We start from the raw sequence: 115,343 nt of genomic DNA, 5'->3' as shown, positions 1-115,343 counted from the left end.
TTGGATAAAAAGTGCTTAGTGATGAGCTGCACCACCGACAAGCTGCAAGCCTCCCTGCAAGCCCTTGTCCGTCCGCCTAAGCTGATAATCACAGACTCTCAGGTGTTCCCCATCGTCTATCAACAAAAGCCTGCCGAGAGTAGTCTTACTTCCTTCTCGGTTCTTTTTGCCGGTTACAAAGGAGACATCAATGCCTTTGTAGAGGGAGCTGCCGCTATTCATAGCCTGACACCCCAATCGCGTGTACTGATAGCCGAAGCCTGCACCCACGCCCCGCTGACCGAGGACATCGGCACCGTCAAAATTCCCCGCCTGTTACGAAAGCGCATCGGCGAGGAATTGCAGATAGACTTTGTATCTGGAAATGACTTTCCCAAAGACTTGTCCCGATATGATTTAATTATCCATTGCGGCGCTTGCATGTTCAACCGGAAGTACGTTCTCAATCGTATAGCCCATGCCCGCGCACAGCACATCCCCATAACCAACTACGGAGTAGCAATTGCGAGTCTGACCGGTATATTGGATAAAATTGTTATCCATCGGTAAATATACCTCTTCCTCTCTGTTCACGTTACTGATGTTATAGAGTAGCGTGAACTACTTTTCTTGTTAATAATATTTAATATAAGGTACTTTGTAATGCAAGGTACTGATATAATACATATATTTGTGCCATACAAGGAACAACAATAGAATGAATGAGGACACTCATTACTCTATTGCGCAGCCAAATAGTAAATCGTAAATTGTCAAATAGTAAATACCATTATGGATGTAAACAATGTAAAGTCGCAAATGCGCAAGGGCATGCTTGAATATTGCATCATGCTGCTGCTTCACAAGGAGCCGGCTTACGCTTCGGATATCATTCAGAAGTTGAAAGAAGCCAGACTGATTGTAGTGGAAGGTACACTTTATCCGTTGCTCACCCGTCTGAAGAACGACGACTTGCTGGGTTATGAATGGATTGAGTCTACGCAAGGTCCTCCACGTAAGTATTACCGGTTGACGGAAAAAGGAGAAGTCTTTCTCGGTGAACTGGAAATGTCCTGGAAAGAGTTGAACGAGACGGTGAATCACATCAGCAATTCTTGAAATGACCACAGAGAATATGCTGCATTCGCCGAATGGTAAATAGTAAATCGTAAATAGTCAAATTGTAAATAAATAATGTGTTATGAAAAAGACATTAACTGTAAATTTAGGTGGAACCGTTTTCAATATTGATGATGACGCATACCGTCTTTTGGATAATTATCTGAGTAATCTCAAGATGCACTTCCGCAAGGAGGCCGGTGCCGACGAGATTGTAGATGATATTGAACGCCGTATTTCCGAACTCTTTGCCGAGAAATTGTCGGCCGGTTCACAAGTAATCACGATAGCCGATGTGGAAGAGGTGATTGCCCGCATGGGAAAGCCGGAAGATATGGAGGCGGAAGGAGAGAGTGCTAGTGCCGATTCCGGCAGCACGAGTGCCGGGGGCGGCTATGGTGCCGGTGCTTGGAACAGCAATACCGCTTATGGCACTACACGCCGTCGTCTATACCGCAATCCGGATGACAAAATGCTGGGTGGTGTCATCAGTGGAATGGCTGCCTACCTGGGATGGGATGTAACTTTACTTCGACTGTTACTGCTTGTCATCTTGATTTGTGGGGTAGGGACATTGATACCGGTCTATATCGTGTGTTGGCTGGTTATACCGGAAGCCCGCACAGCAGCCGAGAAGTTGAGTATGCGTGGCGAGGCCGTTACGGTAGAGAATATCGGAAAGACGGTGACGGACGGTTTTGAGAAGGTTGCCAATGGGGTGAATGATTATATGAGGTCGGACAAACCCCGTACTTTCTTGCAGAAGTTGGGAGATGCATTGGTGATGATTGTCGGCTGGTTCTTGAAAATCTGTCTGGTGATATTTGCCATTATCTGCAGTCCGGTACTGTTTGTATTTGGAGTGGTATTTGTGGCGTTGTTGTTTGCTGCGATAGCGGTGGCTGTTGGTGGTGGTGCAGCTCTCATTTCCCTTTTCCCGATGGCTGATGTGGTACTGCCTACTTCTCCGCTGTCTGCCATTGTGATGTACATTGCAGGTATCTTGTTGGTAGGAATTCCTTTGGTCAGCCTTGTGTGGGCCATCTTTAGCCAGATATTCAAGTGGCAGCCGATGAACTCCGGTTTGAAGTGGACGCTGGTTATCCTTTGGATTGTAAGTGCGGCTTGCTTCGGAATCTGTTTTGCAGTGCAAGGGGCTACTTTCCCGGAATTGGGTATATTTAACTTCTGAGAATAGTAATTTCTTTTTTAATTGATATCGTGTTTGTGGAAATCTGATTTCTATAAACACGATATTTTTTATTTGGTTGTAATTGGTTGTTATACAGTGAAATATTGCGTTTGGAAAAGGCGTTTTTTAAACGTTCGTTTTTTGAACGTCAATATTTAAGAAAATTAAAGAGGGAAGATTACTTAAAAATTAGTAAAAGGAAGAAGTTAGAGAAATACAATGCAACAGGCTTACTGACAAAGTATTATACTCACTAAAAAGAAATTTATAGAATATTTTTATTAAACATTTTGCGAGATTCAAAAATACACGTTATCTTTGCGTTCATTAAACGAACGTCTATTGAACGCTTTTTGCTTGCAATAGATTCGTTTACAGCATTTTACCTGTTAGGTAATGAATGACTGCAAAAAATCTGTTGACAAGAAGGGCATAAAGCTTGTCGTATTCTACATAAAGTGTCCGCAAGTGATTGAATTCCAAGTGTATGCAAGGAATTTAAAGCCCCAGGAGAACACCCTTGTCTGAACAAAAGCATAAAAATGGGAATAGAGAAAGAGGTCGAAATCTGGTATGCTATGCGTGCCACCTACCGCAGAGAACCGGATGCCATGCATCTGCTCAAGAAAGAAAATTTGGGCTGTTTCATTCCTATGCAATACAAGATATGTATAAAAAAAGGGAAAAAAGTCCGTGCTCTGGTTCCGGTCGTTCATAATCTGCTTTTTGTCCATGCCCGTCCTTCCGATGTGCAGCGCGTAAAATCTCAAGTCACTTATCTGCAATATATTACCGATACCCGCAGTGGGCAGAAGATTATTGTCCCCGACAGTCAGATGCAGCGTTTCATTGCCGTATCCGGCACTTACGATGACCATCTTCTTTATTTTCAACCGGATGAATTGAACTTGTCCAAAGGTACCAAAGTCCGGATTACCGGCGGTGAATTTGAGGGGCAAGAGGGTATATTTCTGAAGGTGAAAGGCGCACGTGACCGTCGCGTGGTTATCGAAATACAAGGTGTCATAGCTGTTGCCATGGCCACTATCCATCCCGATCTTATAGAAGTAATCGGCTGAACTTTAATTTTTAATTTTTAATTCTATAATTGCTTATGTCTCTTTCCGAAGAAGCAATCACTCTTCAGCGTGCTGCGCACGAACTGATGTATTTGGGTATGGACGGTAGTCCCGTCTATAGCGATGACTTGTCACGGCGGAACGGTGAGGTCTACCGTCTTACCATGGCTTTGTACCGGTCGGGTGTAAAAGGCACTACCATCGACGAGCAGGCAAATGTCTGTCTTGCCCTTCTTATGGGTTACAGCGCCTCTTTTGTCGACCATGGCGAAAAGCAGCGGCATGTCCAGAAAGTGCTGGACTGTTGTTGGGATGTGCTCGATGCCCTTCCCGCTTCCTTACTGAAGCTCCGTCTGCTTACCGCCTGCTACGGTGAAGTGTTCGACGAGTCTTTGGCCGACGAGGGCCGTTCCATCATCGCCTCCTGGGATTCCTTATCACTTACTCCCGAACAGCAGGAAGCGGTTGATGAGTTTCAGAATGTGACAGACAATCCCTATCCGTGGGAATATATCGATGAATAAAACTTTTCATTATAATGCTTAACAATAAATCCGTATTGATTACCGGAGGAACGGGTTCCTTCGGAAAGAAGTTTGTGGAAACCATCCTCCGTGATTATCCGCAAGTAAAGAAAATCATTATTTACTCCCGCGATGAGCTGAAGCAATTTGAGCTGAAACAGAAATATCCCGGTCATAAGTATCCGCAACTGCGTTTCTTTATCGGTGATGTCCGTGACCTCGAACGTCTGACGCGGGCTTGCGAAGGAGTGGACGTGATTATCCATGCAGCCGCCATCAAGCAGGTGGATACCGCTGAATACAATCCCGAAGAGTGCATCAAAACCAATGTACACGGTGCGCAGAATGTGATAAAGGCTGCTCTTGCCACCGGTGTACAGCATGTGGTGGCCCTTTCTACCGACAAGGCTTGTGCCCCCATCAATCTTTATGGCGCCACCAAGCTCACTTCCGACAAGCTGTTTACTGCAGCCAACAATATCAGCGGTTCCAAGAACATCAGGTTCTCCGTAGTCCGTTATGGCAATGTGATGGGTTCCCGCGGTTCCGTAATCCCTTTCTTTATCAACAAGCGTGACAACGGGGCGAAGGAACTTCCCATAACCGATTTGCGCATGACCCGTTTCAACATTTCACTGGAAGCCGGTGTCGCTTTGGTCATGTATGCCATCGGACATCACCTGGGTGGTGAAATCTTTATTCCTAAGATTCCTTCCTATCATATCCAGGACGTGGCTACCGCCATTGCACCCAATCTGCCGCAGGTGGAAGTGGGCATCCGTCCGGGAGAGAAGCTGCACGAGGAGATGATTACTGTAACCGATGCTCTTGATACAATCGATTTGGGCAGATATTATGTCATTCTTCCTTCCGTATCTTTCAAGCACAGTCGCGAAGAGTTCATCAGACATCACAATGCAGTACCCGTTCCCGACGGTTTCCACTACAGCAGTGACAACAATACGGAGTGGGAGACAGTAGAGACTATGCGCGAGAATATAAAGAAATACGTTGACCCTAATTTCGAGGTGAAATGATAAGCAAGCCTATTCCATACGGTCGTCAGCATATCACAGATGAGGATATCCGGGCAGTCATCGATACCCTGAAAAGCGATTACCTGACACAAGGTCCCAAAATCAGGGAATTTGAAACGAAATTTGCCGAATATGTAGGTGCACAATATGCCGTAGCGGTGAACAATGCCACTTCGGGGCTTCATCTTGCAGCTACCGCACTGAATGTAAAGCCGGGCGACAAGGTGATTGTCACTCCCATGACCTTTGCTGCCAGTGCCAACTGCATCCGCTATTGTGGCGGCGAGGTGGTATTCTGTGATATTGACAAGGATACTTACCTCATGGATATCCGTAAACTCGAAGCCATGCTTAAGGCTGCTCCCCGCGGTACTTACAAAGGTATTGTTCCGGTTGATTTTGCAGGCTATCCTTTGGATCTGGAAGAGTTCAGAAAGCTTGCCGACGAGTACGGCTTGTGGATTATAGAGGATGCCTGCCATGCTCCCGGCGGCTATTTCATGGACAGTAAAGGCAAGAAACAACATTGTGGTAACGGTTGTTTTGCCGACTGTGCCGTATTCTCTTTCCATCCCGTGAAACATATCGCTACGGGTGAGGGAGGCATGGTGACCACCAACAGCAAGGAGCTCTATGACAAGCTTTGTCTTTACCGTACGCATGGCATTACGAAAGACCCTGCCTTATTGCACGAGCATCATGGTGGCTGGTATTACGAGATGCAGGAGTTAGGGTATAATTACCGTCTGACTGATTTTCAGGCTGCCTTGGGTATTTCTCAGCTGGAGCGTGCGAAAGCAGGTCTTGAACGTCGTCATGAAATCGTAAGACGCTATAATGAAGCGTTTTCCGGAATAGATGGTATCAAGACTCCGTTCAATACTGCCGATGTCTATCATGCTTATCACCTTTATATCATTCAAGTAGCTGACCGCTTGGGTCTTTATAATTATCTGCACGAGAACAATGTCTATGCGCAGGTTCATTATGCTCCGCTTCATCTGATGCCTTACTATCAGCAGTGGGGCAATAGGAAAGGCGATTTACCTATAGTAGAAGAGTATTACGAACATTGTCTGAGTCTTCCGATGTATCCCACGCTGACGGACGAGGAACAGGAGTATGTGATTGAAAAGGTTATAGAATTTGTAGCGAAATGAAAAATATAGCAATCATTCCTGCACGTGGCGGCAGTAAACGTATTCCGCGTAAGAATATCAAGCCCTTTATGGGTAAACCTATTATTGCATATTCCATAGAGGCAGCTTTACAAAGCGGTCTTTTTGATGAGGTGATGGTTTCTACCGATGATGAAGAGATTGCTGAGATAGCTTGTAAATATGGTGCTCAAGTTCCTTTTATGCGGAGTGCCGAGATGTCAAATGACTATGCCGGTACTGATGATGTAATTCTTGAAGTACTGAGGAAGTATAAAGAGCAAGGCAGGAAGTTTGAAACGGTTTGTTGCATTTATTCAACGGCTCCTTTCGTCACTCCCGAAAGACTCCGGGAAGCATACGGAAAAATGAATTCGGAGATAGATTCCGTCTTCACTTGTGTGGCTTATTCCTATCCCATACAGCGCAGCCTTCACATCGTGGATGGAAAAATTAGTATGGTTTATCCCGAATACAAAAATACACGTTCCCAAGATTTAGAACCGATTTATCACGATGCCGGTCAGTTCTATTTCTCTCGCACTGCTCCCTTTGTGGAGAGCCGGACTTTTTGGGGTGAGAATACAGCCGGGTTGGTACTTTCCGAACTTGAAGTGCAGGACCTTGATACACTGACTGACTGGGCATTGGCAGAGATGAAGTATGAGTTGCTTCATAAATAACTTTCGTGTATGGTTTTAAAGGGAGTGTAGGTAGAAAAAGATTCTGAATGTTTTTAGTTTTGATATTTATCCCTATCTTTGTATGTAGTAAAAACAAAGAAATATGAAGACAACGTCTGAATACATTACTCTTTTGCGTAAATATATGGCTGAAAATGCTTCTAAATACGGCATTATGCGTATGGGAATATTCGGCTCTGTAGCGCGTGGTGAACAAACGGTTGAGAGTGATGTGGATGTTTGTGTAGAATTGCAGACACCCAATATGTTCAGTTTGGTTCACATTAAAGAAGAGCTTCAACACCTGTTTGGCTGTGCAGTGGATATTGTGAGGCTACGTGAAGATATGGATGGAATATTGAAACAGAACATAATAGAGGAAGGCGTTTATGCATAAAAGGGAAATGGTTGAAGCCATGTTGGGTAAGATAGAGCAAGCGATTGAGCGAATCTTGGATAATTCTCGTCCTATAGATTCTTATCATTACTACCTTGTATCTCCCGGAGGGATGGAACGCCTTGAAAGTACCTGCATGCTTCTGATGGCTATAGGTGAAGGACTTAAAGGTATTGATAAACTTACAGAAAAACTGCTATTTGCTAAATATCCGGAAGTTGATTGGAAAGGTGCAATGGGAATGAGAGATATCATAGCACATCATTACTTTGACCTTGATGCAGCAGTTGTTTATGATGTGGTGAAGAATTATCTTCCTTTCATGCTGGCAACTATAAAGAAGATTAGAAAAGAATTGTAATTCTTTAATTCATTTCATTTCTTGAAAAAAATCTATTTCCGTGCCGACGCAAGCGCTACCATCGGCTACGGCCACTTTATCCGTACTCTGGCTTTGGCCGATATGCTGAAGGACGATTTTGATTGTACCTTCTTTACTTGCCATCCCACCTCATATCAGGTAAGTGAGATGGAGAAAGTGTGTCCTTTTGTCACCTTGCAAGAGGAAGCGCATTATGATGAGTTCCTTTCTAGTCTTCAAGGTGATGAAATTGTGGTGCTCGACAATTATTTCTTCACTACCGATTACCAGCGTGCCATCAAGCAAAAAGGGTGCCGCCTGGTGTGTGTGGATGATATGCACGACAAGCACTATGTGGCTGATGTTGTGATTAACCATGGTCAGACCAATCCTGCACTTTTCGACGTGGAATTTTACACCAGGCTCTGTTTGGGATTTGATTGGGCACTGTTGCGCAAGCCGTTCTTAGAGGCGGCAAAAAGGAAAAGTATTTCTTCAGATAGAATAGAGAAAGTGGCTGTATGTTTCGGAGGAAGTGACATTCATGATATAACTGGTTATTTTGTGAATCAGGTACTTCGACTCTGTACTGTGAACAGTATTACGGCAGTAGTAGGAGATGCTTACACTCCTCATTCATCGTGTGTGCAGGACAGTCGCCTTGTTTATCGTTCGCGCCTTACGGCACAAGAAATGGCAGACCTTTTCTGCGACTCCGATTTAGTGATTTGTTCTGCCAGTTCGGTTTGTATAGAAGCATTGGCATGTGGTGCTAAAGTTGCGGCGGGATGGTATGTAGACAATCAAAAGGAGTTTTATGATTTGCTCATTTCAAATGGTTGGATCATAGGGTTAGGGAATGTAAGGCAACCGTCTGTTGATTTGTGTAATGTGAGCTTTTTGCGATTAAGCAATACCAGTGTGAATAATTGTGTTCAGAGGCGTTATATTTCATTTTTCCGAAACTTAGCGGATAACTGCTATTTACGTGAAGTTCGTTCTATGGATAGGGATTTGCTTTATAAGTGGGTAAATGACCCCATAGTCAGGCAGAGCGCATTTAATACAGATGAGATTAATTATGAGGAGCATTGTAATTGGTTTACCAGATGTTTGCAAAAGGAAGATGTGAAGATTTATATTTTAATAGAGAACGGTATGCCAGTGGGACAAGTGAGGCTGAATATTGAAAAGGGTGAAGCTCTGATTGATTATTCCATTGCATCGGAATATCGGGGTAGAGGTTTAGGCTATGTCATTATAGAATTAATAAGTGAGAAAGTTAAATGCATGAAGAATGTTAATTCTTTGGTTGCTCATGTAAAGGCGGCAAATGTATCCTCCCAAAAGGTTTTTCTCAAAAACGGTTTTCTTGAGTGTAGAGACAGTTTGATTTCTGACGATATTTTGATATATAAGTTATTGATTAATGAGGATATTAATAACTAAACATTATTTTAGAGAGTAGAACTAGATGGAAAATATTTTAATCGTTTCTGAAAAGAGTTGGAATAAAGAGTTGGTTAGTTATCTCCAGTCAACAATGCCTCAATATGCTTTTTACTTAATATCTCAAAAAGAGGATTTCACAGTTGAACGGATTGGTTCAATATCACCGGTTAAAATATTTATTCCGCATTGGTCTTATATAATTCCTTCTGCTATTTTTGAACGATATGAATGTATCGTATTCCACATGACTGATTTACCCTATGGACGTGGGGGAAGCCCATTGCAAAATCTTATTGTTCGGGGACTGACGGCGACAAAACTTTCAGCTCTCCGTGTAGAAGTGGGATTAGATACCGGACCGGTCTATTTAAAAATGGATTTGTCTTTATCGGGAACTGCCGAAGAAATTTTTGTCAGGGTCAATAAGCTTGTTGGAAAGATGATAGTTGAAATTATTCAAAATAATCTGCAGCCGGTGCCACAAGAGGGAGACCCCGTTGTCTTTAAAAGACGAAAGCCTGAACAGAGCGATATGAGTGGACTGGAAAAATTGGAGGAGATTTTCGATTATATTCGTATGCTGGATGCTGATGGCTATCCTCATGCCTATATTGAAAAAGGAGAGTTCAGATATGAGTTTACACGTGCGTCCATCAAAGCGGATGGTAGTATTGTGGCTGACGTAAAAATAACAAAGAAGTAATCATGAATAAGACATTTATTATAGCCGAACTATCGGCAAATCATAATCATGATAAGCAGGTGGCTCTTGACACTATTCGTGCGGCAAAGCGGTGCGGTGCGGATGCCGTGAAGATACAGACCTATACGGCAGATACCATGACTATTGACAGTAACCAAGAATGGTTCAAAATTCATGGTACTATTTGGAATGGAGAAAATTTGTATCATTTGTATCAAAAGGCATATACTCCATGGGAATGGCATGAAGAAATTTTTCATGTGGCAAAAGAAGAGGGGTTAGTTTGTTTTTCTACCCCTTTTGACAAAAGTGCTGTTGACTTTCTGGAAACCTTGGATAATCCGATATATAAAATTGCCTCTTTCGAGATTACCGATATAGAATTGATAAAATATGCTGCATCTAAAGGTAAGCCTATGATTATTTCTACCGGTATTGCTACGGTGAATGATGTAGAGCTTGCCTTGCAGACATGTAGAAGTGTAGGAAATGAGCAGGTGACTTTATTGAAATGTACGTCTGCTTATCCGGCCCAGATTTCAGATGCCAATCTGTCTGTAATTGCAGATATGAGGAAACGTTTCCAAGTTCCGGTGGGATTATCTGACCATACGATGGGAACAACCGTTTCTGTGGCTTCCGTTGCTGTGGGGGCCACCGTGATAGAAAAGCATTTTATCATGGATCGTAAAATTGGAGGACCTGATGCCTCATTTTCGATGGAACCCGATGAGTTTGCTTTAATGGTGAAGCAGGTCAGGGAGGTTGAAGATGCTATAGGGCATGTGATTTATCCTACAGATACAACAATGATAAAAGGACGTGAGTTTTGTCGTTCTTTATTTGTTGTGAACAGTATGAAAGCCGGTGATGTTTTCACGGAAAATAATGTTCGTTCGATACGTCCGGGGAATGGGCTGGAGCCTAAATATTTAGACGAAGTATTAGGTAAAAAGGCTGCTCATGACATTGAAAGAGGTACTCCCTTGAGCTTTAATGATATATTAGAATAATTTTTTATGGCTATGTTTACCAATAAACGTATCATGGTTGTTGCCGCCCATCCCGATGATGAACTGCTGGGCCTAGGCGCTACCATGCACAAACTAGTCAAGACACAAGGAGTACAGACCCGGGTCATCATTATGGGAGAGGGGATTACTTCACGCTCAGATACCCGTGACACGGAACAGTGGAAGGAAGTCCTGGAAAGGCATCATCAGAATGTGGAGACGGCGCGGCAGTTGATAGGCTATCACAGCGTGCAGGCATATAATTTTTCCGACAACCGTTTTGACAGCCATGCACTGCTTGATATCGTAAAGGTAGTGGAGCATGAGAAGGAACAGTTTCGTCCGGACTTTATCTTTACTCACCATGGTGGCGACCTTAATATTGACCATCAGATGACTTTTCAAGCAGTGATGACTGCCACACGCCCTATGGAGGACGAACCGGTGAAGGCTATTTTTACATTCGAGACCCCATCAGCCAGTGAGTGGCAGGCTACTTGCGACCCACGCCATTTCACGGCCAATTTCTATATGGAGATTTCGGAGGATGATTTGAAAGCAAAATGTGCTGCGATGGCAGCCTATGAGTTTGAGAGCCGTGCTTTTCCGCATCCGCGCTCTTCGGAGGCATTGAAAGCCCTTGCCCGGTTTCGCGGCTATACCGTAGGCAAACACTTGGCCGAAGCATTTCAGATAGTGCGGATGATAGAATGAAGAAGGGAGCCTTTTACAGCCCCCTATACTCCCTTTCCGCATCGAAACACGGACAAGCTTTCGCTGGATTCAAATCATGGTGCCCCACAATCAGCGCCCATGGAAAGATACGCTTCAACTCACGTAGCAGTGCCAGTAACGAAGCCTTCTGTTCCAGTGTGCGGGTATCGGAAGGACAACTTGCGGCGTCCAATCCTCCTTCATAACAGATGCCGATAGAATGACGGTTGTGATTGAGGCAATGCGCACCTGTTTTTTCCAACGGGCGGCCGCGGTGTATTTCGCCGTCGCGGGTCAGATAGAAATGATAGCCGATGTCGCGGAAGCCACGGTGACGGATGTGGTCGCGGCGGCAATCCTCAAAGCTCAGGGCCACGCCCTGAGGCGTGGCTGAGCAATGAACAATGAGCAGGGTAATCGTGCGCATGGCTATTTGCAAGCGCCCAGACCTAAAGCGCCCGCTATGGCGGTAGCTACGGTGATGATTACTTTGAGGACAATGCCCCACACGGATTTTGACTTTTTGTCTTCACTCATGATGATTGGTAATTGATAATTAGTAATTTGTAATTATTCTCATCCTAACGGATTCTCGCCTTGATTGCCGTCACTTCCTCCGGAACCGCCGTCGGAACCACTGCCATCGGGAGCTTTTCCGCCTACGGTGTACAGGGAAGATTCCTTCAGCTGTCCATCCAGGTTGATTTGGGCATTACTCAGTTCGCCGGTGGCACGGGCGCGGAGCTTCAGCCCCTTCACGTTGTTGGCCAGCGAGAAGTCGGCAGCGGATTGCGCCCCTTTCTTGCTGACGATTCCTACGGAGAAGATGGCAAGGTCATCCAGTTTCACGTTCTTGCCGTCCAGAATCAATTCTTTGGTGCAGGAAACCATGTCTGCCAGTACCCCCTTGATGACACCACTCGAATAGGGGGTGTTGTGATTGGACATGTGCTTGGCCAATTTTTCGATGTCGAAGGTTTCTTCGATTACGGGGCGTGCATACCAGAGGCCTTTCAGTGGGCTGTCTTCGCCCGTCACTTGATACTTTTTGTAACGAATCATACAATTAAAATTTAGAAGTTAAAGGATAAAAACATTTGCTGTGTTGAACTCAACGATGCAAAGATAAGGCTGTGGATATGGGCGTTTGCCGGTTTTTGCAGGTTCTCGTCTGTTTGGGTCTGTTTTAGTCGGTTATTTACGCTTGTAAGTTTGATAATGTCATGATTTATAGTTACTTTTGATGAAATATAAATCGTAACTGTCAACTATGGATTCTTTTGTCATACGTACATACGGGCGTACTGAATTGGCCCAAATCTATTGTCCCAATCTTTGTCCGGAGGCTGCCTTCCGCAAACTGAAACACTGGATAGACCTTTGTCCCGATTTGCGTGACGGACTTTCCGCCTTGGGTGGTTCTTCCCGTTCCCGCTCTTATACGCCTGCCCAGGTGCGGCTGATAGTGGCTGCACTGGGAGAGCCTTAAACCTGAGGTTGGATGGCGTAAAGGTCAGGCCGGGAATCGTAAAGGTGAGGTTGGTACACTTGGTACAGAGGTTCATCCATCCTTTCGCCTCACACACATACGCGTGCGTGAAGCGAAGTGAATGTCAGACTTTTGGTTTCCGGTAGTTTCCCTTGCCATCTACATTTTCCACCAGCCCGTGTTTCTGCATACGTTTGAGCCAGGTGGAGGCGGTTTCCGATTTGATGCCCATCTCTCTGGCTTTCTGCAGGAAAGAGGCTCGTGTGAATTCTTCTTCCATGCTGTCTACCAGCGCATCCCGGTCGGCATTGCCGCGGCTTGTCACTTCGGTGTTGGGCAGGAAGGAGAGGATATGGGTGGTATGCCGGTAAAGGCTTTCGGCCAGTGAGAGTACGGCATGAAAGTCATCGGAAGCAATGAGGAGATCCCATCGGCTGACAATGTGGTCTTTCAGATTGTCTGTGGCTGTGTGAGGGTCGGGTGACACGTAAGGCGAGGCGGTGATTTCCCCTTGTTCCATTGCGCGGAGCATGGCCACCACTTCCATGATGCGGCAGATGTTGATGGCCAGACGTGCCACGCTGCTTGACATCTCGTTTCCGTTGGCCAGTCCGGAGCGTACGAAAAGCCGGGAGAAGAGCCGGTTGAATTCATCTTTCTGTCCGTCCGTAAGGTGAAGGGTGAATATTCCGTTCATGACAATGGTTTTCAGTTTGTCCTTCCATTCCATGCCCAGAGCCTTGAAGGTATCTTCAAGATCGCTGTCATTGCGGTCGAACTGGTTTTGCCAATGATGTATGGTAGGCATGTAGTAGAATACTTGGCGGGAAAAGAGCCCGTTCTCGGCAGTGGGAATCAGTGGTTTCACTTGTGAGGGGGTGCCTGACAGAAGTACGGAAAGATAAGTTTTCTTTACCTCTCGGTATTCGTGGTCGGTGCGGCGGTTGTAGGACAGTCGGTCGTGGTCGAAGGCTTTGCGCATGGTGTCGCTCCAGTGTCCGTATTCCGAACCGATGGCGGTGGAGATGGTGTCAGCTTCGCTTTCGCATATCAGTCCGGTGCCGTCGGAGTCCATCAGGTTTTGCAGGATGCCGGTTCCGGTGTTGTTGCCCGAGATGAGGAACATCTTGTTGAGAGGCATTACGGGAGTCTCCGTTTTTCCACGTTCCTTGCCCAGTGTGTCGTATTTTGCTTTTTCGCGGCGGTAACATGCCATGCTTTCGTCTACCTGCCCACGTATTTCATCGTGAATGGGCTCGGCAAGCAGGCGTACCAAGGAGAGCACTCCTTTGCCGGATGCAGGTAGGGCTACTACAAAGGTTTGCAGGCAGGGGGACATCATTTTTCCTCCGTAGGAACATCGGACGTGTTTTCCCATACTGGCACCCAATACGGTGATGGCACCCAGTAGCAGTACATCGTATTGGGCGAGGGAGGTTCCGCAGCTCATGATGCGATTCAGGGGATAAGGCCAGTGGAGGTGTTCGTCGAAAGTGGGTAATGGAGACAGTGGTTCAATGCCCGATGCGGACTCTTCCTCGCGTGCGCGTGTGTGTGAGGTAGAAGAGAGGGGTGAACTTTGTGTACCAAGTGTACCAATGGCGGGTGCGGCTTCATGCTGAATCTTCACGCCGCAAAGCTCGGCCAGATGAAAGGCGGTTCCCAGATGCACGTCCTTACGGCCGGTCTTCAAGGCATTGCTGAAGAGCTTGTCGGCTGCCCGTCGGTCGTACTTGGACGACAGGCTGCACAGACTTAAAAAATCATGCCGTCCTGCTTCTCCGCAGTCGGTGGCAATGGCAAATGCCAGTTGTATATATTCTTGATAGGTTGGAGCAATGTCTGCTCCTGCATTTCTGACTGCTTCGGCCAGAAGGTGCAATGAAGATAGTGGTTCCATCGGATTTGGTAATTTATAATTAGTAATTTGTAGTCGGTGATTTGCAATGACTCATCATTCGAAGTTCACAACTTTTCTGAGCAGTGCTTTCGGGTCATGGCAGAGGAAACAGGCGCGTACGAGGTCTTTCCCCGAAGTGTCCACTCCTTTTCCGGGTTGTGTGTTTTCGGCGTCATACATGCAGTGGACGTAGTTCATGGCCCATTGTATTCCTTCTGCAGGATTCTGTCCGTGAAGACAGGGAACAAACGCTTTTACGCCCCGTCCGGTGGGGCTGATGAACACCAGCGCAGGGCATAGATAGGGGTCATCGAATAGTTGTTGTCGTAAGTTTTCCGTTTCTTCTGCGGATTCAAGGTGGTCGATATCGACTACAACCAGGCCGGAGGATTCCGTGAGGCAGTCGCTTCGTCGTCGGGTGAATACGCCGCAGGGAGTGACGTAGGGTAGTGTCTGTTGTTTGAGGAATCGTGCGGTAGTTTCGTCTCCTTGTGCTGCGGCATTTCTTATGGCGAGTGTCAGTTCGGCAAGTCTCTGGTCGGAGGTGATAAGACGGTGTACTTCGTCAATGCTCATTGTCCTGAATGGGGTGAGTGTGGCACTTTTTACGGTTTTTCCGGTGTTTTCGTCTTTTATCGGTGATATGGGCGGCATGAAAAGTGACATTTTGAATAGATTTTCCATTTTGTTGTTTTAAAGATTTTGTGCGAAGTTAGGGCTCTTTTCTCATTAAATATTTTCTGTATATGGAAAATATTTTAAATGTGAGAAACCTAAAATAACGTTTAATAACATGTACTTTTTTAATTCTGATAACATAATACAAGACGACGATGAATGTAAACAGTGACCACCCTATATTGGGTGCTTTATTTGAGAAATGGCGTAAAGAGAAAGACTTGAATATTAATACTCTTGCCAAAGAAGCCCATATTTGTACAACTACGTATGGAAAAATAAAAAAGGGCTGGATGTGAGATTAAGTGCTTATCAGTCACTTTTTTATTACTACTCCATGGATTTGGAGGATGATGAAATCAGGCAGATGGTGAATGAGTGGCTGGAGGAATGGCTGAAGGTGAGAAAAAGGGAGTAATTTATGTTTCTAATCAGTATCTTAAAGAAAGCATTTGGTTTTGGTGTGATGCCCAAATTGGCTTCATTAGTAAACCTTTTGCTTTTGCCTTTAATAACTCCTTTTCTTACCCCTTTTGATTATGGCATTTGGGGAGTGATTACCTCTTATTCCGGACTATTTATTACTATAGCTCCTTTGGGACTTAATCTGTTTCTTACCAATAGTTATTATGAATATTCTAACCATTGGAGGGTATTATGGGGAAGAGTTATATGTTATTTCTATCTTTCAGGTATATTACTGAGTATTGTCTATATTTGTGTTATAATGGGAATGTTGTCAGAAGTTTGTATTCAAAAAAGGTTTCTGATTGCTATGATTAGTTGTGTACCTCTTCTTCTTTTTGGAAATACTGTGATTGCACAGCATCTCTATCCTTTGAAAGGAACTCCGAAGCCATTGGTTTATCGTACTTTGTTAGGTAGTATCTGTGGTATGACTGTCTCGTTTGTATCTATTTATTTTTTTAAGGCTGGCTATTGGGGCTTTCTTTTTGGTGTAGCTGTCACAGCTATTGTATCATTTACCTTATTTTGTCCCTTACTTTTCAAAAAAGAAGGCATAAAACCTATTATAGACCGAAAGTGGAAAAAATTAGTGGATATGTTGAAGTTGTCATGGCCGCTCATTCCTCATGCTCTTGGCTTTGTATTGCTCTCTTCTTCTTCGCGTATTATAATGAATCTCTATCAAGTATCCTTGGAAGATATTGGATTGTTTTCAAATGGATATATGATGGGCGATTATATTACTATTATTACCACTTCGTTAGTCGTTGCACTGGTTCCGCAGTTGCAAAAAACTTATCGGGATAAAAGGTTTGGTGATTATAGGAGTCTCTATTATTTTTGTCAATTTACAACCTTGACTGCCGTTTTTACAGTAGCTATTTGGATGCCGGATATTTATCGAGTCGTTATTCGTAACGAGAGTTTCCAATCATGCAGTGCCATTGCAAGTATTATATGTTTTGCCAATGTATTGTTACCTTTCTATAATTTTACTTCCAATGTGGCTTTCATAAAGAAAGACTCAAAGCAACTTTTATGGCTTATTTTTATGCCGGGAGCAGTGAATATTTTTCTTTCCATTATTTTGATTCCAATATTGGGGTATGTATCAGTGGTATATTCTACGTTGGTGTCTTATTGGACAATAGCTATTATTCCATTTTTTGTACCTTATTTTCATAAAAACACGAAGGTTTGGATGGGTAAATTGAATAGAATCATCGTTATCCTATTGATAGTGCTTTTAGCGGTAGTGGTGGCGCAATATTTGTCACAAACGTTGTGGTGGATTAAGATTATGGTAATGATTCCTATTGTTTTAGTCTATTTCTTTATGTTGAACAAATTTCAAATTAAAAAGATATTTCAATGAATGTAAGCGTTGTGTTACCATCTTTCAACAGAGCTCGTCTGTTGCCCATAACTATTCCTACTTATTTTCAGGAGGATGTGAGTGAAGTGATATTGGTTGATGATTGTTCTTCAGACAATACAGCTGAAGTGGTGAAGGAGTTGCAAACAAGATTTCCCACTTTACGTTATTTCCGTAATGAAGTAAACTCGAAGCAACCTTACACACAAAATGTTGCTATTAGCAAAGTTCAGTCAGAGTATATTTATTTTGGTGACGATGATTCGGTGCTTTATCCCGGTTCTATCCGTAACTTGCTGAATGTAATGAGAGAGAAAAATGCCGATATTGTGGGAGGAAGAGCATTGGCGCTTTTCTTTCCTGAACAAATCGATGAACTGGATGAGTTTTTGTCACATTATCGCAATCGAATCGCTACTGAGGCTAATCAGATTGTTGATTTATCCACTTTGTCCACAAACTTTACATATACAGTGAAAGAGCCGATTAGGGTCCCATTTTGTCATGCTTCTTGTCTTTGTAAGACCCAAGTAGCGCGCGAAATGCAGTTTGATGTGAAAATAGAAGGAAATGCCTATCGTGAAGAGACAGACTTTTTGATTCGGGCTACTTTGGCTGGATATACCATTTATTATACCAGTTCGGCCAACCAAATAAATCTGCCTTCAGCGATGTGTTCCGGAGGAGCACGCAGTAAGAATCATCGACATTGGGCTGAAAATGCCATTCGCAACAATGATTATTTCATTGACAAGAATTATGATAGTATGCAGAAAATGTTTAGTCTGCCTCGTACCAAAGATGAAATGAAAGCACTGTTTAGGGTGCAGATAAAAAAGCAGGTACGCCAAAAGCATATCATGGATTTTTTGGAAAGGATAGGATTGTTTAAAATAATCTATCACATAAAACATAAATTTGACTGATGAAAATATTGATTTTTGCAGGTGTTTCGCCCAATACATTTGTGTATATGATGGACGAGGCCGAGTTATATTACCGATTGGGGCATGAGGTTTATTTCGTGTATTGCGATCCGCAAGCGGAAATATGTTGGGAGAATATGAAACGCAACCCCATGAAGTGTAAATTGTGTAGTTGTTATACTACGCGTATGCGAAAGAAACTTTCCGAGGGTATACACCAAATCTCTTTATGTAGTGTTTTAACAGAGAAAATAAAGGTAGAGGCTAAAAACTTTCATCCTCAATACAAATCTTTGTCAGAGATAAAAGCACTTAAATATAATGGTGTATCAGTAGGTATGTCGAGTCTTTCCAACTATATCTCACACACACGCAACTGCAACCCTAAACTGGATGGTGTGTTCCGTGCCTATTTTGATGAGTTGTTACGTTCTACCGTTCGACGCACTTTAATGGTAGATAGAATCATTACTGATGTACAGCCTGATAAGGTGTTGTTGTTCAATGGCCGTGCTAATGATGCACGTCCCGAATGGGAGATAAGCCAATTGCACAATATTCCTTTCGTTTCGTGTGAATCAATCTGCGTGTTCCATCACAAATACCTTAAAAGATATTTTTGTGGGAATATTCCTCACAGCATTATTTTAAATACAGAGATGATTTATAATACTTGGAATCAGTCTGTGCTGTCTGAAGCTGAAAAAGAACATGTTGGAAATATGTTTTTCATACAAAGAAAGACGGGTACTTATGCGGGTGATAAAAATTACATAGCTAATCAGAACAAAGCAAAACTGCCCGACAATTGGGATGAAGGCTATCGAAATATCGTGATTTTCAATAGTTCGGAAGATGAATTTGCAGCAGTGGGTGATGAGTATGATAAAGCTAGGCTATTCCCAACACAGTTGGATGCGATTGTAAATATAGCCGAATTCTTAAAGAACAACCCCAAAGTGAGAGTTTATTTACGTATTCATCCCAATCTAACGAATGTGCCCTACAAGTATCATACAGACTTGCTGAAATTAGGCGAGAAATATCCTAACATGACTGTTATCCCGGGCGGAAGCAGTTTAAGTACTTATGCGCTGATAGATAGGGCAGACGTAGTAGTGGTGTGGGGCTCTACTACCGGTGCCGAAGCTGTATATCATGGTAAGCCGGTGATATTGTTGGGTGGAGCAGTATATCGCGAGCTGGGTATTACCTATAATCCCGAGAATGAAGAAGAGCTGCATCGTCTGCTGCTTCAATCCGTTCTCCCGCCCAAGGATAGAACCAATGCAATCAAGATGGGATTTTATTACTTGCAATATCTTTCACCGGCCTCTACGTTTTGGAAGTACAATTTTGAGACTTATAGATTTCATCTCGGCTCGTTTAAACATTCATGTTTGCTTTATGATAACCAAAAGCTATTGGGTTCCAGATTACTCTATTATTTGGTAACTAAAAGCTTCATTGGTGTTTATAGTAAATTGTTCAAGAAAAAGATTTTGAATTTACCTACTGCAGAAGCTTAACTGTATATATGGGTGCAAGTACAAGTCAGTCATTACCCTATGTACTTGTTGCTTTGTGTTTTATTGCTATTATTGCATGGAACACAAGGCAACGGTGCAGAGGTATTGATACCGACAATGTAGATACCTTTTTTGGGGGGATCATTTACTTCTTGTTTATTGGCCTTCGTCACGAGGTGGGATACGATTGGGAAGCATACGATGCATTTTTTCATGATTGTCATACAGATTTTGATAGTTTTGTAGCACGTTTGGAAAATTCAAATGCTGAGCCATTGTTCCAGTATTACATGTTTTTCGTAAAAAACAGTGTATGGGACAATCTTAGTTTTTTTATGACCCTATCCACCCTAATTGATTTGGTGGTGATATGTTGGTTGTTCCGGCGGTATTCGTCTTTTTTTATGCTTTCAATGCTTATATACTTTGCATTGTTTCTGGATTCGGTAAATGTGATGCGCAACATGAAGAGTATCTCGTTTTTCTACCTTTCCATTCCTTTCTTGATACAACGCAAGGCATTGCCTTATTTTATATTGAATCTGATAGGCTTTGGATTTCACACGAGTTCCATTGTCTATTTTCCACTCTATTTCATTCTTACAAAGAAGTATCATAAATACGTATATTGGGGTATCTTCTTAGTGGGAAACTTTATGGTTCTATCGCATATTAATCTTTTTTCCAATCTTTTGATTCAAGGTGCATCTATGATAGGGGGGCGTGTTTTGAGTAGTACGGAGGAGTATATGGTAAAGAGTATGTTCAATAATTATTCAGCCGTTTCTATCGGCTATCTGGAACGGATGTGCAGCGGAATATTGTTACTACTGTTTTATGATAAACTGAATGCTTTGGGGAAGAATATGACATTGTTCTACAATCTGTTTTTCTGTATGCTGTTTTGCAGGCTCTTTCTTGCGGAATTCGATACGCTACCCGTACGCTTCAGCTATTTGTTTATGTCATCTTATTGCATTCTCTATCCCGCAATCTACAAAGAACTGAATATGAGGTGGAAGATAGTTTTTCTGGCTGTTGTGTGTCTGTATGCTGTTATCAGAGTGTTCCAATTGGGACAAGATGAACACTATCTATATCACAATGTATTGTTTGGCTGATTATGAGTAAAAAGATATTGTGTGTCAGTTTGGGATATGAAGGGGGATGCGTGTACTATGCCAACCAACTGCTCAACCACTTTCCTACTGATAAAATAGATGTATGGATAGCTGCTTCAACCGAAGAACCCTTTTGCGGAAAAGCGAAGAAGATAAAAGTCTATAAGGGATTAATAGGACAGCTTTGGTCGTGGACTTTCTTTCTGCCTTATTATTTATTGCTTCTTCTGCTAAAGATTTGGCGGGGCAGATATGATAGGGTGTTGGTGTTTGGACCTCACAATTGGGATACAGTCTTTGTGTCTCTATGTAAGTGGTGCAAGGTACCCACTTTTTTAGTTATACATGATGGAGTGATGCATGTAGGCGAGACTTCGGTAATTCATCAAAAGATGATGGATGTGGCAATGAAGAATGCTGCTCATTGGGTGTTCTTGTCTGAGTTTGTGCGCCAAAGGGTGGAAGTACATATAGGCGTGCAAAAACCTTCCATTATTATACCTCACGGAGTAATTGTTTATGGTGATAATAAAACCAAAATTGAAGTATTGCCCAAGAGATATAACTTATTGATGATAGGTCGAATCAATTATTATAAAGGTGTTGATTTGTTGGCAGACGCATTACCTTTGATAGACTACGACAGAATAGGAACAATCACTTTGGCGGGAAAATTTGATGAATGTATCTCTACTTTAAAATTTGATAACAACTTGTATGTAAGGATAGTCAATAAATACTTGACGAATGACGAGTTTGATAAGTTTGTGAATGAGAATCACTTACTGCTGATGCCTTATTTAGAAGCATCGCAAAGCGGCGTTGCTGCTGTTTCATTGGGATATAACATTCCTGCAATCGCAACGCAGGTGGGAGGAATTCCCGAACAGTTACCTGCCGATACGGCTTACTTTCTGGAAAAGGCTTCGCCTGAAGCTTTGGCTGAAGCAATTAATGCAGCCACTGCCAATGCCGAAGAATATCTTTATAAAAAACAACATTTACAATCTTTGGCAGATGGTTTGCAATGGGAGCACTTGGCTGAAGTGTTGTATCAATACGTATCCAACAAATAATTTAAATGAAAATTGCATTACAACTTTTGAACACATTGAAGCGGGGAGGGGCTGAAAATGTGGCACTTAACTATGCTTCTGCCTTGAGCGAAATGGGCGTGTCTTCTTGCTTTATAGCCAAAAGCCACAGTGCTGAATATGAGGCGATGATTCGCAATCAGAACCATGACATAGAGAATAGGCTTACCGGTGACTTGATAGCCGGGGCTGACTACATATTTATTCATAGTAATATAAATCTTCTGCGGCTGATAAAGTACAAAATTGCAGCTAAGCTAAAAGGTAAAAAAGTAATTTACTTGCAGCACCTCTTCTTCTGTGAACGGAAGTTTTTTATTCTCTCGCTTCTCATTAATTGGATATGCACAGATTTCTTTTTGATAACTCCTCGTACAGAACAGTTGGTAAAGAAATATATCCGCATACCCGTTCATACTTTTATAAACTTTTATATTCAAAGATATGAGAAAAAAGATTATTCTACTATTCGTCAAACGGTAAGAGAGGAACTGCATATTGCCGATGATGATTTGATTATTATGTTTTCTGCTATCTTCAAGCCAGGCAAGGGATTGGCAGATTGCTTGAAAATGGCTTCGCTGATGAGCAATGAGCCCAACGTGAAATTCTTGATTGCAGGCGAGGGAGAAGAACAATACTTGATAGATGAATATAGGGGCAACAACATTATTGCTGTGGGATGTGTAAATGATGTAGAACGTTATTTAATATCTTCAGATATTTATTTATTTTCTTCCTTTCTTCAAGAAATGTTGCCTATGGCTTTGGTGGAGGCAATAAATGCCGACTTGTCCATATTGGCATACGACACCATAATCAATCGCTTTTTATTATCAAATAGTACTTTTGAGAGCTTAGACGATATGATAAAAGCTGTTGAAGAACGGAGGGTGCCACGCGGATTTAAGCATTATGATAAAGCCTATGCATTGGGGCAATTTCGAAATATACTAAAACTGTCTTGAACTTATGTTTAGCAAGCAAAATGCGGATGAATTGCAAAGTAGGGTTATAGCTTTTTTGCGTTTTCCTCTCATAGTGGGAGTTGTGTTTATTCATAACTATAGACCTTCTATTATTGTAGGCAATGAGGTAATGGGGAGTGAAACACACATGCCTACCTATTCTTTTATAGGTCAATTGTTCTCACAATATATAGGTTGGATTTCTGTGCCTTTGTTTTTCTTCTTTTCAGGTTTTCTCTTCTTCTACAAAGCTGATTATTCTCTGCAAACATACATTTACAAGATAAAACGTAGAATAAGTACTTTGCTGATACCTTATTTATTTTGGAATGCCTCTTTTTTGATTTGTTTTTTTGCGGTATCTCACCTTCCTCTAACGAGACAATGGTTTCAATTTCCTAATAATGCCGGGCTGGATTATTATTTGTCTTCGTTTTGGGGAATACTTGATGATAAGAAGACGATGACATATCCTATAGCTTATCAATTTTGGTTCATAAGAGATTTAATGGTACTGTCTTTATTCTCTCCAGTTCTTTATTGTCTGCTTAGCTGTTTTAAAGGTCTTCTTATTTGGCTTATTGCTGTATTCTGGCTTTGCGGCTATTCATTGCCCTATATCGGTATAAGAGGTTTAAGCACAGAAGCTTTATTCTTTTTCTCATTAGGTGCAGTCTTTAGTATCTACAAGCGTAACTTTGTAAATATAGTTAGAATATATGGATATTATCCATATATTTTCTACTTACTAATGGTGGCTGTTCATTATGCTTTTATGGTCCAAGGACATGATGTTCAATGGCTATTTAAATTAATAAAAATAGCAGGCATTCTTAGTACTCTTAATTTGTCTGCTGCAATAGTGGCTAAGCATAATTTTAGAAGCACAACTTTTTTAGCTTCTGCCAGCTTTTTTGTTTTTGCAATACACGATCCTTGGTTGTTATCGAACATTCGCAAGTTGTTGTATGTCACTTTGCATCCGGCAAGTGACTTCGCAATGGTTGTTGTCTATTTCTTTAATATTTTGTTGACAGTTACGATTGCATTGGCTCTTTACTATTGCTTGAAAAAGATTTCTCCCAAGTTTACTGCAATTATTACTGGAGGAAGGTAAAGGGAATCCTAAGTTACGGCAACAATTCGAAATAAGCTTAAGGGAATTTTAATTCAAAACCAATATACGAAAGATGGCGAAGATAACTCACATTTTTAAAACATTCTATCCGGATGAACCGGACGGTGGTATCCAAGAAGTGATTCATCAACTTGGTCTGATGTCGATGAAGCATGGATATGAAGTGGAAGTAATATCCCTTTCAAAAAAGCCGGGAGTCTGTGACTATGATGGAATAAAGTGCATTTCTTATAAGACGAATATCCGTCTTTCTTCAATGCCTATGAGTGTCGGTTTGATGAAGAATTTTTCAAGGATAATAAAGAATACAGATATTATACATCTGCATTATCCTTACCCTTTTGCGGAACTTCTTACGCTGTTTCATAAAACGAGTAAGCCTATCGTGATAACTTTTCATGCACCTATAGAAGGGCGGGGAGTGCTGATGAATGGTTATGCACCTTTTGTGAAAAGGTTATTTAAAAAAGCGAGTGTCATTGTGCCCACCAGTCCTAATCTGGCTTCGACCGAGTCTATCTTAAATGTCTGCAAGGATAAAATTCATCCGATAGGATTATGGGTTTCAGACGAGAGATTTAATGAGCATCATCCGGTTGAAGAAGAGTTTGCCCGGCAAGTGAATGAATATGGGCAGTTTGCCTTGTTCGTGGGAGTGCTTCGTACATACAAAGGGCTACATTATTTGCTTGATGCAGCTAAAAAGGTAAACAAAAATATCCTGATTGCAGGTCGTGGCCCTCTTTTTAAGGAACTCAACCGGAGAATTAGAGATGAGGACATCAATAATGTTCATTTGTTGGGCTATCAATCTAATGAGCATGTTGCGTATTTATTCAAGAAATGTTCGTTCGTAGTGCTGCCTTCCATTACTCGTGGCGAGTGCTTTGGAGTGGTTCTTCTGGAAGCGTGTCATTATGGGAAAGCGATGATTTCAACGGAACTGGGGACAGGCACCAGTTGGGTGAATACAAATGAGACTGGGTTTGTTATCGCACCGCGAGATGCTGATGTCTTAGCTGAAAAAATGAATTATCTGTTTGACAATTCGGAACAAAGCAGAATATTGGGAGCACATGCGCAAAAACGTGCCAATGAACTATTCAGTGCAAATTCTTGTGGGGGAGCTTATTTGGAGATCTATGATAAACTATTGAAATAGTAGCTACTATCAGTGGAAGTTACACTTAAAAGTACAAATAGGTGGGAGATAATTAGAACTTTTTAGAATCATTGGTATCATTGTAGGAGGAAGATTGGAACAATGAATAAAATTAAGCCATATAAAGAACAATATTCAATAATGAAGAAAGCTACCGAACCTATGGTTACTTACACGAACAATAGAAAGAGTTCAAATGTCATTGCGGATGCGCGTGATGATATACGATGTGTTATTTTCAGTGAGGAGTTTTAAATAGACCTCAACCTCGTATATATAAAGGTCTTGTTTGAATGAAAGTCGTGTTTATTTCCGAAATAGAGGAGGATTTGTATTAGCTTATAAAGGTGCTTGTTGAGAAGGAATGCTTGGGTGCTTATCCTTCTACAATTTTGTAAGCAGTCAAAAAATGGCTATTGATTGCAACCTCTATCTTCGCTGCGAACAAAAATTTTAGAATTTATGTATAGCAGTGAAGATCTTGAAAGGTTTTACTTTCAATACCAGACCGAGGCTTTGCCTCATGGAGAATCTCTCCAATCGTTTTGCGTTAAGAACAAAGTTCCTTATAACATCTTTCAGAAATGGTACAAGGATACCCGTAAAAAAGTAGTTGAAGTCCAGGTTGATGGTGCTCCTGCAATTGGTCATGAGGAAAAATCCAGGGCTAGTGATCAACCTCAACCGGTATCACCAAGCAGAAATGATCACCCGGTTCGTATTTGGGTTGGGATTCGTATCAGCAATGGCTTGCATTTGTCCCAAAAGAATTTAAGCTACCAGGATTTGGTTCGTATGGTAGAGCAGTTGGAGGGGTTATGTTGAGTGTTACCGGTCTGAATCATTTTTATTATGTCCGTGACTTTACCGATATGCGTTGTAAGCACAGCCGTGTGCTGTCTGTCATTCGTGAACGGCTTCACCGTGAGCCCAATGATGGAGACGTCTTTATAGTCATGTCTCGAAATCGCAGGATAGTCCGTATGTTTTCATTTGATAATCGTTCATATAGTCTGTTCGAAAAGAAGTTTGTAGCAGGCTATCAGTTCATGAAAGTAGAGCGGAACGGGGCAGATACTGTTTATCGGATTGACTGGAAGGACGTGGTTTTGATTCTTGAGAATCCTATAGTTAAAACATTAAAAATCAGATAATTAATCTATTTGTCCACTTGCGTTTTTGCGATTATTTTATTACCTTTAATGCTGTAAATCAAAGGTTTAAGTATGATCGATCTGCAAGATATAATTACAACAAAACGAGAGTTGTTGAGTAGGGCAACCTGCTCACTCAGCCCTATAAATTATAGTGCAGGTATGGCAGAGGATCAGAAAGAGCGGTACATACAATACCTTGCCGAACAGAATCAGGATCTTCGGTTGACAAGTGATGCCATGAAGCTTGTTTTGGAGGATTTTATGGCTCAGATGAAGGATCTGAAGGATCAGGTGTCCTCTATGGAATCGAAACATGCTGACCTTGAGAATCGGTTGTCAGAAGAGCATAAACTTCGCAAATCGGCTGAACGTAAGATTAAGTCACTTCAGGAAAGACTTGATTATGCCCATCAGGAACGTTTTGGTGATCGACGTCAAAAGATCAAATCTAAAGCTAAGACGGGTGATTCAGACCGGAACAAGGAGAAGGATGATTATGATGGAACCGATGATACGCTTCGAACGGATTCGGTTGGTCATGTCCAATCACCGGAGGTTAAAGAGCCTTCCGGGAAAGGCCGTGATTTGTCCAATCGTCCTGACGGTTATAAAACGACGGGAGTATCCGGAGAAGTAATAGAGCATCCTTCTGACTTGACAAAGGTTCCCGGTCGCATCATTGAAAGGAGAATGGTACGGGTGTTCAGTTTCCGTACTTTCCTTACGGAAGAATGTTTTGAGATGGTTCATTATGCAGAGCCTGGTAAAAAGCCCAGGTGGGGTTATTTCCCTTCTGAAGGCCATCCGGAGGTGGTGACCAGATTCGAGGGTACTAAAGCTACTCCTGAATTTCTGCAGGCTATCGCCTATGAAGTTTATGTGAAGAATGTGACTTTCGGTCTTCTTCACCAATGGCTGACAGATATGGGCATGACCGTTTCTAAAAACACATTGCGCAACTGGCTTAAGAAAGGCAAGACATACCTGGACGAACTGGTTTGTGTATTGAAGTCCATAGCTTTGGAAAAAGACTCGATAGTGAACTGCGATGAGACCTGGTGTAAGGTGCGTAAATATGATCACTATAAGAAGTGCTATATTTGGGTTCTGGTCAACAAGGCTCGGAAAACAGCCATTTTCTTCTATGAGAATGGCTCGCGCGGTCGTGAGGTACTTACAGACTTTTTGGGTGATGCAGAATTGAAGAGTATCATGTCCGACGGATACAATGCTTATGTGTTTATCGGCAATGATCTGAAATCAGCCCGTTTTAAAGATACTGTACACCAAGTTTGTATGTCTCATGCCAAAAACAAGTTTGTCAAGGCTTCCAATCAGGGTGGTGAACCGAATGCAGAACGCTTTTCCGAAATTTTAAAGGAGTTCTTTATGAGGGAGCGTAAATACGATGATGCCGGATTAACTCCCAAGGAAAGGTTCCGAGAAAGGCAAAGTCTGGAAACGAAGGAACTCCTGATAGAATTGCGCAGTCAGTTGGACAGTGAACTGTTAAAGGATTCAGAATTTAGAAGTCGGTATTATAGGGAAGCTCTCAATTATCTGAACCGGTTCTGGAAAGAGATTTTTGCCTACTTGGATGATGGTGAATTACCTATAGACAACAATCTGGCAGAGCGAACCATTCGAAAGCTGACTACCCAACGTAATAATTCACTTCATTATGGTAGTGATGCCGGTGCTGGGATGGCTGCAACATATCATAGTGTGATTGGAACGGTAAAGCTTCATGGCAGTTCTGTCTGGAACTTCATCGGAACTTTTTTCAAAAATATCTTTAACGGATGCAGGGATTATGTTAACATGGTTCCTGACAAAATCACTTTGGCTACCAGCCAATGTTAAATTCAAGACTAATTAATTAACAAAACTCGGTTTAGGGCACTGAAAAGTGCCCTTTCGAAGGGGGATGCCCTAAATTGAGTGCTTACATTACATCGTAACTTTCTTGATTTGAAGGTTATTCTTTATGGGAGCGAGGCACGTGGTGATGTACGTTCGGATAGCGACATTGATTTGTTGTTATTAGTTGACATGGGGAAGGAATTTTGTTATGACTCCGGAACAGCATTTTGATATTACTTTTCTTTTGAGTTAATTTTTTCTATTTAATTTTCATGAAACTTTTATTTACAGGGGCCTCCGGGTTCTTGGGTAACAACGTGCATCCTCTTTTGGAAGCTATATATGAGGTTACTACTGTAGGTCTGTTGCCACAGGATGACTATACCGTGAACATGGCACAGGAGATACCGGAGCTGCGTGAACGGTATGATATCGTTCTTCATGCAGCTGGAAAAGCACATGTGACACCCAAGACGAAAGCAGAGAAACAAGCTTTTTTTGATGTAAATCTGCAAGGTACAAAGAATCTTTGTGCAGCATTGGAAAGAAGAGGGGTTCCCCGAGCTTTTATCTTTATTTCTACAGTAGCCGTATATGGTTGCGAGTATGGAGAAGAGATAACAGAAGAGTATCCTTTGGGTGGGAAAACTCCGTATGCCATGAGCAAACGTCTGGCCGAAGAGTTTTTGCATAAATGGTGCTACAAACACAACGTTATTTTGGGTATTATTCGTCCTTCCTTAATTGCTGGGTGTAATCCTCCGGGAAATTTAGGAGCGATGATTCAAGGCATACGCAATGGAAGATATTTAGGTATTGCCGGAAGTCGTGCGCGGAAGAGTGTGTTGATGGTACAGGATATAGCAAGTCTGGTTCCTTTGTTGGCAGAAAAAGGAGGTGTCTATAATGTATGTGATAGTTACCATCCTTCTTTCAGAGAGTTGGAAGCGGTTATTTGCAAACAGCTGAATAAAAAAATACCATTCTCAATACCTTATTGGGCAGCTAAATGTATGGCTTTGGTAGGAGATTGCTTAGGAAAGAAAGCGCCTATCAATTCTTTGAAACTGAAGAAAATCACAGAATCGCTTACTTTCAGTAACGAAAAGGCGATGCGTGAATTGGGATGGAAGCCGACCCGTGTATTGGAAAACTTCAAGATAGAATGAATGTATATTTAGATGTCATATTGATAGGGCTGGGTATTGTATCTTTGGGATTTACATGTATTTAGCTTTGGTTTTACTGGATAATCAAAAACGGATGATGTATTATTGGATGGTCTTGGTTCTGCTGTTTTTAGCAGAACTTTTTTATTTTAGAATAGCTGATAAGTGCAATATCATCGACAAGCCCAATGAGCGGAGTTCCCATACGAAAGTGACTTTACGCGGTGGTGGGATTATTTTCTATTTCGGGGCGTTTGCCTATTTCCTGACGAGTGGCTTTGAATATCCCTGGTTCCTGCTTGCCTTGACACTGGTGACGTTCATCAGCTTCGTGGACGATATAAAATCCACCGGACAGATGACAAGACTGTTTTTTCATTTCTCTGCTATGGCTATGATGTTTTATCAGTGGGGGCTGTTCTCCTTGTCCTGGTGGTGGATAGTCATAGCCTTGATAGTCTGTACGGGCATCATCAATGCCTACAATTTTATGGATGGGATTAATGGGATAACGGGAGGTTATTCTCTGGTTATTCTTGCTGCGTTGGCCTATATCAATAAGGAGGTGGTTACTTTTGTAGAAGCGGATTTCATCTATACCGTTATCTGTTCCGTTCTAGTCTTCTGCTTCTTCAATTTCCGCAAGCGTGCCAAATGCTTTGCCGGTGATGTGGGTTCGGTGAGCATTGCCTTCATCCTTCTTTTTTTGATAGGAAGACTTATCATTGGAACGGGTGATTTCAGCTGGATAGTTCTTTTGTCCGTTTATGGGGTAGACAGTGTATTGACTATCATTCACCGCCTGATGCTTCATGAGAATATCGGGCTACCGCATCGCAAGCATCTGTATCAGATTATGGCGAATGAGCTGAAGATTCCCCATATAATGGTTTCTTCTATTTACATGGCAGTGCAGGCAATCATCATCGTAGGATATATAATGTGTTTAGGTTACAGTTATTGGTATTTGGCAGGTATAATTCTTTTGCTTTGTTTTCTTTATATCTGTTTTATGAAGAAGTATTTCGGATTGCACCAGTCTACGTGAGTAATGCTGAAATGATGATTAGTAAAATAATGAAAGGCGATGGAGACTAAAATCTCCATCGCCTTTCGTCTTATTTTTGAAATATAAATCGTACCTTTGTCATACACCAATCAGGTTATAATAATAACATGGAACAGATACGTAAGCTGCCGATAGGCATACAGACTTTTGATAAACTACGTGAAGGCGGTTTTCTTTATGTAGATAAAACTGCTATGATTTATCAAATAGCATCTACTTCTACTCCTTATTTCCTAAGCCGTCCCCGTCGGTTTGGCAAGAGTCTGCTCATTTCCACTTTCGAAGCTTACTTTCAAGGACGCAAAGACTTGTTTCAGGGCTTGGCCATCGAACAGTTGGAAACGAAGTGGGAACAGTATCCTGTTCTACATCTTGACTTGAATGCCCGGAAATATGAAACTGCTGCTGACCTGACGGCTATGCTTAATCAATATCTGGAGAAATGGGAGCTGCTCTATGGTCAGGAGAAGGAAGACCGTAGTCCGGAGGAGCGTTTTGCTTACGTGATAGAGCGGGCATGCACGCTGACGGGAAAGCAGGTGGTTGTGCTGATTGATGAGTATGACAAGCCATTGCTTCAGGCGGTCTTGGACGAGAACTTGCTGGATGAGTATCGGAAAATATTGAAAGCGTTCTACGGTGTCTTGAAGAGCGCTGACCGTTATCTTCGTTTTGTTTTCCTGACCGGAGTGACCAAGTTTGCGCAAGTAAGTGTATTCAGTGACTTGAACCAGCTGAATGATATCAGCATGAAGTCTCCTTACGCTGCTTTGTGTGGTATTACCAAAGAGGAGTTGGTGAAAACCTTTCTGCCGGAACTTGAGAGACTGGCTAAACGAAGAGGGATATCTTTACAAGAAGTGATTGATTTGATGGAACGTCAATATGATGGTTACCATTTTCATCCGGAAGGTGTAGGAATGTTCAATCCGTTCAGTGTATTGAATGCTTTTGATGCAGAAGAGATGGGGTACTATTGGTTTCAGACCGGCACACCTACTTACTTGGTTGACTTGCTGAAGCAGAGTGATTACGATATACGTCTATTGATAGATGGAGTGGAAGTGCTGGCTTCCGCTTTCTCTGAATATCGTGCGGAAACAAATAATCCTCTTCCGATGATTTATCAAAGTGGTTATTTGACCATAAAAGGGTATGATGATGATGTGAAGCTATACACTTTAGGCTTTCCAAATGATGAGGTTCGTTACGGCTTTCTGAATTTTTTGGTACCCTATTATACCAATGTATCCAATGATGAGACTGGTTTCCACATTGCTAAATTCATGCGTGAATTGAAGAGTGGAGATGTGGAGGCGTTTATGGAGCGTCTTAAGATATTCTTCTCCGGTATTCCGTACGAGTTGAGTGATGATACGGAACGTCATTATCAGGTTATTTTTCATGTAGTGTTTACTTTGCTGGGACAGTTCATCCGGTCCGAGGTTCGCAGCAGCCGCGGCCGTGCGGACGCAGTAGTTCATACCCCTACCGCTATTTATGTTTTTGAGTTCAAACTGGACGGTACGGCCGACGCAGCTCTGAAGCAAATAGATGAGAAAGGTTATCTGATTCCTTATACCTTGGATGGCAGGAAATTAGTGAAAGTAGGTGTGAACTTCAGTAAAGAAACACGGAATATTGATGAATATATTGTCGTGGAGGAATAGGAACGAACAATCCTATATACGGAAAAGGCGATGGAGAATCAAATCTTCATCGCCTTTTCCATATTATAGTATTTCATTTTATTTCTTCATCCTCAGCACCCGTATTCCCGTCCACTTATTATTGTCTTTCAGCATTTGGGACAAGGGGACTTTGGAGACGACCACTTTCTTGTCGGTAGAGGAAGCGTGTACCAGCAGGAGTTTGCTATCCGCATAGAAAGCGATTCCCATGTGGGCTACGTCCAGCCCCGGAGTGTTGGTGGTGATGGCTATGATATCGCCGTCTTTAATCCACGGGAGACCATCGGCGGGAAGTTTGGCTTTGGGAAGATAGTGAATTTCCTTGCCGGACAAGGATTGTTCAATCTTCTTCATTTTGGCTATGTTCTCCGGAGAATTTGCCAGCTGCTTGTAGAGTTGGGGGTGGGAAGACATGTAGGAGATGGACAACCGTTCGGTGTCGGGACTCATGGCGCCCGTTACATCTTGAAGGAAGCCGTTGCGTACGCCATTGTTTATCCAGTCGGCAATATAATGCAGGCGGGAAGTGTACCCGTCGATTTTACCGTCACGGTAACGGATTTTTTGCAGGTTATCGGCGAAAGCGCTTTCCGAGATGTCTCCGTCGGCCAATTTGGGGGTGAGTGTCTCTGCCAGTACATATTCCACCAGCGTGGTGCAGTCTACCTCATCGCAGTTGATGACGAGTTCCTCGGGACCATCTGCCTCCAGCGTATGGGCTACGTATGGCACATCCAGATACTTTATTCCATTGCTCAACATATCTTTCCCTCCCTGGGCAGAAACGGAAGTTACCATGGCTGCGGCGCAGAGGGCGCTGAACATAAATTTAGTCATTGTTTTCATTTTTCTTTCTTTTGATTATTATTGTTCTTGAACGTAAAAAGGATGCAGCAAATTTACTACATCCTTTTTATAAAAGCTTAATCCGGAGGGATTAAATTCAATATTGCCGGATTAAATATTTATAATCCTCCTTTTTATCGAACGGAACAAGGGAGAAACCGTATTCAATGGCGTTCTCTTTGCCCGGACGAATCAGATAGGGTTCATGGGCGGTTGCGCCCCAACTGTCGTCTCCACCGACACCCATCATGCGGTAATCAATGAACAAATCGACCATCTTTTCCGGCAGAGGGTCGGTGAGGTGGCGGTGATGGGTCTTTTCGGTACGCGGAGCGCCGTTGTCAATCGTGTCGCCGCTGTCCATACTTTCCAGGGGATAGTTGGAGGCGTTCAGCTCAAAGGTGCGGTCGGCGATGAGCAGCAAACCACGTTGCGTCTTATCGGTAAGAGCGCACCAATAGATGTCCGTGCGATGGTTGTTCTCCTGCGGGCGGACATACGGCTCGTACATATCCTTGACCGGGATGGCGTACTCTCCGATGAACTGGGAGGTACGGCGGTCTCGGTAATTCTCTTTCGGACCGCGACCGTAGTAGGTCAAGTCTGTAAAGCTTTCCGGCAACTGCATCCGCAGGCCTACACGCGGTATCATCGGAGCTTGGTCTCCTTCGGCCACGAACCGGTTGTCTACCTTGATGACTCCGCTGGCATATATCTTATAGGTGATGTCCCAACGGGCGTCTGTCTGTGGAAAACGGTAGGTCACCTTTACTGTCGTGGCATTGCTGCCCGGAGTCACTTGGAAACTTTCGGCTTTCGGTTCCTGGTAGCTTGCCTCTTTCCAGGCTTTGAGGCGGACGGGGAGGTTGGCTCCATAATCATTGTCCGTCGGTGCACGCCAGAAGAATGGGCGGGGACCTTGACCGTTCAGTATGTACTCGTGCTTCTTGTATAAATAGGAGGTGAGCAGACCGCTTTGCTTGTCGAAGGTGGCTTTGAAGTCGGGACCGGAGAACGCCACCAAATTTCCCTCTTCCTTAGAAGTGGCGGGCTGCTGTGCCGTAGCCTCTTTCTTGTAGAAAGTATGGACGTAGGTCTGTTCGCGTGCGATGACCGTGCCGGCCGGGAGGAAAGGCTCTGCCGTCTTGATGGCTGCATAGAACTCGATACGCACATCTCCCGTTGTCTGTTTCTCTTTGGGTATGCCGTTCAGGAAGCCGGTGGTTACCGTCTTGCCCGGTGCGGCATGGATATTTTCAATCTTGCCACGGTAGACTTCCTTTCCGTGGTCGCGGATGATGTAGTAGAAGTCGTACTTGTCGAGATTGGTGAAGGAGAAATCATTGCGGATTTTCACGGTGGAAGTCTGCTTGTCGAAATCAAGGAACTTGATGTTCTGGTATACTTTTCCCATCTCTTCTGTCTGCGGCTTGACACTGCGGTCGGGGTATACCACGCCGTTGATGCAGAAATTGCCGTCGGAGGGCGTGCCGTTCTCGCCATAATCGCCGCCATAGGTCCAGTATTTACGGCCGTCGTCTGTTTGGGCGGCAAAGCCCTGGTCTACCCAGTCCCAGATACAGCCGCCCTGGAGGATGGGATATTTTTCGATGATGTCCCAATACTCCTGGAAGTTGCCGAGGCTGTTGCCCATGGCATGGGCATACTCGCAAAGAATGAGGGGACGCGTCATCTCCTTGTTCCGGGCATACTTCTCCAGATAGGAAGGGGAAGCGTACATCGGGCAGTAGATGTCCGTATTCCATTCCAACAGTGCGCGTTCATACTGGATGGGACGACTGTCGAGCGTCTTCAAGGTGTTGTAGGTAACGTAGAAATTCAATCCGTTTCCGGCTTCGTTGCCCAGCGACCAGATGATGACTGACGGATGGTTCTTGTCCCGTTCGTACATATTCATGGTACGGTCGAGGTGGGCATTCATGAAGAGCGGATTGTTTCCCAGCGTGCCGCCTACACGCAGGTCGTAACCCATGCCGTGGCTTTCTATATTGGCTTCGTCGATGACGTAGATACCATATTCGTCACAGAGTTCGTAGAAACGTTCCTGCTGGGGATAGTGACAGGTGCGGACGGTATTGACATTGTATCTCTTCCAAAGCTCGAAATCTTTCTTCATCAGTTCTTCGGAGACATAGTGACCGGTATTCTCGTTGTGTTCGTGATAGTTCACGCCTTTCACGAGGATAGGTTGTCCGTTTACCAACAGTTGCTTGTCCTTGATTTCCACTGTACGGAAACCTACTTTGCAGCTTGTCGCTTCAATCACATCTCCGTTCGGGCGCTTCAAGCTGACGACGAGGGTATAGAGGTTGGGCGTTTCGGCTGTCCATTGCAGGGGTTCCTGGATGGTCTTCTTGGTGAATTCCACTTCCGTTTGGTCACCGCTGACCTGAGTAGAGGACTGGGCTATCTGCTGGTCGTTCTTGTCCAGCAGGCGGTAACCAACGACAAATGGGGAATTTTGTCCGCTTTCATTGGTAAACTGCACCTTTACCTTGAGGATACCGTTCCGGTAGTTCTCATCCAAAGGAGACTCCACCTTGAAGTCCGTGAGATGGATTTGAGGCTGGGCATATAAGTAAATGTCCCGTTCGATACCACTGATGCGCCAGAAGTCCTGGCATTCCAGATAGTTGGCATCGGAAAAGCGGTGTATCTGAATGGCAATGACATTCTTCCCTTTCTTGGCAATGGCGCTGACGTTGAAACGCGCCGGAGTCTTTGCATCTTTACTCATGCCTACAAACTTGCCGTTGAGGTAGTAGAAGGCTGCCCCGCGTACACCGTCGGCACTCAGGAAAATCTCCTTATCGTCCCAGTCTCCCGGAAGAGTGAACTCGCGGCGGTAGGTGCCGGTGGGATTCCATTCTTGGGGAACGTACGGAGGGTTGGGCTTGTCCCAATAAGGAGGATAGCCCGAAGAACAGAACTCATAGGGATGGTTCACGTAGATGGGCGTGCCGAATCCTTGCAACTCCCAGTTTCCGGGTACATTGATGTCCGGCCAGCGGCTGGCGTCCACACGGTCCATCATGAAGTCCGTGGGGCGGTCGGCGAAGGTTTCCACATAATGGAATTTCCATTTCCCGTTAAGGGACAAGCGGAAGGTTCCGTTCTTGCGGTCATTGATGACGGCATCAGCCTCCGTGACGTAGGAGGTGAACGTGCTGCGGGCAGGCTCCCGGTTGATGCTTGTCAGCTTGGGGTTGGTAATCTCTTCGTAGCGATTGTTCTCCTGAGCAGTCAGGGCAAAGGGAAACGCTGCGAGGCAAGTGAGTAAAAAATACTTTTTATTCATAATTGCTTTTATTTCTTTGTGGTAGGTTCAGAGACCGGGAATACGAGCCCTTCACGCAACCACTTCTCCAGTTCTTCCGTCCATTGACGCTTGTAGGTGAAGTTGTCCCGGAATCCCCAGCCATGTCCGCCGGTAGGGTAGGCATGCAGGCTGGCAGGCACTTTGTGGTCGCGCAAGGCGAGGAAATAGCCAATGCCGTTGATGGGTGGCACTGCGTCGTCGTCCGAAGAAAGCATGATAAAAGCCTGCGGAGTGCGTGGGGACACTTGTCTTTCGAGGGAGTATTTTTGTTCCAGCTCCTGAGATGGATTTTCTCCGATAAGGTTCTTACGGGAACCTCCATGGGTAACGCCTTTCTGCATGGAAATCACCGGATAGAACAAGATCTGGAAGTCGGGACGGGTCTTGTCACCGCTGTATAGTGTGGCAAGCGAAGCTGCCAGATGGCCGCCGGCAGAAGCGCCCATGATGCCTACACGCTGAGGATTGACACCCCATTCGGCGGCATGTTCGCGTACCATGCGGATGGCTTGTTCGGCATCGGAAAGGGGCACTTCATGGTGCCCGTTGGGCATACGGTATTTCAGTACTGCATAGGTGATGCCTTGTGTGTTGAACCAGGGAGCCATGTCGTGTCCCTCGTGCTTCATGGCCAGCCCTCCGTAGCCACCTCCCGGACACATGATGATGGCCATGCCGTTGGGGTGGGAGGCAGGATACACCGTAAGGGTAGGGGTGGTGACATCGGACACCCATTCGTTGTTATGGTTCTGTCCGGAATTGGTCAGTTCGTTGTTATTGGGGGCACCGTTGGGCCATAGGGGCAGCTCAACGGGCTTTTGTGCAGATAACATGGTCGCTGCAAATAGAAAAGATAAAAGTAGAATCTTTTTCATGTTCTTGGTATTTAAAAGTTATTTGGTTTTCATGGAAGCTTTGATGAGGTAGAATATCAGAATGGCATAAGCACCCAGCGCCAGCACTTCGGACCAGGTGTTCTGCAACCATGCATCGTTTACGAGGTTGATTCCTCCGAAACGCATGGCAGCACTTGCCACACCCATCAATGCACCGCCGGCAATGAAACCGGAGGCAAGCAGGGTACCTTTCTCCCCGCGTTCGGCATTGAGAGCGGCATCCTTGCTGCAGCTGGTCACGTACCAGTTGATGGCACCGCCCACTACCAACGGAACATTCAGTTCCAATGGGATGAACATACCCAATGCAAATGCCAGTGCGGGAATCTTGCAGAAATTGAGGATGACGGCCAGCACTGCACCGATGCCGTAGAGCAGCCAAGGAGCACCCACACCGTTCATCAGAGGTTCGATAACGGCCGCCATGGCATTGGCTTGCGGAGCGGCCAGCTGTCCGCTGGTGAAACCGTATGTCTTGTTCAGGATAATCATTACACCACCTACGGTAGCGGCAGAAACGATGGTTCCGAGGAACTTCCAGGTCTCCTGCTTGGCAGGCGTGCTACCCAGCCAGTAACCGATTTTCAAGTCTGTGATGAAGCCTCCCGCCATGGACAGTGCCGTACATACAACACCGCCCATCACCAGTGCCGCAACCATCCCTTCGGGACCTTTCAGCCCTACGGCTACCATGACTACGGATGCCAGGATTAATGTCATCAGCGTCATTCCGGATACGGGGTTTGTGCCCACAATCGCAATGGCATTGGCTGCCACGGTGGTGAACAGGAAAGCGATACCTGCAACAAGCAGGATAGCTACAATGGTATGTGTCAAGTTGCCCTGCATCACATCGAAGTAGAAGAAGAGAACAACCAGCAGCAGCGTGATGATGGAACCGATGGCGATAATCTTCATGGAGATGTCCCGCTGTGTGCGTTTCACACTGGCTTCCACGTTGGACTTACCTCCCATTTCCTTGGCAGCCAGTCCTACGGCACTCTTGATGATGCCCCAAGACTTGATAATGCCGATGATACCTGCCATGGCAATGCCACCGATACCGATGCTCTTGGCATAGTATTTGAAGATTTCTTCCGGAGCCATAGCGCCTATGGTTGCCGTGATTTCGGGGTTCCATTGGTTCAGTACGGAATCTCCCCAAATCATGGACATACCGGGGATGATAATCCACCATACGGCCAGTGAGCCGGCACAGATGATGGACGCGTATTTCAGTCCCACAATATAACCCAGACCGAGCACGGCAGCACCCGTATTAACCTTGAATACCAGCTTGGCTTTCTCGGCCAGCATTTCGCCGAAGCCGCATACGCGGGTAGTGAAATTCTCGTTCCACCAGCCGAAGGTTGCCACGATGAAGTCGTATAGACCTCCGATAATACCAGCCATGAGTAATGGTTTTGCCTGGCTGCCGCCCTTTTCACCGGAGACGAGCACTTGTGTGGTGGCTGTCGCCTCGGGGAAGGGATACTTGCCGTGCATGTCGCTCACGAAATATTTGCGGAAGGGGATAAGGAAAAGAATACCCAGCACACCTCCCAGCAGGGAACTGATAAAGACTTGTGCAAAGGTGACGGTGATTTCTTTCGGATAGGTCTCTTGGAGAATATAGAGTGCCGGAAGGGTGAAGATGGCACCTGCCACGATGACGCCCGAGCTGGCACCGATAGACTGGATAATGACGTTTTCGCCCAATGCGTTTTTGCGTTTGGCGGCACCCGATACGCCGACGGCAATGATGGCGATGGGGATGGCGGCTTCGAATACTTGTCCCACCTTCAGCCCCAGATAGGCGGCTGCGGCCGAAAAGAGGATGGCCATCAGAATACCCCATGTCACCGACCAGGCATTTACTTCTGAATACTTCTTATCCGGGCTCATCAGAGGGTTGTACACTTCTCCCGGTTTCAATTCACGGAACGCATTTTCCGGTAGTCCGGTAATAGGTTCTTCTTCTTGTTTCATAGGTTTTGTAGTTTTATGTTTTTCTTTAATAGACTTCAAAGAAAGCAAAAAAAAAGGAGATTTAAAAAAATCTCCTTAATTCTGTATGGTAAAATGCTTATTTGGCATCTTTAGCGGTCATGTCCCCTTCGATAAACAATCGCATGATTTCCGTTTTGGCATTGGTGCGCAGGGTAATGGATTTCTTGAAGTGTCCGGGGTATCTTCCGGTTCCATTATAAGTTACTTTCACTGTTCCAGTCTTTCCCGGTGCTATCGGTTCTTGTGAATATTCGGGAACGGTACATCCGCAGGAAGCTACAGCCTGATGGATGACAAGCGGAGCATCGCCTACGTTCGTAAACTTAAAGGTGTAGCTGACCACAGGACTGTTTTCGGAGAATGTGCCGAAGTTGTGGGTGGTCTGTTCGAATTTGATGTCTGCCTTTCCTTGTGCATAGGCATAACCGATGCTCATAACCAGCAGCATCATATAAAAAACGACTTTCTTCATGTTCTTATCTTTTTTATATTTCAACGGCGCAAAGGTAACCCATTTTCATTAAAATAATGCCTATGGCGTGCGAAATTGTATTAAATCGGACTCAAAAGGTCTCTGTACGAATGATAAGCAGGGAAAAATAGGGGAAGCGGATGGTCGCTATCCGCTTGCTGTCATTGATATACTTCTCTTCCGGAGTGCCTACATTCTCAAAATAGTGATACCGGTATTCGGGATGCAGGCGGATGCAGCGGTGAATCTCATCGGTGCATCTGGACAACTTCATGATGACAACCGCACTGTTTTCGCTTGTCAGTTTCTCTATCTCTTCTGTCGTAGTAATGCCGGGTATCACCGTCAGCCGCTCTTCCTGGCTGGCCACATGGAGCCTGCCCAGTGCGCCGGCGGCAATGAAGGCGGGGATACCGGGGATGTGCTTCACGGGGATGCCGTCTGCCTGCAGTTTGTCATATACATAATGTATGGAAGAGTAGAATCCGGCATCTCCTTCGGCAACGATACAGACCTTCTTTCCTTGTTGCCGGAGGGTGGAGCTCTCCATATAGACCTCGTCGTAGGCGCTCAGGGCTTTTTCGCGCTGTTTGCTCATGGGGAGTGGAAAGCGGTGCACCGTGTTTTCCGGAATGTCGAGTTGCAATAGGATGTCGGCTGCGCGTGAAACTCTGTTTCCATCTTTGGCCAGTGTCTCGGGACAGAATATACAGTCGGCTGTCTGCAGGGCTTTCAAGCCTTTTACGGTAATCAGTTCCGGTTCGCCGGGACCGAGAGATACAAATATGACGGGGAACATTTGCATGAAGACATTAAAGTTAAAAATTAAAGAACAGCAAAACGGCTACAAAAGTGGGGAAATAATCAGTAGCAAACAAGATATTCGCTATCTTTGTTATTTACTAAAACAATCTGTTTTTTATGGATTATCAACTGAACACCCGCTTGAATGGCAACATAGCCATGACTTCCAGCTACCATGAGCGTGCGTCGCTGCAACGTGACAAGACTCTGTATAAATTCATTTGGGTACAGATCGGTACGCTCACTCTGGAAATAGACCATATCCCCATGCGCCTGGAAAAGGATGAAATCGTGACCTTGACCCCGTTGCATCACCTGGAGGTAAAAGAGGTGGACGGTGAATACCTGACGTTTGTATTCAACAGCAATTTTTATTGCATCTATGGACATGACAACGAGGTCTCTTGCAACGGACTCCTTTTTTATGGCTCTTCCAGGGTGATGAGACTGGCGCTTTCTGCCGGGCAGTCTTCCAACTTGCATGACATAGTCCGCATTTTCCGGCAGGAATCGGTCATCCATGACAACCTGCAGGAGGAGATGCTGCGGATTGTCTTGAAACGTTTCATCATTACCTGCACACGCATTGCGCGCCAGCGTTTTGGGGTGGGGCAGGAGAAGGAAAAGACGTTTGACATCATCCGGCAGTATTACGTATTAGTGGACCGGCATTTCAAGGAGAAGAAGCAAGTGCAGGATTATGCCGATATTCTTTGCCGTTCTCCCAAGACACTTTCCAATCTGTTCTCGACCTGCGGGTTGCCTTCCCCTTTACGGGTGATTCATGACCGCATTGAGGCAGAAGCCATGAGATTGCTGCTGTATACCCACAAAAGCGCTAAGGAAATCAGCTCCATTCTGGGCTTCGAAGACTTGTCCGCGTTCAGCCGTTTTTTCAAGAAAATGACCGGCGAGAGTGTCTCGGACTACCGGAAAAGAGTGAAACGGGAAGAATTGCCAACTGTTGCGGAATAATTGCCATTTCGTACGTGGTGGAAAACAAGGAACTTTGCAAAAACAAAAATCAAGTCATATTACTGAAACCATTTAAAAAGTAGAACAAAGATGAAAACGAAATTGCAAAACTTGTTTATGGCTGCGTTGACGCTGGCCGCTTCCACTCAAAAGTTGGGTGTTAATTTGATTCGTGTAGCCATCCTGGTTATTTTCGTATGGATTGGTGGGTTGAAATTCTGGAATTATGAGGCTGAAGGGATTGTCCCTTTTGTGGCGAACAGCCCGTTCATGAGCTTCTTTTATACAAAGAGTGCCCCGGAGTACAAGGAGTATAAGCTGAAAGAGGGCGAGTTCAATGAGGCGAAACATCAGTGGCACGTGGAGAACAATACGTATGGTTTCTCTCACGGTCTGGGCATTCTGATTATGGCCATCGGCATCCTGACATTTCTGGGGATATTCTCTCCGAAAATCGGACTGGCGGGAGCCGCACTTGTCATTGTCATGACGATGGGTACCCTCTCTTTCCTGGTGACAACCCCTGAGGTGTGGGTGCCCGACTTGGGAAGCGAGGAGCACGGCTTTCCGTTGCTGACGGGGGCAGGGCGCTTGGTCATCAAGGATACGGCCATTCTTGCCGGTGCCATTGTCGTACTGTCTGACAGTGCAAAAAGAGTATTGAACCAATTAAGGAAATAGACGTATGAAACAGTATGATGCCATTATCATCGGATTCGGCAAAGGCGGAAAGACGCTGGCTGCCGAGTTGGCAAAACGGAAGCTGGACGTTGCCGTAGTGGAGCGTTCGGAAAAGATGTACGGAGGGACATGTATCAATATCGGTTGCATTCCCACAAAAACATTGGTGCATGCGGCAAAGCATGCGGACAAAGACGCTTCTTGGGAGGTCAAGAAGGCATACTATCGTCAGTCCATTGCAAGGAAGGAAGAGGTCGTCTCTTTCCTGCGTCAGAAGAATTATCACAATCTGGCCGACAATCCTCATATAACGGTCTATACGGGTATCGGCTCCTTTGCAGGTCCGGATGTGGTGGAAGTTGGGATGGTGGAAGGGACATTACAATTGCAAGCTCCCCGGATATTCATCAATACGGGTGCCGAAACCGTCATTCCACCGATAGAGGGGATACAAGGTAACCCACGGGTATATACCAGCACCTCCATTATGGAACTGACTGAGCTGCCGGTACAGCTCGTCATTGTAGGTGGGGGATACATCGGACTAGAATTTGCTTCCATGTATGTTTCATTCGGTTCGCAAGTCACGGTGCTCGAGGGCTCTTCCGAACTGATATCCCGGGAGGACCGGGACATTGCGGACAGTGTCCGGGAGGTATTGGAACAGAAAGGAATCGTTTTCAAGCTGAATGCACGCGTGCAGTCCGTGAAAGACTCTGACGTCATTTACCGGGATGCGGTCACGGGAGAGGAACATCAGTTACACGCAGATGCCATCCTGCTGGCTACCGGCCGGCGTCCGAATACGACTGGCTTGAATCTGGCGGCGGCAGGTGTAGAGGTGAATGAGCGCGGTGCCATTGTGGTGGACGACTATTTGCAGACTACCAACCCCAAGATACATGCTATCGGTGATGTAAAGGGCGGTTTGCAGTTTACCTACATTTCTTTGGATGATTACCGCATCCTGCGCGAAGACCTTTTCGGGGCAGGAGAACGCAAGGTGTCCGACCGTGACCCGGTGAGCTATTCGGTATTCATCGACCCGCCGCTTTCACGCATCGGGCTGAGCGAAGCGGAAGCACGCAAGAAAGGATTGAATATAAAGGTCAACAAACTGCCGGTAGCCGCTGTTCCGCGTGCCAGGACTTTGGGCGATACGAACGGATTGTTCAAGGTGGTGGTGGACGCCGATACGGACAAGATAGTGGGATGTACGCTGTTTGGTCCGGAATCGAGCGAGGTCATCAACCTGGTGGCAATGGCCATGAAGACCGGGCAGGAATATACCTTCCTCCGTGATTTTGTCTTTACACATCCCAGCATGAGCGAAGCGCTGAATGACTTGATGGGCTTTTAAAGATTATTTAGGCACAATATCCACCAATTTGCGGGAAGAGCATTTGCGTATTTCCCCAAAAATGACGAATATTGTGCCCGAATTCTATAAACCCCAATAGTCATGACCCGGATATCTGCCATAGGCATTGCACTGCTGTGCATTTTATGCGTAACCTCTTGCGGCTTAAAATCAAGACAGACTACTACCGAATCTTCTTCCGAAACGGGCTATTCTCCGGTTACGACAGACACGGCAGCTACCATTGTACCGTGCTATGCCAAAGGCTATACGGTGAAATATCTTCCGCACCATGTCCGTCTGGTGGATATACACGACCCTCAAAAAGAAAGCAGCAGCACTTTCCACTATGCGCTGGTACCGAAAGGCATAAAGCCTGTCGGTATACCGAGCGACTATACGGTGATTGAAACGCCGGTAGAGCACGTTATGTGTATGACATCCCTGCAACTTTCCAACTTCATCCGTCTGGATGCCTGCGATTATGTGGTGGGCATCACCAGTACGCGCCATCTCTTCAACAAGGAGATGAACGAACGTTTGAAGTCCGGCGAGACCGTGAAGATTGGTATCGAAGGGAACTTTGATAATGAAGTGATAATGAGCATGAATCCGGATGTTATCTTTATCTCTCCTTTCAAGCGGGGCGGATATGATGCCATGCGGGAAATCGGTATTCCACTGGTTCCCCATTTGGGATATAAGGAGATGACCCCGTTGGGGCAGGCTGAATGGATAAAATTCATCGGCATGTTTATAGGCCAGGAAGTGGAGGCGAATGAAAAGTTTGCTGCGATAGAGAAGCGCTATAACGAATTGAAGGAGCTGGCTGCCAACGTGAAGAAGCGTCCGATGGTATTCAGCGGCGAGATACGGGGTGGCAACTGGTATGCAGTGGGAGGAAAGAGCTTTCTTGCCGAACTGTTCCGTGATGCCGGTGCGGATTATTTCTTGAAAGACGATCCCCGTTCGGGAGGTGTCACGCTGGATTTTGAAACCGTATATAGCCAGGCGGAGAGTGCCGACTATTGGCGCATTGTCAACAGCTATGACGGGACATTCACGTATGATGCCTTGAAGTCCCTCGACCCGCGTTATGCCGACTTCCGTGCGTTTCGTGAGAAGGGAGTGGTATACTGCAACATGCGTGAGAAACCCTTCTACGAAAGTATGCCCATGCAGCCCGAAATTGTATTGGAAGACTTGATACATGCTTTCCATCCCGATTTGTTGCCTGACTATAAACCGACTTACTACGAACTGCTGAAATGATAAAAAGACCCGTACTTCCGTTGATGTTGCTGACACTGGCATCTATCTTTCTTTTTTTCCTGCTGAACCTGCTTTTGGGGTCGGTTCACATTCCTCTGCGCTCCGTGTGGAACATATTGTGGGGAAATACGGATGAATCCGTTATTTGGCAGAATATTATCTGGAAGTCCCGCGTGCCCCAAGCGTTGACGGCATTGGTGGCGGGAGCAGGGCTGTCAGTCAGCGGTCTGCAGATGCAGACGGTGTTCCGCAATCCGCTGGCAGGGCCTTCGGTATTGGGCATCAGTTCAGGTGCCAGCCTGGGTGTGGCTTGTGTGGTATTACTGTCCGGGGCGATGGGCGGTGTGGCATTGAGCCGTTTGGGGTATATGGGCGAGGTTGCCTTGTCGGTTGCCGCCATTATCGGTGCGCTGGCTGTGATGGCGCTCATTGTCTATGTCTCCCAGAAGGTGAAGGGCAACGTGACGCTGCTGATAATCGGTGTGATGATAGGCTATGTGGCAAGTGCCGTCATCGGCGTATTGAAATATTTCAGTGTGGAGGAAGATATACGTGCATATGTCATTTGGGGATTGGGTAGCTTTGCCCGTGTTTCGGGCGACCAGATGGTGCTGTTTGTCTGCATCATGGCTGTGCTGCTTCCGTTGTCCTTCCTGCTGATAAAGACGATGAATCTGTTGCTGCTGGGCGATGGCTATGCACGCAATCTGGGACTGAACATCAAGCGGGCACGCCTGCTGGTTATCTCATGCTCCGGCGTGCTGGTGGCTATTGTAACGGCCTATTGCGGTCCGATTATGTTTATCGGATTGGCGGTTCCCCATCTGTGCCGTGCCATCTTCCACTCTTCGGACCATCGGGTACTGATGCCTGCCACATTGCTGGTAGGCGCTTCCCTGGCATTGGTCTGCAATCTGATAGCCCGTATGCCCGGCTTCGAGGGAGCTTTGCCGGTCAACTCGGTGACGGCACTGGTAGGTGCGCCGGTAGTGGCTTCTGTACTTTTTAGAAAACGGAAAGGAGAATTGAATGAATAAGGAAACCATACATATAGAGAATCTTTCCATCGGTTACCCCGGTAAGGGGGATGTGAAAGTGGTGGCAGACGGCATTTGCGCCGGAATTAACAGTGGTGAGCTGACTTGCCTGTTGGGAGCCAATGGAGTGGGGAAGTCCACGTTGCTCCGTACGCTGTCCGCCTTCCAGCCGAAACTTGGAGGAAACATATTTATTGAAGGAAAAGAGATAGGGGACTATACCGACAAGCAGCTTTCGCGCGTCATCAGCGTGGTGCTGACGGAGAAGTGCGATATACGCAATATGTCCGTCGTAGAACTGATAGGTCTGGGGCGTAGCCCCTACACCGGTTTCTGGGGAACCCTTTCGAAAGAGGACAAGATTGTGGTGGACAAATCCATCGCCCTGGTAGGCATTCCCCATCTGGCACACCGCATGGTGCATACGCTGAGTGACGGTGAACGGCAGAAGGTGATGATAGCCAAGGCGCTCGCCCAGGAAACTCCCGTCATCTATCTGGATGAACCGACAGCTTTCCTTGATTTTCCCAGTAAAGTAGAGATGATGCAACTGCTTCACCAGCTCAGCCGGCAAACGGACAAGACGATTTTCCTTTCTACTCACGACCTGGAACTGGCCCTGCAGATAGCGGACAAAATATGGCTGATGGACAAGGTGAACGGCGTAACTATCGGTACGCCCGAGGACCTTTCGTTGAACGGCAGCCTGAGCAACTTCTTTGCCCGTAAGGGTATTGCCTTTGATTTGGAAACGGGACTGTTCAGGGTAGCCAATGAATATACCTCCCAGATACGCTTGGCGGGCCACGGGCAGAAGTATGCCATGGTGCGCAAGGCACTCCAGAGAAACGGGATTCTGGCAAACCGGAATGTTGAATCGGAGATTTATATCGAAACCGGAGATTTGAAGGGAGACGGCAGCTTCGTATTCCATCGACCGGGCAAGGAGCCGGTAACAGTGTACTCCATTGAGAAATTGCTGCAAATAGTCTTGTCATTCCATTCCCTATGATGCACCATTCTGCAAAGGATAATTATGTCCACTTAACGACGACTCCGGTCCCCCGGCTGATTACGTCATTGGCTGTGCCGACCATCATCAGCATGCTGGTGACGTCCTTCTACAACATGGCAGATACCTATTTTGTGGGTAAAATAAATACCCAGTCTACGGCTGCCGTAGGTATCGTGTTTTCTGTGATGTCCATTATCCAGGCTGTGGGATTCTTCTTCGGTCATGGTTCGGGGAACTACATCTCCCGTAAGTTGGGGGCGCAGGAAACGGAGAGTGCCGAGAAGATGGCATCCACCGGCTTCTTTTTTGCCTTGTTTATCGGAGCGGCTCTGGCTGTGCTGGGATTGCTGTTCCTTACACCGCTTTCCCTTGCTTTGGGGTCGACGCCTACTATTCTTCCGTATACGGAGCGCTATTTGGGAATCATTCTGCTGGGTACTCCTTTTATGACCGCCTCATTGGTGCTGAATAACCAAATACGTTTTCAAGGTAATGCGGCGTATGCCATGGTGGGGATTGTGAGTGGGGCGGTCATCAACGTGGTGCTCGACCCTATCCTGATTTTTGTATGCGATATGGGCATATCCGGTGCCGCACTTGCCACAGTAGTCAGCCAGATATGTAGTTTCATCCTTTTGCTATATATGGGGCGCAGAGGAGGAAATATACGTATACGTTACAGAAACTTTACGCCTACACTGGCTTTCATCAAGGAAATTATTGGGGGTGGAACTCCGTCACTCACCCGGCAGGGACTGGCAAGCGTGGCAACCATTTTGCTGAACGTGGCGGCCGGTGCATATGGTGACGCAGCTATTGCAGGGATGTCCATTGTGACGCGTATCTCTATGTTTATCAATGCTTTCCTAATTGGTTTCGGGCAAGGCTTCCAACCGGTATGCGGATTCAATTATGGTGCCGGGCTGTATGCCAGAGTGCGCCAAGGATTCTGGTTCTGTGTGAAGGTAGGCTTTTTCTTTTTGCTGGTTTGTGCGGTGGCAGGTATGGGATATGCCGAGGAGATTGTCTCCATCTTCCGCAAGGGAGACCCTGCTGTTGTAGCTACCGGTGCGGCAGCATTGCGCTGGCAGTTCATCACCTATCCGTTGGGTGCATGGATTGTGGTCAGCAACATGATGCTGCAGACTATCCGCAAGCCCGTACGCGCTACGATACTTTCCTCTGCCCGTCAAGGGCTGTTCTTCATCCCCCTCATCTTCATTCTTCCTTATTTCTTAGGACTGAAAGGGGTGGAGATGTGCCAGGCGGCGTCGGACATGCTGACCTTCTTCCTCGCCATTCCATTGACCTGCGGGGTGCTGGCGGAGATGAAAAGGAAGGAGGCGGAACAACTGCAACAGCGGCAATCTTGAAGTTTCTGCGTCCCTATTCAATTTTCACGGGAGCTATCGGTTGCCGCTTCACTTTATCGAGGGGAGCTGCATGGTACTCGATGCGCCCGAAGTCTATCTGTCTCAAATCAATGCTTCTGATTGTACTGTTGTACATGGTGCGATAGTAGATGATACCGTTTGTCATATCTGTGGCCGATGTCCATTGGGTGGCACTTGGAATATTGGCAGGAACCTGGCCGAGGGGAAACTCGATGCCTACGGGTATATCAAAGTTATTCAGTATCTGAAAACATTGGAGAACGGTTTCCTGTGCGGTATTCTGTGGTGGTGTAGAAGTCTGGTAGAAAGCGGCACGGATAAAGCGGGAAGGGGGAGTCACATCTCCCGGAATTCCCAAAAAGCCGCTTCCCGAACCGAAAGGGGCTATAGTCACATTGCCCAGCGATTTGCTTTCGGCACTGCCCGGGTAGAGGTTCACATAATTGTTTAAGTTGGTCATCTGCCAGTCAAAGCCGGGGGAGTTTGTCAATACTCCCAGTTTGTTTTCATAGAAACGGGGCTGTCCGTCGATGAACTCCAATACCAGTTGGCGGCCGGTCTTGTCTGCAATCCGCCAATGTACGGTGGAGGCGCGTGGGTCAATGGCTATGACCGTCACATTTTCAATAGCCTCCTTTACCTCGTCCACAGTAGAAAAGCTTCCCAACAGCCATGATACCAATTGTAAATCGGCTATGCTCGACGCTTTTCGTGTGGGGTCGTACTCCTCATATTTGCCATATCCGGGAAAGTAGAACAGCCCGGCGGAGAGCCCGGCTTCATTCAGACCTTCGGCCACGAACTCCTTTTGCTCCACTGCCAGGCCTACGTAGCCATAGCGTGAGGTGAACTCCATGCCGGACAGACTGCCTCCGGGTGTCAGTGATTGTTGCGAATAACCGCGCGGTACGATGACGTACTGGCTGTTCAGCTCACTGCCTCCCCATTCGATGGTGCGGGCTACGACGTGCGCATTGTCTTTGGCCGTCAGGGTGATACCGGTACATGCCTCTGCTGTTTGAGGGGCGAAGGTGAGGGCTGTCATTGCTGCCAGCAGGATAGGAATTCTTTTTGCCATATTATTCAGTTTATATTGTTGAGTATCTGTTTGTATACTAAACAACTCTGTATGGCAAAATGTTCCCTTACCAGAACCGGTACCCCAGCGTAAAGAATGCGGCGAAGTTCTTGGGAAAATATCCTCCTTCTTCCGAATGACCTATCATCTGGTTTATCTGCTCATTGACTTTTACCAGTCCCACTTGTGTCTCTGCACCGATGATGAATCTTCTGTATTCAAAAGTAAGTCCCAGGGCAATACCTGCATCGAAACGGTTGTTACCCATTTTCCCGTCTACCATACTGCCGAAAGTGTCTATCTTGAACTGGTATCCTCCCTGCATACTGCTGCTGCTATAATCGTAGGTCTCGCCGGAGGTCTTGCCTGCCACGCCTATGGCCGCATAAGGGCCGACGCTCAGCGAGGCATGATAATCCCTGCCCAGATGGAGGCGGGCCGCTATCATGAGGGGGATTTGCAGATACAGTTCATGCATTTTGGCCTTGCCGATGTGGCTTATCTCGTCTTTACCGCCGATGGACACAAACTCCAATGCGGATTGCAGCACCCAGGTCTTGTTGAGGACATATTCTGCACCGACACCAGCTTTGTAAGCTATTTGGGTGTCACTACTGGAGTGTTTTCCATGAAAATGGGAGGTACCGATTCCAGCTTTTGCATGAAAGGACAGCGGGCTTTGTGCCAGACCGGTCAGTACGGTCATTGCCATACAGACGGTAATGATTATCTTCTTCTTCATGAGTAAATTTTTCCGTTTTCGGTTATGAGTAATACTGTTAGTTCGCCATTGGGCAGTAAGGGGGCACAGTGCCGGTGACAGAGCTCAATCAGTGCCTTGCCAAACTTTTCCAGCAGCTCTTCGGGAATGATGTCCCAGAGTTCGCGCGCCAGGTTCATCTGTCCGATGGCGGCAAGTGTTTCTTCGCTGCATCCCGTCTGGCGTGCCAGGTCTTGAATGAATTCCTTATTCATGGTCACTTTCTTGCTGTGGGTATCCAGATTGCCTTCGGCCAGTTTCACGGCCTTTCCCATCATCACGCCGAGGGTGACGTGCGGTACTTGCTCTTCGGCTGCTATTTTCAAGGTTTCGCCGATAAAGTTGCCGTAATGCACGAAAGCCTGGGTGGGGAGGTCGGGATAATACGCCTTGATGAAACGTTCGCTCTTTGCGCCGGAGCTGATGACGATACGAGGGTTCCGGGTTGCCTTTGCCACTTCCATGGACTTCCGGATGGAATTGATGAAGGCTTCCGAGGAGAATGGCTTCACGATGCCGGAGGTCCCGATAATGGAAATGCCTCCTTCGATACCGAGGCGGGGATTGAAGGTGCGTTTGGCTATTTCTTCTCCACCGGGGATGGAGATGGTAATGAGAATAGGATTGGGCTGTTTGGCAATATGGAGGCGTTCAAGCCATAGCTTGACGTTCTTCTTTATCATTTCGCGCGGGGTGTCGTTGATGGCAGAGCTACCGAGCTCAAGTCCCAGACCGGGCATGGTGACGACACCTACGCCTTCGCCGCCGCAGACGATGATGTTGTAGTCGTCCTGGGGAGTGTCTTCCGGCAGCGGGTCGTCTATGCGGAAAGGTATGGCTATATTGGCCACAACTTTCATTCCGTTGGTGATGTCCGGGTCGTCGCCGGCATCCTTGATGACGGTAGCGCTTGTCTCGAACATGCCGTCACCGTTTTCCAGAAGGTCGGAGTGGGGAATATGGCGCTGAGGCTCTACGGGAACCTGGATGGTTTCTCCGTTGGGAAGAACTACCGGAAATTCCGTAGGACGCTTTTTGAAGTAGATATTGAATACATCCCAGGTGGCGGCTACGGCGGCAGCGGCGGCACATGTTCCGGTGGTCAGTCCGCTGCGCAGGGGGAAGAAGTCGGGTAAATGTTTCTCGATTATGCGGCGCAGGCCATGCTCGCCGTTTACACAGATAAACTTGTCGGATGTCTTGGGGCGGCAGATGGCAAAGATGCGTATACCCAGTTGCCGGGCAGCTTCCACCTTTTCGCAGAATCCGCCCGATATCCCGCTTTCTTTGAGGAGGATGGCTTCGGGATGAAGCTGTTTCATCAGGACTTGCTCGTCTTCTCCGGGCGTGTAGTAGTAGAGGTTCTTCTCGGAGAAACCTTGTTCCCGGGCGAGCTTGCGCGAGCTGTCACGGTCGAGGATGCGGAAGTAACAGCAGGCATTCTGCCACAAAGGCTTCAGCTTACCTATGGTCTGTACGCCGGTCAGTGCAAGTAAGATGAAAATCTTTTCTTTCTGTATCTTCTCGATGGCATCGTCATAATCCCTGCACCAGGTGATGTGTTCTTCATCGCGTTTCGGGAAGATACGCTCGAAACGGATGACGGGGATATTCGATTCCACGGAGACTTGTTCCAGAGTCTCATGCAGCTGTGTGGCAAAGGGGTGCGCGGCGTCTATCAGCAGCTTTATGTGATGCTGTGCACAGAATGTTTCTATTTCTATTGCATCCATCGCGCCTTGCAGGCGGATGCCATTATGCAGAAGTACGTCCTGCTCATCCCCTTTGGTAGAATAGTAGAAAGTTTTTCCGGCTTCTTCAAGGGTTTGGATGGCTATGCGTCCTTCGGTGGTTCCGCCAAATATTAATATCATGTTTGAATGTTTATGGGTGATTAATCGTTGATTTATTTCCGGTACAGATGCTTGAACTCGTGTGCATAGAGCCGTGACAGACCTTCACGGTTGCCGATGGCTTCGCCTACGACAATCATGGTTGTCAAGGTGAGGTTATTTTCCTTCACTATTCTGGCAAGGTCTTTGAGTTCCCCCCTGAATATTTGTTCGTCTTTCCATGTCAAGTGGTAGCAGACAGCTACGGGGGTAGTTTCCGGATATTCCTGCAACAGTTCTTCCTGCACCTGCTTCGCAATGCTTGCACTGAGGAAGATGCACATGGTACTTTGTGAGCGTGCCATGAGATGTAGCTTTTCGCGTTCGGGCATGGGCGTACGTCCTTCGCCGCGTGTTAGGATGATGCTTTGCACTTTTTCCGGAATGGTGAACTGCGACTTCAAGGCAGCTGCCGCCGCCTGGAAGGAGGATATGCCGGGGGTGATGTGGTAGCTCATACCGTGCTGGTCAAAGTAGTTCATTTGTTCCTGAATGGCACCATAGATACAAGGGTCACCCGTATGCAGGCGTACGATGAATTTTCCCTTGTCATAGAACTTCTTCATCACTTCAAATTGTTCTTCCAAATCCATGGAAGCGGAGCTGAGTACGGTAGCCCCGGCCTTGGCACAGAGAGTCAGCTCCCTGGGAACGAGACTGCCGGCATACAGAATGAGGTCGGCGCGTTCCAGCATTTGGCGTCCGCGTACGGAAACCAGGTCCGGGTCGCCCGGGCCGGCACCCACTATTTCGATGTGGCCCTGGCGCACAGTTCTTATGTCAAGGGCGGCGGCCACGGTATAGTTCTCTCCTTTCTTCTTGGGCACCAGCAGCCGGGAGTTGTTTGCACTCAGTAAGGCGGCGGCTTCGCTGACGCTGGGGGTACCCATGTGCTTCATGACGGTTTTGCTGGGATGGGGCACCTCTATCTCTGTCAGTTCTTCGGCTGTATAGAAGTAGACCGGGAACTTCTTTTGGAGCGCTTTCACTACCGGTTCGTCACTTTTGGCTTTAATCGTGGAGATGGAGGCGATGCTTTGGGGCATGATGCCGTATTCCTTCAGTGTGTTCATAATCTCTTTCTCCACTTTCCGCACGGGACCTGCCAGCCGGGCAAGGCCGATGCCGAGGTGTACGACACAGGGCACGTAGCATATCATAGGCATTTCCGGGAAGTTGGGGACTTGGGGAGATACGCACAGAATCAGTTTGAAGCGTGAAGGTTTAATGTCCTGCACCCGGTAGAATACTTCTACATGAGGCGGCAGGTGCGCCTCCATCCAGTCCGTGCCTTCATTGCGCACCGTGAGCAGCAGGGCGGTGGGCTTGCCGGAAACGAAGAGGCTGATATGCTCGTTCATGCATACTCTTTTTTTCTCTTCGGGCGTCTTGGCAAGTTCTGCCAACAGGAGGGTGGAGGGCTCGGCGTTGATGACCGGAAACCACCCGAAACGTTGGGGCAGGGTATCGAGTCCCCATAGACCGGTGCAGTCGCTTTGCGTGGTGACTACCGGTTCGGCCCCGAGGATATTCGCTACCTGGTGGGTCAGTTCGTTGGCTCCTCCGATGTGTCCGGAAAGTACGGAGATGGCAAATTTACCGGTACTGTCCACGCAAACCACGGCAGGGTCGGTATATTTGTTCTTCACGCAAGGAGCGATGGTGCGGACACAGATTCCCATGGCGCCAATGAAGACAAAGGCATCATAGCGGTTGAAGTTTTCCGCTGTGAATTTGCCGGCGGATTCTATATGTGTGCATCCCTCTTCGTGCCTGAGGGTGAAGATTTCGGAGTCGGGAAGTTCGTTGAGCAGTGATTGGGCTATGCTCAAACCGGCTTCGGAGATTAGAATAACAGCTGTTTTCATAATGGGTATGTTTAAGAAAGCGTGGCTTTCATAATTTCAATGGGGTTATATTCGTTCAAGGCGATGTGGGTGGAAGGGTGGAGCACCATTCCGTTCCGCTCGATTCCTCGGCAGAACGCCTCCTTGCTTTCTGCCGATACGGAGTTGAAGACGATGCAGCCTTCGGGGTGCAGCACTTGTTTCACTTTCTCTATCATTTCCTCCAGATGTCCGCCGTGTCCACCGATGAAGACGGCATCGGGGCGGGCAAAGGGAGTGAGGTCGGTGTGCAGGAAATCTCCGGTTACCGCCGTAATGCCCGGTGCGCCGAAACGGCGGGAGTTGGTGTCCATCAGCTCTTTTCCTTCGGGGCGTATCTCGAAGGAGATGACGGCGAGATGGGGAAATTGCAGGCGGGCTTCGATGGAGACGGAACCGGTACAGAAACCGATGTCCCAGAAGACGCGGCGGCGGTTCAGTTCCAATGCCTGCAGGGTGAGCAGGCGGATGGGAGCCTTGGTTATCATGCGGGCGCGTCCGTCAAGATGTGCAAACTCTTCATCGGGGATGCCGAAGGGACGGACTGGAAAGTCCGGGGCTTGTACGCTGCCGTGCAGGGAGTTTGTGCGGCATTGTCCGGGATGGCTGTCCAGCAGCAGGCAGTTGGGATGTTCGAAGTCGCCGGCAACCGCTTCCCGGGGTGTCATCCGGCGTATGCGTTCCTTTTCGGGATTGCCGAGATGTTCGCCGATGTATAGTGTGTAATGGGAGTATCCGTACTTCAGCATGCGGGCGGCAATGGTGGTCGGGGTATGTTCGCGGTCGGTGAGGATGCCTATTTTGGGGGCACGCTCTATGAGGGCACGGTCGAACTCCTGCCACGGGCGTCCTGTCAGGGAGACGGTGCGCATGTCGTCATACGGCATGACGAGGCGGTGTGCCAATGTCTGCAAGGAATTGAAAGCGGGATAGAGCAGAATGTCTGCCTCGGGAAGCTTACGCTTTATGGTATTGGCAAAACCGAAGAACAACGGGTCGCCGGACGCGAATACAATGATGGAGTTGTCCGTAGCCGTCTCTTCGAAGCGGGTAAATATTTCTTCATAACGGGAAAAGACGCGGTCCAGCGGTACGGTGATGGAAATCCATTCGGCCCCGGCAGGCAGCAGAGGACCGACAATCTCCTTATGCCGTATGCCACCGGAGAAGACCTTCCCCTTCCGTATCTGTGCCAGTGCTTCCGGTGGAAAGAAGGGGGAACGGTTGTCATCCATTCCTATGATTATAAATCTGTGTTTCATTCAATGAGTAATCTTATGAAAATATCAAGTAATGTAAGGGGGCATAACAAGTAATGTTATCGGTCGTAACAAGTAATGTTATGGAATGTCTCTTTTCACTTACACATCCCTGCCCGGGCGCAACTGCTCCGCATCGTTGTAGCACAGCACGGAGTTCACCAGCGTGGCAGCTAAGTTACTGCCTCCCTTACGTCCTTCTACGATAATCTTGGGTATTTCCGTAAAGGGTTTCACCATGTGTTTGGACTCCTGCACATGCACGAAGCCTACCGGTGCAGCAACAATGCCCGCCGGATGTGCCTTGCCCTTACGTATCAGGTCGCAGAGTTCCATAAGTGCCGTAGGTGCATTGCCGAATACAAAGAAAGCATCGGGATGCTCCTCCACAGCCAGGCGGATGCCTGCCTGGGTACGGGTGATGCCTTTCTCTGCAGCCATCGTCGCCGTGCGCGGGTCGCCGAGGTAACATTTCACCTCTATGCCCAGCCGCTGCAAAGCTCCTTTGCGGATACCGCTGGCTGCCATCGTGACGTCTGTGACAATCGTCTTGATTCCGCCTTTCTCGATGGCTTGATACAAGGAAGCCACGGCACCTTCGTCCGTATGCAGCAGATGCTCCATTTCAAAATCGGCGGTGGTATGTATGGCATGGAGTAAAGCCCATTTATGGTCGAGGGGAATATGCTTGTTCTTCAGTTCCTTTTCGATGGTACGGAAACTACGAATCATGATGTCTTGCCCGATGCCCGTGGCTTCGGTATTCGTGTCCCGGTAATAGCCGCGCGGAGTGATGAAGGCTCCGTTCCATTCGTAGGACTGTGAGTTGCCTATCAATACGACTGTAAACATATCCACCTCTTCGGGATTGAAATCTCCCAGCGTGGTGATGTGTACCGCTTGTTCCGGGCGTCCTGCCTGGCGTACATATCCCACGGGCGTTTCCGGTGAGCGTCCTTCCTGCAGAAAGAGTTCTTTCAAGCGGTAAAGCTGCCAGTAGCGTCCTTCACTTTTGGGGTTGTAGACTGCCGTCACGAAGTCGGCGGCAGCGGCTGCGATGATACGCCTTTCAATACGCTCCCAGGGAGTCATCAGGTCTGAAAGGGAGATGACACAGAAGTCATGTCCTACGGGAGCTCCCAGCAGTGAGGCTGCCTTTTGGAAAGCGCTGATGCCCGGCAGCGAAACGATTTCCACGTCGCTGTTCCTTTCCCGCTTCATCTCGTAGACAAGCGGCGTCATACCATAGATGCCCGCATCCCCGGAACTGATGACGCAGACCGTCTTTCCCTGCTCTGCCAGCTCGAAAGCCTGCTCGGCACGGGCGCGCTCACGCTTCATGCCGGTATCTATGCATGTTGTTGAGGGGTGGAGATAAGGGGTTACAAACTGGAAATAATACTTATATCCCACCACTACATCTGATTCTTGCAAAGCGGAAATTACGGCGGGAGTTATATCCGATTCATTGCCCGGTCCGATGCCGGCAACAATTATTTTGGGGTGTTTCATATCCATATGTTCTATTGGCATACAAAGATAGAACTTATATTTGATGAAACCGAAAAAACTCTGTGTTAATCCGCGTAATCTGTGGTGAATCCTTATTGTCTAAACCTGTAAGTGCCGGTATTCGCTCGGAGTATAGCCTACGTTCTTCTTGAACACGCGGTTGAAGTGCTGCGAATACTGGTATCCCAGCTCATAGGCAATCTGGCTGACCGTCTTCCCGCTTCCTATAATCATTTCTTTGGCCAGGTCGATGATTTTGTTCTGGATATATTCCTGCGCCGTCTTTCCGGTTTCCTTCTTCACCAAATCTCCGAAATAGTTGGAGGAGAGGAACACTTTGTCTGCGAAGTATTTCACGGAAGGCAGTCCTTCGGTCTGCGGTTTGTCGCTCTGGAAATAGTCATCTATCAGTGCTTCAAATTTCATCAGGATGTCTTTGTTGGCTGCCGAGCGGGTGATGAACTGGCGTTCGTAGAAACGCATGCAGTAGTCCAACAGTAGCTCGATGTTGCGCGCAATCAGACCCTTGCTGTGCTTGTCGATGGGGCGTTGGATTTCCATCTTAATCTTCTTCAGACAGTCGAGGAAGATTTCTTTCTCGTCTTCGGACAAATGCAGTGCCTCGGTAGAGGAATAGGAAAAGAAGGAATACTGCTTTATTCCCTGTCCCAGCGAGGTGCCTTTTATCAAGTCGGGGTGGAACAGCAGGCCGGAGGCGCTGGGCTGCATACCTTCCAGCATGTTGACCTCGGTCACCTGGCCCGGGGCGAAGCTGGTTACCGTGCCTTCCTGGTAATCGTAATACTGTTTTCCATAGCGTATGTCTCCGCATTTGGTGTTTTTGAGGAAAAGGGCGTATACGCCATAGTTCAAGGTGAAATGCCTGGGATATCCGGTGGCTTCGGACAAATCGACTACGCTGACCAGCGGATGCAGGGTTTCGAGACCGAACATCTTGTTGTATTGGTCTACAGCATTGAGCTTGATTACTTCTTCCATAAACGTTCCTGTTAGTTTTGTACAAATGTAGAGAATAATCCGGAAAGTTCCATATTGCAGGAGGAGGAATCCGTAATATGGTTACAAATGTCCGTAATCTGTGTACATTGAAAAGAGCTACACCCTTTGTCCGGAATGGTGTAGCCATCCGGAGCAAAGGGTGTAGCCTTGGTATGTAAAAGGTGTAACCCTTTTACGCTTGCTGGTTATCAATCTTTTAGCATGGCTTTGATGTGTTCCATATAGAGCTGGCGGATGGCTTTGTTTTCGCCCAGTCCCTGCATGCGTACATTCACTTGATAGCCTTGCTTTTCAAGTTCCGTCTTCCACACGCCGGCAATGTCTTCCTTGGTATGGTTGCCGCATACCAACAGCAACGGAACCAATGTCACGCTCTTGGGGCGTGTCTCTTTCAGTTGCAGCAGGGTTGCGTCCAGGGTAGGATATCCTTCAATGGTGCTGACGTGGAAGTTCTTCAGTCCATGGGCTTTCATCATGAAGTCGAGCATGGCGTAAGTAGCCGTGCTGGGTAGCTGGTTGCCGTGCCCCACATAGACAATGTCTTCTTTCTTTTCCGGCTGTTCGGCGGTCAGTATACCGATTACCTTCTCGCAGTCTTCGACGGAGTAGAGCAGGGGATTTCCCACTTTTATCTCCTTGAAGAAGGGACGGAGCTTGTCTGCATCCCTGCGGACGGAGGTCATCTCACTGCCTTCTATCAAGGTGGTGCTCTGGACGTAGATGGTCTGGTAGCCTTCGGCGCGAAGTTTCAGCAGTGCATCCGTAGGGCTGTCTTTGTACACACCCTCCTTGGCAAGTCTTTTTCGTACAATCGGCGAGATGTATGCTTCGCGCACTGTAAACTGCGGAAAGGCTTCTTGTGCCTCACGGGTCACGACGTCGAGCGTCAAGGCACGTGTCTGAGGGTCCGAACTGCCATAATGGGTGATGAGCAGAGCCGCCTTCTCCTCTTGTTGTGCGGAGGAGAAGAGGCTGATGCCGAGTAAATAGAGAGTGATGAAAAAATGTTTCATAATTGTTGTTGTTTCTAAAAGCGTTATGGAGAAATTATTTTAGTCTGAGTGCCAGGCTGACTACTACCGAACGTCCCGGGGAATACAAGGTGAAGTTCTTGTTCAGCGGGCGGTTGTCCTTCTTGTTGAAGATATTGTCTATGCCGATGCCCGGTTCGATGACAAAGTTGCGGAAGCCGTCGAAGGTATGGCGGGTATTGAGGTTCCAGATGCCGTAGCCCGGAGCATTGCCGTCCGCGTCACCCGGATAATAGACTTTGCTTTGCAGACGACCGTTCAAGTTGAGGTTCAAGGTATAGTCGCTCCAGCTGTGTGTATAGTTTCCGGTGATGGTGGCTGTATGGCGTATGCTGCGTTCGATGTTTTGCCATTCGCCTCCTTCGTTCAGACCGCGTCCATAGGCGTAGGTATAGTTTCCGGCCAGGGTGAAGCCCGGGAACAGATTGCCGTTCAAGTTCACTTCAAAGCCTTTGACGGTAGCTTTCTCGAAATTGAAGTAGTTCTTGACACTTAGGTTTTTCGTGGATGAAAGGTCACCGATTTCGGGGAACTCTTCACGCAACTGGTTCTGCTCTGCTTCCGGTAGGTCATCGAATTTAGTGGATTTGGAAGTTACCATGTTCTTTACATAGTTCAGGTAACCAGTGACGGAAGCACTGAAACGGTTGGTGCGGTATTCCATGTTGATGGAGTAATAGTTGCTGCGTTCGGGGTCGAGGTTCTCGTCACCCAATGAGATGGTGGCTCGTGTACCCATTGTCTTCTTGAACATGTGGTAGTAGAGCTCGTCGATTCCCGGAGCGCGGAATCCGGCAGCATAGGTGGCACGTACATTGAAGTTGCCTATGTTGTACATGGCTGCCACTTTGGGGGTGAAGCGTCCACCCGTCTGTTCGTGATGGTCGTAGCGTACACCCACAACACCGGTCAGATGGTTCCATAGCTTCACTTCATGCTGGCCGTAGGCTGATGTCGTATAGACACTTTTGTCCAAATCAGAGTCGGGACGGCGGAGCACTTCACGGCGATAGTCCACACCGAACACCGTAGTGCTGTTGGTTGTAAAACCGAAGATACCTTTCAACTCGGCATCATGGAATTTCTGAAGCTTGGTAAGCGCATACTCTCCGGGCAGGTATCCGCTGTTTTCTATCAGGTATTTGTAGCGTGATGCGTAATTGTTTCCTGAATAGTCGAACTGGATAACGTTGCGTTTACTCAGTTTGTATTTGGCGCCTGCCCCCCAGTTGTAACCTTCGTAGGTAGTGTTGTACTTGCTTCCGCCGGTGATGTCTTCGCGTTCTACCGGACGTTCGAGTCCGCGGTTATAGTATCCACCGTTGGCATAGAAGGAAAGCTGGTCCGTAGCATCATAGGTAAACTTCTGCGAAAAGTTATTCGAGCTGTAGCCCAGGGAGAGCGGGGCAATCGTTTCGATGATGTCTTCTCCATCTTCTGTCAGATGGCTGTTTTGCCAACCGTCGGAGTGGTCGTATTTATAGGAAGTATAGGACCCTATTTTTCCTTGGGCGATGTCCAGATTCAAGCCTTGGGAGAATTGATTCTTTCTCGTATAGCTGCTATTGCTGCTGAAGGCTACCACATCTTTAGGCTCGTTGGTAATGATATTGATTACACCGCCGATGGCATCCGAACCATAAAGGGAAGAAGCGGCTCCGTTCAGTACCTCGATGCGTTTGACGCGGGTCATGTCTATTTGGTTGAGGTCGATGTTACCGGTAATGTCTCCCGTGACCTTGCGTCCGTTGACCAATATCAGCACGTGCTTGTTGGAGAGTCCGTTCATCATCAGATAGGACCCCATTGCGTTCGGACGGAAGGAGAGCGAGGGTACCATCATGGTCAAGGCCTGCTGGAAGTCGGTGATACCGGCACGCTTTATCTCGTTGGCAGTGATAACCGATACCGGAGACGGAGTGTTCTTCAGTCGCTGATGTGTACCCGTACCCGTTACTACGACCGGGTTCAACTCGTGAGTTTTCTTGGTCATATCGTCGCTGTCACCTTTTTCTGCTTGTGCATAGGCACCGGTGGCGATGATTCCTCCCATAAGGAGAGCTGTGAGAAGTCTTTGCTTTATCATATATTGTTTTATTTTATATAACGCTGCAAATGTACATACCATTATCGGAGGGTGAAATACTTAATAGTTGTTATACTGCGATGGCCAAATAGCTATTAATAGGTACTGTATTCCCTTATTCCGGCACATAGATAATCTCTCCATTTTCAAGCTGATAGGCAACTCCCACTTTCTTTCCTCTTTTACCGGAGGTCTTTGGGTCTTCGCTGGGAGTGTATTTCTTGATTTCCTGCCCTTCTTTGGTAATGATTTCCATATTTTCCTTTCCGGGATTCTTCACCATGGTGAAGTCTTCTTTGGAAAACATCTCCGTCATATTGAAGCGGGAGACGAGAGCCACCATCAAGGCTACGGCAAAGACCATCGCTACGTCAAAAAGATTGGCTACCGTACCCATGGGGTCGGAGTCCGAATCGCTGTGCAGTAATCTGTTTCTCTTACTCTTCATAGTTTTCGTATCGTTAGTCCGTTATTCCTTTTCGGCCGTTTGGCGGCTTATCACTTTGTACAGATATTCCAAGTCGTTCATTTCGCGGGCATACCAGCGTTGTTTCACTTGCAGGGTAATGATGCCGACAGCAGCAATGACCAAACCTACCACTGTAGTGGCAAAAGCCACCTGCATATTGTAGGCCATGGAGGAGATGTCTCCTTGTGCCAGCCCCACCAGTGCGGGACCCATCGGGATGAGGGTACCCATCAGTCCCAACATAGGACCCAGCTTGATGAAAGTACGCGAACGTCCCAACTCCTTCTCGGCTTCCACTTCATAATTGGCAAGCAGGTGTTCGCAGTAGGCGTCGTCATCCCGGTGTGCGGACAATTTGGACATGCTGCGGAGGAGAGGGGAGTTGCCTGCCGATGGGAGTTGCTGCAGCAGTCCGTCTATATTCTCTGGGGTAATGTTCTCCAGTGTTTCAGCGAATTGCTTCTGTAATTTCATCCGTTGATAGAATTCCCCGAAGAAACCTCCCGCAAGGAGAATGGCACGTAGAAAGAATAGCAGCAGCAGGACTATGACGGGAACCAGCAGCCCGTTCGAAATCCAGAACAGTGTGTTTGAGATTGTTTCCATATATCTTTTTAGTTTTTAATTCTTTAATTCGTTTCAATAGCCCGTGGCAATGATGCTCAATATAACAATGAAAATATTGACAATGAACAATACTTCCAAGCGCAGCGGCTTGTCACCGATAGCATATCGCAGCAAATGGCTACCGGCACCGACTACAAAGAAAGTAACACCGGCTGCTATCCATGAGAGACTGCCGAAATCTATTCCGGGAAAAGTGAAAAGCAGCAGTGCCAGGACATAGCATATTACTCCGCCTATCAGTATGCCGGGGTATAACTTCAGGAAGAGGGTGACCGCTTGTTTGAAGGCCGTGTTGCGGGTACGCATTTTTGCGAAACAGTCGAAACAGAAAGTTATCATTATGGCGGCTTCCAGAGTGACACATACCGACAAGTTCAACATCTGTGGACGGGAGGCAAAGAAAGCTGCCACCACGGTCTTGGACTGTTCCGTCATCCATGGAGTCACCAGCCACGCAAAAAAGGCACAGCCTGCGGCAACCGTCCACATTCCCCAGCGTGGATAGAACCCCACCTTTAATAGAAAATTGAGGGCGATGAATAGGGCTAACAGATGAATGACGTATTCCATAATACTCTGTTTCTATTTATTCTTTTTTTCTTTTCTTCAACAGTACGACCAGTCCGATGAAGGTGATGACGACAAGACTGCCTGCAACCACTCCGTTCACCCTGTTCTTACGTACCGTTTGTTCGGAAGTCAGTTTGTGTTCTTTCAGTACGACATCCTTGCCATCGGTTGCGGATGCTTCGTGTACCTCCTTCATGTTCTGGGTATAGGTCTGCTTCTCGCTATTATCCAACTGGTCGGCAACGAACGACTGTAGCTTGTCATTGTCGCAAACGAATTCGGTACAAGCGGCACCTTTTTCGCGTGTGATTTGTGCATGCAGGGAAGCAGTGGTTTTCAGTTGCTCATCAGATGCTTTCCAGTAACCTTTGCGGGCGCTTTCCAGCATGACGGCTGTCATAGCCTGGAATGCGGCGGGATTGACGCGGAGGAAGTACTCGTGAATGCCCAGCTTATTCTCATCCTTTATATACATTCTATACAAGTCATTGAACAGTTCTTTGTCCATGGCCGACGGACGCATGACGTGCCAGCCGAAGATGTTGCGGAAGATTTCGCCGAACATCTGCGCCGAACCTTCCCCGCCTTTCATCCGCTCTTGTATAAAGGTAGGGTTCAAGATGGTGGAACGTGTCTCTACGGCAATGGCCTCTTTGGCATCCTGCATGCGGCGGTTGGTCCGGTTGCGGTAGTCTGCCATATAGGCATCCGGTTCCTTGCTGGTCACGGTTTTGACGGTGAGCGAGAGTCCACCCGTAAATTCGTATACATGATCCAGGGAGATGGGGCCCCATGTGTTACTTTGACGGGGCTGGATGACAACATCCGTTTCGGACAGTGCCGAGGCAAACAAACCTTCCTGGACGTCTCCCCAATTTTCGTCGTCCCCATAAGAGGCACCCATATTGTTGAGGTATCCTTCGGCTATCTCCTTTTCGCTTTCCCACGAGCCGCTGTGCTCGGTATAGGCCATCATACCGGTACTGTATCCGCTGTTGACCGGTCCGAATACACGCATCACAGACATTTCACGGGCACGTTTGGGGGAAGTTCCCTTTTCTACCAGTAATTTTTCCTGCAACAGTGTACCCGATGCCACATAGTTGGGATAGGTCTCATCTCCGGCTTCCGATGTCAGACGTATAGCATCGGTCAGTAACTTCAAGCGGGAACCGGCTATGTCGCGTAGCTGTCCGGACACTTGTACCAGCACATTGATGCGCGGACGCCCCAGTTCTTCACTGGGCACCAGTTTCAGGTCAACCACTCTGCCTTGGGCGTCGCGTACGGGTTCTACTCCCAGCATCCAGAATACCTGGGCCAGCGTAGCTCCTTCCGTATTGATGAATTCGCCTGCCCAGAAGGTATAGCTTACTTTCCGGGGATATTCGCCGTGCTTGCTGATGTACTGTTTTAAAGTCGCTTCTGCCAATCGCTTTCCATCTTCCCAAGCCCTTGGGTTGGGAGTATTCTCGGCGTTGATGCTGTACATGTTGCGTCCGGTGGGCAGAACGTTCGGGTTCAGTACGGGGTCACCTCCCGGCGCAGGGAATACGGTTCCTCCGCTGAGTGCACGCACCATGGCATTCTGTTCGTTGACGGGGGAGGCAAGCAACTGTTCGCGATAGAGTAGGGCGGGGCGAAGCTCCGGTGCTACAGATGCAGTATCCTTGGGTGGATTCTGGAGTAAGGCGGTCAGCCTTTTCCTGGCGGCAGGCAAGTAGTGGTGGGCTATATAGGTGAAGTCTTGCAACTGTTCTGTGGTGATTTTACCTTTATCACGGTCCTTGCGGGCCGTTTCGTATGCCAGCGGGTCGGCAGCGACGGCGAGAGTGGTAGTCAGCAGGTCGCGGTCAGAATAAGGCTCGTTCATGGTGTAGTACGCACCCAGTATCTTTTCGTTGGCTATCTCTTCGGTGAAGGCATCCAGACGTTCCAACTCCTTGGTTGTGTAGGGGTCACTGGAGATGGAGTCGAGGTTGAGGTCGCGATGCAGTCCCAGACGCATGGCTTCTTTTTTGATACTTATTCCTAGGGTTCGGTGTTTTTCGGTACCTTCGTCCAGCACTTTGTGAATATCTTCGAGCAAGGCCGAATAGCGTTGGCGCATACCGCTCTCCACGTAGGGCGGAGTGAGATGGGTGACCAGTACGGCATGTGTCCGGCGTTTGGCAATGATACCCTCGCCTACGTTTCCGGTGGTATAGAAATAGAAGTGGGGGAGGTTACCAATCAGTACATCCGACCAGTCGGCCTGCGACTGTGCCACATTCTTTCCGGGCGTGTATTCCAAGTTGCCGTGGGTGCCGAAGTGAATCACTGCATCTGCCTTGAATCCTTTTTGCATATACAGATAAGGAGCCAGGTAGCTGTGGGGCGGCGCTACCGGCATTCCATGCACCAGTTTGAACTCATCATCTCCCAATGCCGGGCGGGGCTGGGGGAAGAGTAGGATATTGCCGAATTGCAGGCAGGCAATGGCAATACTGTCCTCTGTTACCAGCAGATTGCCGGGCGCATCTCCATATCTGTCTGTCACTTCCTGATATTTCTCGGGAAGGAGTACTTCGTGTGCCCATTGTTCGTATTGCTCGGTAGAAAGCCATATCGGGTGTGCCGTTTTCAAAAACTGTTCTTGTGCTCCTTTGGCATACGAACCCATGACGGCACCGTCACGATGTATCCGCTTGCCGAACTCCTCTACAGTAGCAGGCAGTCCACTGACGTCGTACCCTTCCGAACGCAGGCGTTTCAAGAAGTTATAGAGTGAAGGAATCACTTCCATACCGCTTGCCAGCAGGGCGTCTTTTCCCGGAGTCTTGAAGTAACAGATAGCAACGCGCTTTTCTTTGTTGGACATGTCTCTCAAGGACATGTACTTGGTAATATGGTCCACTACGGCATCTATCCGTTCATTTTCAGCGGTGTACAGATAGTATCCGTGTTTGTTTTCGTTTTGGGTAGCGATGCAGAGGGGTAGCATGCCTCCATCTATCTCAGGCACCACTACACGGGCGGTCAGTGTGCCACCGCTGACGGGGGTATCCAGGTCCAGCCATTCCTCGTGGGGCTGAATCAGCGGGAAGGGCATGAATAAAGGAATGTTTTCCTGGTGCAGCCAGTTGATGAGTGAGTCATTGCCCAGCCGTCCCATAGGCAGGTAGACTACTGCATCGGGATGGAGGGTACGTATCATATCGGCACGCGGTTGACCTCCGGCTGTGAAAGGATAGACATTGAAGCCTGCTTGTGTCAAGCACGTGATGAGGGAATCTACGTGGGCACGGTTTCCTTCCATCGGAAAGTTGAGTCCGGAAATCAGGGCAAGGTTGCGTCCGTCCTCATGGTAGAGATTTTTTTCTTTCAGATAGGCGGTCACCTCTTGCGGAGTACTGAAGTAGCGGCCGTATTCGCGGTGGTAGAACATGTTCTCCAGCAATGGGATGGGAGGCTCGTAATCCTGGTGTCCCCACCGGTGGGGAGTGGCGATGTGGCGCAGGTAGAGTAAGGCATTCCGGTAGTTGTGCTTGTTGCCGTTCTTGAGATACTCCCGTAGCGTATGCTGTTGTTCATTGGTAACATTGTGATTGAGGGAGAGGGTGAAATTTCGTAACGTATTCGTAAAGACTGGTACTCCGCTGGCACCCACCCGTTCCACTTCGGCAATCTGGCCGTCGTCAAGGTATAGCCCTCTGCTGTACATCACGATGGCATCATAGCCGGAAAGGTCCTTCACCTCTTCTTTTTTTATGCAGGTGACTTCTATCCGGGCGCAGTCATTGTTCAGGGCAATGTCGGCAGCTTGTGCCAGGGTTGCGTTGATAATAAGTATACGTGTAGGAGCAAGCCAGTACTGATAGGCCGCAAAGCTGCAGACAATCAATAGGGCTATGCTGCCGAGGAATATTCCAAGTCTTTTCTTATTCATACAAGTTTATTCTCGTTAATAGCGTTTTTGTCTTTTACAACATTTTCTTCTTATATAATTCACACTTAACGCCACACCCGTGATGCAAACGGCTGTACCTCCAAGCAGCAATACCCAAAGCACAGTCTTGCGCAGGGTGGCATTGGAGTTCAGACCGGGCAGACGCATGCGGTGCAGGGCTGTATAGCTCCAGTATTTCCAGCGGGAGGAGGTGTCTACATGGTGGATGATTCCCGTTTCCGGGTGAATGTAATAAACGCTCCGATCCGGGTCGTCCACCGTAATCTTCCAGACGGGAAGCTGGGGACGTCCGCGATACATATTGCTCATGTCGCGATAATAGGTCTCGAAATGTTCGAGCAGGGAGATATGTATGCCGGGGATATGTTGTGAAGAATCACGCTGGGAGGTATAAATGCTTTCCACGCCTTTCAGGATTTCTTCTTCGGAGAGTTGTAACGGACGCGGCAGGCTGTCGGCGGCATCGATGTAATACTCGTTTTTTCTATCTTTTACGATGTAGTAGGGATGTTCGCGGAAGTTGCGCCACTCTATCTGCAAAGCTTGGGGATAGGCGGCTATGACACGGCGGTAGTCCAAGGGGTAATCCTCCGGTTGTGGGGCACGGGCATGGAGCGTGCGTGTGGCGCTGCCTTTCTTCAGTGCCGGTTTATGAATCCATTCGGGAATGTCTGCCAAAGACATCATGCCGCTGAAGGTAAAGGTCAGTACGAAGATGCCGAAAAAGATTCCGCTGACGTAGTGCCAGTGATACCATCTTTTTCGGTAGGGGGAGAACTTGGGATGGCGGCTTCGGTGCGTCTTACGCCATACATCCACAGTTACCCAAATGCCGGCAATGACCATGAGACAACCCAGAGCTGTGAGCCAGATGACGGTCTTAGTCCAAAGGACGGTGTCCTGCCGCAGCCAGGTGAAGTATACCCAGTGGGGAATGGCACCCAGCCATGCCCAGAAGCGTTCGCTTCTGTTGGAGAACTGTAAGGCCTCACCGTTTTGTGAACTCAGATAGAGCTGTGTCCCGGCATCATCGGCAAAGTATATTTTATAAATGGGCATTTCCTTTTTCAGTTCAGCGAAGGGAATCCATTGGTCCAGAGAGTGGAGGGTGTCGATACGGGTAATGGGAGAAGAACACCACAAAGCTGCTGTCCGGTGCAGGTGCTCGCTGTCCAGAGAGGGTTGTGAGATGGTGGAATCGGCAAGGAAATGAAGCGTGCCTTTTGTGGTACTAAAGCTGAACTCGGGGTGTCCGGCATTGAGGTTCAGTATCGTAGACCTGACCTTTACGCCACGGGGCAGGCGGGCTGTGACGGAGGAGATGTCCGGAAGTGAGTCTCCGGCTTGGGAGAGCATTTCCAGCTTTTGCATTTTCTCCTTGGCGCTGACACGGGGAAAACGGTGGTACATCATCACGAAGGCGGAGAGGAACCACATAAGAAATAGGATACAGAGCAAAGTGCCCAGTATCCTATGAATAGAGTACATCAGTTTGGTGATAACATTCATTGTCGTTCGCGTTTTTCCTGCAAAAGTACAAGATGATTCAAGAACACTAAATACCCACTAATGGGTATATTATTCAGTGTCTTTTCCGGCAGCATAGGCCGCCTTCTTCGTCATGATGTCCAGCATGCGGTGCTTCAGTCCGAAACGGATATGGTCAATGAATATTTCTTGAATTTCCGGAATTTGTCCCAGTCCTTCCAGTTGTGCACTGACGGTGAAGCCTTCTTTCTCGAGCATCTCCTTCCACTCTCCGGCAATGTCGTTTTTGGCATGGTCTCCGGCAACAAACATGAAGGGGATGAGGGTCACACGTTTGGCTTTCCCGGCTTTCAGTTGTGCCAGCATGGTGTCAAAGGTAGGATAACCTTCGATGGTGCCCACATGGAAATTGGTCAGTCCGCCTGCTTTCAGCATATAGTCCATCTGACTGTAGATGGCAGTGGCAGGAGTATAAGTGCCGTGGCCCACAAGCACGAAGTTTTCTTTGGCAGCCTTTTTGCCTTGTGCCGGGACGTTGTAGCGGTTGCCCAGAATATCTGCCACCTTCTCTGCATCTTCTATAGAGTAGAGCAGGGGAGTACCTACGCGTATTTCCTTGAAGAAGGGCAGTGCGCTTTCCACATCCCGGAGGAGTGATTCCATTTCTACTCCGTCAATGATGTTGGTGCTCTGCACGATGAGGTGTGTGTAACCTTCGCTGCGCAGTTTCAGCATGGCATCCAGTGGAGTCAGCTTCGTGATGCCGCGCTCTTTCAAGCGGCGGATGATGATGCGCGACGTATAGGCTTCTTGGAACTTCAACTCCGGGAAGGCGGCTTGTGCCTTGGCGTTGATGGCATCAATGGTGAGGGCACGGGTATCGTCATGCGTAGTGCCGAAGTGCACCATGAGCAGGGCGGCCTTGTCACCGGGTTTCATACTTGCAAGCATATCGCTGTGCTCGTAATTGCCTCCCCCGTGCGCATGGCAGAGGAGGAGGAAATTACAAAGGAATAAAAAGACAAACAAATTCTTCATAAATACTGATGCTTGTTTTAATCGTTCTCTATGACACGTATCATATCGAAGTAGAAGCGTCCGTCCACTTCGGCTCCTTTCTCTACATTACCGGTCTTGATGTCATAGATGTAGATAACGGCGTTGGCATCTTCTTCAGTGTTTACACCAATGTATGCTTTGTTGTTGAAGATGACAGAACGCTGTGAGAAGCGACCGCCGCTGTAACCGATTTCCTTGCCATCATAGCTTAAGCGTGTCTTGGTTCCGGTGGCAAGGTCGATGACGGTATAGTAGTGTGAGAATGCATCGATAGCTGTAGGCTTTTTGATTCCTGCAGCAGCTGCTTTATCGCTGATAGGAGCTTTGTCATTGCGAGCATAGACCAAAGCTTTGTTGTTTCCTAAATACTGAACTGTCATCAACTTACCGTCTGCATTTTGATAACCGTTGTAGGAAGTGTCAAATTCTGTTGCGCCTACCTTAATGCGTAGTAGCATCCCCTTTTCAATACCACTTGCCTCTTCATGGAAACAAGCCAGGTAGAGGTTGTCTGCTTCGTCATACATCACGCAGTTTTGCATCAGCTCTCCATAGGCACTTCCTGCCATTTCACCTTCAACGGGAGATTTGATGTCTTTTTCTACTTCCATAGTTACCGGATTGATGATGGCTGTGTGGAAATTAGGCTCTTGTTCGCTTGCAATTGTCAGACCGGCTTTTTCTTTCCAATAATAGAAGTAGTACAATCTATTGTCCGATTTGCGGTAGGTAAGGATACCGGAGCTTGTCAGCTTGGTCCAGTTGGTAGGATCAGGTATGTTCAGAGTACCTTCATCGAGGATTGTCAGGTCTTTTGCGTTCAGCTTTGTATAAATCACTTGGTCTTTCCCGCCATTGGTAGACATGATGATGAGTGTATTGTCGTCAATCCAGGCATGTGTGTAGGCACGCACCTTATAGCTGTTGGTCTTGAAGGGACGTTCTGCAATTACCTGAACAGCATTGTTCTTGATTTGATATTTCACGAAACGGTCATTGGTTGCGGGAATCTGGTAGTAATATTTTCCTTTAGAGATAGTCTCCATGGAGTAATCTCCCAGTTCCGAACCTTCTCTTTTCACAGTGATGACACCCTGCTCTGCGGCCAATGAGTTGACGCTATGGACGATAGTGGTATTCTTGCTACTCATCCCGCCGTGCTTGTCTACGGTTACAAATAGGTCGAAGTGATAGTTATCCTCATTGACTTCCGGGTCCGGATTAGGATTAGGTTCCGGGTCATCATCGGAACACGCTGTGAATGACAGTGCCATCATGGCAGCCATAAAGGCAATCAGTGTAAATTTGAATTTTCTCATTTTGAATGAATTATTAAATGATTAGTTAATGAATAGTCTGAATTTAGCAAAAAAAGCACGTCCGGGCTTCTGCAGCTTGTAGTTGTCATAGGCTGTCTTGTCGAGGAAGTTGGTACACTCCAAAGCCAGATTATAGCGTCCGCGTCTCCATGAGTAAGTGATGTCGGCATTACAGATGTGCTGGGCGGGAATGCGTGCCTTGTTATCATATGCGCCGTAAGCTTCCCAGGTCAGGAAGTACCAGTGTACCCATTGATAGGTACAACCCAGGCGCAATCTGCTTTCGGGCAGGGCAATGTTGCGGAAGGTATAATAAGCCTCTACGCTACCGAATAGCCACGGGCGGTTGGGCACACGGTTGTTATAGGTGGCAGAGGGCTTTCCGTCACCCTTGTACTTCTGCTGGTCGCGAGTGTCCTGGTAGCTGACGTTTGTGGCGAGTTGCAGTCTGCCTTGCCAGTCGTAGCGCATTTCCCCTTCCGCACCTTTTACATGGACAGCCGGGACGTTGGTATATTGCATTGTACCCTCTTTCTCGGCAATGCTGGTCTGAATGTAGTTGTCTACCTTACGGAAAAATCCGCTCATCTCATAATAGAATGTATGTCCATTGCCCGGGTGCCATGTGCCGAACAGAGAGGCATTGAAGTTGTTGCTGTTTTCCGGTTTCAGTGCCACGTTGGCATAGATGGTGGTACCGTTTCCCAACAGCTCGCGGGCGATGGGCAGTCTTACGCTATGCTCGTAGGATACTTTGATGGATAAAGGTTCCACGATGATATACCGGAGTCCGGCACCGTAACCCAGGTAGTTCTTGGTGGTGGAGCCTTGCACATCCTTCGAGCCGGTCACGCTGGATTGGTCGGTCTGCCGGATATTGGGATGGTTGATGTAGTCTTTTATGAAGAATACGTTTTCCATCTTGCCATCCAACAGAGACTGGTTGTAGGAGAGTCCCAGGATATGTTTGGTAACCACATCTTTTGACGGCTCGAAGCTGGTATCAAGGTCATCGAAGCGGTCGTTTCCGGTACGGCTCAAATGGTAGTTCAGATTAAAGCTGTGATGGGTATTCAGCTGATAGTCCAGGTTGGTGCGCATGATGGTGAGCGGACGCTTGTAGTGGCGCATGGATGGTTCTTTGCCCATAATCTCGTTGCGCTGGCTCACGATGTATCCTCCGTCCCAATAGTACTTCCGATAGGCAGTGTCCACGGTCAAGGAATGGTCCCAGGTGTGGGAGAGGGAGGCATTCAGTTGCATGTTCTTCAGGATGAAGTTGTACTTCTGATAGCGGGCAGAGATGTTCCAGGAATCGGAATTCCTTTCTGCCATTCCGTATACTTTGTTTTGAACAGACCCCGTCTGCAGTTCCTTGTCTGTTTTTGAATAGGAGGCGGAAACAAAGAAAGCATCAGCCCAGGATTTGTTGACAAATCCGGCTTCCACCTGTGCCAGTAGCGAGAAGTAGCCGTCATGAAAACGCTTGGGATTGCCATATATGAAGTTGTCCCCGCTTTCGTCGCGCATCTGTACATTCTTCATTCTATAATCGTTTTTGGAGTAGTTGATGCCAACGGTGGGCCGGACTATTAGTCCGTTTTTCTTTTCTACGAACTGTGCATTCAAGTCTGCCTTGTGGGTATGGAAGGAGCCGATGCCGTAAGATACATCCAGATAATCCTTTTTTTCCTGCTTTGTAATGATATTGATGGCGCCGCCCAGTGCATCTGTTCCCAAGCTGGCAGGGACTACTCCTTTGTATATCTCAATCCGGTCTATGATGTTAATGGGTAAGTTGGCGAGGGAAACACCGCTTCCTTTGGTGTCCAGTGGCATTCCGTCCAAAAAGTAGCGGACTGAATTTCCAGACATTCCATTGATGGAGAGGTCGAAGTCCGAGCCAACTCCGCCTTCCTCTCTCACCTTAATGCCCGTTGTACGGTTCACCAGGTCGTTGAGGTTATTCAGTGAGTTTACTATCGGCTTGATGTCGAGTGCATTGACGGCAAAGGCTCCTTCCTTCACTTTCTGCGTTTGGGTCTTTCCGTAGACCTCGACAGAACTCAGTGTTACGGCACTTTCCTGCAATGTAAAGTTCTGTTTTTTATCCTGCCGGATGTCGAGGGATTGTTTCACGGTTTGGTAGCCCAGGAAGGAGACGACGAAGGTATGTTTACCCGGGGCGACTTGCAGTGAATACTTCCCCCGGTCATCCGTATAGGTGCCGGAGGTGGTGTTTTCCACAGCGATGGTGGCTTGGGCTATCGGTGTCCCGTGCTGGTCTATGACTTTTCCGGATAAGGTGACCTTATTCTGTGCCATACTACCTGCAGGAAGCAGGCAGATAAATGTAAATAGCAGTCCTGTGATGAATCTCATTTCAGTTCCTTATAAGCGTTCGTAACTTGCCCTCAAGGAAAAAAATGAACAAAGAGAAAGATTCCTTTATATGGATAAAGAATGCCTCGACTCAATGTTTTGTTGCTTTATTCCCCGAAAGCACTAAAACTATGTTGTCTTGGCAGGTCTTCTGACTTATCCCTCTTTGAATGCCTTCCCATCCGCCGGGCGGACAGTGGCTTGTAGAATATTCAAAGATTTTGGAAGGACTTACAGCAGCGGGTCTGTTCAGGATTTGCACCTGATTCCCTTTTTCATCACTCATCTCCAACAGAACCGGGAGAGGTGAAACCAAAACTGGGACAAAGATAACAAAAACTATTAGGTTTGCGAATACTCCTGATAATTTTTGTTATCTTTGCTGAAAACTAAGTTCGATGGAAACAATTTTGACCCAATACTATCAATCTCCTTATGGCGAGTTGCTCCTCGGCTCTTTCGGCGATAAACTCTGCCTATGCGACTGGATGCTGAACGAGAAACGTAGAGTACCCGTTGATAAGCGTATACGGCAGGCGCTGCATGCCGATTATGAGGAAGGCACTTCGGAAGTGATTGCAAGGGCAATCATTCAGTTGGATGAGTATTTTGCCTGTAAGCGGACCATATTCGATGTTCCACTGCTTGCAGTCGGAACAGAATTCCAGCGGACGGTGTGGCAGGAGTTGCAGAACATCCCTTACGGAAAAACAGTGTCCTACGGCGAGCTTTCACGAAAGCTGGGCAATCCGAAAGCCGTACGTGCGGTGGCGGCTGCCAATGGGGCAAATGCCCTCTCCATACTCATCCCCTGCCATCGTGTGGTGGGCAGCAACCATACGCTGATAGGCTATGCCGGTGGACTGGCAGCCAAACAAGGGATGCTGGCATTGGAAGCGGACTCTTGCGACGGACCGTCAGGCTCCCGTATAGGACAGCTGTTTTGAGGTCAGGTTTGTTTCTGGTATTCCGCCGGTGTCATCCCCGTCATACGTTTGAAGAACTTCGAGAAGAACGACGGATTGGGAAAGTTCAGTTCGTCTGATATTTGAAACACCAGTAGATTACTGTGTTTCAGCAATACTTTGGCTTCGAGGATAACTGCTTGATTAATCCATTGCATCACGGTTTGTCCGCTTGTTTCACGTATCACCGAGCTCAGATAGTGCGGTGTCAGGCATAGTTTGTCGGCATAGAAGTTGACGCTGCGTTCGTGCTTGCTGTGTTGGTTCACCAAAGCGATGAAGCGGCGGAATAGCTCTTCCTGGCGTGAAAGGCGTGACGGAGTTGACTTGCATGTGTGCTCGTGGATATACTTAAGGTTATAGAGAAGTGAGACAATCAAGTGCTGTACAGCTCCGCGGCGGTAGGGCAAACAATGTAGTATATTCCACAATAAAGAGAAGAAGCTGCTGATGTGTGCCCATTCCTCGTTGTTGCATGAAAGGCGGATTCCGTTTCGTGTATAAGCTTCCGAAAGAATGGAATTCTGTAGTACGGGCAGAAAATTGGCAGTGGGCATGATGACTTGGAATTCGTAGTCGGGACTGACTTCCGATATTTCTATCAGCGAATTGTCAGGGATGATAATAATATCGTGGGCTGTAGCTTCATATTCGATAAGATTGATGGAGATTCGGCCCTTACCTTGCATGATGCGTACAATCCTTCCTTCTTTGGCACGATAAGGTTGCTGGGTGCGGAATAGCCTGAATCCCATTGCTTGAAAACTGATGACCATTCCCAAATCGTCGTTTATAAATCTGTATTCGGAATGTTCTATAAAATCCGGATTGTTGCGGATGTCCTCGAATGCGACGCTTATCGGTTTGTTCTTTTCCATATCTTTCCCTTTATGAATAATGTATATTTCCACCGCAAAGATAATAAAGTGTTCCTATTATTTGTCTTTTTCTACGAAATGTCGTACTATTAGAACATCTTTGCGCACAAATGGATTGTAAGGTTATAGGGTTATGCCTTTATCTTTGCATGTGTATAGAACAAAACCATGTAGAATAAACAAGAAACAGAATGGATATGAAACGAACCGTTTTCTTTTTTACCCTTTCTCTTGCTGCCATGCTGGCACATGCCCAGCTCACGTTGGAGGAGTGCCAGCGACGGGCGCAAGACAATTATCCGTTGGTCAGGCAATACGGACTGATAGAAAAGGCACGCGGGTACGACCTCTCCAATGCCGGAAAAGGTTACCTGCCCCAGTTCTCCCTATCCGGCAAGGCCACGTACCAGAGCGACATCACCCGGCTGCCGGTCGAAATCCCTAATCTCGACATCAAGACTGCTCCGAAAGACCAATACCAGGTGATGCTTGAAGTGCAGCAGACCCTCTGGGATGGTGGGGATATACGTTCCAGAAAACGGTTGACGCGTGCCGCCTCGGAAGTGGAACTGGAAAAACAGCATGTAGACATGTATGCCTTGACTGACCGGGTGAACCAGCTCTTTTTCGGCATCCTGCTGCTGGACGAACAGCTGAAACAGAACAGCCTCTTGCAAGAAGATTTGGGCAGAACCCACAAGCAGGTAGCCGACTACATAGCCAATGGCATCGCCACCCCGAGCGACCTGGATGCAGTCAGCGTAGAGCAACTGAATACCAGGCAGCACCGTGTGGAATTGGAGACCACCCGTCGTGCATACCTCAGCATGCTTGCTGCCTTTACGGACAAGGATCTCTCTTCCGAAACGGTTTTATTGAAACCGGCTGCCGAAGAAAACATAGACCGGCAGATGAACAACCGCCCCGAACTTCGTTGGTACGATGCGCAGGGAGAGCAACTCCGCCAGCAGGAGGCAGCTTTGAACACCCGGTTGATGCCGCGTTTCGGCCTTTTTGTACAAGGGGCATACGGCAATCCAGGGTTGAATATGCTGAAGGATGAATTCAACGCCTATTACATGGCGGGGGTGCGCATGTCCTGGAATTTCGGCAGTCTGTATACACTGAAGAACGACCGCCGCAGGATAGACAATACCCGCCAACAGATAGAGACCGGCCGGGATGTGTTCCTTTTCAACATTCGCCTGCAGGCTACGCAGCAGGATGCGGGCATTGTATCCATGCGCCGCCAGATGGCGGATGATGACGAGATTATCCGTCTGCGTGGGAATATCCGCCGTGCAGCCGAGGCCAAGGTGCAGAACGGGACAATGACCGTGACCGATATGCTGCGGGAGATTACCAACGAAAGTATGGCACGACAGACCAAGGCATTGCATGAGGTGCAGTTGCTGATGAACATCTGGCAGCTGAAATATACGCTGAACAATTAATGACTATAATCCGTAATTTATAACTTGAAATAGTATGAAATCATTGAAATTATTTCCTTTTTTATTTCTCCTTGCCGCCTGCACCGGCGGTGCTCCGAAATATGATGCGACGGGAACGTTCGAGGCTACCGAAGTCATCGTTTCTGCCGAGGCGTCTGGAAAACTGCTGAGTTTCGACATCGAGGAAGGCACGACACTGAAAGACGGGCAGGAGGTGGGCATTATAGATACCGTCCAACTCTATCTGAAGAAACTCCAGTTGGAGGCCAGTGTCAAGTCCGTGGAAGGCCAGCGGCCCGATATCCTGAAACAAGTAGCCGCCACTCAGGAACAGATTGTGCAGGCACGGCGCGAACGCGATCGTGTGTCCAACCTGCTCCGTGTGGGTGCCGCCAACCAGAAGCAACTGGATGATGCCGAGTCCCTTCTCGAAGTCCTCCGCAAGCAGCTCGACGCACAGAACTCCACCCTGCGCAACAGTGACCGGAGCCTGACGTGGCAAAGTTCCTCTGTCGGCATCCAGGTGGCGCAGATAGAAGACCAGTTGCGCAAATGCCACATCACCTCTCCGCTGACGGGAACCGTCCTTGCCCAATATGCCGAAGCCGGAGAACTGGCTGCTCCCGGCACCCCTCTTTTCAAAGTGGCGGATATGGAGCAGATTTACCTCCGTGCCTACATCACCTCCGAGCAGCTTGCCGAAATCAAGCAGGGGCAGCAAGTGAAGGTTTATGCGGATTATGGAAAGGAAGTGCGGAAAGAATACCCCGGCATCGTCACCTGGATTTCCGATACGTCCGAATTCACTCCAAAAACTATCCTGACGAAAGACGAGCGCGCCAATCTGGTCTATGCCGTAAAGATTGCCGTGAAGAATGACGGGATGCTGAAAATAGGAATGTATGGAGGCTGTAACTTTAACTAATATCTCCAAGCGTTACGGCAGCGTGGAAGCCCTGCGGGGTGTCTCTCTGTCAGTGGCTCCCGGTGAGCTTTTCGGCATCATCGGGCCGGACGGTGCGGGCAAGACATCGCTTTTCCGCATCCTCACCACTTTGCTGCTTGCCGACGGAGGCTCGGCTTCGGTCTGCGGTCTGGATGTGGTGAAGGACTACAAAGCCATCCGCAGGCGGGTGGGGTATATGCCCGGACGCTTCTCCCTCTATCCGGACTTGACGGTGGAGGAGAATCTCAATTTCTTCGCCACCGTCTTCCACACCACCATCGAGGAGAATTATGATTTGGTGCGCGACATTTACCGGCAGATAGAACCTTTCCGCAAGCGCCGCGCCGGAGCGTTGTCCGGCGGCATGAAGCAGAAACTCGCCCTTAGCTGTGCCCTTATCCATAAACCGGATGTCCTCTTTCTGGACGAACCCACTACGGGCGTCGACCCCGTGTCCCGCAAGGAATTCTGGGGAATGCTTCGCCGACTGAAGGAGCAGGGTATCACCATCATTGCTTCCACCCCCATCATCGACGAAGCGCGCCAATGCGACCGCATCGCCTTCATCAACGAAGGAGAGATAAAAGGCATCGATACCCCCGACCGTATCCTGACACGCTTTGCGGGCATCCTCTGCCCTCCGGGCTTGCAGCACGAACGGGTGGAAAACCACGAAAACAAGGTGATTGAAGTGGAAGGGTTGACCAAGCGGTTCGGTAATTTCACCGCTGTAGACCACATCTCCTTCCAAGTCCATCGGGGCGAGATTTTCGGTTTCCTGGGAGCCAACGGGGCAGGCAAGACCACCGCCATGCGCATGCTTACGGGACTTAGCCGCCCCACCGGCGGCAAGGCATGTGTGGCAGGTTTCGATGTGGCTTCCCAACCCGAAGAAGTGAAGAAGAACATCGGCTACATGAGCCAGAAATTTTCCCTTTACGAAGACCTCAAGGTGTGGGAGAATATCCGCCTCTTTGCCGGTATCTACGGCATCCCCGAAGCGGAGATTGCCCCCAAGACGGATGAGCTGCTCCTCCACCTCGGGCTGGAAAAGGAACGGGATACACTGGTGAAAAGCCTTCCGCTGGGCTGGAAGCAGAAGCTGGCCTTCTCCGTCTCCATCTTCCACCGTCCCAAGATTGTCTTTCTGGATGAGCCTACGGGTGGGGTGGACCCTGCCACGCGCCGCCAGTTCTGGGAGCTGATTTACCAGGCTGCCGACGAGGGCATCACCGTCTTTGTCACCACCCACTTTATGGACGAGGCGGAGTATTGCGACCGCATCTCCATCATGGTAGACGGCGTCATCCGTGCACTCGACACTCCCGGGGAGCTGAAACGGCAGTTCAATGCCACTACGATGGACGATGTATTCCAACAACTGGCTCGTCAAGCTGTGCGAACCGCCGACTGAAAATCCGTGAAATCCGCATTATCCGAGCCTAAATATAAATATAGACAATGAAACAATTCATATCTTTCATCCGAAAAGAGTTCTTCCATATCTTCCGCGACCGGCGCACGATGCTGATTCTGCTGGGCATGCCCATCGTGCAGATAATCCTTTTCGGTTTTGCCATCACCACCGAGGTGAAGAACGTGCGTGTGGCGGTGCTCGACCCGTCGAATGACGTAGTTACCCGCCGTATCATCGACCGCATGGATGCAAGCGAATACTTCACCGTCATCCGCCGCCTGCATTCTCCCGCCGATATGGAGGCTTCTTTCGGAAGAGGGGAGATTGACATGGCGCTTGTTTTCAGCGAGCGTTTCTCGGACAAGCTTTATACCGGCGAGGCGCGCGTGCAGCTTGTCTCCGACGCCACAGACCCCAATATGGCGACTATGCAGGCAGGCTATGCCGCAAACATCATCTCCTCTGCCGGGCAGGAGATGCTTCTGCCGGGAGTGCATGCCGCTGCCATCGTACCCCAGCTCAAGCTGCTGTACAATCCGCAGATGAAGAGTGCCTACAACTTCGTGCCGGGTGTCATGGGGCTTATTCTGATGCTGATTTGCGCCATGATGACCTCCATCTCCATTGTGCGCGAGAAGGAGACGGGGACGATGGAGGTCCTGCTGGTTTCTCCCGTCAAACCGCTTTTCATCATTCTGGCAAAGGCGGTGCCCTATTTTGTGCTGTCGTTTGTCAACTTGACCACCATTCTTCTGCTTTCGGTCTATGTGCTCGATGTTCCCGTGGCGGGCAGCTTGTTCTGGCTGGTGGTGGTGTCGCTGCTATTCATCTTTGTCTCCCTGGCGCTGGGGCTGCTGATTTCCACGGTCACCCGGACGCAGGTTGCCGCCATGCTGGTGTCCGGACTGATGCTGATGATGCCCACCATGTTGCTTTCGGGCATGATATTCCCCATTGAGAGTATGCCCGTTATCTTGCAGGCCATTTCAGCTGTGCTTCCTGCACGCTGGTATATCCAGGCGGTGCGTAAGCTGATGATTGAGGGAGTGGATGTTTCGCTTGTGCTGATGGAGGTCGGCATACTTGCCACGATGGCGGTATTGCTGATAACGGTGAGTTTCAAGAAATTCAAGCATCGGCTTGAGTAAAGAGCGGATATGAATTTTGTATTAATTATTCAGGCAGAAGAACATAAGGACAAAAGGATACGGGAAATCTGTTCTTTTGTTCTTGTGTCTAAAATCTTTAAAATATCGTCTTATGATAAAGTTTCTCATTGAAAAGGAATTCAAGCAGTTGTTCCGCAACTCCTTCCTGCCCAAGCTGATTTTCATTTTCCCGTGCATGATTATGATACTGATGCCCTGGGCCGCCAATCTGGAGATAAAGAACATCAATCTGAATATAGTGGACAATGACCACAGCGTCTTGTCCCGCCGTCTGGTAGATAAAATCGGTGCATCCACTTATTTCCGCCTGACAGCGCTTCCCGATACATATGATGAGGCTTTGCTGGCCATTGAAGCAGGTTCGGCAGATGTCGTGCTGGAGATTCCCCGTGATTTCGAAAAGGATTGGGTGAAGGGAGAGGCGCCCCGCCTGCTGGTGGCGGCCAATGCCGTGAACGGCACGAAGGGCAGTCTGGGAGGATCCTACTTGTCTTCCATCATCAGTGACTATACCCGTGAACTGGGTTCGGAGTCGTCTTCGCAAGGGCTTGCCGGGAAGCCGCTTTCCCGGGTGGACATCACTACGCAGAACCTTTACAACCCCACGCTGAACTACAAGCTTTTCATGATTCCTGCCCTCATGGTGATGCTGCTGACGCTGATTTGCGGTTTTCTCCCTGCCCTCAATGTGGTGGGCGAGAAGGAGGTGGGCACCATCGAGCAGATAAATGTCACCCCCGTCGGCAAGTTCACTTTCATTGCCGCCAAGCTGATACCTTACTGGCTGATAGGTTTTGTGGTGCTGACCATCTGTTTCGTTCTGGCATGGGTACTTTACGGCATTCTGCCGGCGGGACATTTCCTCACTATCTACGGCATGGCGCTGTTTTTTCTACCGATGGTGTCGGGGTTCGGGCTGGTCATATCCAATCATTCGACCACGTTGCAGCAGGCCATGTTTGTCATGTGGTTCTTCATGCTTATCCTTATTCTGATGAGTGGTCTTTTCACCCCTATCCACAGTATGCCTGAGTGGGCGCAATGGATTACGTGCATCAATCCGCTACGCTATTTTGTGGAGGTGATGCGTACCATCTATCTCCGTGGCGGCGGATTTGCCGAACTGCTTCCGCAACTGGGAGCCGTGTTGGTCTTTGCATTGGTCTTCAATCTGTGGGCGGTAAAAAGTTATAAGAAAAGTAGTTAACTGATTTTTCTTTATTATTATCCTATTTGGCTCTCTTTTTTGAAGAAGGGCTACACCATTTGCCTTGGATAGCTACACCCTTTTGTGTTTAAGGCTACACCATGAGAAGGAAAAGGTGTAGCCCTTTTATTATGGATAATAAAAGCTGTTTTTTGTGCGGAAAAAAAGGTGCAAGTAGTGATATGTATCTAATGATAAAGACAACTGTTATACTTGTCAATTAATTGATAGAGTTTATATGATATCTATCAGTTCCCTTATTGGAAAAAACTCTTATCTTTGCACGCGAATAAATAAATATCTTATACCAAAATGAATACACGAACTACTTATCTTGCCTCGAAACCGCATTATGAGATTCTTGACGGACTTCGTGGCGTGGCGGCTGTCATGGTTATTATCTTCCATCTTTTTGAAGCACATGCAGGTGGCAGCCATCTTACTCAAATTATCAATCATGGTTATCTGGCAGTGGATTTCTTCTTCATGCTTTCCGGTTTTGTTATCGGCTATGCTTATGATGACCGTTGGAACCGGATGACCGTGGGCACTTTCTTCAAACGCCGTATCATCCGCCTGCATCCTATGGTGATTATGGGAAGCATTGTGGGCGCTGCCTTTTTCTATTTTCAGGAGTCGTCTTGTTTTCCGCCTATCGAGAATACGTCCATCGGAACAATGCTGCTGGTGATGTTGCTGGGCTGTACCTTGCTTCCTCTTCCGCTGAAGTTCGACATTCGCGGCTGGACGGAAATGCATCCGTTGAATGGCCCGGCATGGTCGCTCTATTATGAATATATCGGTAATATCCTGTATGCGTTGTTTGTACGCAAGTTCAATAAGGTGGCCCTGTCGGTGCTGGTATTTGTGGCAGGGTGTTTTACGGTATACCGTTGTCTGACTGCTCCTGCCGGCGATATTGTGGGTGGTTGGGCCTTGAACTGGGAACAGCAGTATGTGGGTATGGTCCGGCTGATGTATCCGTTCTTCGGCGGATTGCTTCTGTCACGCCTCGGCTGGCTGATACGGCTTGAAAAGCGTGCTTTCTGGTGGTGCAGCCTGCTGATTGTGGTGGTTCTTTCCATTCCCCGTATCGGAGGTGAGGATGGTTACTGGATGAACGGGCTTTACGAGGCTTTCTGTATTATCTGCATCTTCCCGGTCATTGTTTCGATGGGAGCCGGCGGCAAGGTGACCGGTAAGCGCTCTACTGCCGTATGCAAGTTCCTGGGAGATATTTCCTATCCGATTTATATCACCCATTATCCGCTGGTATACACTTATACAGCTTGGGTATGCAACAATAACGCTACAATGGCAGAAGGTATCCCTTATATGATACTTACTTTCGTGGGAGCTGTTGTCCTTGCTTATGCTTGTTTGAAACTGTACGACGAACCGGTGCGCAAGTGGCTGACAGACCGTTTTCTGAAAGGGAAGAAGAAATAGTTCCGTATGGCTATGGATATAAAAAATCTCCCGCTGCATTATCTTGTGCAGCGGGAGATTTTCTTTTTAATGGCCGGGCGTTATTTTACGTCGATGAATTTCTTGGCCTTTTCTTTTTCTGCTTCTGTAAACTTAGGCAATGTAATGTTCAGCACGCCGTTTTCTACATGGGCGCCAATCTTTTCCTTATCGACATCGTCCGGAAGAATCATGGTTTGCTGGAACTTGGTGTATGAGAATTCGCGGCGCAAGTAGCGGCCTTCCTTCTTTTCGTCCTTGTTGTTCTCTTCCTTGCTTTCTGTTTTCTTTTCCATGCTGATGACCAGATTGTTTTCTTCATCGATGTGAACGTTGAAGTCTTCTTTTGTCATACCGGGAGCAGCCAATTCAACTTTGTACTCTTTTGCTGTTTCGAATACGTTGATGGCAGGGGCGGTGGCATTTGCTTTTACCATCCAATCATTGTCAAAGAAATCATTAAAAATACTCGGTAACCAATTTTGGTTTCTTCTTACAGGCATCATAGTTATAGTCTCCTATTGTTTAAGTTAAACATGCTGTTTAGTTTTGAACTCCGGTTCTTTGTCTTCGGGTGTCTGCCTTTTGGGTTTTCACCATCCGTTTCTTGAACCGTCGTTCGCTAACAATATTGCAAACCTTATGCCAACCAGTTTTTACTGACTTTATTGACTATTTGTCATTGAAAAACTGACTTATTTGCTTGTTTAATGCCATTTTGCTATCTTATTTATTTAAAATTGATAGATTTTCAGACTAATTTAAAACGCATTCTCCAACGCTTGGCTTCTTCGTCCCAATCGTGACTGATGATTTTGAAGGTTCCGATTTCTGATGTATTCTCCACATGTACTCCGATGCAGAGGCATTCGTCGTAATCGCCTACTTTCACGACACGTACCGTTTCCGAAGCACCATCGGGCAGGCGTTCCAAGTCGAAACGTCCTTGCGCTTCCTCTTGCGTAATGAATTCTGTTGTGACGGGCAGCTGTCGGGCGATTACCTCGTTTACGGCCTCTTCCAGCTTCTTTATTTCTTCTTCCGTGGGGCAGGCGGCAAGACGATAGTCCAGCTTGCTCTTCTTTCGTTCTATGTGTGCTGATATGGAGCGGCCGCAACCGAATAACCTTACCATGGTTTGGTTGATGATGTGCTCCGTTGTATGCATAGGAGGGTACTCCTGCTTGTTGTGGTCATTGAGATGAGGTTGTTGTTCCATGTATAATTTCAATAGTTGATATATAATTTGATATTTTATCGTTTGAGGTTGGCCAGCACTTCTTCTTTCAAGATGCTGTATATATGTATGTCTGTATATTCTCCAGAAGCCAGCAGTTCTCCGCAACGTTCTGTTCCCTCATGGATGAAACCGAGGCGAACCGGTACTGCGTTGCTGGCTGCATTGCCCACGGCACAGCGAATTTGTATCCGCTTTATCTCTTTTTCTTGTACGGCCCACAGACACAGCTTGCGGACACTTTCAGTAATGATGCCCCGGTGCTGGTATTCCGGCAGTAGCCAATAGCCGAGTTCTGTACGGTGGTTGTCGAAATCGGAGAAATGGAAACCTATCAGTCCGCAGATTTCATGCTGCTGGTTCCAAATACCGAATATAGGTTCATTTCGTTCGGCAGGAGCAGATAGTACCTGACGTAAAAAAGCTTCTTCATCAGCTATTGTGCGCATATTATCCACAAATGGCAGCCATGTTCTTAAGTAGTCCCGGTGTGTGTCGATGGCATGGTAGATGGCTGCGGCATCTTCTATTCTGATTTCCTGCAGATAAATGTCCGGAAGGATGGGGAAGGAAATGGGAGAGGGGAGGATATGTACGTCTCCTGATTGGGACAGCTGTATCCTTTCCTTGATTTTTCCCCAGGCATGTGTATTGAACAGACAGCTTTCGCGCATGGTGTGATACATCTCCTTGAACCGGGACATGGGGATAGTGAAGCTCAATAAGTCCGCTTCGAAGTATGGGCGGACGGAGGGGTCGAAGAATCCCAGGAAAGTGCGTTTCCCTTGTTTCCGGTTTTCAATGATGGTTTGGGTAATGACGGAGCAACAGTCGGAGCCGAATGGGGCTGCCACGGCATCCGATGCATTGTTGTCGAAGAAGGTCCATGTCGCCAGTCCGGATAGAATGTCGGGAGTTGGCAGGAACAGCAGTCCTTCCACTTCATCAAAGGAAGGTATCTTGTCTATGCGGGCAAAATGCAGATAGGCTTTGTCAGTTCTGGAAATCTGTAGCTCATTGACAAAATCTACCACCATTTCGGGAGTCTTCTTGTATTTCTCTTTCAAGGAGACAAACCCCGGGACGCGCTCGGGCATTTCAGTAAATCCGGTATAGAACTTGCCTCCTCCGCAGGTAATTGTTTCGTTGCTGAGACTGACGATTTTGCCGTCTCTGACTTGTTTCATGCATTTGAAGAGACAACCGGTTACTTTCTCTGTAGATGCCCCCATTCGGTCTGAATACCAAAAGGCGATGGGGAGTTCGGCGTGTTGGCCGAAAGCTTCCTGATAATTGGCTATAAATGTGTGTATATCCATGATGCTCGGATGATATTTATGATATGGTCTTTCTTTGGATTTTCCGTAAAGGTAATTCAATATTTTGATTCTTTTGCTTGCAGTATGCCTTTTTATCACTCTGCTTTCGAGCTTTTAATGATAGTAGAATAGGTTTTTATGGTATTTTAATTACTTTTGCATGAGGATTCTCAAAAAGTATTGCCTTTAACTAATCGGAAAGCCGGATGAAAAATATAATCATATTCTTGTGTCTTTGTACCATCTGTATGTGCCGCCTTCATGCTGCAGACAGCAGCCGGGCGGATTCTTTGCTGCTGAAACTGGACCAGGCGATAAAGGAGCGTCCCATATACATGGAGCAGAAAGAGCTGAAACTGGTGGAACTGAAAAGACAGTTGCATCGGCAGATACCGGATGAAGAACGTTTTGCCATTCTTGGCACATTGCTGGATGAGTACCGTTCGTTCAATACGGATTCTGCATTGCACATGGCCGAGGAAAGGGAACAGATAGCCATACGTCTTGGAAACCGGGAATACATAGACAATGCCCGCATGAATAAAGCAGATGTTTTGGGAATGACCGGTATGTATAAGGAAGTTATGGATTTGATGCGGAATATCCATATAGACCGGTTACCGGTGGATATCCATCCATATTATTACCATATCTACCGTACGGTCTATGGCCTTATGGCCGATTATGCCGTGACGGCATATGAAAAGAAGCTTTATACGGAGCTTACGGACAAATATCGTGATTCGTTGCTGTTGGTCAATAAAGATAATCTTCTGATACATACCTTGATTCAGTCCGACCAGTATAATGTACGCAATGAATATGACAAGGCCATCCGTTTGCTGACGGATTATCTGGCGCTGCAGAAGGACTATGAACACGACGTTGCGATTTGTGCCTATACTTTATCAGAGTCTTACCGGCTGAAAGGGGACAAAGAGAAGGAAAAGGAATACCTGATTGTTTCTGCTATGGCGGATATGAAAACCGCTGTCCGTGAATATATCTCTTTACGCAAGCTCGCCGTACTGCTTTACCAGGAAGGAGACATCGAGCGTGCCTATTCTTATGTAAAGATATGTATGGAAGATGCAGCCGCCTGCAATGCCCGGTTGCGCAAGCTGGAGATTCTGGAAATCTTTCCCATCATTAATGATGCTTACCAGCAAAAGACGGAGAAGCAGCAGGAGCAGATGAAATGGGCACTGGTATCTATCAGCCTGCTTTCACTTTTTCTGTTGCTTGCCATATTTTATGTATACAAGCAGATGAAGAAAGTGGCTGCCGCCCGCAGGGAAGTGATTGACGCCAACAAACGGTTGAAGGAGCTGAATGATGAGCTTCACCTTTCCAATGCACAACTCAAGGAGGCCAACCACAGCATTGCCGAAAACTCCTATCTGAAGGAGGAGTATATCGGCCGTTATATGGACCAGTGCTCGGTCTATTTGGAAAAGATGGACAATTACCGCCGGTCGCTGGGAAAGATTGCCGCTACCGGAAATGTGGAGGAACTCTACAAGAACATCAAGTCTTCTAAATTCATAGAGGGGGAATTAAAGGAATTCTATACCAACTTTGATAATACCTTCCTGCAGCTGTTTCCTACTTTTGTAGAAGACTTCAATGCCCTGCTTGCCGATGATGAGCAAATATCCTTGAAAGCCGGCGAACGGATGAATACAGAGTTGCGCATCTTTGCATTGATACGTTTGGGCATTACTGACAGCGTGAAGATAGCCCAGTTCCTTCGATATTCTGTTACCACCATTTATAACTATCGTACGAAGGTTCGCAACAAGGCTGCCGGTGACCGCGACTTGTTGGAACAGGAAGTGATGACAATTGGCAAGTCGAAGAACTGAGAATAGGGGTTTTGAAGCTTGGAAGTGTCTCTTTTACGCTTATATTTTCACTACTTTTTTAGTTGGGTAATAATTTTATATATTATTGGTATATAGTGGTTTAAGCCTTTTTGAATGATGTAAACCACTACTTTTTTACTCTTTCCTCCACTATTGGCTTCTCTTATCTGATACATTTGCATTGTTCCTCTTCGGAAAGAGTGACACATGTGATTTATGTTTTTATTATTAACTTTAAATTCTTATATTATGCAAAAGTACAAAATGCCAATCAGCAGGCTACGGATGATGGTTTGTCTGATAGGAATGTTACTTCCGATGTGCATGTTCGCACAGCAAATTACAGTACAAGGTGTAGTGAAAGACCAGACCGGTGAAACGGTTATTGGCGCCAGTGTAATGGAAAAAGGAACCACAAATGGGACAATAACCGGTATTGACGGTGATTTCTCTTTGAACATGTCTCCGAACGGTACTCTTGTCGTTTCATTTGTAGGCTATAAGACTCAAGAGGTGCAGGTGAAGGGACAGAAACAGCTTCAGGTAGTTTTGTCTGAAGATGCCGAAATGCTGGATGAAGTGGTGGTGATAGGGTATGGCACCATGAAGAAAAGCGACCTTACAGGAGCAGTGTCCTCCATCGGTAACAAGGATATCAAGGATTCCCCCGTATCCAATTTGGGACAAGCCATCCAGGGAAAAATCTCAGGTGTGCAGATTGTAGATGCCGGTAAACCGGGAGACAATGTATCCATCAAGATTCGTGGTTTGGGTTCTATCAACAACTGCGACCCGCTGGTCGTGATTGACGGAGTGCCTACCGACTTGGGCTTGTCTTCCTTAAATATGGCCGATGTGGAACGTTTGGATGTATTGAAGGATGCTTCGGCCACAGCCATCTACGGTTCCCGGGGAGCTAATGGAGTTGTGATGATTACCACCAAACGCGGTACGGAAGGAAAAGGAAAACTTGCTGTATCTGCCAATTACTCTTTCCAGAATGCTACGAACGTACCTTCTTTATTGAACGCGGCGCAGTATGCCGAGTTGAGTAATGACATGATGGTGAACAGTGGACGCAATCCTAATCCGGAATGGGCCAATCCTTCTGAATTGGGTGCAGGTACCGACTGGATGGATGAATTGCTCCGTACGGGTGTGATGCAGAACTATACGGTAAGTTATTCCGGCGGTAACGAGAAATCCCATTATTATGTGTCCGGTGGTTTTCTGGATCAGTCCGGTATCGTGAAGAGTGTGAATTACCGTCGCTTCACATTCCAGTCCAACAGTGATGCGCAAGTCTTGAAATGGTTGAAGTTCTCCAATAACATTACGTTCAGTGCCGATACGAAGAAGTCGGGCAGCTATAATATAGGTGATGCGCTGAAAGCGCTCCCCATTTATCCGGTGAAGAATGAAGATGGCAGTTGGAGTGGCCCTGATGGTAACTCGGAATGGTATGGCAGCACGCGCAACCCCATTGGACCGACGGAACTGAACAAGAGTCAGACTGATGGATATAACTTCCTGGCCAACTTGACGGCAGAACTTACTTTTACCAAATGGCTTAAGTTTAAAAGTACTTTCGGCTACGATGCCAAATTCTGGTTCATAGACAACTTTACCCCCAAGTATAACTGGAAACCCACTCCCACAGAGGAGACTTCACGTTATAAGAGCGATAACAAGTCGTTCACTTATTTGTGGGACAACTATTTCCTATTCGACCATACTTTTGCAGAAAAACATCGTGTGGGATTGATGGCCGGTATGTCTGCCCAATGGAACACCAACGACTACCTGAATGCGCAGAAGAATGTGTTTATGTTCGACAATGTGCACGAAATGGATAATGGCGAGGAAATGTATGCCATCGGTGGAAACGAGACAGAGTGGGCATTGCTCTCTTACATGGCACGCGTCAACTACTCTTACGAAGACCGCTATTTGCTGACTGCAACCATTCGTCGTGACGGTTCCAGCCGTTTCGGTAAGAAACATCGCTGGGGTACTTTCCCTTCCGTATCTGTGGCATGGCGTGCCTCTCAGGAAAAGTGGTTTCCAAAAAACGACTATATCAATGACTTGAAAGTGCGTGCGGGATACGGTGTGACCGGTAGCCAGGCAAGTGTTGGAAACTACAGCTATCTGGCATCCTACAATACCAGTGTATATCCTTTCGGCATTTCGAGCGGCAATCAGACAGCGCTGGTTTCTTCTACTCTCGCCAACCCGTATATCCATTGGGAAGAGGTGGCACAAACCAACATCGGTTTTGATGCCTCACTGTTCAATTCACGCGTTATGTTCTCGTTCGATGCTTATCTGAAGGAGACGAGAGACATGCTGGTAAAGGCGTCTATCCCCATCACATCGGGATTTGAAGATACTACAACCACGTATACCAATGCCGGAAAAGTACGTAATCAAGGTATTGAAATGAGTCTGCATACCATCAATCTTACCGGTGAACTGGGATGGGAAACGAACCTGACCGCCACTTACAACAAGAATAAAATTAAGGATTTGAACAGCGACGTTCCTTATTACATTAACCAAATCAATAACTCCTATGTAACGATGCTGGCAAAGGACTATCCCATTAATGTCTTCTACGGCTATGTTACGGACGGAATCTTCCAGAACCAGTCTGAAGTGAATACACATGCCGTGCAGCCGGGAGCTGAGCCGGGTGATATCCGTTTCAGGGATTTGAACAACGATGGTGTCATCAATGATAGTGACCGTACCGTCATCGGTAACCCGAACCCAAGTTGGCTGTTCTCTATGAACAATAGCCTTTCCTATAAGGGTTTCGAACTTTCTGTTTTCTTACAAGGTATAGCCGGAAATAAGATATACAATGCCAACAATATCGACAATACCGGTATGGCAGCTGCCTATAACCAGACTACCGACGTACTGAAGCGTTGGCAAGGAGAGGGGACCAGCAATTCGATGCCGCGTGCCGTGTTCGGCGACCCCAATCAGAATACACGCGTGTCAGACCGCTTTGTGGAGAATGGTTCTTATCTGCGTTTGAAGAATATCACACTCTCATACACTTTCCCGAAGCAGTGGTTACAGAAAGCCCAGATTGAGAATGCACGCCTTTCCCTATCTTGTGAGAATGTGGCTACCATCACCGGATATTCCGGTTTCGACCCCGAAGTGGGTATTAACGGAATAGACCAGAACCGTTACCCCATTTCCCGTACGTTCAGCTTAGGATTAAACTTTAACTTTTAATGATTGACTCGGATATGAAAAAGATAACAAATTTACTATATATGCTGGCAGTATTGCTGCTGGCTTCCTGCAGCGACTTTCTGGACAAGTCTCCTAAAAATACGGTTGACCCGGAAACGACGGTGACCGATGATGTGGCCATTGCTCTGACCAATGCCTGCTATCGCACCCTTCAGTCTTCCAATATGTACAACCAGCGTATCTGGACACTGGATATTGTGGCGGGTAACAGTCTGGTGGGTGCCGGTGGCGGTACCGACGGCCTTGAAACGATACAAGCTTCTAACTTCATAACGCAGAGCGACAATGGCATGGCATTGTACATGTGGCGTTCTCCCTGGGTGGGGATAGGACAATGCAACATTGTGTTGAATAGTCTTCTGGAGGCTGAAGCCGTGTCAGAGAAAATCAAGAACCGCTGTCTGGGAGAGGCTTATTTTCTCCGTGCACATTATTACTATGTATTGGTACGTCTGTACGGTGGTGTTCCACTGCGTTTGGCTCCTTATAATCCGGGAGAACCGACAGACATTGCACGCGCTACAGTCGAAGAGACTTATGCCCAGATAATTTCCGATTGTAAGAATGCGGTTGACCTGCTTCCTGCCAAGTCTTCTTACGACGACGAGAACGTGGGACGTGCCTGCAAAGATGCAGCTTTGGCCATGTTGGCAGATATTTATCTGACGCTGGCTCCTAATCATACGGAATATTATCAGGAGGTGTCTGATTTGTGTGATGAGATAACAAATTTGGGGTATGACCTTTCTTCCTGCAAGTATGAGGACAATTTCGATGCATTGGTCAATAACGGGCCGGAATCTTTGTTCGAGGTCCAGTATTCGGGCAATACGGAATATGATTTTTGGGGAAACAATCCGCAGTCTTCCTGGCTTTCTACTTTCATGGGTCCCCGTAATTCGGACTTTGTTGCCGGCAGTTATGGCTGGAACCAGCCTACAGAAGAATTTGTGGGTCAATATGAGAGCGGTGACAAACGTAAGGATTTGACCGTGCTTTATGCCGGATGTCCGGATTTTGACGGTAAGGCTTACAAAAGCTCTTATTCCAATACGGGATACAATGTACGCAAGTTTCTGGTGTCGAAAACGGTTTCTCCGGAATACAATACCAATCCTGCCAACTTCGTGATTTATCGTTATGCGGACGTCCTGCTGAAGAAGGCCGAAGCTTTGAATGAAATGGGACGCCCTGACCAGGCTGCCGTGCCTTTGAATATTGTACGTAAGCGTGCCGGACTGCCGGAGGTTTCGGGCTTGTCACAGGAAACCATGCGTGAAAAGATTATCCATGAGCGCCGCATGGAACTAGCTTTCGAAGGGCATCGCTGGTTCGACATGATTCGTGTCAACAATGGAGAGTATGCCATTAAATTCCTGCATTCCATTGGAAAGAGCAACGTGAACAAGAACCGCTTGCTGTTCCCTATTCCGCAGACGGAGATGGATGCTAATACCTTAATGGTGCAGAACCCGGGTTATTAATTAATTTAATCAGAAGAATATGAAGAAATATATTTCACACCTTGTATTTGCCTTACTGGGCTGTGCAGCCTTATCTGCTTGTGTAGATGATGATTACATGGAATTGGATAAAGGACAGAATGAACTTGTACTGACGGCCAGCAAGACGGAAGTTGTTTTGAATGAGCAGGCACATGCCGATGATGCCCTGGAGCTTTCCTGGACTACGGGAACCAATTATGGGACGGGTAATAAAATTTCTTATACGCTGGAATTGGCCAAGACCGGCAGTGATTTTGCAGATTCTTATGTAGCTGTGGAGAATGCCGTACAAGAATACTCATGGAAAAAGAGCGTGGAGGAATTGAATGACATCCTGCGCAACCATTTTGGGGCAACTGCCGGGGAGAACATTTCGTTGGAAGCGCGCTTGACAGCTACTGTAACGGAACGGGACGAAAAACAGGTGTCTACCACTGCTTTCAGTGTTACAGCCTATAAACCGCTCACATCCACCCTTTATCTGATAGGTAGTGCCACTCCGGGCGGCTGGAGTGCCGATGATGCGACAGAGATGACCCGCAAGGACAATGGTATCTTTACATGGACGGGCCGGCTTGTGGCCGGTGAATTTAAGTTCATCACGACCTTAGGCTCATTCCTGCCCTCTTACAACAAAGGAACAGATGGATTGCTGGTTCTTCGTAGCAGTGATGACCAGCCGGATGAACCTTTTGTTGTCGAAGAAGACCATAATTACATCGTCGAGGCCAATCTGTTTACCGGTGTTCTTACATTGACCCAGACAGAGACGTTGGCACCTGCCTACGACCAGCTTTATTTTGTGGGTAACGCTACGGATTGGGGATTCGTGAAGATGAAACAAGATGTGCTCGATCCATACTTGTTCCGCTTCGGCAAGTTCTTTGAAGTGGGCAAAGGAGGGGAATTCAAGTTCGGAACCTCCGATGGAAGTTGGGAGAACATGTATAAGGCCAAGAATGCCGATGCTGCTTATACCGATACAGAAGTGGTGTTTGTGAAAGGGTTCGACCCGGACAATAAATGGGTGCTGAAAGATGGGGAATGCGGCAAGGCCTACAAGATTTGCATGGATATCCGTAGTGGTAAGGAACGCATGATGATGAGCGAATTTACTCCGTATGAGATGATTTATATGGTAGGTGATGCTACTCCGGCCGGTTGGACGATTGGTGATGCTACGCCGATGCAGACAACGGATAATCCGTATGTGTTTACTTGGAAAGGTACGCTGAATGCCGGTGAGTTGAAATTTACTTGTGATAAGCAGGAAGATTGGAATGGAGCTTGGTTCATGCCGGCTGTAGCAGACAAACAGCCTGCAGGAGAAACAGAACCGATGCTTTTCCTTGATAAATCAGACGAAGCGTTCAAAGCGCAATATCTGGACGTGATGGTAGGCGGCATCGACCAGAAGTGGAAGATTACGACAGCAGGTTCCTATCTGATTACTTTGAATCAGCTGGAAGAGACAATTTCAATCGTGAAACAATAGGTATCTACAATAGATGAAGAAGATAGTTTATACAACAATGGTAGCCTTGCTGCTGGTTGCATGCAGCAAGGAGAGTGATGATACCGGTAGCGGTACCGGTGGAGGCGGAGAGAGTGGAGGGGTTACGGAAGTAACCCCAGTCACCTCGGACTTGACGGTCAATCTCACTACCGACAAGGCATGTTACCGGCCGGGCGAGAGTGTTTCTTTTACAGCTGACGCCCTTCCTGCCGGAGCTAAAATCCGCTACCGGACAATGGACAAGGTTGTATCGGAGCAGGCTGCTGTCGGTACTACTTGGACTTGGACTGCTCCGGCAACCGATTATACCGGTTATCTGGTGGATGTATACCGTACAAAAGAGAATGGAACAGAGGTTATTCTTGGTACTATTGCCGTAGATGTATCCAGTGACTGGACACGTTTTCCACGTTATGGTTTCGTTGCCACTTTTGATGCTTCGAAAAAGGTGGATGGAGTGATAGAGAAGGAGATGGCTTTCCTGAACCGTTGCCACATTAACGGGGTACAGTTTCAGGATTGGCACAACAAGCATCATTGGCCGTTGGGCGGTACGCGTGAGCATCTGGACGAGGTCTATAAGGACATTGCCAACCGGGAGGTCTATACCGAGGTAGTGAAGAAGTATATCTCTACACAACACAGCCTGGGCATGAAGTCCATGTTTTACAATCTATGTTTCGGAGCTTTGGACGATGCCGTTTCCGACGGAGTAAAGGAAGAATGGTACATATTCAAGAACACGGGACGCATGGATAAGGATTCGCATGACTTGCCTTCCAGTTGGAAAAGTAATATCTTCCTGCTCAATCCCACCAATACGGAATGGCAGGCATATATTGCCCAGAAAAACGATGATGTTTATGCCAATCTGGACTTTGACGGTTATCAGATAGACCAACTGGGAAACCGGGGTGACCGCTATGACTATGATGGCAATAAGGTAAATCTGCCTAAGGGATATGCCTCGTTCATCGAAGCCATGAAACAGAAGCATCCGGACAAGCGTTTGGTGATGAATGCCGTCTCCAGCTATGGAGCTTCCCAGATAGCTGGTACGGGTAAAGTGGATTTCCTTTATAATGAAGTATGGGGCGATGAGGCAGGCTTCAAGGATCTGCACACCATTATCAAAGCGAACGACCAGTATGGCAACCATGCCTTGAAAACGGTGTTTGCCGCATATATGAACTATGACAAGGCAGGTAGCAGTACCGGTGAGTTCAATACACCGGGTGTGCTGCTGACGGATGCTGTGATATTTGCTTTGGGAGGCTCTCATTTGGAATTGGGTGACCACATGCTATGCCGCGAGTACTTTCCAAGCACGGCTTTGCAGATGAACGATGTACTGAAAACAGCCATGATTCGTTATTATGACTTTATGACGGCTTATCAGAACCTGCTTCGTGATAAAGATACGGAGGCGGAGATTTCCGTTTCTCTGAACTGTACGGATGCTGCGCGGAATCTTTCTCTGAATGCATGGCCGCCGCAGAAGTCTGCCATCACTGTATATGCCAAGAATGTAAATGGCAGGCAAGTCATTCATCTGCTCAACTTCCTCAATGCGGATAACTTAAGCTGGAGGGATTTGAACGGAACAATGCCCGAACCGCGTCTGGTGTCCGACGTGCCGTTGAAGATGAATGTTTCCGGTAAAGTGAACAAGATATGGGTTGCATCGCCCGATTTCCATGCCGGTGCTTCGCAGGAACTGTCATTCGAACAGAAGGACGGCACGGTTACCTTTACCTTGCCCTTGCTGAAGTACTGGAGCATGCTTGTGATGGAATAAGAGTATCCAATAAAGGAACAAACAGATTATAGTAATGAAGAAATATATATTTTTATTTTTTGCCGTCTGTGCATTTTCAGTATATGCGAATGCACAGAACCGCACCGGAGACTGCACTTCCTATACCAGTGACGACCGGAGTGTGACCTTCTATTTAAATGACAGTTCTGCCATACAATTACGTCTGTGTAGCCAGTCTACGGTACGTATATGGTTTTCTCCCGACGGTAGTTTCCAGCGGAATAATCCTTCCTTTGCCGTCGTCAATGAGGACCTGGAGGATGTCGGTACCGTCCATGTGGACGAACAGAATGCCTGCTACGAGATTTTTACCCCTAAACTCCGTATCCGGGTAAACAAGTCTCCGTTTAACTTACAGATATTCGACAAGTATCAGAAACTGCTGTTCAGTGATTATGCCGATAAGGGGCATATCAGTAACGGGCTGCGCAAATTGGAATACAAGACCCTCCGTCGTGACGAACACTTCTTCGGCTTGGGAGAAAAGACCGGCAAGCTGGACCGTCGCGGCGAAGCCTACAAGATGTGGAACAGTGACAAGCCTTGTTATAGTGCCGTTGAGGACCCGCTCTACAAGAGTATTCCGTTCTTTATGAGCAGTTATCGTTATGGTATTTTCCTGGACAATACGTATAAAACCGAATTTAAGTTTGGTACGGAAAGCCGCGATTACTACAGTTTCGAGGCTCCTGGGGGAGAGATGATTTATTATTTCATCTTCGGGAAGGATTATAAGGAAATCATGAAACAATATGTCGACCTGACGGGAAAACCCATAATGCCTCCTAAATGGGCATTGGGCTTTGCACAATGCCGGGGACTGCTGACGAGCGAGAAATTGTCTTATGAAATAGCTGAAGGCTATCGTAAGCGCGGAATTCCTTGTGATGTTATTTACCAGGACATAGGCTGGACACAGTATTTGCAGGATTTTGAGTGGCGGAAAGGGAACTACGAGAATCCGAAAAAGATGCTTGCAGACCTCAAGGATATGGGCTTCAAGGTGGTGGTTTCGCAAGATCCGGTCATTTCACAAGCCAATAAGCGGCAATGGGAGGAAGCTGATAGGTTAGGGTATCTGGTAAAGGACTCCACCAACGGCAGGAGTTATGACATGCCCTGGCCCTGGGGTGGTAATTGTGGCGTAGTGGACTTCACCCTTCCTGCTGTGGCAGACTGGTGGGGAGCTTATCAGCAGAAGCCCATTGATGATGGCATTGCCGGTTTCTGGACTGATATGGGTGAACCTGCCTGGAGCAATGAGGAGCAGACGGAACGCCTGGTGATGAAACACCATTTGGGCATGCATGATGAGATTCACAATGTTTATGGTCTTACGTGGGATAAGGTGGTGAAGGAGCAGTTTGAAAAACGGAATCCTAACCGTCGCGTATTTCAGATGACACGTGCCGCTTTTGCGGGCTTGCAACGCTATACCTTCGGCTGGACCGGTGACTGTGGAAACGGTGATGACGTGACGCAGGGTTGGGGACAGATGGCCAATCAGATTCCGGTACTGTTGTCTGCCGGTTTGGGAATTATTCCTTTTACTACTTGTGACATTACCGGTTATTGCGGAGATATAGAGGATTATCCTGCGATGGCTGAACTTTATACGCGGTGGATACAGATGGGCGCTTTCAATCCCCTGAGCCGCATTCATCATGAGGGCAACGTGGCTGTGGAGCCGTGGCTGTTCGGCGAAGAGGCCGAGAAGAATGCCAAGGCGGCCATCGAATTGAAGTATCGCCTTTTGCCTTATATCTATACGTATGCCCGCGAAGCACACGAAACGGGGTTGCCTCTCATGCGACCGATGTTTCTGGAATATCCGGCAGATATGGAAACGTTCTCTACGGATGCCCAGTTCATGTTTGGCAGCGAACTGCTGGTTGCTCCGGTGGTAAAGAAAGGAGCGCGAAACAAGAATGTGTATCTTCCTGAAGGAACTTGGATTGACTACAACAACAAACACACAGCATATAGCGGTGAGCAATGGATGACGGTGGATGCTCCCCTCAATACTATTCCTATGTTTGTAAAGCAGGGAAGTATCATACCTCAAATGCCGGTCATGAACTATACGGATGAGAAACCGGTCTATCCGGTTACGTTTGAGATATTTCCTGCTGCAGCGGGCAGTGAAACTACCTTCTCGCTTTATGAAGATGCAGGAACTGATTTAGGATATTTGCGTGGAGAGTTCATGCGCACTCCTATTACTTGCCAGACTACCGACAAAGGCTATACGCTGAAAGTAGGTACACGGACTGGTGAGAAATATAGCTTACCCGGCCAACGAAACCTGATGTTCTGCATCTATACGGAACAGATGCCGAGAACAGCTTTGCTGGACGGTCAGAAAATCAAGAAAACGAATGTCGGAAAGCTGGAAGAAAATCGGGAGACAGAGTTTACGATAACTACCTGGTGTCCTGACAAGAAGCTGGGGACTTGCCTGCTGAGGTTGCCGGATGATGGAAAGGAACATATCATTGAGTTTATCTATTAACACAAAAAACATATCATTATTATGAAGAAATTTGTACTTAGCGCGGCTTTGCTTTTTTCTGCCCTGGCGGGGAATGCTGAAGGCATTTCATCCCCTTCGGGCATGGTGAAGCTGGATTTTGAACTGACAAAAGACGGGAGACCAGCCTATCAGGTGGATTATAAAGGGGCTCCTGTCATCAATCCCAGTACGTTGGGATTGGAACTGAAAGGAGCTACCAGCCTGATGGATGGTTTCAAAGTAGTAAGGACTTCTACTTCCACTTTCGATGAAACCTGGCAACCGGTGTGGGGGGAGACAAAAGATATCCGCAACCACTACAACGAATTGCTGGTAGAACTTGAACAACCGTCTACCACTCGTTTTATGAATATCCGTTTTCGGGTATATGATGACGGCGTGGGATTCCGTTATGAGTTTCCGCAACAGAAGAATCTGGTTTATTTTGTGATAAAGGAAGAGCATTCCCGATTTGCCATGACCGGCGACCATACTGCCTGGTGGATTCCGGGAGATTATGATACCCAGGAATATGATTATACGGAGTCCAAACTCTCTGAAATCCGTGGACTGCTGCAGGGAGCTGTGAGTGACAATGCGTCACAAACTGTCTTTTCGCCGACAGGTGTCCAGACTTCCATACAGCTTAAAACAGCTGATGGAGTGTACCTTAACCTGCACGAGGCAGCCTTGGTGGACTACTCTTGCATGCATCTCAACCTGGATGACAAGAACCTCGTTTTTGAATCCTGGCTGACTCCGGATGCTCAAGGAAATAAAGGGTATATGCAGTCTCCCTGCCATACTCCCTGGCGTACGGTCATAGTCAGTGATGATGCCCGCGAGATACTGGCCTCCAATTTGATTCTCAATCTGAATGAGCCTTGTAAGTATGATGATACCTCCTGGATTAAGCCGGTGAAATATGTCGGCGTATGGTGGGAAATGATTGCAGGGGGAAAGCCCTGGGCATATACTTTTGACCTCCCTTCTGTGAAACTGGATGATACGGACTATTCCAAGGTGAAACCGAACGGCATTCATCCGGCCAACACGGCTAATGTGAAGAAGTACATAGACTTTGCTGCCGAACACGGTTTTGACCAGGTATTGGTGGAGGGTTGGAATACGGGTTGGGAAGACTGGTTCGGTAATTCCAAGGATTATGTTTTCGATTTCGTGACTCCTTATCCCGATTTTGACATCAAGTATCTGAATGAATATGCTCATTCCAAGGGTGTCCGTCTGATGATGCACCATGAAACATCGGCTTCCGTCCGTAACTATGAGCGGCACATGGAAGCTGCCTACCGTCTGATGAATAAATATGGATATAATTCGGTAAAGAGTGGCTACGTAGGCAATATGATTCCCCGTGGCGAGCATCACTATGGACAATGGATGAACAACCATTACCTATACGCCGTGACCGAAGCTGCCAAACACAAGATAATGGTCAATGCCCATGAAGCGGTACGTCCGACCGGTTTATGCCGTACCTATCCCAATCTGATAGGCAATGAATCTGCCCGAGGCACGGAGTACGAGGCTTTTGCCGGTAACAAGCCCTTCCACACAACGGTACTTCCGTTTACCCGTTTGCAGGGTGGTCCGATGGACTATACGCCCGGTATCTTTGAAATGGACATCAATAAGTTGAATCCGAACAGCCATACGCATGCCAATACTACCTTGACGCGTCAGCTGGCACTTTATGTCACTATGTACAGCCCTCTACAAATGGCTGCCGACCTTCCTGAGAATTATGAGCGTTTCATGGATGCTTTCCAGTTCATCAAAGATGTGGCTGTGGATTGGGACGACAGCCGCTATCTGGAAGCTGAGCCGGGACGTTACATCACTGTTGCCCGTAAGGCAAAAGGTACGAATGACTGGTTTATCGGTTGCACCAGCAGTGAGCACGGACATGCTTCAACTCTGAAACTGGACTTCCTGGATGCAGACAAGCAGTATATTGCAACCGTCTATGCCGATGCAAAAGATGCCGATTATAAGACAAATCCGCAAGCTTATGTTATCCGTGAAGGTATCGTTTCTCCCAAAACGGTCTTGAAACTGAAAGCTGCTTCCGGTGGTGGCTATGCCATCAGCATCATGGAGGTGAAAGATAAATCTGTATTGAAGGGACTGAAGAGGCTTTCCGGGAATATCTGATTTACGGGCATAAAAAAAGGAGTACCGCTGTACTCCAACCTTTGTTAACCTTAAATCTAATACTATGAAAAACACATTGCAAAGATACGGACTTTTGATAAATCTGCAAATTATCCAACTAAAAAAGTATGTTTTATAACACTTATTAGCCGTTTATTCCTTTGCTTCTATTTTTGTTAACAAAAAGGATGCGAATGTGTCAAAAGCACATGAAGACTTTTATAATGTTATAATATTAGGCGCGGATTACGCGGAATAATGCGGATTCAATAAACTAAATCCGTGAAATCTGCGTCATCCGCGCCTAAAATAAAGCGTTAAAGAAGGTTTTGACACATTCCCCTTACCCTTTTACTTCCTGATACATAAATCTTTTAATGCTCTTCTTTGCCGTTTTCTCGAACTCCTCGAAGTGTATCTTGACTTTTGTTATCTGGCAGTAGGCCGGTAATTGCAGATTCAATTCATTCCGATTGTCCTCCATAACCTTTTCGATGTCCGATTGTTCCATACCATGGGCGAATGCATCGTCAAAATCCGGATAGATAAGAGCCACGAGCTTGTCGTTCTGCAATACGATCAGTGATTCGGACACATAGGGCATGTTGTTCAGTTTGCTTTCAATCTCTTCGGGATAGATGTTCTGGCCACTGGCTGTGAGCAACATGTTCTTGCTGCGTCCACGGACAGTGACATATCCTTCGGTATCCATCGTTGCAAGGTCTCCGGTGTGCAGCCAACCGTTTACATCGATGATTTGGGAAGTCGCTTCGGCATTTTTGTAATAGCCCAGCATCAGATTGGCACCTTTACAGATTATTTCTCCTGCCACGTTCTGAGGGTCGGGAGAGTCTATCTTTACTTCCATGCGGGTGGTTGCCTTGCCACAAGAGGCCAGTTTCAATGTTTCCCAGCGGCTGGAACAAATGATGGGGCCGCATTCCGTCATTCCGTATGCAATGGTATAGGGGAAACCTATCTGCTTCAGGAAGCGTTCCACTTCGGCATTGAACGGTGCTCCTCCGATGATTATTTCATCGAAATTACTGCCGAATACTTCCATTGCCTTTTTGCGCATGTCAGCCTTGATTTTATCGTTGACAATGGGCATCCGCAATAGCAGCTTGCCTATTTTATTGTCTATCCGGGGCAGGATATCCTTCTTGATAATCTTTTCTACGATAAGCGGTACACACGAAATGACCCGTGGCCTGATTTCGGAGAATGACTGTGCAATAATCTTGGGAGACGGCATACGGGTAAGGAAATACAGATGGGCGCCTGCGGAAAAACCGTATAGAAAATCGTACACCATACCAAATACATGTCCCAGAGGCAGCATGGATACAATATGGTCGCCCGGACGTACGGGGAGCATCTCATGGCAATATGCAACATTGGACCAAAGGCTGCGATAGGGGAGCATGACCCCTTTGGAATATCCCGTGGTGCCCGAAGTATAGTTGATGACAGCCAGTTCTTCGGGTGATTCCTCCTTGCGGTAGCTGATATGCTCGGGGCGGAAATTCTTGGGGAAACGTGTGCCATAGAGGACGTTGCGATGTTCGAAAGCCTCCATCAGCTGCTCGTTGCGGCAAACTACCGGAGTGAAGTCCGTCAGCAGTACGATACCCATCAGCAGGGGCATTGCCTCTTCATTGAGGTTTTCCCATGCCCGGTCGCCGACAAACAGCAGCTTGGCTTCGGAATGGTTGACGATGTTGTGGATATTGTCGGCCTTGAACTCATGCAGAATGGGAACAATGACAGCTCCATAGGTAACCGTCGCCAGAAAAGCGACTGCCCAATGTGCACTGTTACGTCCGCAAACGGCAATCTTGTCACCGGGCCTGATGCCGGCGCTTTCCAATACGATATGGAATTTGGCTATTTTCCGTGCTACATCTTTGTATTGCAGTGTAATTCCTTTGTAGTCTGTCAGGGCGTTGCGATCCCAGTTTTTAATAATGCTTTGTTCTATATAATCGATGAACCCTTGTTCTTGTTCCATTCAGCTGTTGCACACTTTAGTTAAAACTGCGCAAAGATAGGTCTTATAGTGATGCAAAGCAAATAGTTTCCACTTTTTTCTTACCCTGGAACGGATAGAAACTTATCTGTAATTCTTATTCCTTGCTATTTTCCGAAATAAGAAGCAGCTTGTCACCGGCATGAAGTTTTAATGTTCCGTTCGGAATGAGGTACTCATCGCCACGTTTTACAATCATCACCAGTGTGCCTTTGGGCAGGTTCATGTCTTTCAGGGTGTCTGCCTGCTCCAGCATTTCTTGTGTAATGGTCATGTCGTGCAAGTTGGAGTCAATCTCTTCGGGCAGTTCAACTCCGAAATCATTTCCGGTCTTTTCCAGCGGGGTGGAGAGGCCAAGCAGCCGGGCTACCCAGGAGACTGTGGTACCCTGGATGACCAGTGAGACGATGGTTATGAAAAATACGATGTTGAAGATGACATGGGCGCCGGGCACATTAGCCACCACGGGATAGGTGGCAAAGATAATGGGTACTGCGCCACGTAATCCTACCCACGATACGAATAGCCGTGACTTGAGGGTGATTCTCTTGCCAAAAGGCAGCAGGCAGAGAAAAACACTGAGAGGACGTCCCACGACAATCATGAAGACGCCGATGAGCAATGCCACGACTGCAACTTCCAGCATCTCATGGGGGTTGACAAGCAGACCGAGGCAGAGGAACATGATGATTTGGAAAAGCCAGGTCAGTCCGTCCATAAAAGTATAAATCTCTTTCCGGTGCATGATTTTGTTATTGCCTACCATCATTCCGGCGATATACACGGCCAGGTAACCGTTGCCTTTCAGCAGGTCGGTGATGGAGAAGGTGAAGAATACAAAGGACAGCAACAGGATAGGATAGAGTGCCTGGTTGTCTATATTCAGCCGGTTCAGCATAAGGATGGCCAGCTTTCCGAGGAAATAACCGGTTGCGGCACCGACAATGAACTGTATGGCAAAAGAGCCCAATATCTGGGGAACTCCCATTCCGGAGGACTGGATGAATTGAATCAGCACGATTGTCAGCATATATGCCATCGGGTCGTTACTACCGCTTTCCAGTTCCAGCATGGGGCGCAGATTATGCTTCAGGTTCATTTTTTGTGAACGCAGAATGGCGAATACAGAGGCTGAGTCGGTAGATGACATGGTGGATGCAAGCAAAAGGGAGGTTATCAACGGCAGGTGGATGTTGGTCCAGCTCATGCCGGACAGCCACCAGATAAATAATCCGGTAAAGAGGGCCGTGAGCAGCACTCCTGCAGTTGACAAAACAATGCCGGGAGTCAATATGGGCTTTATCTCCGTAAACTTGGTGTCCATGCCACCGGAGAACAGAATGATGCTGAGTGCAACCATGCCGATGAACTGTGCTTCCTTGGCGTTGTGGAACTGCAATCCCAATCCGTCACTGCCGAACAGCATACCGACGACAAGGAAAAGCAATAACGCAGGCACTCCGAAACGGTAGCCGGTCTTGCCGACAATGATGCTGACGAAAAGTAATATGGAACCTATAAGTAGTATGTTTCCTGCTGTAAATATCATAAATTCTATGCTATATAGTTTGAAATGTGATGTTTCTTATGTCTAATAGTACAAAGATATGCAATGTGTTTAACAAATACAAATCTAAAATAGTTCAATTGAATTTTAAAATAAAGGTGGTTTCTTTACCAGGCAATAAGGATAAATTTCCGCCGGAAAGCCTCATTATTTGCCGGGAAATACTCAATCCAATACCGCTTCCACCCTCTTTGGTCGTAAAGAAGGGGATAAATATGTGTTCGGCAATGTCATTGGGAATGGCAGGTCCGTTGTTGGAAATTTCTATCAGTATGGCTTCCGCTTCGTTGCAGTAGGCACGTATGTTGATATGTCCTTCTTTATCTGTATTTTTATCCGATTCGATGGCTTGTATGGCATTTTTCAGTAGGTTGATGACCACTTGTGATACCAGGTTCTCATCGGCATATAGAATAAGGTCGCTTGGCGCGATGTCCGTATGAAAGGTGACCCGGACATCGGGGTGCTGGTGACGGGCGAGTTCGACCATCCGCTCGATAAAGCTTTTTACGTAGAACAAGGATGGTTCGGGGGTGGGAATACGGGTGAATTTCCGGTATGATTCCACAAAAGAGAGCAGGCCCTTGCCTGTACTGCTGATAGTCTGCAGGCCGTTTCTGATTTCTTCTTTGGAGGCTTGTGCCTCGGTCAGTCCCAGCAGTGTATCGCTCAGGGAGGTTATGGGAGTGACGGCGTTCATTATTTCGTGCGTCAGTACGCGGGTAAGCCTGATCCAGGAATCTATTTCCTTTTCATCCAGCTCGTTGTTGATGTCGTTCAAGGCGAGGATGCGCAGATGTTCTTTACGGACTGTGATGTCGCTGACGCGGACAGACATGTTGACAGTGCCTCGCTCGTTGTTGAAAGGCATTTGCAATTTGTCTCCCGGGCGGCAATTGGCAAGAAGGGACGAAAGACGCGGATCCACGCGGTTCAGCTGGCTGACGTGGGTAAAGACATTGAGGCCCAGCAAACGGAGGGCTTCGCTGTTTTTCTGATATACGGCACCATTGTCGTTCAGGACAAGGATACCGGTATTCACGCAGTCCAGGATGAGTTCGTAGTATTTTTCTTGCTGGGCTGTTTCACTTTTCACATTATAAAGTATATGGGCAACCCGGTTCAATGCACGGTTCACGAGTCGTGCGTCGGCAGTGTTTTCCGTTTCGGAGAAGTGGATGGCATTGTCGTTGTTTTCGATGGCGTCGAGCATGAAAAGCACTTTCCGCACATGATGGCGGTATAGCTTCTGCTGCCAGTACAAGGCTATGGGAAGCAGCGCGGTACAGAGCGCGCCCCAAAATACGTCCACAGTCCACATCACCCCTGCAAGGAGCGCTACTGCCAGACTGACGGCAACACGGAATGAATAATTAAAGGCCATACTTCTTCATTTTGTTGTACAACGTCTGGCGGGTGATACCCAGCTGTGCGGCGACGGCAGAGAGATTTCCGCTACATTTGTCGAGCGTCTTCCGTATCATCTGCATTTCCATTTCTTCGAGCGTGGATGCGGCTGCTTCGGGAGTGCCGGTTCGCCGTGCCAGCTGGAACAGTTCTGCGGGAAGGGTTTCGTTGTCACAGATGATAATGGCTTTTTCGATGGCATGTTCCAGTTCGCGGATATTGCCGTACCAGGGGTGGAGCGCAAGTTTCTCGCAGGCGCCGTCCGTCAGCTTGACAGGGGGCTTGTCATATTGCTTGCAGAAGCGGGCGATGAAAAGCTCTGCAAGGGGGATGATGTCTTCGGGCCGCTCGCGCAACGAAGGTATCTCGAGATGTATCGTGTTGATGCGGTACAGCAAGTCCTCGCGGAATTCGCCTTTTGCCACCATCTCGGGCAGATTGCGGTTTGTAGCGCAAATCAGCCGTATGTCTACGGGAATGGGAGTGTTGCTGCCTACACGGACAATGCTGCGTCGTTGGATGGCGGTCAGCAGTTTGGCTTGCAGATGGTAGGGGAGATTGCCTATTTCATCGAGAAAGAGGGTGCTGCGGCTGGCTGCTTCGAACTTGCCGGCACGGTCGGCATGGGCATCGGTGAAAGAGCCTTTCATGTGGCCGAACAGTTCGCTCTCGAAAAGGCTTTCGGTGACTGCACCCATATCCACACTTACCATCTCCTGCCGGTTGCGCGGTGAAAGGGAGTGAATTTCGCGTGCCAGCATCTCTTTACCGGTACCGTTCTCGCCCGTAATAAGGATATTGGCATCGGTAGAGGCCACTTTTTCCACCAAAAGGCGGAGCTGCTGCATGGCGGGGCTGTTTCCCCAATACATGTTGCGGGTATCTGCAAACAGGTGGCTGCTTTCTGCCGTACGTCCGGCATTTGGGCCGTTGGCCGGAGATTTTGTTTCAGAAGCTGATACGGCATTCAGTAAGGTTTCCACCAGTTTCTGGTTGTTCCAGGGTTTTACGACGAAGTCTGTGGCTCCTTCCTTGATTCCCCGTACGGCAAGGTCAATGTCGGCATAGGCGGTAAACAGCACTACGGGCAGGGTGGGACATTGCTTCTTTATTTCATGGAGCCAGTATAGTCCCTCGTTGCCGGTATTGATGCCCGAGGTGAAGTTCATGTCAAGAAGAACCACTTGCCATGACCTTTCTCGCAATACGCTGGGCAGGGTTACGGGAGAGGGAAGTGTGATTATCCCTTCAAAATATGGCTTTAACAAAAGCTGCAAGGCGGTAAGTACGCCTCGGTTATCATCGACAATCAGGATGTTTCCGTTTTTTTTTGCCATAAACTATTTCTGTTTTCTGCAGGCAAAGTTAATGATTTATCTGCATTATATTCGGTAAATCTCTCAGTTTTCAAAGTATTAAGATTCTCCTTCTCATTTAGCAAATCCTTATGCCGCTTTATTTTATATTTTTGCTTACTAAGAATTAATCGTCCGACAGTTGTTGAATTATCGTCCGACAGCTGTCGGACGATAATTCAACAACTGTCGGACGATAATATAACGATTGTGGGACGAATAGATTTAAGTAAAACAGAAATTAGTTGGCAGCAACTTCAGTAAGAGTTCATGGCGGTACTGAAAAAAGAACTTATAGCAGTTGCAGTTTGATACCAAACGACAAGCTCAGATAATCCTTGGGTTTCAGATACTTGTTGGTGAAGGCGCTGACTACATATAGGTCACATGTACTTATTTCATAGAAGAAAGTGATTTCTTTGGCCGTGAACCGTCGTTGCGGGTCGATGTCGTAAGTGATGCGCTGTCCTAAGAATGCATGGATGCGTACCTTAGAGGAGAAACCATAATATCCTTTAGGGTAGCGTTCCGGTTCATTGACCCAGAATTCATCGCCGAATACCGTGTTCAGATACATACCGCAAGCCAGCGGTTCTACAGAAAAACGGCTCTGTTTTATTTGCAGGCTCCAGGGAAGGTAGTTCTGCTTGACGGTGAATGTCAGCTTGGTACGTTTGGAGTCATATTTGGGCAATACTCCGAAGAATACGTCTGTTTCCCATTGGTTTCTTCTGCCGTAATCCCATCCGGTACCGAATGACAGCAACCCCATATTGCCGGCAAACTGAATTTTGGTGTGCGTCGGAATCAAGGCCTCCCAATGCCTGCGGTAGCGGTGTACGCGGCGGTCATAACGGTTCTCTCTGGTCTGGCTTTCAATGACGGCATCCGGTTGCAGGTCCATCCATACGGTATCGTGTTCTATGATGAAGATGGTATCTCTCTCTTGTGAAAAAGCAGAAAAAGAGCATACCGACAAGAAGACGACGGCGCATGCCAGGTGATTAATAATATGCCACTTCGCGTTCATATCCGTCGGGGGTTATGGTGAATATATAGTAATTGCGGTTCTTCATGCAGTCGCTCATGTAATACATTATCCCATCTTCAAAGAGGTCTTTCTCGAAGCGATGGTGTTCGTGTGCGGATGTACAGAACTGCAGTCCGGGAAATTCCTTGATGTAACGCTGGAATACGTGTGCCACATTATTGTTGAACTCGTTGCAGAACGGGCGTATATGCATGGACACAACGGTTTTATCGAATTCCTCTTCATGGTCGCGTATCTGTGCGGCAAGAAACTCGAAGTCGGGAATGGGGCGGGAGTAGTCAAATTCGATGGCGTTGGTATTCAGGCAGACAAACTTTACCCGTCCTGCAATGAAGGAGAAATTGGGGTCTCCGAATATTACGCGATAAGTCTCTTCGCCCGTGCCCAGACAGTCGTGGTTGCCGAGAAGTACCACATAGGGTATCTTGAGTTTGTTCATAATGTCCCGTTGCCAAAGGAACTCGTCTGTTACACCGAAGTCACTGACGTCTCCGCCATGAATGACGAAATCTATGTCGTCCCGCTTGTTGAGGTGGCTTACAAAGTCGTCGGTCTCGTCATACCAGCGCTGGGAATCACCCATTGTTACGAACCGGATTGTTGTCTTGTTCTGGCAGTTCTGCTCTATTTGGGCAATGTTGTGGGCATTGACATCGGTTTCACCGCTGATGTGTACATCGTAAGGGTGATAATCTATCATGTCGCAGCCGGCTATAAGCAGGCATAGGAATGAAGGATATAAGAGTTTGGGGAATTTCATGTGCAGGTGCTTCATTTTACGTTTATACTCTATCTTTAGAAAACTGTGGGCAAAGGTAAAGTTTTCATTCTTATGGATTCTTTTCTAATTTCCCTTTTTTTTGTTCTATGAGGCTGAACAGAGATTCGGCCTCTGTCTAATTTTTAGACGGGAGTGTCTAAAAATTAGACACCTTTGTCTTCTTCTGAAATACGATATGCGCTGATAATCAGGTTTGTGTATTCTTTGGCACGCTTTCTGCAATATGAAAAGCAAGAAAATAAATCTAATAAACGATAAACGGAATGAAACAAATCTATTATGTAATTCAGACTTTACTGCGGGGACGCGGTTCGAATATCATCAAGGTCATTTCTTTGGGATTGGGATTGACGATGAGTATTCTGCTTTTCTCCCGCGTGGCATATGAACAGAGTTTTGACACTTGCTTTAAGGATTATGATAACTTGTATCAGGTATGGTCGATATTCTCGGTGAAAGGAGAGAAGTTTGAGCCTCAAGAGTGGAATTGCGGTCCCGTGGCAGGGGCCATTTTGGAGAACTTCCCCAAAGAGGTGGAGTCGGCAGTAAGTTTGAGCACGTCTATGGTATCTGCTCCTCTTTACAATGGAAGCGTGCGTCTTGATGACAGGAAGATTGCAGCCGATTCGCTGTTCTTTCGTACTATGGGCATCGACGTCCTGAACGGCAATCCCGAAAAGGACTTGGTGCAGAAGGATATTATTTTCTTGAGTGAACGCTTTGCAAGGAAAGTGTTCGGTGAGGAGAATCCTATAGGGAAAACGCTTAATTATGACCATCAGTTTGACCTGACGGTGAAGGGAATCTATGCCAATTTGCCTGAGAACGCCACAATCAATCCGGAAGCGGTTATCTCGATGCCTACCTTGTGGAGCCGCAACTGGAATAACTACTCGTGGAGCGGGGGAGACAGTTGGGTAGAGTTTATCCGTTTCCGTCCCGGTGCCGACAAATCTGTTGTCAATGCGCGTATTGATGCCATGATAGACAAATATCGCCCGGCAGAAGATAAGAAAGAGTACGGTTACACGGCTTTTGTGCAGCCCATCCGTGATACATACCGCAATTATGATGATGTGCAGCGGATGCGTGTCATTATGAGCATTCTTGGTTTTGCCATTCTTTTCATTGCGGCGTTGAACTATGTGCTGATTTCCATTTCCTCTTTGAGCTACCGCGCCAAGTCGGTAGGCGTACATAAATGCAGCGGTGCGAGCGGTGGCACGGTTTTCAGCATGTTTTTGCTGGAAACGGGTATCATCATTGTGGCGGCATTGCTGCTGATGGCGTTGATAATGCTCAACTTCCGCGATTTTGTGGAAGACACGGTCGTTGTAAAGCTCTCCACCTTGTTGGCTCCGGAGCGTATCTGGGTACCGTTGTCGGTAGTGCTTCTGCTGTTTATAGTGGGAGGCGTATTGCCGGGCCGGCTCTTTGCGCGTATTCCCGTATCGCAGGTGTTCCGCCGCTATACCGAGGGGAAGAAGGGCTGGAAGCGTCCGTTGCTGTTTGTCCAGTTTGCAGGCGTGGCATTCATTAGTGGATTGATGTGTGTGGTGATGTCGCAATACCAGTATGTACTGAAAAAGGATATGGGGTATAATCCCAAGCAGATAGCCATAGGCAATGCCTACTGGGATAATGAAGCGACGCGTGATGCGGCTTATCAGTTCTTCAAGGGATTGCCCTACGTGGAAGCGGTGTCCAGCGCCAACAGCACGCCCATTAGCGGATATAGCGGTTCGATGATTCATAGTGAGAGCGGGCAGGCACTGTTCTCTTGTCGTTCTTCTTATTTCATGCGCGAGGACTTTCCTGCTTTGATGGGCATGACTATGAAGACGGGACGTATGGCGCGCGATAAAGAGGAAGTCGTGGTGAACGAGACCTTTGCCGAGATGATGCGTTGGGGAGACGACGTCGTGGGCCGTACGGTATATACCGAAGGGAATACATTCAAGGTCGTAGGGCAGTTGAAGGATTTCCAGATAGAGAGTTTCAGAACCGAGAAGATGCCTTTCATAGCCCGGGGAAACAAGAATTTTTATGGAACGGTACATGTCCGTTTGAAAGAACCCTTTACCGAAAATCTGCAGAAGTTGAACCACGATGTAGCCGAGGCTTTCCATGACCAGACTATTGACTTTACCGGTTATGAGAAAAGGATAGAGAACAGCTATAATTCTGTCCGTGTATTCCGCAATGCCACTTTGATGGCGGCAGTGACCATGTTCTTCATCATGCTGATGGGGCTGATTGGGTATACCACCGATGAGGTGCGCCGCCGCAGCAAGGAGATTGCCATCCGCAAAGTGAACGGCGCAGAGGCTTCTGGCATCTTGGAAATGTTGTCAAGGGATATACTCGTTGTGGCAGCTCCGGCAGTTGTCATCGGTACGGTATTGGCATGGTATGTCAACGGAATGTGGATGGAACAGTTCGCGGAGCGTATTCCCGTCAGTTGGGCAGTATACGTACTGGTAGTGATGGCCAATTTGGTGATTATCGTAGCCTGCGTACTTTGGAAGTCCTGGCGGATAGCGAACGAGAACCCGGTAAACAGCATTAAGAGCGAATGATAATAATATTAATACATAGAATATCATGATTGAGATTAACAACATCAGCAAAGTATTCCGTACTTCGGAAGTAGAGACGGTAGCATTGAATCACGTAAACCTCGATGTAAAGGAGGGAGAGTTTGTAGCCATTATGGGGCCGTCCGGTTGCGGCAAGTCCACCTTGCTGAACATCCTCGGGCTGCTGGACAATCCTACGGAGGGCAGTTACAAGCTGCTCGGTCAGGAAGTAGCGGACTTGAAGGAAAAGGAACGTACCCGTGTGCGCAAGGGCAAGCTGGGATTCGTGTTCCAGAGCTTCAACCTGATAGACGAACTGAACGTCTACGAGAATGTGGAACTTCCCCTTACGTACCTCGGCGTGAAGGCAAGTGAGCGCAAACGCATGGTAGAGGATATTCTGAAGCGGATGAACATCAGCCACCGTGCCAAACACTTCCCGCAACAGCTTTCCGGCGGTCAGCAGCAGCGTGTGGCGATAGCCCGTGCGGTCGTAACCAATCCCAAGCTGATACTCGCCGATGAGCCTACCGGTAACTTGGACTCCAAGAACGGAGCTGAGGTGATGAATCTGTTGACAGAACTGAATAAAGAGGGTACTACGATTATTATGGTGACCCACAGCCAGCACGACGCCTCGTTTGCACACCGCACGATACATCTTTTCGACGGTAGTGTGGTGGCAAGTGTGGCAGCGCAGAATTTGTAACAGACTTTTAAAACAACTTCCATGAGACAACTATATTACACTCTTCAGACACTGATACGAGGAAAAGGCTCCAACCTCATCAAGATTATTTCCTTGGGACTGGGGTTGGCAGTCAGTATCCTCATTTTTTCCCGTCAGGCATTCGAGCTCAATTATGATACCTGCTACAAGGACTATGAGCGTTTGTGTCTTGTCAAAACAGTATGGCATTACAACAACGAGTATCATCCTTCGCATATAACTCTTGGACCGGTGGCTGGTACCATTGCCGAAAACCTGCCTGACGAGGTGGAGAGTGTTACCGTCACCCAGCAATGGTGGAGCAATTCGGCTTGGTTTGCCAATGAACGCCGTTTCCAGACCAATGCCATGACGGCCGATTCTTGTTTCTTTGCCACTATGGGCATTGATGTTGTCAGTGGAGACCCTCGCGAGCTGAATAATCCGGAGGTGGTCTTCATCAGCAGGGAGCTGGCCGGCAGCATGTTTGCCGATAAGAATCCCATCGGGCAGACGGTGGTCTATAACAAACAGATGTCAATGACCGTGAAGGGCATTTTTGAAGATTTCCCCGAAAACTCCAGTTTCTATGGAAGTGGTGTCGTGATGTCTCTGGCTACCTCCTTCAAGCATCATTGGGGATACTGGGGATGGGGAGGTGGAGACAGCTATATGTCCTTTGTCCGTCTGCGCCCGGGGGTGCAACTGGACGATGTGAACACCCGAATAGAGAAACTTGCCGAGCAGGTGCGCAAGAGCGATGATGTGTTTATCAGTCTGGTTCCGATAAAGGACTACCGTATGGAATTTGGTATCAGTACCATGCGTATGGTATGGATTCTGTTGACGCTGGGAACCGCCATACTTTTTATTGTGGCGATGAATTATGTGCTTATTTCCATCTCAGCCATGAACCGTCGTGCCAAAGCTATAGGCGTACATAAATGTAGTGGGGCAAATACGGGAACTATTTTCGGTATGTTCTTATGGGAGACCGGAGTCATCATGCTTTCTTCCTTGCTGCTTGTAGCGCTGCTTCTATTTAATTTCCGTGAGCCGTTGGAGGACATGCTCGACGTTAGTCTTGCCGGTCTTTTCTCTTGGGAAAACATTTGGGCACCGCTTTCAGTGATAGTCATTTTGTTTATGATAGGCGGCATGTTGCCCGGGCAGCTTTTTGCCCGCATTCCGGTGACGCAGGTTTTCCGCCGGTACACCGAAGGCAAGAAAGGCTGGAAACGTCCGCTCTTGTTTGTGCAGTTTGCCGGTACCTCTTTTATTTTCGGCTTGTTGGGGCTGGTGCTTATGCAGAGCCATTACATCACCAATAAAGAACGTGGATTCGATTACCACCGGGTGGCTTATGCTTCGGGCGTATCCTTTGACTCGGATGCGGAAAGCGATGCAAATCGTAGTGTGATGCTTTCTTTGCCTTATGTGGAAGATGGAGCTTGTAGCGGTAATCTTCTTACAGACGGATTGAGCGGAGAAGGGGTTACGACTGATAACGGGCAGTGGATGAGCATGCGTTGGGTGGAATTTGGCAAGGACTATGCCCCGTTTATGAAGTTGGAATTTGCGGAAGGCAAGAATATGGATGCCCCTGGGCAGATATTGGTCAATGAAACATTTTTGAAAATGATGCATTGGGAAGATAAACCGATAGGCAGGCAAGTGCGCAACGGCGATCGCATAGCGGGCAATATTGTAGGTGTACTGAAAGACTTTGCTACATCCAATGCCGCTTATGTGGCGGTGCAACCTATGTATGCAACTTATCTTGACCGATTTTCCGGAAACATCCAATTACGTCTGAAAGAGCCTTTTGACGATAACCTCAAGCGTTTGAACGAAGACATGGAAAAGCTGTTTCCCACCCGTGACATTGTATTTTCCTCGTTCCAAAAGGTCATTGACGACCAGAACAGTACCGTCACGGATTTCCGTAATGCAGCTTTACTGGCTGCCATAACCATCCTTTTTGTTACGTTAATGGGGTTGATTGGCTACATCAATGACGAGATACAACGCCGCAGCAAGGAAATTGCCATCCGTAAAGTGAATGGTGCGGAAGCGTCATCCATTCTCCGGCTTTTCTCGAAGGATATATTCTGGATATCCTTGCCGGCCGTTTTTCTTGGAGGGCTGGGAGCCTGGTATATAGGCGGTGTCTGGATAGAGCAGTTTGTGGAGGGAGTGGATTTTGGTATCTGCGGATTCTTGCTTATTGCATGCATTGTACTATTGCTCATCATCGGTTGTGTAGTATTCAAGGCATGGCGGATTGCCAATGAGAATCCGGTAGACAGTATCAAGAGTGAATAAAGAATAACTTCAGGAAATTATGAGGCGGCACATTTATTATACATTACAAAGCTTGTTGCACAAGCAAGGTTCCAATGCCATTAAGATTGTATCTTTGGCATTGGGACTGCTGATGTCTGTATTTCTATTTGCACGGATTGCATTCGAGTTGAGTTTTGATAACTTTTATCATGATTCGGATAACCTTTATATTGTGAAGACGGGTTGGTTGAAAAATGGAGTGTTGGAAGGTAACGAAAGTCGCTTTACCATCATTCCGATTCCGGCTGCCATTGCCGAAGAGTTTCCGGAACAAGTGGAAAGTAGCACAGTGAGCTGTTCTCTTTTTGATAATAGTTTCCAGTTGGGTGAGCGCCAATTAGATATGTCCACGGTGATGGCAGATACACTTTATTTTTCTGTACTCGGTTTGGAGATGATAGAAGGCAATCCACAGGATTTGGCGGGTCCGGATGTCGTATTCCTTTCCGCCAAGTCAGCAAAGGAGGCCTTCGGTGACGAAAATCCGATAGGGAAAACACTGCGTTATGATTTTTGGGGATATCAGACTACACTGCTCGTGAAGGGTATCTTTGCCGATATTCCGTTGAACACTTCTTTGGAGAGGCGTCCAGAGGCAATCATTTCCTTTCCTACTATAGGGCGGCATCTGAAGTGGGACCTGGGTTGGCAGAGCGGCGGAAACTACGACGGTTATCTCAGGCTGCGCAGTCCGCAGGATGCTGATTGGCTGAATGAGCGTATGTCCATAGCTATTGCCCGTCATATTCCACCGGAAAGTGGTTTAGAATTGAGCGTACGTATTGTCCCTATCCATAATCTGCATGTCGAGACTCCTCAAGTACGGAAGATGATTTGGATTATGTTCTTCCTGGGTATCGTGCTGCTTTTTACGACCGCATTGAATTATGTACTCGTTTCCGTGGCTTCGCTGACACAGCGTGCCAAGGCCATCGGTGTACACAAATGCAGCGGTGCTTCGGGAAGTAGCATCTTTTCCATGTTCATGGTAGAGACTGCTATAGTAGTAGGGCTTGCCTTGCTGCTCATTGGACTGCTGGTGTATATTTTCCACGAAAAAATGGAAGAATTGGCAGCTGTACCTCTCAGTGCTCTTTTTGACTGGCAGAATCTTTGGGCACCATTGTCGGTGATACTGTTACTGTTTATTTTAGGTGGTTGCCTGCCTGCCATGCTTTTCGCTCGTATTCCGGTGACACAAGTGTTCCGCCGCTACACTTCCGGGCGTCGTGGCTGGAAACGGGTACTGCTTTTTGTTCAGTTCATCGGAGCGGCATTCATTCTGGGGATGATGCTGATGGTCGTTTCACAGTACAGTTATGTAACGACGCGTGACCGTGGTTGGCGTCCTGAACGTGTGGCATATACCACCCAGCGGGAAGTGGATGGCAATAGCCTGCGTAGTCTTGTCGGCAGTTTGCCTTATGTGGAAGGGGTTGCTTCGGCAGAACGCCCTATATTGTGGTTCGGTTCTAACCAGCCAATTCTTGACAATCAGGGTAACGAGCTTTTCTATCCTCGTAATACTTGGTTCGACAGTGATTTTCTTCCTTTCATTGGTCTGAGACTGAAAGAGGGGCATAACTTGACGGGAGAAGGTCAGTTGCTTGTCAACAGTGTCTTTTATGAGAAGATGAATTGGACAGACAGCCCCATAGGCAAGCGGGTGAATGATTATGGCACTGTTGTCGGGCTGTTAGACAGTTTCAGTTTTGCCGATATGCCCAACGATAATTTGCCGGTGATGGTGGAATGGACGGGGAAGACAGCTGCCACCCTGCATGTTCGCCTCAAAGAGCCATTGGATGAAAATCTCGCCCGCCTCAATGAAGAGATGCATCGGATTTATCCTCAGAAAAGCCTCGTATTCCGTTCGGTGGAGCAGGAAATGCGCAGTTATGCCGAGTCTGTACGGGTATTTCGTGATGTCACCCTGCTGGTTTCATTGACCATACTCTTTATCATTCTGATGGGACTGATAGGCTATGTGAATGATGAAATCCGCCTGCGTTCAAAAGAGATTGCCATTCGTAAAGTGAATGGAGCGGAGACGGAAAGTATTTTGCTGTTATTGTCAAGAGATGTGCTTTGGCTGGCCA

At 47.4% G+C, this 115,343-nt stretch carries 94 protein-coding genes, 1 pseudogene and 1 riboswitch (2 of these 96 cut by a window edge); of the genes and pseudogenes, 57 read left to right on the top strand and 38 right to left on the bottom strand.

The features are described from left to right. The 14 genes from hydF to DXD65_RS00640 form a co-directional block, all read left to right on the top strand. Positions 1 to 549: the 3' end of a [FeFe] hydrogenase H-cluster maturation GTPase HydF gene (hydF, locus tag DXD65_RS00705; RefSeq protein WP_117887278.1), read on the top strand. It extends 642 nt beyond the left edge of the window; 549 of the gene's 1,191 nt are visible here — the last part of the coding sequence; its start codon lies beyond the left edge, outside the window; its stop codon occupies positions 547 to 549. Between the two features lie 222 nt (positions 550 to 771). Next, on the top strand, positions 772 to 1,098 hold the full coding sequence (locus DXD65_RS00700; RefSeq protein WP_009038604.1) for a PadR family transcriptional regulator: 327 nt from the start codon (positions 772 to 774) through the stop codon (positions 1,096 to 1,098). A gap of 82 nt (positions 1,099 to 1,180) precedes the next feature. Further along, positions 1,181 to 2,290 (top strand): PspC domain-containing protein, encoded by a 1,110-nt coding sequence (locus DXD65_RS00695; RefSeq protein WP_117887277.1) that lies wholly within the window; start codon positions 1,181 to 1,183, stop codon positions 2,288 to 2,290. A gap of 542 nt (positions 2,291 to 2,832) precedes the next feature. Continuing rightward, positions 2,833 to 3,369 (top strand): UpxY family transcription antiterminator, encoded by a 537-nt coding sequence (locus tag DXD65_RS00690; protein WP_117887276.1) that lies wholly within the window; start codon positions 2,833 to 2,835, stop codon positions 3,367 to 3,369. A 35-nt stretch (positions 3,370 to 3,404) separates the two neighbouring features. Next, positions 3,405 to 3,893, top strand: coding sequence for a UpxZ family transcription anti-terminator antagonist (locus tag DXD65_RS00685; RefSeq protein WP_117887275.1), 489 nt, complete (start codon positions 3,405 to 3,407; stop codon positions 3,891 to 3,893). Between the two features lie 14 nt (positions 3,894 to 3,907). Then, positions 3,908 to 4,930, top strand: a complete 1,023-nt coding sequence (gene pseB / locus DXD65_RS00680) for a UDP-N-acetylglucosamine 4,6-dehydratase (inverting) (RefSeq protein WP_016273582.1) — start codon at positions 3,908 to 3,910, stop codon at positions 4,928 to 4,930. After that, on the top strand, positions 4,927 to 6,090 hold the full coding sequence (gene pseC, locus DXD65_RS00675; protein ID WP_117887274.1) for a UDP-4-amino-4,6-dideoxy-N-acetyl-beta-L-altrosamine transaminase: 1,164 nt from the start codon (positions 4,927 to 4,929) through the stop codon (positions 6,088 to 6,090). The genes pseB and pseC overlap by 4 nt, the downstream gene beginning before the upstream one ends. After that, complete coding sequence (gene pseF / locus DXD65_RS00670; protein WP_117887273.1) at positions 6,087 to 6,770, top strand: pseudaminic acid cytidylyltransferase; 684 nt, start codon at positions 6,087 to 6,089, stop codon at positions 6,768 to 6,770. The genes pseC and pseF overlap by 4 nt, the downstream gene beginning before the upstream one ends. 103 nt (positions 6,771 to 6,873) lie before the next feature. After that, positions 6,874 to 7,167, top strand: coding sequence for a nucleotidyltransferase family protein (locus DXD65_RS00665; protein ID WP_117887272.1), 294 nt, complete (start codon positions 6,874 to 6,876; stop codon positions 7,165 to 7,167). A 7-nt stretch (positions 7,168 to 7,174) separates the two neighbouring features. After that, on the top strand, positions 7,175 to 7,528 hold the full coding sequence (locus tag DXD65_RS00660; protein WP_229034671.1) for a DUF86 domain-containing protein: 354 nt from the start codon (positions 7,175 to 7,177) through the stop codon (positions 7,526 to 7,528). 21 nt (positions 7,529 to 7,549) lie between these two features. Then, a complete protein-coding gene (pseG, locus tag DXD65_RS00655) occupies positions 7,550 to 8,977 on the top strand; it encodes a UDP-2,4-diacetamido-2,4,6-trideoxy-beta-L-altropyranose hydrolase (protein WP_117887270.1) in 1,428 nt (475 codons plus the stop codon). Between the two features lie 25 nt (positions 8,978 to 9,002). Continuing rightward, positions 9,003 to 9,683 (top strand): methionyl-tRNA formyltransferase, encoded by a 681-nt coding sequence (locus DXD65_RS00650; RefSeq protein WP_117887269.1) that lies wholly within the window; start codon positions 9,003 to 9,005, stop codon positions 9,681 to 9,683. 2 nt (positions 9,684 to 9,685) lie between these two features. Then, positions 9,686 to 10,696 (top strand): pseudaminic acid synthase, encoded by a 1,011-nt coding sequence (pseI, locus tag DXD65_RS00645; RefSeq protein WP_117887268.1) that lies wholly within the window; start codon positions 9,686 to 9,688, stop codon positions 10,694 to 10,696. A 6-nt stretch (positions 10,697 to 10,702) separates the two neighbouring features. Further along, positions 10,703 to 11,410: a PIG-L deacetylase family protein gene (locus DXD65_RS00640; RefSeq protein ID WP_229084531.1), complete on the top strand. Its 708-nt coding sequence runs from the start codon at positions 10,703 to 10,705 to the stop codon at positions 11,408 to 11,410. Positions 11,411 to 11,423: 13 nt separating this feature from the next. Here the strand turns inward: DXD65_RS00640 and DXD65_RS00635 are convergent, their stop codons facing one another. From DXD65_RS00635 to DXD65_RS00630, 3 genes are read right to left on the bottom strand one after another with little or no spacing between them, the layout of a single operon-like run. Next, complete coding sequence (locus DXD65_RS00635) at positions 11,424 to 11,837, bottom strand: N-acetylmuramoyl-L-alanine amidase (protein WP_117887267.1); 414 nt, start codon at positions 11,835 to 11,837, stop codon at positions 11,424 to 11,426. A gap of 2 nt (positions 11,838 to 11,839) precedes the next feature. Next, complete coding sequence (locus tag DXD65_RS20940) at positions 11,840 to 11,947, bottom strand: smalltalk protein (RefSeq protein ID WP_005829485.1); 108 nt, start codon at positions 11,945 to 11,947, stop codon at positions 11,840 to 11,842. Positions 11,948 to 11,986: 39 nt separating this feature from the next. Next, a complete protein-coding gene (locus DXD65_RS00630) occupies positions 11,987 to 12,472 on the bottom strand; it encodes a DNA-binding protein (protein WP_005829481.1) in 486 nt (161 codons plus the stop codon). A gap of 208 nt (positions 12,473 to 12,680) precedes the next feature. On the opposite strand from DXD65_RS00630, the gene DXD65_RS00625 reads away from it, so the two are divergent. After that, positions 12,681 to 12,899 carry a DUF4248 domain-containing protein gene (locus DXD65_RS00625; RefSeq protein ID WP_005829478.1) on the top strand — a complete coding sequence of 73 codons (219 nt, stop codon included), beginning with the start codon at positions 12,681 to 12,683 and terminating at the stop codon, positions 12,897 to 12,899. A 124-nt stretch (positions 12,900 to 13,023) separates the two neighbouring features. Here DXD65_RS00625 and DXD65_RS00620 read toward each other — a convergent pair whose 3' ends face one another. Both DXD65_RS00620 and DXD65_RS00615 read right to left on the bottom strand, forming a co-directional pair. Then, positions 13,024 to 14,799 carry a DUF3987 domain-containing protein gene (locus DXD65_RS00620; RefSeq protein WP_117887266.1) on the bottom strand — a complete coding sequence of 592 codons (1,776 nt, stop codon included), beginning with the start codon at positions 14,797 to 14,799 and terminating at the stop codon, positions 13,024 to 13,026. Between the two features lie 54 nt (positions 14,800 to 14,853). Beyond that, positions 14,854 to 15,483, bottom strand: a complete 630-nt coding sequence (locus tag DXD65_RS00615; protein ID WP_199670698.1) for a BT4734/BF3469 family protein — start codon at positions 15,481 to 15,483, stop codon at positions 14,854 to 14,856. A 149-nt stretch (positions 15,484 to 15,632) separates the two neighbouring features. On the opposite strand from DXD65_RS00615, the gene DXD65_RS20935 reads away from it, so the two are divergent. The 17 genes and pseudogenes from DXD65_RS20935 (at position 15,633) to DXD65_RS00540 (ending at position 32,186) form a co-directional block, all read left to right on the top strand. Continuing rightward, on the top strand, positions 15,633 to 15,776 hold the full coding sequence (locus DXD65_RS20935; RefSeq protein WP_153881084.1) for a hypothetical protein: 144 nt from the start codon (positions 15,633 to 15,635) through the stop codon (positions 15,774 to 15,776). Then, complete coding sequence (locus DXD65_RS21465; protein ID WP_255343536.1) at positions 15,773 to 15,895, top strand: hypothetical protein; 123 nt, start codon at positions 15,773 to 15,775, stop codon at positions 15,893 to 15,895. The genes DXD65_RS20935 and DXD65_RS21465 overlap by 4 nt, the downstream gene beginning before the upstream one ends. Before the next feature lie 3 nt (positions 15,896 to 15,898). Beyond that, a complete protein-coding gene (locus DXD65_RS00610) occupies positions 15,899 to 17,320 on the top strand; it encodes a lipopolysaccharide biosynthesis protein (protein ID WP_117887264.1) in 1,422 nt (473 codons plus the stop codon). Beyond that, positions 17,317 to 18,246, top strand: a complete 930-nt coding sequence (locus tag DXD65_RS00605; protein ID WP_117887263.1) for a glycosyltransferase family 2 protein — start codon at positions 17,317 to 17,319, stop codon at positions 18,244 to 18,246. Before DXD65_RS00610 ends, DXD65_RS00605 begins: the two co-directional genes overlap by 4 nt. Continuing rightward, the gene (locus tag DXD65_RS00600) at positions 18,246 to 19,775 is read left to right on the top strand and encodes a hypothetical protein (RefSeq protein WP_117887262.1); all 1,530 of its coding nucleotides are present in this window, start codon (positions 18,246 to 18,248) and stop codon (positions 19,773 to 19,775) included. Before DXD65_RS00605 ends, DXD65_RS00600 begins: the two co-directional genes overlap by 1 nt. 8 nt (positions 19,776 to 19,783) lie before the next feature. Further along, complete coding sequence (locus tag DXD65_RS00595; RefSeq protein ID WP_117887261.1) at positions 19,784 to 20,896, top strand: EpsG family protein; 1,113 nt, start codon at positions 19,784 to 19,786, stop codon at positions 20,894 to 20,896. A gap of 2 nt (positions 20,897 to 20,898) precedes the next feature. Then, positions 20,899 to 21,972 (top strand): glycosyltransferase, encoded by a 1,074-nt coding sequence (locus DXD65_RS00590; RefSeq protein WP_117887260.1) that lies wholly within the window; start codon positions 20,899 to 20,901, stop codon positions 21,970 to 21,972. A gap of 5 nt (positions 21,973 to 21,977) precedes the next feature. Beyond that, complete coding sequence (locus DXD65_RS00585; RefSeq protein ID WP_117887259.1) at positions 21,978 to 22,958, top strand: glycosyltransferase; 981 nt, start codon at positions 21,978 to 21,980, stop codon at positions 22,956 to 22,958. Positions 22,959 to 22,962: 4 nt separating this feature from the next. Further along, entirely contained in the window at positions 22,963 to 24,075 is a 1,113-nt protein-coding gene (locus DXD65_RS00580; protein WP_117887258.1) for an acyltransferase family protein, read from the top strand. Between the two features lie 73 nt (positions 24,076 to 24,148). Next, positions 24,149 to 25,258, top strand: a complete 1,110-nt coding sequence (locus DXD65_RS00575; protein WP_117887257.1) for a glycosyltransferase — start codon at positions 24,149 to 24,151, stop codon at positions 25,256 to 25,258. 462 nt (positions 25,259 to 25,720) lie between these two features. Beyond that, a complete protein-coding gene (locus DXD65_RS21080; RefSeq protein WP_181986324.1) occupies positions 25,721 to 26,083 on the top strand; it encodes a hypothetical protein in 363 nt (120 codons plus the stop codon). After that, positions 26,077 to 26,412, top strand: coding sequence for an IS66 family insertion sequence element accessory protein TnpB (gene tnpB, locus DXD65_RS00565; protein WP_005827599.1), 336 nt, complete (start codon positions 26,077 to 26,079; stop codon positions 26,410 to 26,412). Before DXD65_RS21080 ends, tnpB begins: the two co-directional genes overlap by 7 nt. Positions 26,413 to 26,484: 72 nt before the next feature. Beyond that, a complete protein-coding gene (tnpC, locus tag DXD65_RS00560; RefSeq protein WP_117887256.1) occupies positions 26,485 to 28,278 on the top strand; it encodes an IS66 family transposase in 1,794 nt (597 codons plus the stop codon). A gap of 78 nt (positions 28,279 to 28,356) precedes the next feature. Further along, positions 28,357 to 28,467, top strand: a pseudogene (locus tag DXD65_RS00555) (nucleotidyltransferase domain-containing protein); the annotation flags it as partial. Between the two features lie 83 nt (positions 28,468 to 28,550). Next, entirely contained in the window at positions 28,551 to 29,447 is an 897-nt protein-coding gene (locus DXD65_RS00550; protein ID WP_008663388.1) for an NAD-dependent epimerase/dehydratase family protein, read from the top strand. 97 nt (positions 29,448 to 29,544) lie between these two features. Further along, positions 29,545 to 30,495, top strand: a complete 951-nt coding sequence (locus tag DXD65_RS00545) for an MraY family glycosyltransferase (RefSeq protein ID WP_117887255.1) — start codon at positions 29,545 to 29,547, stop codon at positions 30,493 to 30,495. Between the two features lie 128 nt (positions 30,496 to 30,623). Continuing rightward, positions 30,624 to 32,186 carry an ATP-binding protein gene (locus tag DXD65_RS00540; RefSeq protein WP_117588797.1) on the top strand — a complete coding sequence of 521 codons (1,563 nt, stop codon included), beginning with the start codon at positions 30,624 to 30,626 and terminating at the stop codon, positions 32,184 to 32,186. A 78-nt stretch (positions 32,187 to 32,264) separates the two neighbouring features. Here the strand turns inward: DXD65_RS00540 and DXD65_RS00535 are convergent, their stop codons facing one another. The 6 genes from DXD65_RS00535 to DXD65_RS00510 form a co-directional block, all read right to left on the bottom strand. Continuing rightward, the gene (locus DXD65_RS00535; protein ID WP_035457982.1) at positions 32,265 to 33,053 is read right to left on the bottom strand and encodes an N-acetylmuramoyl-L-alanine amidase-like domain-containing protein; all 789 of its coding nucleotides are present in this window, start codon (positions 33,051 to 33,053) and stop codon (positions 32,265 to 32,267) included. A gap of 97 nt (positions 33,054 to 33,150) precedes the next feature. Beyond that, complete coding sequence (locus DXD65_RS00530) at positions 33,151 to 36,372, bottom strand: glycoside hydrolase family 2 TIM barrel-domain containing protein (protein ID WP_117887254.1); 3,222 nt, start codon at positions 36,370 to 36,372, stop codon at positions 33,151 to 33,153. Positions 36,373 to 36,380: 8 nt separating this feature from the next. Beyond that, entirely contained in the window at positions 36,381 to 37,268 is an 888-nt protein-coding gene (locus tag DXD65_RS00525) for an alpha/beta hydrolase (RefSeq protein ID WP_016273621.1), read from the bottom strand. An 18-nt stretch (positions 37,269 to 37,286) separates the two neighbouring features. Beyond that, a complete protein-coding gene (locus tag DXD65_RS00520; protein ID WP_117887253.1) occupies positions 37,287 to 39,278 on the bottom strand; it encodes an OPT family oligopeptide transporter in 1,992 nt (663 codons plus the stop codon). 97 nt (positions 39,279 to 39,375) lie between these two features. Next, positions 39,376 to 39,771: a DUF1573 domain-containing protein gene (locus DXD65_RS00515; RefSeq protein ID WP_005836647.1), complete on the bottom strand. Its 396-nt coding sequence runs from the start codon at positions 39,769 to 39,771 to the stop codon at positions 39,376 to 39,378. Positions 39,772 to 39,862: 91 nt separating this feature from the next. Continuing rightward, complete coding sequence (locus tag DXD65_RS00510) at positions 39,863 to 40,570, bottom strand: precorrin-2 C(20)-methyltransferase (protein ID WP_172681014.1); 708 nt, start codon at positions 40,568 to 40,570, stop codon at positions 39,863 to 39,865. Positions 40,571 to 40,692: 122 nt separating this feature from the next. On the opposite strand from DXD65_RS00510, the gene DXD65_RS00505 reads away from it, so the two are divergent. The 7 genes from DXD65_RS00505 (at position 40,693) to DXD65_RS00475 (ending at position 48,288) form a co-directional block, all read left to right on the top strand. Next, a complete protein-coding gene (locus DXD65_RS00505; protein WP_008663399.1) occupies positions 40,693 to 41,550 on the top strand; it encodes an AraC family transcriptional regulator in 858 nt (285 codons plus the stop codon). Between the two features lie 90 nt (positions 41,551 to 41,640). Further along, entirely contained in the window at positions 41,641 to 42,231 is a 591-nt protein-coding gene (locus tag DXD65_RS00500) for a DUF417 family protein (RefSeq protein WP_009038559.1), read from the top strand. 4 nt (positions 42,232 to 42,235) lie between these two features. Beyond that, a complete protein-coding gene (locus tag DXD65_RS00495; RefSeq protein WP_117887252.1) occupies positions 42,236 to 43,591 on the top strand; it encodes an FAD-dependent oxidoreductase in 1,356 nt (451 codons plus the stop codon). 102 nt (positions 43,592 to 43,693) lie between these two features. Beyond that, positions 43,694 to 44,863: an ABC transporter substrate-binding protein gene (locus tag DXD65_RS00490; protein ID WP_009038557.1), complete on the top strand. Its 1,170-nt coding sequence runs from the start codon at positions 43,694 to 43,696 to the stop codon at positions 44,861 to 44,863. After that, positions 44,863 to 45,900 carry an iron ABC transporter permease gene (locus tag DXD65_RS00485; protein ID WP_034529853.1) on the top strand — a complete coding sequence of 346 codons (1,038 nt, stop codon included), beginning with the start codon at positions 44,863 to 44,865 and terminating at the stop codon, positions 45,898 to 45,900. The genes DXD65_RS00490 and DXD65_RS00485 overlap by 1 nt, the downstream gene beginning before the upstream one ends. Beyond that, on the top strand, positions 45,893 to 46,912 hold the full coding sequence (locus DXD65_RS00480; RefSeq protein ID WP_009038555.1) for an ABC transporter ATP-binding protein: 1,020 nt from the start codon (positions 45,893 to 45,895) through the stop codon (positions 46,910 to 46,912). Before DXD65_RS00485 ends, DXD65_RS00480 begins: the two co-directional genes overlap by 8 nt. Beyond that, positions 46,909 to 48,288, top strand: coding sequence for an MATE family efflux transporter (locus DXD65_RS00475; RefSeq protein ID WP_005829402.1), 1,380 nt, complete (start codon positions 46,909 to 46,911; stop codon positions 48,286 to 48,288). The genes DXD65_RS00480 and DXD65_RS00475 overlap by 4 nt, the downstream gene beginning before the upstream one ends. Positions 48,289 to 48,301: 13 nt before the next feature. Here DXD65_RS00475 and DXD65_RS00470 read toward each other — a convergent pair whose 3' ends face one another. The 17 genes from DXD65_RS00470 to DXD65_RS00390 form a co-directional block, all read right to left on the bottom strand. Next, positions 48,302 to 49,387, bottom strand: a complete 1,086-nt coding sequence (locus DXD65_RS00470) for a linear amide C-N hydrolase (protein ID WP_005829400.1) — start codon at positions 49,385 to 49,387, stop codon at positions 48,302 to 48,304. A gap of 67 nt (positions 49,388 to 49,454) precedes the next feature. Then, positions 49,455 to 50,129 carry an outer membrane beta-barrel protein gene (locus DXD65_RS00465; RefSeq protein ID WP_009038553.1) on the bottom strand — a complete coding sequence of 225 codons (675 nt, stop codon included), beginning with the start codon at positions 50,127 to 50,129 and terminating at the stop codon, positions 49,455 to 49,457. Then, entirely contained in the window at positions 50,126 to 52,021 is a 1,896-nt protein-coding gene (gene cbiD, locus DXD65_RS00460) for a cobalt-precorrin-5B (C(1))-methyltransferase CbiD (protein ID WP_057281165.1), read from the bottom strand. The genes DXD65_RS00465 and cbiD overlap by 4 nt, the downstream gene beginning before the upstream one ends. 32 nt (positions 52,022 to 52,053) lie before the next feature. Next, on the bottom strand, positions 52,054 to 53,907 hold the full coding sequence (gene cobM / locus DXD65_RS00455; protein ID WP_117887251.1) for a precorrin-4 C(11)-methyltransferase: 1,854 nt from the start codon (positions 53,905 to 53,907) through the stop codon (positions 52,054 to 52,056). 11 nt (positions 53,908 to 53,918) lie between these two features. Next, the gene (cbiE, locus tag DXD65_RS00450; RefSeq protein WP_117887250.1) at positions 53,919 to 55,187 is read right to left on the bottom strand and encodes a precorrin-6y C5,15-methyltransferase (decarboxylating) subunit CbiE; all 1,269 of its coding nucleotides are present in this window, start codon (positions 55,185 to 55,187) and stop codon (positions 53,919 to 53,921) included. A gap of 99 nt (positions 55,188 to 55,286) precedes the next feature. Next, positions 55,287 to 56,696, bottom strand: coding sequence for a precorrin-3B C(17)-methyltransferase (gene cobJ, locus DXD65_RS00445; RefSeq protein ID WP_057256099.1), 1,410 nt, complete (start codon positions 56,694 to 56,696; stop codon positions 55,287 to 55,289). A gap of 99 nt (positions 56,697 to 56,795) precedes the next feature. Beyond that, a complete protein-coding gene (locus DXD65_RS00440) occupies positions 56,796 to 57,695 on the bottom strand; it encodes a helix-turn-helix domain-containing protein (RefSeq protein ID WP_005836667.1) in 900 nt (299 codons plus the stop codon). Between the two features lie 209 nt (positions 57,696 to 57,904). Further along, positions 57,905 to 58,729 carry a sirohydrochlorin cobaltochelatase gene (locus tag DXD65_RS00435; RefSeq protein WP_117866382.1) on the bottom strand — a complete coding sequence of 275 codons (825 nt, stop codon included), beginning with the start codon at positions 58,727 to 58,729 and terminating at the stop codon, positions 57,905 to 57,907. Between the two features lie 34 nt (positions 58,730 to 58,763). Next, the gene (locus DXD65_RS00430) at positions 58,764 to 60,833 is read right to left on the bottom strand and encodes a TonB-dependent receptor plug domain-containing protein (RefSeq protein ID WP_199670696.1); all 2,070 of its coding nucleotides are present in this window, start codon (positions 60,831 to 60,833) and stop codon (positions 58,764 to 58,766) included. A gap of 115 nt (positions 60,834 to 60,948) precedes the next feature. Continuing rightward, complete coding sequence (locus tag DXD65_RS00425; RefSeq protein WP_005836672.1) at positions 60,949 to 61,281, bottom strand: DUF2149 domain-containing protein; 333 nt, start codon at positions 61,279 to 61,281, stop codon at positions 60,949 to 60,951. A 21-nt stretch (positions 61,282 to 61,302) separates the two neighbouring features. After that, positions 61,303 to 61,908, bottom strand: a complete 606-nt coding sequence (locus tag DXD65_RS00420; RefSeq protein WP_117681278.1) for a MotA/TolQ/ExbB proton channel family protein — start codon at positions 61,906 to 61,908, stop codon at positions 61,303 to 61,305. A 33-nt stretch (positions 61,909 to 61,941) separates the two neighbouring features. Further along, positions 61,942 to 62,499, bottom strand: coding sequence for a hypothetical protein (locus DXD65_RS00415; protein WP_117887248.1), 558 nt, complete (start codon positions 62,497 to 62,499; stop codon positions 61,942 to 61,944). A 16-nt stretch (positions 62,500 to 62,515) separates the two neighbouring features. Beyond that, positions 62,516 to 66,427, bottom strand: coding sequence for a cobaltochelatase subunit CobN (locus DXD65_RS00410; RefSeq protein ID WP_117887247.1), 3,912 nt, complete (start codon positions 66,425 to 66,427; stop codon positions 62,516 to 62,518). A gap of 15 nt (positions 66,428 to 66,442) precedes the next feature. Beyond that, complete coding sequence (locus tag DXD65_RS00405; protein ID WP_057252495.1) at positions 66,443 to 67,957, bottom strand: PepSY domain-containing protein; 1,515 nt, start codon at positions 67,955 to 67,957, stop codon at positions 66,443 to 66,445. A 69-nt stretch (positions 67,958 to 68,026) separates the two neighbouring features. Then, complete coding sequence (locus tag DXD65_RS00400) at positions 68,027 to 68,974, bottom strand: sirohydrochlorin cobaltochelatase (protein ID WP_057252494.1); 948 nt, start codon at positions 68,972 to 68,974, stop codon at positions 68,027 to 68,029. 17 nt (positions 68,975 to 68,991) lie between these two features. After that, complete coding sequence (locus tag DXD65_RS00395; RefSeq protein WP_008663413.1) at positions 68,992 to 70,314, bottom strand: hypothetical protein; 1,323 nt, start codon at positions 70,312 to 70,314, stop codon at positions 68,992 to 68,994. Between the two features lie 21 nt (positions 70,315 to 70,335). Further along, the gene (locus tag DXD65_RS00390) at positions 70,336 to 72,696 is read right to left on the bottom strand and encodes a TonB-dependent receptor (RefSeq protein WP_117887246.1); all 2,361 of its coding nucleotides are present in this window, start codon (positions 72,694 to 72,696) and stop codon (positions 70,336 to 70,338) included. A 123-nt stretch (positions 72,697 to 72,819) separates the two neighbouring features. Next, a riboswitch (cobalamin riboswitch) is annotated at positions 72,820 to 73,028 on the bottom strand. Between the two features lie 66 nt (positions 73,029 to 73,094). On the opposite strand from DXD65_RS00390, the gene DXD65_RS00385 reads away from it, so the two are divergent. Then, the gene (locus DXD65_RS00385) at positions 73,095 to 73,643 is read left to right on the top strand and encodes a methylated-DNA--[protein]-cysteine S-methyltransferase (protein WP_005837253.1); all 549 of its coding nucleotides are present in this window, start codon (positions 73,095 to 73,097) and stop codon (positions 73,641 to 73,643) included. A 2-nt stretch (positions 73,644 to 73,645) separates the two neighbouring features. Here the strand turns inward: DXD65_RS00385 and DXD65_RS00380 are convergent, their stop codons facing one another. Next, the gene (locus DXD65_RS00380; protein WP_005837252.1) at positions 73,646 to 74,539 is read right to left on the bottom strand and encodes a helix-turn-helix domain-containing protein; all 894 of its coding nucleotides are present in this window, start codon (positions 74,537 to 74,539) and stop codon (positions 73,646 to 73,648) included. 191 nt (positions 74,540 to 74,730) lie between these two features. Here DXD65_RS00380 and DXD65_RS00375 point away from each other — a divergent pair, with 191 nt between their 5' ends. The 6 genes from DXD65_RS00375 (at position 74,731) to DXD65_RS00350 (ending at position 82,181) form a co-directional block, all read left to right on the top strand. Then, a complete protein-coding gene (locus DXD65_RS00375) occupies positions 74,731 to 75,993 on the top strand; it encodes a TolC family protein (protein ID WP_034532863.1) in 1,263 nt (420 codons plus the stop codon). Positions 75,994 to 76,027: 34 nt separating this feature from the next. Beyond that, the gene (locus DXD65_RS00370) at positions 76,028 to 76,918 is read left to right on the top strand and encodes an HlyD family secretion protein (protein ID WP_057256484.1); all 891 of its coding nucleotides are present in this window, start codon (positions 76,028 to 76,030) and stop codon (positions 76,916 to 76,918) included. Continuing rightward, the gene (locus DXD65_RS00365; protein WP_009038349.1) at positions 76,896 to 78,353 is read left to right on the top strand and encodes an ATP-binding cassette domain-containing protein; all 1,458 of its coding nucleotides are present in this window, start codon (positions 76,896 to 76,898) and stop codon (positions 78,351 to 78,353) included. Before DXD65_RS00370 ends, DXD65_RS00365 begins: the two co-directional genes overlap by 23 nt. A 47-nt stretch (positions 78,354 to 78,400) precedes the next feature. After that, a complete protein-coding gene (locus DXD65_RS00360) occupies positions 78,401 to 79,504 on the top strand; it encodes an ABC transporter permease (protein WP_008664442.1) in 1,104 nt (367 codons plus the stop codon). A gap of 112 nt (positions 79,505 to 79,616) precedes the next feature. Continuing rightward, a complete protein-coding gene (locus DXD65_RS00355) occupies positions 79,617 to 80,732 on the top strand; it encodes an ABC transporter permease (RefSeq protein ID WP_117887245.1) in 1,116 nt (371 codons plus the stop codon). Positions 80,733 to 81,044: 312 nt separating this feature from the next. Next, positions 81,045 to 82,181 carry an acyltransferase family protein gene (locus DXD65_RS00350; RefSeq protein WP_057097884.1) on the top strand — a complete coding sequence of 379 codons (1,137 nt, stop codon included), beginning with the start codon at positions 81,045 to 81,047 and terminating at the stop codon, positions 82,179 to 82,181. 80 nt (positions 82,182 to 82,261) lie between these two features. Here DXD65_RS00350 and DXD65_RS00345 read toward each other — a convergent pair whose 3' ends face one another. From DXD65_RS00345 to DXD65_RS00335, 3 genes are all read right to left on the bottom strand, one after another. Continuing rightward, a complete protein-coding gene (locus DXD65_RS00345) occupies positions 82,262 to 82,705 on the bottom strand; it encodes an Hsp20/alpha crystallin family protein (protein WP_005827646.1) in 444 nt (147 codons plus the stop codon). Between the two features lie 245 nt (positions 82,706 to 82,950). Beyond that, positions 82,951 to 83,418, bottom strand: coding sequence for a hypothetical protein (locus DXD65_RS00340; protein ID WP_005837242.1), 468 nt, complete (start codon positions 83,416 to 83,418; stop codon positions 82,951 to 82,953). Between the two features lie 35 nt (positions 83,419 to 83,453). Further along, entirely contained in the window at positions 83,454 to 84,755 is a 1,302-nt protein-coding gene (locus tag DXD65_RS00335) for a GNAT family N-acetyltransferase (RefSeq protein ID WP_117887244.1), read from the bottom strand. A gap of 206 nt (positions 84,756 to 84,961) precedes the next feature. On the opposite strand from DXD65_RS00335, the gene DXD65_RS00330 reads away from it, so the two are divergent. The 7 genes from DXD65_RS00330 to DXD65_RS00300 all read left to right on the top strand — a co-directional run bounded on the left by DXD65_RS00330 (position 84,962) and on the right by DXD65_RS00300 (position 99,420). Further along, on the top strand, positions 84,962 to 86,620 hold the full coding sequence (locus DXD65_RS00330) for a DUF6377 domain-containing protein (protein ID WP_008664452.1): 1,659 nt from the start codon (positions 84,962 to 84,964) through the stop codon (positions 86,618 to 86,620). 249 nt (positions 86,621 to 86,869) lie between these two features. Then, complete coding sequence (locus DXD65_RS00325; RefSeq protein WP_005827660.1) at positions 86,870 to 89,872, top strand: SusC/RagA family TonB-linked outer membrane protein; 3,003 nt, start codon at positions 86,870 to 86,872, stop codon at positions 89,870 to 89,872. 14 nt (positions 89,873 to 89,886) lie between these two features. Beyond that, positions 89,887 to 91,377: a RagB/SusD family nutrient uptake outer membrane protein gene (locus tag DXD65_RS00320; RefSeq protein WP_009038353.1), complete on the top strand. Its 1,491-nt coding sequence runs from the start codon at positions 89,887 to 89,889 to the stop codon at positions 91,375 to 91,377. Between the two features lie 19 nt (positions 91,378 to 91,396). Further along, positions 91,397 to 92,893, top strand: coding sequence for a SusF/SusE family outer membrane protein (locus tag DXD65_RS00315; protein WP_016273861.1), 1,497 nt, complete (start codon positions 91,397 to 91,399; stop codon positions 92,891 to 92,893). A 13-nt stretch (positions 92,894 to 92,906) separates the two neighbouring features. Further along, positions 92,907 to 94,712, top strand: coding sequence for a glycoside hydrolase family 66 protein (locus DXD65_RS00310; RefSeq protein ID WP_057256485.1), 1,806 nt, complete (start codon positions 92,907 to 92,909; stop codon positions 94,710 to 94,712). A gap of 34 nt (positions 94,713 to 94,746) precedes the next feature. Beyond that, the gene (locus tag DXD65_RS00305; RefSeq protein ID WP_117887243.1) at positions 94,747 to 97,245 is read left to right on the top strand and encodes a glycoside hydrolase family 31 protein; all 2,499 of its coding nucleotides are present in this window, start codon (positions 94,747 to 94,749) and stop codon (positions 97,243 to 97,245) included. A gap of 21 nt (positions 97,246 to 97,266) precedes the next feature. After that, a complete protein-coding gene (locus DXD65_RS00300; protein WP_117887242.1) occupies positions 97,267 to 99,420 on the top strand; it encodes a glycoside hydrolase family 97 protein in 2,154 nt (717 codons plus the stop codon). Between the two features lie 343 nt (positions 99,421 to 99,763). Here DXD65_RS00300 and DXD65_RS00295 read toward each other — a convergent pair whose 3' ends face one another. From DXD65_RS00295 to DXD65_RS00270, 6 genes are all read right to left on the bottom strand, one after another. Next, the gene (locus tag DXD65_RS00295; RefSeq protein WP_035448595.1) at positions 99,764 to 101,431 is read right to left on the bottom strand and encodes a long-chain fatty acid--CoA ligase; all 1,668 of its coding nucleotides are present in this window, start codon (positions 101,429 to 101,431) and stop codon (positions 99,764 to 99,766) included. Positions 101,432 to 101,546: 115 nt separating this feature from the next. Next, positions 101,547 to 102,998 (bottom strand): potassium/proton antiporter, encoded by a 1,452-nt coding sequence (locus DXD65_RS00290; protein ID WP_005827676.1) that lies wholly within the window; start codon positions 102,996 to 102,998, stop codon positions 101,547 to 101,549. Between the two features lie 94 nt (positions 102,999 to 103,092). Next, positions 103,093 to 104,400, bottom strand: coding sequence for a sensor histidine kinase (locus DXD65_RS00285; RefSeq protein WP_035448591.1), 1,308 nt, complete (start codon positions 104,398 to 104,400; stop codon positions 103,093 to 103,095). Further along, on the bottom strand, positions 104,390 to 105,760 hold the full coding sequence (locus tag DXD65_RS00280) for a sigma-54-dependent transcriptional regulator (RefSeq protein ID WP_117887241.1): 1,371 nt from the start codon (positions 105,758 to 105,760) through the stop codon (positions 104,390 to 104,392). The genes DXD65_RS00285 and DXD65_RS00280 overlap by 11 nt, the downstream gene beginning before the upstream one ends. Before the next feature lie 310 nt (positions 105,761 to 106,070). Further along, positions 106,071 to 106,808: a hypothetical protein gene (locus tag DXD65_RS00275; RefSeq protein WP_005827685.1), complete on the bottom strand. Its 738-nt coding sequence runs from the start codon at positions 106,806 to 106,808 to the stop codon at positions 106,071 to 106,073. Beyond that, positions 106,783 to 107,589, bottom strand: a complete 807-nt coding sequence (locus DXD65_RS00270; protein ID WP_034529839.1) for a metallophosphoesterase family protein — start codon at positions 107,587 to 107,589, stop codon at positions 106,783 to 106,785. Before DXD65_RS00270 ends, DXD65_RS00275 begins: the two co-directional genes overlap by 26 nt. A 284-nt stretch (positions 107,590 to 107,873) precedes the next feature. Between DXD65_RS00270 and DXD65_RS00265 the strand changes: the two genes are divergently transcribed. The 4 genes in view from DXD65_RS00265 to DXD65_RS00250 are tightly spaced (at most 25 nt apart) and all read left to right on the top strand, a layout consistent with a single transcriptional unit that may run on beyond the window. Further along, positions 107,874 to 110,189 (top strand): ABC transporter permease, encoded by a 2,316-nt coding sequence (locus DXD65_RS00265; protein ID WP_009038362.1) that lies wholly within the window; start codon positions 107,874 to 107,876, stop codon positions 110,187 to 110,189. A gap of 25 nt (positions 110,190 to 110,214) precedes the next feature. Next, entirely contained in the window at positions 110,215 to 110,898 is a 684-nt protein-coding gene (locus DXD65_RS00260) for an ABC transporter ATP-binding protein (RefSeq protein WP_117887240.1), read from the top strand. Positions 110,899 to 110,919: 21 nt separating this feature from the next. Next, positions 110,920 to 113,223 carry an ABC transporter permease gene (locus DXD65_RS00255; RefSeq protein WP_057281040.1) on the top strand — a complete coding sequence of 768 codons (2,304 nt, stop codon included), beginning with the start codon at positions 110,920 to 110,922 and terminating at the stop codon, positions 113,221 to 113,223. A 19-nt stretch (positions 113,224 to 113,242) separates the two neighbouring features. Then, positions 113,243 to 115,343 carry the 5' portion of an ABC transporter permease gene (locus tag DXD65_RS00250; RefSeq protein WP_005827699.1) on the top strand. It continues 203 nt past the right edge of the window, so only the first 2,101 of its 2,304 coding nucleotides appear in the window; it begins with the start codon at positions 113,243 to 113,245; its stop codon lies beyond the right edge, outside the window.

The organism is Bacteroides sp. 4_1_36, assembly GCF_003466325.1.
Classification (GTDB): domain Bacteria; phylum Bacteroidota; class Bacteroidia; order Bacteroidales; family Bacteroidaceae; genus Bacteroides; species Bacteroides uniformis.
Note: the sequence above shows the minus strand (reverse complement) of the source record. Positions and strands in the feature narration are given on the sequence as shown.

What these genes read in the sequence shown, in the direction of transcription:
- DXD65_RS00700 (WP_009038604.1), top strand. Translation starts at nt 772, where the DNA reads ATGGATGTAAACAATGTAAAGTCGCAAATGCGCAAGGGCATGCTTGAA.
- DXD65_RS00695 (WP_117887277.1), top strand. Translation starts at nt 1,181, where the DNA reads ATGAAAAAGACATTAACTGTAAATTTAGGTGGAACCGTTTTCAATATT.
- DXD65_RS00690 (WP_117887276.1), top strand. Translation starts at nt 2,833, where the DNA reads ATGGGAATAGAGAAAGAGGTCGAAATCTGGTATGCTATGCGTGCCACC.
- DXD65_RS00685 (WP_117887275.1), top strand. Translation starts at nt 3,405, where the DNA reads ATGTCTCTTTCCGAAGAAGCAATCACTCTTCAGCGTGCTGCGCACGAA.
- pseB (WP_016273582.1), top strand. Translation starts at nt 3,908, where the DNA reads ATGCTTAACAATAAATCCGTATTGATTACCGGAGGAACGGGTTCCTTC.
- pseC (WP_117887274.1), top strand. Translation starts at nt 4,927, where the DNA reads ATGATAAGCAAGCCTATTCCATACGGTCGTCAGCATATCACAGATGAG.
- pseF (WP_117887273.1), top strand. Translation starts at nt 6,087, where the DNA reads ATGAAAAATATAGCAATCATTCCTGCACGTGGCGGCAGTAAACGTATT.
- DXD65_RS00665 (WP_117887272.1), top strand. Translation starts at nt 6,874, where the DNA reads ATGAAGACAACGTCTGAATACATTACTCTTTTGCGTAAATATATGGCT.
- DXD65_RS00660 (WP_229034671.1), top strand. Translation starts at nt 7,175, where the DNA reads ATGGTTGAAGCCATGTTGGGTAAGATAGAGCAAGCGATTGAGCGAATC.
- DXD65_RS00650 (WP_117887269.1), top strand. Translation starts at nt 9,003, where the DNA reads ATGGAAAATATTTTAATCGTTTCTGAAAAGAGTTGGAATAAAGAGTTG.
- pseI (WP_117887268.1), top strand. Translation starts at nt 9,686, where the DNA reads ATGAATAAGACATTTATTATAGCCGAACTATCGGCAAATCATAATCAT.
- DXD65_RS00640 (WP_229084531.1), top strand. Translation starts at nt 10,703, where the DNA reads ATGGCTATGTTTACCAATAAACGTATCATGGTTGTTGCCGCCCATCCC.
- DXD65_RS00635 (WP_117887267.1), bottom strand. Translation starts at nt 11,837, where the DNA reads ATGCGCACGATTACCCTGCTCATTGTTCATTGCTCAGCCACGCCTCAG.
- DXD65_RS20940 (WP_005829485.1), bottom strand. Translation starts at nt 11,947, where the DNA reads ATGAGTGAAGACAAAAAGTCAAAATCCGTGTGGGGCATTGTCCTCAAA.
- DXD65_RS00630 (WP_005829481.1), bottom strand. Translation starts at nt 12,472, where the DNA reads ATGATTCGTTACAAAAAGTATCAAGTGACGGGCGAAGACAGCCCACTG.
- DXD65_RS00625 (WP_005829478.1), top strand. Translation starts at nt 12,681, where the DNA reads ATGGATTCTTTTGTCATACGTACATACGGGCGTACTGAATTGGCCCAA.
- DXD65_RS00620 (WP_117887266.1), bottom strand. Translation starts at nt 14,799, where the DNA reads ATGGAACCACTATCTTCATTGCACCTTCTGGCCGAAGCAGTCAGAAAT.
- DXD65_RS00615 (WP_199670698.1), bottom strand. Translation starts at nt 15,483, where the DNA reads ATGGAAAATCTATTCAAAATGTCACTTTTCATGCCGCCCATATCACCG.
- DXD65_RS20935 (WP_153881084.1), top strand. Translation starts at nt 15,633, where the DNA reads ATGAATGTAAACAGTGACCACCCTATATTGGGTGCTTTATTTGAGAAA.
- DXD65_RS00610 (WP_117887264.1), top strand. Translation starts at nt 15,899, where the DNA reads ATGTTTCTAATCAGTATCTTAAAGAAAGCATTTGGTTTTGGTGTGATG.
- DXD65_RS00605 (WP_117887263.1), top strand. Translation starts at nt 17,317, where the DNA reads ATGAATGTAAGCGTTGTGTTACCATCTTTCAACAGAGCTCGTCTGTTG.
- DXD65_RS00600 (WP_117887262.1), top strand. Translation starts at nt 18,246, where the DNA reads ATGAAAATATTGATTTTTGCAGGTGTTTCGCCCAATACATTTGTGTAT.
- DXD65_RS00595 (WP_117887261.1), top strand. Translation starts at nt 19,784, where the DNA reads ATGGGTGCAAGTACAAGTCAGTCATTACCCTATGTACTTGTTGCTTTG.
- DXD65_RS00590 (WP_117887260.1), top strand. Translation starts at nt 20,899, where the DNA reads ATGAGTAAAAAGATATTGTGTGTCAGTTTGGGATATGAAGGGGGATGC.
- DXD65_RS00585 (WP_117887259.1), top strand. Translation starts at nt 21,978, where the DNA reads ATGAAAATTGCATTACAACTTTTGAACACATTGAAGCGGGGAGGGGCT.
- DXD65_RS00580 (WP_117887258.1), top strand. Translation starts at nt 22,963, where the DNA reads ATGTTTAGCAAGCAAAATGCGGATGAATTGCAAAGTAGGGTTATAGCT.
- DXD65_RS00575 (WP_117887257.1), top strand. Translation starts at nt 24,149, where the DNA reads ATGGCGAAGATAACTCACATTTTTAAAACATTCTATCCGGATGAACCG.
- DXD65_RS21080 (WP_181986324.1), top strand. Translation starts at nt 25,721, where the DNA reads ATGTATAGCAGTGAAGATCTTGAAAGGTTTTACTTTCAATACCAGACC.
- tnpB (WP_005827599.1), top strand. Translation starts at nt 26,077, where the DNA reads ATGTTGAGTGTTACCGGTCTGAATCATTTTTATTATGTCCGTGACTTT.
- tnpC (WP_117887256.1), top strand. Translation starts at nt 26,485, where the DNA reads ATGATCGATCTGCAAGATATAATTACAACAAAACGAGAGTTGTTGAGT.
- DXD65_RS00550 (WP_008663388.1), top strand. Translation starts at nt 28,551, where the DNA reads ATGAAACTTTTATTTACAGGGGCCTCCGGGTTCTTGGGTAACAACGTG.
- DXD65_RS00545 (WP_117887255.1), top strand. Translation starts at nt 29,545, where the DNA reads ATGTATTATTGGATGGTCTTGGTTCTGCTGTTTTTAGCAGAACTTTTT.
- DXD65_RS00540 (WP_117588797.1), top strand. Translation starts at nt 30,624, where the DNA reads ATGGAACAGATACGTAAGCTGCCGATAGGCATACAGACTTTTGATAAA.
- DXD65_RS00535 (WP_035457982.1), bottom strand. Translation starts at nt 33,053, where the DNA reads ATGAAAACAATGACTAAATTTATGTTCAGCGCCCTCTGCGCCGCAGCC.
- DXD65_RS00530 (WP_117887254.1), bottom strand. Translation starts at nt 36,372, where the DNA reads ATGAATAAAAAGTATTTTTTACTCACTTGCCTCGCAGCGTTTCCCTTT.
- DXD65_RS00525 (WP_016273621.1), bottom strand. Translation starts at nt 37,268, where the DNA reads ATGAAAAAGATTCTACTTTTATCTTTTCTATTTGCAGCGACCATGTTA.
- DXD65_RS00520 (WP_117887253.1), bottom strand. Translation starts at nt 39,278, where the DNA reads ATGAAACAAGAAGAAGAACCTATTACCGGACTACCGGAAAATGCGTTC.
- DXD65_RS00515 (WP_005836647.1), bottom strand. Translation starts at nt 39,771, where the DNA reads ATGAAGAAAGTCGTTTTTTATATGATGCTGCTGGTTATGAGCATCGGT.
- DXD65_RS00510 (WP_172681014.1), bottom strand. Translation starts at nt 40,570, where the DNA reads ATGTTCCCCGTCATATTTGTATCTCTCGGTCCCGGCGAACCGGAACTG.
- DXD65_RS00505 (WP_008663399.1), top strand. Translation starts at nt 40,693, where the DNA reads ATGGATTATCAACTGAACACCCGCTTGAATGGCAACATAGCCATGACT.
- DXD65_RS00500 (WP_009038559.1), top strand. Translation starts at nt 41,641, where the DNA reads ATGAAAACGAAATTGCAAAACTTGTTTATGGCTGCGTTGACGCTGGCC.
- DXD65_RS00495 (WP_117887252.1), top strand. Translation starts at nt 42,236, where the DNA reads ATGAAACAGTATGATGCCATTATCATCGGATTCGGCAAAGGCGGAAAG.
- DXD65_RS00490 (WP_009038557.1), top strand. Translation starts at nt 43,694, where the DNA reads ATGACCCGGATATCTGCCATAGGCATTGCACTGCTGTGCATTTTATGC.
- DXD65_RS00480 (WP_009038555.1), top strand. Translation starts at nt 45,893, where the DNA reads ATGAATAAGGAAACCATACATATAGAGAATCTTTCCATCGGTTACCCC.
- DXD65_RS00475 (WP_005829402.1), top strand. Translation starts at nt 46,909, where the DNA reads ATGATGCACCATTCTGCAAAGGATAATTATGTCCACTTAACGACGACT.
- DXD65_RS00470 (WP_005829400.1), bottom strand. Translation starts at nt 49,387, where the DNA reads ATGGCAAAAAGAATTCCTATCCTGCTGGCAGCAATGACAGCCCTCACC.
- DXD65_RS00465 (WP_009038553.1), bottom strand. Translation starts at nt 50,129, where the DNA reads ATGAAGAAGAAGATAATCATTACCGTCTGTATGGCAATGACCGTACTG.
- cbiD (WP_057281165.1), bottom strand. Translation starts at nt 52,021, where the DNA reads ATGATATTAATATTTGGCGGAACCACCGAAGGACGCATAGCCATCCAA.
- cobM (WP_117887251.1), bottom strand. Translation starts at nt 53,907, where the DNA reads ATGAAAACAGCTGTTATTCTAATCTCCGAAGCCGGTTTGAGCATAGCC.
- cbiE (WP_117887250.1), bottom strand. Translation starts at nt 55,187, where the DNA reads ATGAAACACAGATTTATAATCATAGGAATGGATGACAACCGTTCCCCC.
- cobJ (WP_057256099.1), bottom strand. Translation starts at nt 56,696, where the DNA reads ATGAAACACCCCAAAATAATTGTTGCCGGCATCGGACCGGGCAATGAA.
- DXD65_RS00440 (WP_005836667.1), bottom strand. Translation starts at nt 57,695, where the DNA reads ATGGAAGAAGTAATCAAGCTCAATGCTGTAGACCAATACAACAAGATG.
- DXD65_RS00435 (WP_117866382.1), bottom strand. Translation starts at nt 58,729, where the DNA reads ATGAAACATTTTTTCATCACTCTCTATTTACTCGGCATCAGCCTCTTC.
- DXD65_RS00430 (WP_199670696.1), bottom strand. Translation starts at nt 60,833, where the DNA reads ATGATAAAGCAAAGACTTCTCACAGCTCTCCTTATGGGAGGAATCATC.
- DXD65_RS00425 (WP_005836672.1), bottom strand. Translation starts at nt 61,281, where the DNA reads ATGAAGAGTAAGAGAAACAGATTACTGCACAGCGATTCGGACTCCGAC.
- DXD65_RS00420 (WP_117681278.1), bottom strand. Translation starts at nt 61,908, where the DNA reads ATGGAAACAATCTCAAACACACTGTTCTGGATTTCGAACGGGCTGCTG.
- DXD65_RS00415 (WP_117887248.1), bottom strand. Translation starts at nt 62,499, where the DNA reads ATGGAATACGTCATTCATCTGTTAGCCCTATTCATCGCCCTCAATTTT.
- DXD65_RS00410 (WP_117887247.1), bottom strand. Translation starts at nt 66,427, where the DNA reads ATGAATAAGAAAAGACTTGGAATATTCCTCGGCAGCATAGCCCTATTG.
- DXD65_RS00405 (WP_057252495.1), bottom strand. Translation starts at nt 67,957, where the DNA reads ATGAATGTTATCACCAAACTGATGTACTCTATTCATAGGATACTGGGC.
- DXD65_RS00400 (WP_057252494.1), bottom strand. Translation starts at nt 68,974, where the DNA reads ATGAAGAATTTGTTTGTCTTTTTATTCCTTTGTAATTTCCTCCTCCTC.
- DXD65_RS00395 (WP_008663413.1), bottom strand. Translation starts at nt 70,314, where the DNA reads ATGAGAAAATTCAAATTTACACTGATTGCCTTTATGGCTGCCATGATG.
- DXD65_RS00390 (WP_117887246.1), bottom strand. Translation starts at nt 72,696, where the DNA reads ATGAGATTCATCACAGGACTGCTATTTACATTTATCTGCCTGCTTCCT.
- DXD65_RS00385 (WP_005837253.1), top strand. Translation starts at nt 73,095, where the DNA reads ATGGAAACAATTTTGACCCAATACTATCAATCTCCTTATGGCGAGTTG.
- DXD65_RS00380 (WP_005837252.1), bottom strand. Translation starts at nt 74,539, where the DNA reads ATGGAAAAGAACAAACCGATAAGCGTCGCATTCGAGGACATCCGCAAC.
- DXD65_RS00375 (WP_034532863.1), top strand. Translation starts at nt 74,731, where the DNA reads ATGGATATGAAACGAACCGTTTTCTTTTTTACCCTTTCTCTTGCTGCC.
- DXD65_RS00370 (WP_057256484.1), top strand. Translation starts at nt 76,028, where the DNA reads ATGAAATCATTGAAATTATTTCCTTTTTTATTTCTCCTTGCCGCCTGC.
- DXD65_RS00365 (WP_009038349.1), top strand. Translation starts at nt 76,896, where the DNA reads ATGGAGGCTGTAACTTTAACTAATATCTCCAAGCGTTACGGCAGCGTG.
- DXD65_RS00360 (WP_008664442.1), top strand. Translation starts at nt 78,401, where the DNA reads ATGAAACAATTCATATCTTTCATCCGAAAAGAGTTCTTCCATATCTTC.
- DXD65_RS00355 (WP_117887245.1), top strand. Translation starts at nt 79,617, where the DNA reads ATGATAAAGTTTCTCATTGAAAAGGAATTCAAGCAGTTGTTCCGCAAC.
- DXD65_RS00350 (WP_057097884.1), top strand. Translation starts at nt 81,045, where the DNA reads ATGAATACACGAACTACTTATCTTGCCTCGAAACCGCATTATGAGATT.
- DXD65_RS00345 (WP_005827646.1), bottom strand. Translation starts at nt 82,705, where the DNA reads ATGATGCCTGTAAGAAGAAACCAAAATTGGTTACCGAGTATTTTTAAT.
- DXD65_RS00340 (WP_005837242.1), bottom strand. Translation starts at nt 83,418, where the DNA reads ATGGAACAACAACCTCATCTCAATGACCACAACAAGCAGGAGTACCCT.
- DXD65_RS00335 (WP_117887244.1), bottom strand. Translation starts at nt 84,755, where the DNA reads ATGGATATACACACATTTATAGCCAATTATCAGGAAGCTTTCGGCCAA.
- DXD65_RS00330 (WP_008664452.1), top strand. Translation starts at nt 84,962, where the DNA reads ATGAAAAATATAATCATATTCTTGTGTCTTTGTACCATCTGTATGTGC.
- DXD65_RS00325 (WP_005827660.1), top strand. Translation starts at nt 86,870, where the DNA reads ATGCAAAAGTACAAAATGCCAATCAGCAGGCTACGGATGATGGTTTGT.
- DXD65_RS00320 (WP_009038353.1), top strand. Translation starts at nt 89,887, where the DNA reads ATGAAAAAGATAACAAATTTACTATATATGCTGGCAGTATTGCTGCTG.
- DXD65_RS00315 (WP_016273861.1), top strand. Translation starts at nt 91,397, where the DNA reads ATGAAGAAATATATTTCACACCTTGTATTTGCCTTACTGGGCTGTGCA.
- DXD65_RS00310 (WP_057256485.1), top strand. Translation starts at nt 92,907, where the DNA reads ATGAAGAAGATAGTTTATACAACAATGGTAGCCTTGCTGCTGGTTGCA.
- DXD65_RS00305 (WP_117887243.1), top strand. Translation starts at nt 94,747, where the DNA reads ATGAAGAAATATATATTTTTATTTTTTGCCGTCTGTGCATTTTCAGTA.
- DXD65_RS00300 (WP_117887242.1), top strand. Translation starts at nt 97,267, where the DNA reads ATGAAGAAATTTGTACTTAGCGCGGCTTTGCTTTTTTCTGCCCTGGCG.
- DXD65_RS00295 (WP_035448595.1), bottom strand. Translation starts at nt 101,431, where the DNA reads ATGGAACAAGAACAAGGGTTCATCGATTATATAGAACAAAGCATTATT.
- DXD65_RS00290 (WP_005827676.1), bottom strand. Translation starts at nt 102,998, where the DNA reads ATGATATTTACAGCAGGAAACATACTACTTATAGGTTCCATATTACTT.
- DXD65_RS00285 (WP_035448591.1), bottom strand. Translation starts at nt 104,400, where the DNA reads ATGGCCTTTAATTATTCATTCCGTGTTGCCGTCAGTCTGGCAGTAGCG.
- DXD65_RS00280 (WP_117887241.1), bottom strand. Translation starts at nt 105,760, where the DNA reads ATGGCAAAAAAAAACGGAAACATCCTGATTGTCGATGATAACCGAGGC.
- DXD65_RS00275 (WP_005827685.1), bottom strand. Translation starts at nt 106,808, where the DNA reads ATGAACGCGAAGTGGCATATTATTAATCACCTGGCATGCGCCGTCGTC.
- DXD65_RS00270 (WP_034529839.1), bottom strand. Translation starts at nt 107,589, where the DNA reads ATGAAATTCCCCAAACTCTTATATCCTTCATTCCTATGCCTGCTTATA.
- DXD65_RS00265 (WP_009038362.1), top strand. Translation starts at nt 107,874, where the DNA reads ATGAAACAAATCTATTATGTAATTCAGACTTTACTGCGGGGACGCGGT.
- DXD65_RS00260 (WP_117887240.1), top strand. Translation starts at nt 110,215, where the DNA reads ATGATTGAGATTAACAACATCAGCAAAGTATTCCGTACTTCGGAAGTA.
- DXD65_RS00255 (WP_057281040.1), top strand. Translation starts at nt 110,920, where the DNA reads ATGAGACAACTATATTACACTCTTCAGACACTGATACGAGGAAAAGGC.